Here is a 113,121-nt window from a genome sequence, read left to right on the forward strand (position 1 = left end):
CTCATGATGGACGATCGCTACCCGGCGGTAGGGGCGCGTGCGGTGTGAAGCCTGCCACGCCCCGCGGAATTCATCCTCCCGCACACTCCGCCGCCGAATCATCAGGGCGGATGGCAGGCTTGAGGGCATGCGCCGACCGCTCGCCATCCTCGCCGGAGTCCTCCTCGCCGGTGCGCTCGCCCTGCCCGCCTCCGCCGCCGACGGCAATGAGGACTTCACGATCAAGGACCCGCGCATCACGGAGTCCAGCGGCCTGGCCGCCTCCCGTGAGCACCCGGGCGTCTACTGGACGCACAACGACCAGGATGAGGGCGCCTACCTCTACGCCGTCGACAGTGCCACCGGCCAGACCGTCGCGACGATCACCCTGACCGGCGTGGGCACCCCGCGCGACGTGGAGGCGATCGCCATCGGGCCCGGCAACGAGATCTACGTCGGCGACATCGGCGACAACGACGGGGTGGAGTGGCCGTACGTGTGGGTCTACCGGCTGCCCGAGCCGAAGCAGCTCAAGGACCAGTCGGTGCGCGCCACGCAGTACGTGGTGAAGTACTCCGACGGGCCGCGCGACGCCGAGTCGCTCGTCGTGCACCCCAAGACCGGGCGTGTCTACATCATCGACAAGCAGGAGGACGGCGGGCACCTCTACGAGGCACCGGCCGAGCTCTCCGCCTCGGGGACGAACGTCTTCAAGCCCGTCACGCCCGTCGACCTGTGGGCCACCGACGCCGCCTTCTCCCCGGACGGCCGAACCCTCGCCGTACGCGGCTATTTCGGCGGTGTCGCCTACGACTGGAACGGCGGCAGGCTCAAGCGCCTTGAGCGCATCAGCGTGCCCCTCGGCCAGGGGGAGTCCGCCAGCTACTCACCCGACGGCACCAAGCTCATGCTCGGCAGCGAGGGAGCCAACAGCACGGTGGTGGCGCAGGACGCCCCGCAGGCCGCCGGGTCCTCCGACTCCTCCTCCGGCGGCGGCGGTTCGGCGTCCTCCGACGCCGCCGGGAGCGAGGACAGCGGGGGACCGAGCGGCGACATCAAGGTCGGCGCGATCGCGGTGGTCGTCGCGTGTGTCGTGCTGTTCGGGTTGCGGAGGCTGCTGCGACGGGGGTGAGCGGTCGGCTGTGCGGTGCCGGTATGGTGACGCCGCCCTCGTACGAAGGATCACCTGACCCCGCATGGACAGTCCCCCCATAACCCCCATACCCGCCACACTCCCCACACCCCCCGACGTCGCGCAGGTGCTCCGGCACAACAGCGCGCTGCTGTACCGGCACATCGCCTCGCGCCTCGCGCTCGCCCTGGCCTTGTTCGCCATTCCGTTCGTGTCGCATCTGGTCGGCTACGACGCCGCCCTGCCCGGGTTCGGAATCCCCGCCGCACTGCTCGTGCTGATCTTCCTCATGCTGCGGCTGCGGCACGGGTCGCGGCTCAAGGTGTGCAAGAGGGTGCTGGACACCTATCCCCTGGAGTACCGCACCCGGGTGTCCAGGAAGGGCTCGGAGTGGAAGTACCTCGGCGATGTGCACACCGTCCGGCTGTCGGTGCGCGGACAGCGCGGCGCGCCCAAGCTGCGGGCGGTCAACGCCACGACGATGCGCCGCTGGCCGAAGGAGGCCGAGGAGGGCGGAGCGTGGTTCGCCGGTGACCCGGCCTTCGGCGGCGTCATGATCGTGCCGGGCAGCGGTGACATGTTCTTCGTGCAGCCCGCCGACTGGCAGAAGTACGAGCAGGAGCGCGCCGAGGCCGGCCCGCAGCGCCTCGCTCTTGCCGAACAGGCCGGTATCTCCCGGCTGTTGGAGAAGGAACCGATCATCCTGGTGGGCGGATGAAGCGCGTACTGGGATGGGTGTGCGGCGTCGTGCTCGCCCTCGTGACCGCTCTGTGGTGCGGCATGGCCACCGCCGACCTCGCCCTGTCCGCCGGGGTCTACGGCACACCGGGCACCTACAAGGTGGAGCGCTGCTACGACACCGACAGCAGCGGCAGGAACTCCCGGTACGACTGCCACGGCGACTTCACGCCGGACGGCGGCACCGCCGACGACGCCGAGTACGTCCCCCTCGGCGACACGGGGCGCGACTACCCGGACGGCACCGAGTTCGACGCGCGGCAGGGGAACGACCCGGACACGATCCAGCGGGTCGGGTTCTGGGGCGTCGTGGGCGAGCTCTGGCAGGTCGCGGTCTGCGTCACCGTCCTCGCGATCCTCGGGTACCAGGCGATCAAGCCGCGTGGCCGGGACGCCCGCCGCGAGGCCCACCGCCGGGAGCCCTCGCCGCGCCAGAAGGCGGCCGACCGGGTGGGGTACGCCGTCCTGGTCGCCGTCCCAGTGGGCATCCTGAGCTGGATCGCGATGATCGCGGAGCCGACGTCTTGATGAGGACCACGCCCGCGTCAGGCTCCACCTCGCCGGACGCGGCGCGCTGAGGGACCAGGACCTGCCGTTCGGATCATGCCGGCGTACGGACGACAGGCCCTGGTTCCTACGAGCGGTCGGCGCCGCCCGCCATCCCCGCGCGCCGGGCGACGAACGCCTCCAGCCCGTCCAGGATCCGCTGCAGCCCGAACTCGAAGTGGTCGAAGTCGGGGCTCCAGGTGTTCTGGTCGAGGGACGCCATGAGGGGGTAGCGGCCCGACGCCAGCACCTTCTCCAGCATCGGGGTCTGGGCCTCCCAGAACTCCGTGTCGGTCAGGCCCGTCCGGCGCTCCGCCTCCTGGTGGTACAGCTGCGTGCGCGCGGCCCCGACGACGTATCCGTCGATCATGATGATCGCCGAGACCAGCTCCGGGTCGGACAGGCCCATCGGCTTGATGCGGGCCAGCACCTTCTCCATGCCGTCCAGGGCGCTCGGGCCCAGAATCGGGCGGGACTGGTTGACCTGGAGCAGCCAGGGGTGGCGCCGGTAGAGGGCGAGGGTCGCGCGGCCCAGGGCCTCCAGCGCCGAGCGCCAGCCGCCGTCGCCGAGGTCGGCCGGGTTCTCGGACGGGCGCTGCACGCGGTCCAGCATCAGGTCGAGCAGCTCGGCCTTGCCGGGGACGTAGCGGTACAGCGACATGGTGCCGGTGCCCAGTTCGGCGGCGACCCGGCGCATGGACACCGACTCCAGGCCCTCCGCGTCCGCGACCCGGACGGCCGCTTCCACGATCTGGTCCAGGGTGAGCGTCGGCTTGGGCCCGCGGCTGGGCCGTCGGCCCGTCTCCCACAGCAGCTCCATGGTGCGGGCGATGTCGCCGCTGCCGCTGGTCTCCGTGCCGCTGGTGCCACCCTTGCCGCTCGTCATGCGGTTCAGCTTAAGTCCTCCCGAAAAAACTGGGTACGGTGTACGCGCAATCGGGTACGCTGTACCCAGTTAATCGGAAGGGGGACTCGTGACGGACGACGGATACGTGGACGGATACGCGGTACGGGCCGAGGGCTTGGAGAAGCGCTACGGCGACAAACGCGCCCTCGACGGCTTCGACCTGGCCGTCCGGCAGGGGACGGTGCACGGCCTGCTCGGGCCGAACGGCGCCGGCAAGACCACCGCCGTACGCATCCTGTCCACGCTGATCAGGCTGGACGGCGGCCGGGCGACCGTGGCCGGCCTGGACGTGGCCCGGCAGCCGCGCGAGGTCAGGGCGCGCATCGGCCTCACCGGGCAGTACGCGGCGGTGGACGAGGTGCTCACCGGCCGGCAGAACCTGGAGATGTTCGGCCGGCTGTTCCACCTCGGCGGCCGGCGGGCCAAGCTGCGGGCCGTCGAACTGCTGGAGCAGTTCGACCTGACCGACGCCGCCGACAAGGGCGTCGGCAAGTACAGCGGTGGCATGCGGCGCCGCCTCGACCTCGCCGCGTCGATGATCCTCGCCCCGGCCGTCCTGTTCCTCGACGAGCCGACGACCGGGCTCGACCCCCGCAGCCGGGGTGAAGTCTGGGAGTCCGTACGGGCGTTGGTGGCGAGCGGCACGACCGTACTGCTGACCACCCAGTACCTGGAGGAGGCCGACAAGCTGGCCTCCCGCATCACCGTCATCGACCAGGGGCGGGCCATCGCCGACGACACCCCGGACGGGCTGAAGAACCTCGTCGGCGGCGACCGTATCGAGGTCGTGGTCGCCGAGCGGGCCGACATCCCGCGCGTGGTGAAGGTCGTCGCCCGGGTCTCGGACGGTGAACCCGATTCGGAGGAGGGCGAGTTGCGGGTGCACGCGCCCGTGCTCGACCGGGTCTCCGCCCTGACGGAGGTGGCCCGCACACTCCAGGACGAGGGCGTCCAGGTCGAGGACATCGGGCTGCGCAGGCCCAGCCTCGACGACGTGTTCCTGCGCCTGACCGGACACCGTACGGAAGCCAAGGAGGCGGCGTGACCACCCTCGATCTTGCCGCGAAGGATCACGGCCGCGTGTACTGGGCCCTCGCCGACGTCTGGAACGTCGTCCGCCGCGGTCTGACCCACTACCAGCGACAACCCATCAACATCGCCTGGCAGTTGGGCTTCCCGATCCTCTCCGTCCTCCTCTACGGCTATGTCTTCGGCAGCGCGATGAAGGTGCCGGGCGGCGGGGACTACACGCCCTTCCTGATGCCGGGCATGTTCGTGATGACGATGGCGTTCGGCTTCATCAACACCGCGACACTCGTCGTCTACGACTCGACCAAGGGCGTCATCGACCGCTTCCGCTCCATGCCGATGGCCTCATCCGCGGTGGTCGCCGGACGCGGGATCACCGATCTGCTCGCCGCCTGCGCGGAGTTGGCCATCATGATGCTGACCGCCTTCGCGATGGGCTGGCGGCCGGACGGCGGGCTCGGCTTCCTCGCCGCCTTCGGGCTGCTGCTGTGGCTGCGGTTCGCGCTGATCTGGATCGGGGTGTGGCTGGGCCTGCTGGTGCCCAACCCGGAGGCCGCGGGCGGCCTGTTCGCCGTCGCCTTCCCGCTCACGATGATCTCCAGCATTTTCGTCGCGCCGCAGCTGATGCCGGACTGGCTCGGCTGGGTGGCGGCCTGGAACCCGATCTCGTCGACGGCGGCGGCCACGCGTGAGCTGTTCGGGGTGCCGGCCGGGGCCGTGACCGGGGATTCCTGGGTCGAGCAGCACGCACTGCTGATGGCGGGGGTGTGGCCGGTGGTGCTCACGGCGATCTTCCTGCCGCTGGCGGTGCGCAGGTTCCAGAAGCTGAGCCGGTGACATCTGCACAGCACGTGTCTTGACGTGTCCGAGTGACCTGACTTCCATGGGAGGCGAGGGCGGTGGGAGCGCTCCCACCAGTTCCGGGCCCGCGCCTCCCGAGGAGGAACGCAGGACATGTTCCGCAGTTTGCGAAGAGCGCTGTGTGCGGTGGCCGCGGCGCTTCTGTTACCGCTTGCCGGAGCCGGCGCGCAGCCGGCCCACGCCGCCGAGGCGGGCGCCGGCTACTGGCACACCAGCGGCCGGCAGATCCTGGACGCCGCCGGGCAGCCCGTCCGTATCGCCGGGATCAACTGGTTCGGCTTCGAGACCGGCAACCACGTCGTCCACGGCCTGTGGACGCGCGACTACAAGAGCATGCTCGACCAGATCGACTCGCTCGGCTACAACACCCTCCGCGTCCCCTTCAGCGACGACATCCTCAAGCCCGGCACCATGCCGGACAGCATCAACTTCGCCGACGGCAAGAACGCCGACCTGCAGGGCCTGAACTCCCTGCAGGTACTGGACCGCATCGTGGCGTACGCCGGTCAGCTCGGCCTCAAGATCGTCCTCGACCGGCACCGTCCCGACGCGGGCGGCCAGTCGGCGCTCTGGTACACGGCGTCGGTGCCGGAATCGACGTGGATCGCCAACCTCAGGGCGCTGGCGACGCGCTACAAGGGCGACAGCACCGTCATCGGCATCGACCTGCACAACGAGCCGCACGACCCCGCCTGCTGGGGCTGCGGCGACACGACCCGCGACTGGCGGCTCGCCGCGCAACGCGCCGGGAACGCCGTCCTGTCCGTCAACCCCGACCTGCTGATCATGGTCGAGGGCGTCCAGTCGTACGACGGCGTGGGCGGCTGGTGGGGCGGCAACCTCATGGGCGTCGCCCAGCACCCGGTCCAGCTCGACGTCCCGAACCGCCTCGTGTACTCGGCCCACGACTACGCCACGAGCGTGGCCCAGCAGCCCTGGTTCAGCGACCCGTCCTTCCCGGACAACATGCCGGGCGTGTGGGACAGGTACTGGGGCTACGTCTTCAAGCAGAACATCGCTCCCGTGTGGCTGGGCGAGTTCGGTACGACGCTCCAGTCGACGGTGGACCAGAGGTGGCTGTCCGCGCTGGTGACGTACCTGCGCTCGACGTCGGCGTACGGCGCGGACTCGTTCCACTGGACGTTCTGGTCCTGGAATCCCAACTCCGGTGACACGGGCGGAATCCTGAAGGACGACTGGACGACCGTCGACACCGTGAAGGACGGCTACCTGGCGAGCATCAAGGCGCCGGGATTCCCGGGCGGCGGGAGCGGCGGTCCCGGAGACCCTGGCGATCCCGGCGGCGGCAAGGCGACCTGCAGCGCCGCCTACACCGTCACAAGCGACTGGGGCAGCGGCTTCAACGCCGAGGTGAAGGTGACCAACACGGGCGCGGTGCCGGTCAACTCCTGGAAGGTGACCTGGACCTGGAGCGGCTCCCAGCGGGTGACGTCCATGTGGAACGCCACGCACACGCAGAGCGGCTCGACAGTGACCGCGTCCAACGCCGCGCACAACGGGGCTGTGGCCGTGGGTGGTTCGGCGAGCTTCGGGTTCGGTGGGGCGCCCGGGGGCGGCGGGGCGCCCTCGGTGACCTGCGCGGCGGCCTGAGGGAGGGGCGCCCGGTGGTCGCGCCGGGCGCCCCTCGCATGGCTGAGTTCAGGGCCGGCATGCTCTGCGTGCGGATCACTCATTCCGAGCGAGCCGCACGCAGCTGCGCAGGACATGCGAAGGGCGCCCCGCGGGGGTCCGCCGGGCGCCCTTCGCATGTCGTGGCAGAAGCGGTTACAGCTTCTCGATCACGTAGTCGATGCACTTCGTCAGCGCCTCGATGTCCGCCGGGTCGATCGCCGGGAACATCGCGACGCGGAGCTGGTTGCGGCCGAGCTTGCGGTACGGCTCGGTGTCGACGATGCCGTTGGCGCGCAGGACCTTGGCGACGGCGGCGGCGTCGATCTCGTCGGTGAAGTCGATCGTGCCGATGACCTGCGAGCGCTTGGCCGGGTCGGTGACGAACGGGTTGGCGTACTTGGTGTCCTCGGCCCAGCCGTACAGGGTGCGCGCGGAGGTGGCGGTGCGGCGGACCGCCCAGTCCAGGCCGCCCTGGCCGTTGATCCACTCCAGCTGCTGGTTCAGGAGGAAGAGGGTCGCGAGAGCGGGGGTGTTGTACGTCTGGTTCTTGCGGGAGTTGTCGATCGCCGTGGGGAGGCTGAAGAACTCCGGGATGTGGCGGCCGGACGCGTGGATCCGCTCGGCGCGCTCGATCGCGGCCGGGGAGAAGACGCCGATCCACAGGCCGCCGTCGGAGGCGAAGGACTTCTGCGGGGCGAAGTAGTAGACGTCCGTTTCGGAGACGTCGACCGGGAGGCCGCCGGCGCCCGATGTGGCGTCGACCAGGACCAGGGCGCCCTCGTCGGCACCGGCCACGCGCTTGATGGGCATGGCGACACCGGTCGAGGTCTCGTTGTGGGTGAAGGCGTACACGTCGACGCCCGCCTCGGCGACCGGCTCGGGGTGCGTGCCCGGGTCGGTGGAGATGACGTCCGGCTCGGCGAGCCACGGGGCGAGCTTGGCGGCCTTGGCGAACTTCGAGCTGAACTCGCCGAACGTGAGGTGCTGCGACCTGTTCTCGATCAGGCCGTGCGTCGCGATGTCCCAGAAGGCCGTCGAGCCGCCGTTGCCGAGGACGACCTCGTAGCCGTCGGGGAGTTGGAACAGCTCGCTGATGCCCGCGCGTACCTGGCCGACCAGGTTCTTGACCGGGGCCTGGCGGTGGGACGTGCCGAGCAGGGAGGTTCCGGTGGCGGCCAGCGCGTCCAGCGCTTCCGTCCGCACCTTGGAGGGGCCCGCGCCGAAACGTCCGTCGGCGGGCTTGATGTCAGCGGGAATCTGGATCTCAGCCACGGGGTGAGGTTAGCCGGTGGAGGAAACCTCGGCGAAACCTCGTCCGTCGGGTGAGACGGCGTTTCGGTGGGCGTCAGACCTGGGGGTACCCCCGAACGGGCTGATTGAGTGGACGTATGTCGGAACTTGAGGCGGAGCTGCGCAAGGTCGTCCGGGGCGAGGTCGGGTTCGATGTCACCTCTCGGGCGTTGACGACCATGGACGCGTCCAACTACCGGCGAGTCCCACTCGGTGTGGTCGCACCACATGACGCCGATGACGTCGCAGCGGTGCTGGAGGTGTGCCGGGACCATATGGTGCCGGTCGTCGCGCGCGGCGGAGGTACCTCCATCGCCGGGCAGGCCACGGGAACGGGCGTGGTTCTGGACTTCACCCGGCACATGAACCGGATCGTGTCCCTCGACCCGGAGAGCCGGACCGCCGTCGTCCAACCAGGCCTCGTCCTCGACCGCCTCCAGGACGCCGCCGCCCCGCACGGCCTCCGCTTCGGCCCCGACCCCTCCACCCACAGCCGCTGCACGCTCGGCGGAATGATCGGCAACAACTCGTGCGGCTCGCACTCGGTGGCCTGGGGGACGACCGCCGACAGCGTGCGGGAGCTGGACGTGATCACCGCGCGCGGGGAGCGGCTGCGGCTGGGGGAGGAGTGGGCCGGGGCGCCGCAGGGGCTGCGGGCGCTGGTCGAGGGCGAGCTCGCGCGTCTTCGCACCGGCTTTCCCGAACTGCCCCGCCGTATCTCCGGGTACGCGCTCGACGCCCTGCTGCCCGAGAAGGACGCCGACGTCGCCCGTTCCTTCTGCGGCAGCGAGGGCACCCTCGGCATCCTCACCGAGGCGGTCGTACGCCTCGTCGAGGCGCCACGCGCGCGTGCGCTGGCCGTGCTGGCGTACGCCGACGAGAGCGCGGCCGCGGAGGCGGCGGCGGGGCTGCTGCCCTACGGGCCGCTGACCGTGGAGGGCATGGCGGCCGACCTCGTGCCCTCGACTGCCGCGCTTGCCCGGGGCGGGGCCTGGCTGTTCGTGGAGACGGGCGGGGAGTCGGCGGCGGAGGCACGCGCGCGTGCGGAGGCGATCGTGCGGGCCGCCGATGTCGTCGACGCGCTGGTCGTGACCGACCCGGCCGGGCAACGGGCACTGTGGCGCATCCGGGAGGACGCGAGCGGTACGGCGACCCGGATGCCGGACGGCAGCGAGGCCTGGCCGGGATGGGAGGACTGTGCCGTGCCGCCGCACCGCCTCGGCGCGTATCTGCGGGACTTCCGCGCGCTGCTGGCCGCACACGGGCTGCGCGGGACGCCGTACGGGCACTTCGGGGACGGCTGCATCCACGTCCGTATCGACTTCGACCTGCTGACGGAGGCGGGCGTCGGCCGCTTCCGGCGCTTCTCGGAGGAACTCGCCGACGTCGTGGTGGCGCACGGGGGCTCGCTCTCCGGGGAACACGGGGACGGGCAGGCACGGGCCGAGCTGCTGCCGAGGATGTACGGGGCGGAGCTGGTCCGTCTGTTCGAGCGGGCGAAGGGGGTGTGGGACCCCGACGACCTGCTCAATCCGGGCATGCTGGTGCGCCCGGCGCCCCTGGACGCGAACCTCCGGTTCGCGGTCCTGCCCCGGAAGCCGGTGGACGTGGCCTTCGGATACCCGGCCGACGGCGGGGACTTCTCGGCGGCGGTACGGCGCTGCGTCGGGGTCGCGAAGTGCCGTACGACGTCGGTGTCCGGCCCGTCCGTCATGTGCCCGTCCTTCCGGGGCACCGGCGCGGAGGAGCACTCCACGCGCGGGCGCGCGCGGCTGCTGCACGAGATGCTCGCCGGGGAACTGGTGACCGACGGGTGGCGCTCGACCGAGGTGCGCGACGCGCTGGACCTGTGCCTGTCCTGCAAGGGGTGCCGGTCCGACTGCCCGGTCGAGGTCGACATGGCCACGTACAAGGCGGAGTTCCTCCACCACCACTACGAGGGCCGCCGCCGTCCCGCCGCACACCACAGCATGGGCCGGCTGCCGCAGTGGCTGCGCCTGGTGGCACGCACGCGTACGGCGTCGCTGGTCAATGCCCTGGCCGCCGTACGGCCATTGGCGTGGGCGGCGAAGCGGCTCGGCGGCATCGCGCCGGAGCGGGACATTCCGCGGCTGGCGACGCGGACGTTCAGCCGGTGGTGGGAGAGGCGGGAGAAGACAGCGGAGGGCGAGCTGGTCATCCTGTGGCCGGACACCTTCACCGAGCACTTCTCGCCGTCCGTGGGGCAGGCGGCCGTACGGGTGCTGGAGGCGGCCGGGCTGCGGGTGGGGCTGCCGCCCACGGTGCGGTTGAGGAGGGTGCTGGTGGGGGACGGTGCGGCGGCGACAGGCGGCGGTGAGGTGGTGGGGGACGGTGCGTCGGCGGGCGTCGGCGGGCGCGTGGACGGCGGCCGTACGACCGTCGCGATGGACCCGGTGTCCCTCCTGCGGGGCCGCGGTCGCGTCTGCTGCGGGTTGACGTACATCTCCACCGGGCAGCTCGACCGCGCCCGCGCGGTGCTGCGGCGCACGCTCGACCTGATGGAGCCGGTGCTGGATACGGCCGCCCCGGTGGTGGTCCTGGAGCCGAGCTGCGCGGCGGCCCTCCGCTCGGACCTGCCGGAACTGCTGCACGACGATCCACGGGCCCGGCGGCTTGCCGACCGCGTGCTGACCTTCGCGGAGACACTGCAGCGCCTGGCGCCCGGCTGGACCCCGCCCCGGCTGGACTGTCCGGTGGTCGGTCAGACGCACTGCCACCAGCACGCGGTCCTCGGCGACGGGGCTGACCGCCGGCTGCGTCGAGCGGCCCTGCTCTCCGGCGAACTGAGCGGGGGCTGCTGCGGCCTTGCGGGCAACTTCGGTTTCGAGAAAGGACACTTCGAGGTGTCGGTGGCCTGCGCGGAGGAGCAGCTGCTGCCTGCGGTGCGGGGCGCGCGGGAGGGAGCGATGGTGCTGGCCGACGGCTTCTCCTGCCGGACGCAGCTGGAGCAGCTGGCCGGGGCGCGGGGCCGGCATCTGGCGGAGGTGCTGGCGGAGGCGTTGGAGGGCGACGGAAATGACCGGTGAGCCAGGGGGTGTCCATGCTCGAGCCGAATGAAGCAGGTTCGAGCGTGGGGAGCGTACGGCCGCAAGACCGTGCTGGAGGTGTTTCGGGCGCAGAGCCCTCTCGGCGGCCGGCCGCCAAGAGGGCACCCGGTCGGCGTGGGCGTCCGGTCCCCTGTCAGGGCACCGGTGCCACGTCGATGACAACGGCCCCGTCGCCGCCGGCGTCCGCGGGCACGCCGTTGTTCCCGGTACCACCGGCAGACCCGCCCGCGGCGGCAGCACCGCCGCTGGTGGCGCCGCTGCCGCCGGAACCGCCGGTGCCACCCGTGCCGCCGTCGCCCCCGTCCCCGCCGCTGCCGAAGGTGTCGCCGCCCACGGTGATGCCGGTGCCACCGCTCCCGCCACTCCCGCCGCTGCCCCCGGCGCCGCCACTGCCGCCGGCTCCACCTGTGCCGCCCTGCCGGCTCCCGCCGCTGCCGCCCGCCGTACCCGAGCTGCCGACGGCGCCGGCACCACCGCTGTCGCCGTCCTGCGAGGCGGTGGGGATACCCAGGCACCCGGTCACCTCGCCGCCGGTACCGCCGGATCCGGTGATGCTGCCGCCGCTCCCACCGCCGCCACCGAATCCGCCGGACCCGCCGAGCCCTCCGACGGCGCCGCCGCCACCGCCCCGGCCGCCCGTCGGGGCCCTGGTGCCGGCGTCCCCGCCGGAGGCGAACGCCAGGTCCACCAACGTCGTGAGGCCCACCGAACTGTCCTGACCGGCTCCGCCGAGGGAGCCGGAGCCGCCCGCGCTGCCGGCAGCGCCGCCGAAGGGACCGCCGCCGCTGCCGCCGGCGCCCCCGTTGCCGCCGGTCCCCGCACCTCCGGCGCTTCCCCCCGCTCCGACCACGACGGTCAGCGTCACGCCGCCGGGCAGCACCTCGGTGCACTCCACGAAGCTGCCGGAGCCGCCTCCTCCGCCGCCGGCGCCTCCTCCTCCGCCACCGCCGCCGCCACCGCCTCCTCCGCCCAGTGCGAGAAGGGCGTTGCCGCCACCCCCACCCCCGCCGCCTCCGCCGCCACCGGCTCCGCCGCTCCCACCGGCCCCGGCGCCCCAGACCTTGAGGGTCACCGTCTTGAGGGAAGCGGGGCTGCCGGGAACCGTGAAGGTGTACACGCCCGGCTCCTCGAACTCCGCATGCTGGTTCGGCTGCGCGGCAGCGCTGCCCGCGTTCACCATCGGCGAGAGCAGCCCTCCCACCAGCGCCGCCACGCCCACGCCGACCCGTCTTCCCGGGCTTGAGTGCTTCCGCCGGTTCATCGAAACGCGCACCATGATGTGCCTCCTGACTCGTGGGTGTCCCACAACGGGCCCCCTGGGAAGGTCTGCCCGGCGCGAATGTGACGCCACTGCCACGCGAGGGGCGGAAAGGGGCAGAAAAGGAGCAAAGGGAGCAGCGCGGGGAGTGGGATTCAGGCCATCGCCTACTGCTGGGGCCTCTGAGGGCCCGGAGGCGTAAGGGAGTTCGACCGGAGGGCCTCTGTCAGCCCGGCTGTGGTGGCTCGGTGGCCGGAGCGCTTGCCCGAGCCGACCGTACTGGGCCGGCACTCGGCCGGGATGAGGGGTGGGGGCTCTCCTCGTAGGGTGGCAGGCGAGCGACCTAAGGAGCCCTGACCATGCCACTCCGCCTCCGGCCCATCACCCGCGACGAGCACCTGGCGTTCGTCGCGGGCCGGTCTTCCGCCAGCCATATGCAGGTGCCGTCCTGGGGCGAGGTGAAGCCCGACTGGCGGGCGGAGAGCCTCGGGTGGTTCGACGGGGAGCAGGGCGGCGGGCGGGAGGAACGCGGCGGCGGGCGGGAGGAACGCGGTGGTGGGCGGGAGGAACGCGGTGGTGGGCGGCTCGTCGGGGCGGGGCTCGTGCTGTACCGGCCGCTGCCGAAGCTGAAGCGGTACCTCGCCTATCTGCCCGAGGGGCCGCTGATCGACTGGGACGCGCCGGACCTGTGCGAGCGCTGGCTCGCACCGATGCTCGCCCACCTCAAGCGCCAGGGCGCCTTCTCGGTGAAGATGGGGCCGCCGGTCGTCGCCCGCCGCTGGAGCCCCGAGGCGGTGAAGGCGGCGATCGCCGATCCCGCGGCCCGGCGGCTGCGGGAGGTGGAGGCCACGTCGCAGGAGCCGCGTGCCCTCGACATCGCCGACCGGCTGCGGCGCGCGGGCTGGCAGCAGGCGGAACCGGGCGGCGAGGAGGGGTTCGCCGCCGGGCAGCCGCGGTACGTCTGCCAAGTGCCGTTCGCGGGGCGGTCGCTGGACGACATCCACCGTGGCCTCAACCAGCAGTGGCGGCGCAACATCAAGAAGGCCGAGAAGGCGGGCGTGAAGGTCGTGCGGGGCGGTTACGAGGACCTGCCCGCCTTCTACGACCTCTATGCCGAGACCGCCGAGCGCGACCGTTTCATCCCCCGCCCCCTGCCCTACTTCCAGCGGATGTGGACCGCGCTCACCGCCGAACACCCCGACCGCATGCGGCTCTACCTCGCCCATCACGACGGCGACACCCTCGCCGCCGCAACCATGATCACCGTCGGCGACCACGTCTGGTACTCCTACGGCGCCTCCACCAGCCGCAAGCGCGAGGTCCAGCCCAACAACGCCATGCAGTGGCGCATGATGACCGACGCCCATGAACTCGGCGCCGCCGTCTACGACTTCCGCGGCATCACCGACACCCTGGAGGACTCCAACCACCTGCTGGGCCTGCTGCGGTTCAAGGTGGGCGCCGGCGGCGAGGCCGTCGAGTACCTGGGGGAGTGGGACTACCCGCTCAACCGGCTGCTGCACAAGGCGCTCGATCTGTACATGGCGCGACGGTAGGGACCGGTCCAGCCGTCCCACCGCACCGCCGTCGCGTGGTCCGGCCGGACCGGCCTGTCCGGCCCTCCCGCCGGTCCTTCCGTCCGCATCTCGTGCGGCGCCGGGGCCCCTCTCGTCCACATTTCGGGACAGTGGCATAACGGGTTCACACGCCTGACGAGGTCCACTACCCTGGACTTGGCAGTACAGCATGATGAACACTCCCCGAGTCGAGCCCCTGGAACGCCCGTGAGCACCCCCGACGCCGCCGCCATCACGCCGTCCTCACCGTCCCGCACCCGGGCCGTCCCCGAGCCGACGGCCGGCGCCCCGCGCCGCTGGGGCTCGCTCGGCCCCGTGGGTCTGGTGCTGGCCGGTGCCGTCTCGGTGCAGTTCGGCGGTGCCCTGGCGGTGAGCCTGATGCCGCGCGCCGGTGCGCTCGGCGTGGTGGCGCTGCGGCTGCTGGTGGCGGCGGTCGTCCTGCTGCTGGTCTGCCGGCCCCGGCTGCGCGGTCACTCCCGGGCCGACTGGGGCACAGTGATCGTCTTCGGCATCACGATGGCCACGATGAACGGCCTCTTCTACCAGTCCGTCGCCCGCATTCCGCTGGGCGCCGCGGTCACCCTGGAGGTGCTCGGCCCGCTCGCGCTCTCCGTCCTGACCTCGCGCCGCCTGATCAACGTCGTCTGGGCCGGCCTCGCCCTCGCCGGTGTCTTCCTCCTGAGCGGCGGAGGCTTCGACAGTCTCGACCCCATAGGTGTCGCATTTGCCCTGGGGGCCGGCGCCATGTGGGCGGGATACATAGTCTTCAGTGCCCGTACCGGCCGCCGCTTCCCGCAGGCCGACGGGCTGGCCCTCGCGCTGGCCGTGGGCGCCCTACTGTTTCTGCCCCTGGGGATCGCCGAATCGGGCGCGAAGCTGATCGACCCGGTGACCCTCGGGCTGGGCGCGGCCGTGGCGATCCTCTCCTCGGTTCTCCCCTACACCCTGGAACTCCTCGCCCTGCGCCGCATGCCCGCGCCGACCTTCGCCGTCCTGATGAGCCTCGAGCCGGCCGTCGCGGCGACCGCGGGGTTCCTCGTCCTCGACCAGGCCCTGTCCACGGCCCAGTCCGTCGCCATCGCCCTCGTCATCGGGGCGAGCATGGGAGCGGTGCGGACACAGGTCGGGCGGGGGAAGGCTAAGTCCTAGCCGGCATTTGGCCGGGCTTATGTGCCGCAGCCCCACACTCCATCTCCCCCCATCCCCCCCATTCCCTCATCCCCTCATCCCCTCATCCTCCATCCCCCAACTGCCCCGACTCAGGGCAGTGCCTTGACCTCCACACCCGCGATCCGGCCCAGGGAGTCGAAGTCCACCGCGACCGTGTCGCCGCCGGGCAGGTCGGCGACGATCCGGTCGCCCTCGACGCGGTGCGGCACCTCGTGGTGGTCCAGGTAGCCGTGGACCACCTGTCTGGCCGAATGCCCGATCAGTCCCGCGCCGGTGAGCAGAGTTCGCGGCAGTGAGACGGTGTCCAGGCCGGCGCGGGGAACCCGCGGATCGTCGGGCAGGAAGTAGACCTGCGTGCCAGGGCCCGCCGGAACGCCGATGTAGCCGGGCGCCCCGACCACTCCCATCCCGGTGAAGGCGAGTGTCTCCGCCGCGCGGCGCGGATCCTCGAAACCGGAGAGATCCAGGACCTCCTCGGTCAGTTCGGCGATGCCGTGGGCCTGCCCGTACCGCTCGACCGCGTCCGTCGGGGCGACCACCTCGGTGCCTCGCAGTCCGGGGTTCGCCCAGCCCCACATCCAGGAGCGCTCGTCCATGTCGTACGTGCCGAGTACGGCCACGCGCAGCTCCAGGTCTCCCTGCCGGTACTGACAGGACGACAGGTCGGCCGTCCACGGCCCCTCGGGCAGGAACTCCGTGAGGGTCTGGAGCTGAGCCGCACCCCATGCGGCATGCCGTTCGGCCTCCAGGAGGAAGGCATCGCTGAATTCACTCGCCATGCCCTCACCCTATGAGGGCCGCAATGATGAACCGAGTATCAACCGAATTAATGCAAGCATGCTTGCTTGTTTCTGGTCGCGCTGCCATGCTCCTCAGCACGCCGCACCACCCCGCACGCCGCACCACCCCGCACGCCGCACCACCCCGCACGCCGCACCACCCCGAACACCACCCGCACACCGCCGTGCCCGAGGGGAGCGCACCGTGTCCGATCCGACGCCCGTCTTCGACGATCTGCGTGCGGAGAGCGAGGAACTCGACCGGCTCGTGGCCGAGTTGAGCCCAGAGCAGTGGGCACTCCCCACGCCCGCCCCCGGCTGGAGCGTTGCCCACCAGATCGCGCACCTCGCCTGGACGGACCACTCGGCCCTGCTGTCCGTGACCGACACGGACGCCTTCCACGCGCTGGTGGAGAAGGCGCTGGTGTCGCCGGGGTCGTTCGTCGACGAGGGCGCGGAGGAGGGGGCAGGACTGCCGCCCGCCGACCTGCTGGCGCGGTGGAGGGAAGGGCGGGCCGCCCTCGATACGGCGTTCCGCGAGGCACCACAGGGCGTGAGGTTCGCCTGGTACGGCCCACCCATGTCGGCCGCCTCCATGGCCACAGCCCGACTTATGGAGACCTGGGCCCACGGTCTGGACGTCGCCGACGCACTGGGTGTGGTGCGCACACCCACCGACCGACTCAGGCATGTGGTGTGGATCGGGGTACGGACCCGGGACTTCGCCTTCGGCGTGCACGGTCTTCCCGCACCTCTCGACGACTTCCGCATCGAACTCCTCGCACCATCCGGCGAGTTGTGGGCATACGGCCCCGAAGACGCGCCGCAGCGCGTGACCGGCCCGGCGCTCGACTTCTGCCTCCTGGTCACCCAGCGTGCCCACCGCTCCGACCTCGCCCTGCGCGCCGAAGGCCCCGACGCCGACCGCTGGTTCGACATCGCCCAGGTCTTCGCGGGCCCGCCCGGCGCGGGCCGGGCGCCGAAGGGAGCGGCGCGGTGACTCCTCCGGCTGCGGCCCAGGCCCGGACGCTGCGGATCGGGAACGCCTCCGGCTTCTACGGCGACCGCTTCGACGCCATGCGAGAGATGCTCACCGGCGGCGAACTGGACGTCCTCACCGGCGACTACCTCGCCGAACTCACCATGCTGATCCTCGGCCGGGACCGGATGAAGGACCCCGGCGCCGGCTACGCCCGTACCTTCCTGCGGCAGCTGGAGGAGTGCCTCGGGCTCGCGCACGAGCGGGGCGTCAGGATCGTCGCCAATGCCGGTGGACTCAATCCGGCAGGGCTCGCCGACGCCGTACGGAAGCTGGCCGACCGCCTCGGTGTCCCCGCCCGCGTCGCCCACGTCGAGGGCGACGACCTCAGGAGCCGGTATCCCGACAGTCTCGCCGCCCACGCCTACCTCGGCGGTTTCGGTATCGCGGCCTGTCTGCGTGAGGGCGCCGACGTGGTCGTGACCGGCCGGGTGACGGACGCGGCCCTGGTCATGGGGCCCGCCGCCGCCCACTTCGGCTGGCAGGAGACGGACCACGACCGGCTGGCGGGCGCTGTCGTCGCCGGCCATGTGCTGGAGTGCGGGGCCCAGGCGACGGGCGGCAACTACGCGTTCTTCGGGGAGGGAGGCGCCACCCGCCCCGGCTTCCCGCTCGCCGAACTCCACGAGGACGGCAGTTGCGTCATCACCAAGCACCCGGACACCGGCGGTCTCGTCGACATCGGCACGGTGACGGCCCAGCTGCTGTACGAGACGGCGGGCGCCCGGTACGCCGGGCCGGACGTCACCGCCCGCCTGGACACTGTACGGCTGACACCGGACGGCCCGGATCGTGTCCGTGTCGACGGCGTACGAGGTGAGGCCCCGCCGCCGACTCTCAAGGTCGGCGTCAACCGTCTCGGCGGCTTCCGCAACGAGGTCGCCTTCGTCCTCACGGGGCTGGAGATCGAGTCCAAGGCGGCGCTCGTCCGGGAGCAGATGAGGGCGGTCTTCGCCAAGTCCCGCCCCGAGCAGGTCAGCTGGGACCTCGTCCGCACCGACCGGCCCGACGCCTCGACCCAGGAGACGGCCAGCGCCCTGCTCCGGCTGGTCGTGCGGGACCGCGACCAGGAGAAGGTCGGACGGGTGCTGAGCGCAGCCGCCGTCGAGCTGGCGCTGGCCAGCTACCCCGGTTTCCATGTGCTGGCGCCACCCGGAAAGGGCGCGCCCTATGGGGTCTTCGAGGGTGTGTACGTCCCCCATGGTGCCGTCGACCATGTGGCCGTCCTCGATGACGGACGCCGAGTCACTGTGCCGCCGGCCCACGACACCGCCGTACTCGACGATGTGCCCGAGCCGCCGCTGCCGCGGCCGCTGCCACCCGGGCCCACGAAGCGTGCCCCCCTCGGCCTGGTCGCCGGGGCCCGCAGCGGGGACAAGGGCGGCAACGCCAACGTCGGTGTCTGGGTGCGGACGGACGACGCGTGGCGCTGGCTCGCCCATGAGCTCACGGTCGACAGATTTCAGCAGCTGATCCCCGAAAGCCGTCAGCTTCAGGTCACCCGGCACCTCCTGCCCAACCTGCGCGCCCTCAACTTCGTCGTCGAGGGAATCCTCGGGGAGGGCGTCGCCGCCCAGCACCGTTTCGACCCGCAGGCCAAGGCCCTCGGCGAATGGCTGCGCTCCCGCCACCTGGACATCCCGGAGACCCTGCTGTGACCGTCCTGCCGTCCACCCTGGACACCACGAGCCCCGACTACCGGGCCAACCGCGAGGCCATGCTCGCCAAGCTCACCGACCTGGCCGCCGAGCACGCCAAGGCCCTCGCGGGCGGCGGCGAGAAGTACGTCGAACGGCATCGGCGGCGCGGCAAGCTCCTCGCCCGCGAGCGCATCGAACTGCTCCTCGACCCCGACACGCCCTTCCTGGAGCTGTCCCCGCTGGCCGCCTGGGGCAGCGACTACACGGTCGGCGCGTCCCTCGTCACCGGCATCGGGGTCGTCGAGGGCGTGGAGTGCCTCATCACCGCCAACGACCCGACCGTGCGCGGAGGAGCGAGCAATCCCTGGTCGCTGAAGAAGGCCCTGCGCGCGAACGACATCGCGCTCGCCAACCGGCTGCCCTGCGTCAACCTGGTGGAGTCAGGTGGCGCCGATCTCCCCTCCCAGAAGGAGATCTTCATCCCCGGAGGCGCCGTCTTCCGGGACCTGACGCGGCTGTCGGCGGCCGGGATCCCGACCGTCGCCGTCGTCTTCGGCAACTCCACGGCCGGCGGCGCGTACGTCCCCGGCATGTCCGACCACGTGATCATGGTCAAGGAGCGCGCCAAGGTGTTCCTCGGCGGCCCGCCCCTGGTGAAGATGGCGACCGGCGAGGAGAGCGACGACGAGTCGCTCGGCGGTGCGGAGATGCACGCGCGCGTGTCGGGTCTCGCCGACTACTTCGCGGTCGACGAACCGGACGCGCTGCGGCAGGCACGGCGGGTCGTCGCCCGCCTCAACCACCGCAAGGCGTACGGCGATCCGGGCCCCGCCGAAGCCCCCAAGTACGACGCCGACGAACTGCTGGGGATCGTGCCCGGCGATCTGCGCACCCCCTTCGACCCGCGCGACGTCATCGCCCGGATCGTCGACGCCTCCGACTTCGACGAGTTCAAGCCGATGTACGGAACGAGCCTGACCACCGGCTGGGCGGCGCTCCACGGCTACCCGGTCGGCATCCTGGCGAACTCCCAAGGCGTCCTGTTCTCCGCGGAGTCGCAGAAGGCGGCCCAGTTCATCCAGCTGGCGAACCAGCGCGACATCCCACTCCTCTTCCTGCACAACACCACCGGCTACATGGTCGGCAAGGAGTACGAGCAGGGCGGCATCATCAAGCACGGCGCGATGATGATCAACGCGGTCGGCAACAGCCGCGTACCGCACATCTCCGTCCTCATGGGCGCCTCCTACGGCGCCGGCCACTACGGCATGTGCGGCCGCGCCTACGACCCCCGTTTCCTGTTCGCCTGGCCCAGCGCCAAGTCGGCCGTCATGGGCCCGCAGCAGCTCGCCGGCGTCCTCTCGATCGTCGCCCGCCAGTCGGCCGCCGCGAAGGGGCAGCCGTACGACGAGGAAGGCGACGCCGCCCTGCGCGCCATGGTGGAGCAGCAGATCGAGTCGGAGTCGCTGCCGATGTTCCTGTCCGGGCGGCTGTACGACGACGGCGTCATCGACCCGCGCGACACCCGCACCGTCCTCGGCCTGTGCCTGTCCGCCATCCACACCGCCCCCTACGAGGGCGCGCGGGGCGGCTTCGGCGTCTTCCGGATGTGAGGCAAATGATTTCGACTCTGCTCGTCGCCAACCGGGGCGAGATCGCCTGCCGTGTCTTCCGCACCTGCCGTGAGTTGGGAATCCGGACGGTCGCCGTCTGCTCGGACGCCGACGCGAACGCCCTCCACGCGCGCGTGGCCGACGCGGCGGTACGGCTGCCGGGAGCGGCGCCCTCCGCGACGTACCTGGACGGCGACCTGATCGTGAAGGCGGCAGTGGCGTCCGGCGCGGACGCCGTGCACCCCGGCTACGGCTTCCTCTCCGAGAACGCCGACTTCGCGCGCGCCGTCCTCGACGCGGGCCTCGTCTGGATCGGCCCGCCTCCGGAGGCGATCGAGGCGATGGCGTCCAAGACGCGGGCGAAGGAGCTCATGGGGCTGGCGCCCCTGGGCGAGGTCACCGAGGCCGACCTGCCCGTCCTCGTGAAGGCGGCCGCAGGCGGCGGAGGGCGCGGAATGCGTGTCGTGCGCCGGATGGCGGAGCTGACCGCCGCCCTGGAGAGCGCACGCGCCGAGGCCGCGAGCGCCTTCGGCGACGGCGAGGTCTTCGTCGAGCCCTACGTCGAGAACGGCCGCCACGTCGAGGTGCAGATCCTCGCCGACACCCACGGCACCGTCTGGGCGCTCGGCACCCGCGACTGCTCACTGCAGCGCCGCCACCAGAAGGTGATCGAGGAGTCCCCGGCGCCCGGCCTCTCCGTACAGCTCACGGACGAGCTGCACGCGCTGGCCGTACGCGCCGCCCGCGCCGTCGACTACGTCGGCGCCGGAACCGTCGAGTTCCTGGTGGCCGGCGACAGGGCGCACTTCCTGGAGATGAACACCCGCCTCCAGGTCGAACACCCGGTGACCGAGGCGGTCTTCGACCTCGACCTGGTCGCGGAACAGATCCGCGTCGCCGAAGGCCACGCCCTCCCCGACGACCCGCCACGCGCGCGTGGCCACGCCGTCGAGGCCCGCCTGTACGCCGAGGACCCGGCCCGCGACTGGGCCCCCCAGACCGGCACCCTGCACCGCTTCGCCGTACCCGAGAGCGTCCGGCTGGACACCGGTTACACCGACGGCGACGACATCGGCGTCCACTACGACCCGATGCTCGCCAAACTCGTCGCCCACGCCCCCACGCGGGCGGACGCGATCCGCAAGCTCGCGGGCGCCCTGGAGCGGGCGGCGATCCACGGTCCGACCACCAACCGCGATCTCCTTGTCCGCTCCCTGCGCCACGAGGAGTTCACGACCGCCCGCATGGACACGGCCTTCTACGACCGCCACCTCCCCGACCTCACCGAGCCGACACCGGACCCGTACACCCGCTCGTCTCCCACCACCGCCCCCAACGGAGTCGCTGCGCGACCACCTCTGGTTGCCCTGGCCGCCGCCCTCGCCGACGCCCACGGCCGCTCCCGCTTCGGCGGCTGGCGCAACGTTCCTTCCCAGCCGCAGGTCAAGCGGTACGCCATGGCGGGCGAGGAGATCGAGGTCCGCTACCGCCACACGCGCGCGGGCCTGGAGGCGGACGGGGTCCGGGTCGTACACGCCGATGCCCAGGCCGTCGTACTCGAAGCGGACGGCGTACGAAGGACCTACGAGGTCGCGAGGTACGGCGACGACATCCACGTCAACGCCACACACCTCACCGCACTACCCCGCTTCCCGGCCCCGACGGCCCAGCACGCCCCGGGCTCCCTCCTCGCGCCCATGCCGGGCACGGTCGTCCGCGTCGCCGAAGGCCTGACCGTAGGGGCCGCTGTACAGGCCGGAGAGCCCCTGCTGTGGCTGGAGGCGATGAAGATGCAGCACAAGATCTCGGCGCCGGTCACAGGGACCGTCAGCGCCCTGCACGCCGTACCTGGCCGGCAGGTGACGGTCGGCGCCCTCCTGGCAGTGGTGCAGCCGACCTCTTAGGGGCGCGGGGCTGTATCGATATGCGGCTACCGCCGCGTGAGCGCGAGCAACCACACACAACCCGCACCCGGGAAGGAGCCCCATGCCCCCCACCCTCGAACCCGAAGAACACAAGGCCCTACGGTCCGCAGTAGCCACCCTCGGCAAACGCCACGGCCGCACCTTCGACCGAGCAGACCTCTGGTCGGAGGCGGCCAAACTCGGCTACCTCGGCGTCAACCTCCCCGAGGAGTATGGAGGCGGAGGCGGCGGCATAGCAGAACTCTCCATCGTCCTCGAAGAACTCGGCGCCGCAGGCTGCCCGTTGCTGATGATGGTCGTATCCCCCGCCATCTGCGGCACAGTGATCGCCCGCTTCGGCACGGAGGAACAGAAACAGCACTGGCTCCCGGGCCTAGCCGACGGAACCCTCACCATGGCCTTCGGCATCACCGAACCCGACGCCGGCTCCAACAGCCACCGCATCACCACCACGGCCCGCAAAGACGGCACCGACTGGCGCATCACCGGCCGCAAAGTCTTCATCTCCGGCGTGGACATAGCGGACGCCACCCTCATAGTCGGCCGCACAGAAGACGCCCGCACCGGCACCCTCAAACCCTGCCTTTTCATAGTCCCGCGCGACGCCGAAGGCTTTACACGCCGCCAGATCGACATGGAACTCGACGCCGCCGAGAAGCAGTTCGAGCTGACCCTCGACGACGTACGGCTCCCCGCCGACGCGCTCGTCGGCGACGAGGACGCCGGCCTCCTCCAGCTCTTCGCCGGTCTCAACCCCGAACGCATCATGACGGCCGCCTTCGCGATCGGCATGGGCCGCTACGCCCTCGCCCGTGCCGTCGAGTACGCGCGCGACCGTACCGTCTGGAAGGCCCCCATCGGCGCCCACCAGGCCATCGCGCACCCCCTCGCCCAGGCGCACATCGACCTCGAACTGGCCCGCCTGATGATGCAGAAGGCGGCCCACCTGTACGACACGGGCGACGACGTCGGCGCGGGCGAGGCCGCCAACATGGCCAAGTACGCGGCCGGGGAGGCCTGTGTGAAGGCCGTCGACCAGGCCGTGCACACCCTCGGCGGCAACGGACTGACCCGGGAATTCGGCCTCGCCTCGTTGATAACCGCCGCGCGCGTGTCTCGTATTGCTCCGGTGAGCCGGGAGATGATTCTCAACTACGTCTCCCACCAGACCCTGGGCCTGCCCAAGTCGTACTGACCGGTGCCGTGTCGGCACCGTGTCGCGAGGAGGAACCGTGTTCCGCAGCGAGTACGCAGACGTCCCGGCCGTAGAACTCCCCATCCACGAGGCCGTACTGGGCCGGGCCGCCGAGTTCGGGGACGCCCCCGCGCTCATCGACGGCACGGACGGCACCACCCTCACCTACGAACAACTCGACCGCTTCCACCGGCGCGTCGCCGCCGGCCTCGCGGAGGCCGGCATACGCAAGGGCGACGTCCTCGCCCTGCACAGCCCCAACACGATCGCCTTCCCCACGGCGTTCTACGCCGCCACGCGCGCGGGTGCCTCCGTCACCACCGTGCACCCGCTCGCCACCCCGGAGGAGTTCGCCAAGCAGCTCAAGGACTCGGCGGCCCGCTGGATCGTCACCGTCTCACCGCTGCTGGAGACCGCACGCCGGGCCGCCGAACTCGCCGGCGGCGTACGGGAGATCTTCGTGTGCGACAGCGCGCCCGGACACCGCTCGCTCATCGACATGCTGGCGTCCACCGCCCCCGAACCGCAGGTCGACATCGACCCGGGGGCGGACGTCGCGGCACTGCCGTACTCCTCCGGCACCACCGGCATCCCCAAAGGCGTGATGCTCACCCACCGCCAGATCGCCACCAACCTCGCCCAGCTCGAACCCGCGATGTCGGCGGGCCCCGGCGACCGCATCCTCGCCGTACTGCCCTTCTTCCACATCTACGGGCTCACGGCCCTGATGAACGCCCCCCTGCGTCTGGGCGCCACGGTCGTCGTCCTGCCCCGCTTCGACCTGGAGACCTTCCTCGCGGCCATCCAGAACCACCGCATCACCGGCCTGTACGTGGCACCGCCGATCGTCCTGGCCCTCGCCAAACACCCGCTGGTCGCGCAGTACGACCTGTCGTCCCTGAAGTACGTCGTCAGCGCCGCCGCGCCCTTGGACGCGGGGCTCGCCGCCGCCTGCTCCGAGCGCCTCGGACTGCCGCCGGTCGGCCAGGCGTACGGCATGACGGAACTGTCCCCCGGCACCCACGTCGTCCCGCTCGACGCCATGCGCGACGCGCCCGCCGGAACCGTCGGCAGGCTCATCGCCGGCACCGAGATGCGCATCGTCTCCCTCGACGACCCCGACAAGGACCTCGGCGTCGGCGAGTCCGGCGAGATCCTCATCCGCGGCCCCCAGGTCATGAAGGGCTACCTAGGCCGCCCCGACGCCACCGCCGCGATGATCGACACGGACGGCTGGCTGCACACCGGTGACGTCGGCCATGTGGACGAGGGCGGCTGGCTGTTCGTCGTGGACCGCGTCAAGGAACTCATCAAGTACAAGGGCTTCCAGGTCGCCCCCGCCGAACTGGAGGCCCTTCTGCTCACCCACCCCGGCATCGCGGACGCCGCGGTGATCGGCGTCTACAACGATGACGGCAACGAGGTCCCGCACGCGTACGTGGTCCGCCAGCCCACCGCCACCGACCTCTCCGAAGGAGAGGTCATGATGTACGTCGCCGAGCGCGTCGCCCCCTACAAGCGCGTCCGCCAGGTCACCTTCATCGACGGCGTCCCCCGGGCCGCCTCCGGGAAGATCCTGCGCCGTGAACTGCGGGCCCGCAGGGAGGCCACATGACACTGATCGGCCGCACACGCGCGCGTGGCGTCGAAACCCTCGCCCTCGACTCCCCGCACAACCGCAACGCCCTCTCGGCGGCGCTCGTGGGCGAGCTCGCCGACGCGCTGAGCGACTGCGCCAAGGACACCGACGTACGCGCGATCGTCCTCACCCACACCGGCAACACGTTCAGCGCGGGCGCCGACCTGCGCGACCCCCCGCCCCCGGCCGGACTGGTGGCGTTGCTCCGCCAGATCGTCGAACTGCCCAAACCCGTCGTCGCGCGGGTCACCGGCCACGTACGCGCGGGCGGCCTGGGCCTGCTCGCCGCCTGCGACATCTCGGCGGCCTCGCCCCAGGCCACGTTCGCCTTCACGGAGGTCCACATAGGCGTGGCCCCCGCGGTGATCTCCCTACCCCTCCTGCCCCGCACCGACCCCAGAGCCCTGGCCCGCTACTACCTCACCGGCGAACGCCTCACCGCCCCGGAGGCGGCCCGCATCGGCCTGCTCACGACACACGGTGAGGACGTCGACCAGACCCTGACACCCATCCTCGACGGCCTGCGCCGGGCCTCCCCCCAGGCCCTGGCCGAGACGAAGGCGCTGCTCACGGCTAAGGTGCTGGAAACCTTCGACCGGGACGCGGCCGACCTCACCGCGCTCTCGGCCCGGCTGTTCTCCTCCGCGCAGGCCCGCGAGGGGATGACGGCCTTCCTCGAAAGACGGGATCCGGAATGGGTGGTGTGAGCACGGTCGGCGACCGCACGGACCGAGCGGACCGGGCCGACCGCGTACCCAAGCAGGACCGCAGCCGCGCCACCCGGCAGCGGCTCCTGGAAGCCGCCGTGGCCTGCCTCGCCGAACACGGCTGGGCGGGCTCCACGGTCTCCGTCGTCGCCGAACGCGCCGGCGTCTCCCGCGGCGCCGCCCAGCACCACTTCCCGACCCGCGAGGACCTCTTCACGGCGGCGGTCGAGTACGTCGCCGAGGAACGCTCCACGGCACTGCGGGCCCTGTTCCCCGAGGGCGCGGCGGAAGACCGCCAGGCGGTGGTGTCGGCACTGGTCGACCTCTACACCGGCCCCCTGTTCCGCGCCGCCCTGCACCTGTGGGTGGCCGCGTCGAACGAGGAGCAACTGCGCCCCCGGGTCACCGAACTGGAGGCCCGCGTGGGACGCGAGACCCACCGGATAGCGGTGGACCTGCTGGGCGCGGACGAGTCCCGCCCGGGCGCCCGGGAGACGGTCCAGGGCCTGCTGGACATGGCCCGCGGCCTGGGCCTCGCCAACCTCCTCACGGACGACACCGCCCGCCGCGACCGCGTGGTGGCGCAGTGGGCGGAGCTGCTGGAGGAGGCCCTGGGCTGAGGGCGTTGTCAGTGGCGGGGCTTACGGTTCGGACATGGGTGATCACTTCCAGACGATCGTCGACCTCGAGGCGAGCCCGCAGCAGGCGCCGCGCCTCGCCGAGCGCGTGGTCGAGTGGCTCGTCGCCGAGGGCATCGTGCGCGCCGAACTGGTGCCGGACTGCGTGTACGGGCAGCCGCTCGGCCGAATGCCCGGCCCTGACTGGCAGCGAGCGGTGGCACCGCAAGACGCCCGCTTCGGACCGGGCGAGGGCCTCGCCGTGTACAGCGAGCGGACCGTCTTCCACGGCGGCCAGGGCGGGCCGGAGGCGGTGAGCTGCCCGCGCTGCGGGGTCACCACCCGGTTGATCACCGACGAGTGGGAGGACATCGACGACGCGTGGGCGCCGTTCGGCACGGCCATAAGCGCCTGGCACGAGACGGGCGAGGCCCCAGTCGACTGCCCCGCCTGCACCGAGGCCGTCCCGCTGCCCGACTGGACCTGGACCGACGACTACTTCGCCTTCGCCCACCTCGGGTTCGAGTTCTGGAACTGGCCCCCGTTCACCGAGGAGTTCCGCACCCGAATATCCGAGCTCCTGGACGGTCACCGTACGGCGTACGTGTGGGGCAAGCTCTGACCGCCGATGTCCGGGAGACCGCTGATCACCCGTCAACCGTCATCCGAGCCGTCAGCCGTCAGCCGTCAGTCGTCCTCGTCACCGTCGTCGTCCTGCTGCACATCGCGCTGCCTCTGCTGCTCCCGGCTCTCCTGGTCCCGCCCCTGCTTCCGCTGTTCCTGCTGCTGCCCGTCCTGCCCTTCCTGGCCGGCGCTCGTCTCCGCCACCGGGCTCGGGGAGGCCGTCGGTGACGGGCTCGACACCAGGGAGTCCGCCGCTGCGGACGTGCTCGGGCTGGGAGGTGCCTCGGACTTCGAGCCCTCCGACCCGGTGTTGTCGGGCGAGAACCACAGCATGCCGAGGAGCATCGCGATCACGAAGAGCACCGCTCCGGCAGCCGTGGCGACCACGCGCCGGGTCCCGCTCCGGGAACGGGACCCGGACCCGGACCTGCCGGTGGGCGCCGCCCCCCGGGCCGACGGCAGCATGTACGTCGTGGGCGTGCTGGTCTCACCCACCTGCTGTGTCCCGCCAGTCGGCGCCGAAGCGACCGTCGATCGCCCCGACGGCGAAGCCGGGTCGGGCAGTGGCTGGGGACGCCCCTGCCAGGCACCGCCGGCGAACCAGTCGGCGGCCTGCTGGGCGGTCGGCCGGTGCTCGGGGTCCTTGGCGAGCAGGCCGAGGAGGTAGTTCTCGAAGGCGGGCGGGAGCCCCATGACGCCCAGCTCGCGGGGTGGTACCGGGGCGGTGTCCAGGTGCTGGTGCAGGATCGCGACCGCCGTGTCCGCGTGGAAGGGCGGGCGGGCGGTCAGCAGCTGGTAGAGGACACAGCCCAGCGCGTAGACGTCGGAAGGCGGGCCCGCGGGCTGGCCCAGCGCGCGCTCGGGGGCCAGGTACAGACTCGTGCCGACGATCTGTCCCGTGGCCGTGAGCGCGGCGCCGGGGTCGTCAAGGAAGCGGGCGATCCCGAAGTCACCGATCTTGAGGGTGCCGTCGGCGTCCAGGAGCAGGTTGCCGGGCTTGATGTCCCGGTGGACGATGCCCTGCCGGTGCGCCGCGGCCAGCCCGGCGGCGGCCTGGGCGGCGATACGGGCCACACGCTCGGCGGGCAGCGCGCCGGAGCGGGCCAGCGTCCGGGCGAGGCTGTCGCCCTCGACCAGCTCCATCACCAGGTAGAGCCGGTTGTCGTGCTCGCCGAAGTCCCGTACGCCGACGACGTTCGGATGGTCGATCCGTGCCGCGGTCTGGGCCTCCAACCGGAAGCGGGAGGTCGCGGTGGGGTCGGAGTCCTGCGGCAGGAGAAGCTTGACGGCCACGTGCCGGGCGAGCGTCTCGTCGTACGCCCGCCAGACCTCCCCCATCCCACCGCGCCCGATCGACTCGCTCAGCCGGTAGCGGCCCGCTATCAGCACTTGTTACCCATCCCCATGCCGTGAGACGTCCTGTTCGCCGCAGGCCGTAACTCACCACGCAGGACGGGGTGATGGGGGGGGGCCGCAGCCGCCCCAGCATACTGGCGGAGTGGATCAGTCACGTTCCGTGTGCGATCTTCACCGGCATGGGAGGGACACGCGCGTGTGGGGCTCAGTCACCCGAGCCCGAGCCCCTCAGCGCCTTGGCCCTTCAGCGCATCAGCGCATCAGCGCATCAGCCTTCAGCCCTTCAGCGCATCAGCGCCTGAGCCCCTCAGTGCGCTATGTCCCCGTAGCCCTCGACTTCGCGCGGGTCGCGCGGGCCGGGGCCGATGTAGCGCGCGGACGGGCGGACCAGGCGGCCGGTGCGCTTCTGCTCCAGGATGTGCGCCGACCAGCCCGCCGTACGGGCGCAGGTGAACATGGACGTGAACATGTGCGCCGGGACCTCGGCGAAGTCCAGGACGATGGCGGCCCAGAACTCCACGTTCGTGGCGAGGACACGGTCCGGACGGCGGGCGTGGAGCTCCGCCAGAGCCGCCTTCTCCAACGCCTCGGCGACCTCGAAACGCGGCGCGCCGAGTTCACGGGCCGTACGGCGCAGCACGCGCGCGCGGGGGTCCTCGGCGCGGTAGACACGGTGGCCGAAGCCCATGAGCCGCTCGCCCTTGTCGAGGGTCTGCTTCACATACGCCTCGGCGTCGCCGGTGCGCTCGATCTCCTCGATCATGTGCAGCACACGCGAGGGGGCGCCGCCGTGCAGCGGGCCGGACATGGCCCCTACGGCGCCCGAGAGTGCCGCCGCCACATCGGCCCCGGTGGACGCGATGACGCGGGCCGTGAAGGTGGAGGCGTTCATGCCGTGCTCGGCGGCGGACGTCCAGTAGGCGTCCACGGCGGCCACATGCTTGGGGTCGGGCTCGCCCCGCCAGCGGATCATGAAACGCTCGACGACGGACTGCGCCTTGTCGATCTCATGTTGCGGAACCATCGGCAGGCCCTGGCCGCGCGCGGACTGGGCGACGTAGGACAGGGCCATCACGGCGGCCCGGGCCAGGTCCTCACGGGCCTGCTCCTCGTCGATGTCCAGGAGCGGCTTCAGCCCCCACACGGGCGCCAGCATGGCGAGCGCGGACTGGACGTCCACGCGGATGTCGCCGGAGTGCACGGGGATCGGGAAGGGCTCGGCGGGCGGCAGACCGGGCCGGAACGCGCCGTCGACCAGCAGCCCCCACACGTTCCCGAACGAGACGTGGCCGACCAGGTCCTCGATGTCGACGCCCCGGTACCGGAGGGCGCCGCCCTCCTTGTCCGGTTCGGCGATCTCCGTTTCGAACGCGACGACTCCTTCGAGCCCGGGTACGAAGTCGGACATCAGGCGGCTCCTCATGATGTGTGCGACAGGTGGGGTTGTGGGTGGCACGACCACATGTCAGTCGGCAGAGATGGACGTACGCCGATGGATCCACGGTCACGGACTCGGTTCGGTTCGATTCGGACGCCAGGTTCCGGGCGTCCGGCACTCCGAGCCGCGCGGACTCGCGGTCCGGGGCGTACCCCTGTGATGCCCCGTGCGGCTGGCGGTCATCCAACCGCGACGGCAACAGCACGATAACCCCGAGTGCCACCCTTGGGGAGGCCTTGCGGCACTCAGTGCCATGCAGTGACGAAGGACACCGTCGCGTACGCCGCCCGGCCCATACGGCAAGATGACCGCGTGACCGACCGAGACGCCGTCCCCCTCGACCCTGCCGCCATGCGCAAGCACTACCGGGCCGAGGGCCTCGCCGAGAACGACCTCGCCGCCACCCCCGTCGAGCAGTTCGCGCGCTGGTTCAAGCAGGCCGCCGCGGAGGCCCACCTCTTCGAGCCGAACGCGATGATCGTCTCCACCGCGGACGCCGAGGGACGGCCCAGCTCACGGACGGTGCTGCTGAAGCAGTTCGACGATCAGGGCTTCGTCTTCTACACCAACTACGACTCCCGCAAGGCCCGCGACCTCGCCGAGAACCCGTACGTCTCCCTGCTCTTCCCCTGGCATCCGATGGCCCGCCAGGTCATCGTCACGGGCGTCGCCCGCCGCACCGGCCGCGACGAAACGGCCGCGTACTTCCGCACCCGCCCTCACGGCTCCCAACTCGGCGCCTGGGCCAGCGCCCAGTCCTCGATCATCGCCACCCGCGCCGACCTCGACGCCTCATACGCCGAGCTGGCCGCACGCTACCCCGAGGGCGAGCAGGTCCCGGTGCCACCGCACTGGGGCGGTTTCCGGGTGGCACCGCAGACGGTGGAGTTCTGGCAGGGCCGCGAGAACCGGCTGCACGACCGGCTTCGGTATGTGGCGGAACAGGACGGGAGCTGGCGGGTGGAGCGGCTCAGTCCCTGACCGGTGGAGCCGCTGGAGGGTAGAGGGCCCTCGACAGCAGACGACCCGCGAGCCTGGTCCTCCATTGGAGGAGCCGGTCGGACGTACCGGCGGCCCGCGGGTCGGGTGGACTGCTTGGGAATGGGCCGGCTGCACGCGTCTCTCACGTGCTGGTCCGGCACCGCACTACGTGTGGTGACGGGCCGCTAGCCCGCAGCCACCTCGCGCGTCCGGGATTCATACATGTACCGGATCACCTCCTTTCCTCGCTGAGCCTCACCCTAGGAACCGGTCGGTCACCGATCAACCCGTTTTTCGCGATGCTGACGGTGGCGATTCTGGTCGGGTGCTGTAGCCATAGCCGTCGCCCCGTTGCAGGAGCTCCAGATTCCAGTAGGAGACGTTGAACCTGCCCATCGGCGTCGTGAGGCTGTGCTGTCCCCTGGCGCGGACCGAGATGCGACCGGTCCACGTGCCCGCCCACTGCCCGGTCGGAACGCTGGCCCGTACGAGGTCTCCGGTCATGTATCCGAAGTGCTGCTTGGTGCGGGCCCGTCGCAAGGTGATCCAGGTACCCGACGGAGAGCGCGTCCAGGGTGTGGGTCTTGGCCAGCCCCATGGCGCTTCGGTTCTCCTTGGCGCACTCGCCCGTCGAGGCGCGCACCGCTTTGCCGAGGGTGGCCAGTGCCTCGGTGAGCTGCCACCGGGTCGTGTTCATGGTGGCGGCATCGTGGAATGGTGTCTCGGTCTGCTGGAGGATGGTGCGAGGCGGTCGGGTCGGTGGGCGAGGAAGACCTCGACGGACTTGCTGCCCTTGGCCTCGTTGCAGGGGACGCAGGCGAGGACGAGGTTGGCGAGGCGGTTCGAGCCTCCTCGGCTGCGGGGCCTGAGGTGCTCGATGTTCAGGGGGCGCCGGTGGCGTCGCAGTAGGCGCAGGCGTTGTTCCACTTGGCGCGCAGGTAGGTTCGGGCATCGGTTCCTGCAGGTGTCCCTTGTGCGTGCTCGGCCCCTTTGAGGGTTCGGCCTGCGCTCATGGAGTGGGTGTCGAAGGCCACGCGTTCGATGTGAATCTCGGTGACGGGTGCGTAGCGGCTCAGTCGGTCGGTCAGGGAGAAGGTGGTGTCGACGCGGTGGCGTACGGAGGGTGGTAGCCAGCCTGTCGGGTGGGTGCGGTTGTCCGAGCGGGGCGTTCGATAGCGGCGGTGGGTGGATCGCCGTCTGTGCCGGTATCCGGCGCGCTGACGCATGCATGACCTGATCTGGTCGCCGCGGTGCCGGAGCTCGATCGAGATGAGGCCGCGTCGGACGGTGACGGTGGTGCCGTGTTCGTCGGTCTCCTTCTTCTCGTCGGTGAGGACGAGGCCGGTGCCCTTGGAGCCGGGGTCGATGCGTAACTGCAGACCGTCAATGGCCGATTCGGCCCGTGTGCGGTCCTTCAAGCGGATGGTGAAGGGGACTTGTGGCGCGCGACCACGGCTCGGCCTTTGCCGAGGAGTTCGCGGGCCCGGGCCGGATGGCAGGGCATGAGGGGCTGTCCTTCCTTGGACAGCACGAAGACTCTGCTTGCGCCGACCCCGCCTTTGTGCGACGGGTTGCGCATGGGAGCGTCACCGCTCCCGTTCTCTGCCGCCTGCGCCGCCGGGGCGGCACTCTTGGCGTGACGCCGGCGTGCCCTGGTGCCGCGCCCGCCGGTCACGTGTGGATGGCTGACGCTACCGGCCAAGATCCGCGCACCGGGTCGTAGCCACCCGAAGTCGCCCCTTCGTGCGAACCGGCAGAATTCCTCGAACGAGGAGTCGATACGGCCGCTAAGCGGACACCCCGCTGTCACCGGCGCGCACTTTCCGGGCCGTCGAGACGCGGCTGGTGGCCGTGGTTGTTTTCGTGTTAGACGTGTCGGCGCTGGTCACCTAGCGTTCCGTGCATGACAAACATCGAGGTCGAGGTGTGCCCGGCGGGGGAGTGGTGCGTGTGTCCGACCTCCGGATAGAGCCGGTCGACGGTGAGGTCATGCTTCAGGAGTGGCGGCATGTGCACAACGTGATCGTTCCGCCCGCGGCCATGGATCTCGACGAGGTGCGGGAGCGCAGTCGGCGGTACCGGCTGCGGAACGCGTACGTCGGTGACGTCCTCGTCGGCTGCTCGACCGTGCGGCCGCCGGACGGCGAGGAAGCCGTGGCGACGGTCATCGCGCGCGTGCTGCCCGGGTACCGGCGGCGTGGGTACGGCTCGGCGTTGTACGAGGAGGGGCTCGCCCACGCGCGCGTGCTGGGTGCCAAGGCGGTCGAGACCTGTGTGCTGGCCGTCAATGAGGACGGGCTGCGGTTCGCCGAGGCGCGGGGGTTCGTCGAGATCGATCGGTATGTGCTGGACGGTGAGACCGATCTGTGGGTCGACCTGCGGTTGGCGTAGTCGCGCGATGGCTCGCCTGGCGGCGCGTACAACGATTCCCTCAATCTTGGGGAACACGGTGTGTGCTGCGTCACGTTCCAGTTAGATGATTGCAAGTGAGCGCACCGACGAGTCGTACGTGCGGACGCAGCTTGGCAGGGGGTCCATGTGAGTGCTTCCCGGCGTAGTGGGACCACCGACGAGCTAGGACCGGACGAACCCGAGCGGGACGGTCCGGTCGGTTCGTCGGCCGGCTCGGAGGGTTCGGCGGGCGGTTCCGATCTGCTGGCCGCGCTGCTGGACGGAATGGACGCGGCCCTGTGCGCCTTCGACGCGGACGGGGTCGTCACCCATTGGAACCGTGAGGCGGAGCGGATCCTCGGATGGAGCGCGGACGAGGCCGTGGGGCGGCACGGGTTCGCGGGGTGGGCCGTGCGCGAGGCCGACGCCGAGGAGGTCGAGGGGCGGCTGATGTCCGCCATGCACGCTCCGGGGCGGCAGGTCCACGAGTTCGCGCTGCTGACCAAGGACGGCGGGCGGGTGCTCGTACGGACGCAGTCGGCTGCCGTGCGCGGGCCGGACGGGAAGCCGGCCGGGGTGTACTGCGCCTTCAGCGAGGTGCACGCGCAGATCGATCTGGAGCGGTCGATCGCGCTGAGCGAGGCGTTGTTCGAGGACGCGTCGTGGGGTGTGGTGTTGGTCGACGCCGATCTGCGGCCCGCGGTGGTGAACGCGCATGCGGCTCGGGCGCTGGGCATCGGGCGTACGTCGGTGCTGGGGCGGCCGCTCGGTGAGCTGCTGGCCCAGGGTGTCGAGGAGTTGGAGAGCGCGCTCACGCATGTGCTGGCGGAGGGCGCGCCGCCCGCGCCGGCCGAGGTCTGGGTGAGTGTGCGGACGCCGGAGGGTGAACGGCGCAGGTGCTGGCGGTGCGGCTTCGTGCGGCTGGCCTCGCCGCTCGCGGAGGAGCCGGTGCCGTTGGGGGTGGGTTGGCTCTTCCAGGACGTGACCGCGGCCAAGCAGGGGGAGCAGGAGGCGGCGCTGCTGCGGTTCCGGACGAACCAGCTGCATCGGGCCGCGCGGGCCGCCGCGGAGTGCGAGGACCCGGCGGAGGCGGCGACCGTGCATCTGGACTTCGCGCTGGCCGGGTTCGCCGATCACGCGCTGATCGACCGGGTCGCGGGCGGTTCGGTCGCGGACGGGGACAGTGCGGAGCCGGTGCGGCTGGTCCGGGTCGCCGTCACGCCCTCCGGGGCGCCGGGGCCGAGTCTGCTGGGCGGGGAGGCCGGGCTGCCGGTGCGGTACGCCGAGGGTCATCCGGCGTTGCAGTGCGTGGCGCGGGCCGGGTCGGTGCGGGCGGACGCGGGGAATCTGTCGGCGGAGCGGGCGCGTGAGTGGGCCGCGGGGCGGCAGTGGCCGACGGACGCGGTGCACGCGCTGTGTGCCGTGCTGCGGAGTCGGGGTCGGACGCTCGGGGTCGTGACGTTCCTGCGTGGCGCGGGGCGGAGCGCGTTCGAGCGGGGTGACGCGGCGTACGCGGAGGATGTGGCGGTGCGGATCGCTTCCGCGTTGGATCTGGCGGGGGCGCTGGGCTCGGAGTAGTCACGGCTGCCGGGTCCGGGGCCCGTGACGGTTGACCGGGCCCGCGCCCCGTGACGGTTGACCGGGCCCGCGCCCCGAGACGGCCAACCGGACCCGCGCCCCGAGACAGCTGACCGGGCCCGCGCCCCGAGACAGCTGACCGGGCCCGCGCCCCGAGACAGCTGACCGGGCCCGCGCCCCGAGACAGCTGACCGGGCCCGCGCCCCGAGACGGCCAACCGGACCCGCGCCCCGAGACGGCCAACCGGACCCGCGCCCCGAGACGGCCAACCGGGCCCGCGCCCCGAGACGGCCAACCGGACCCGCGCCCCGAGACGGCTCACTGGGCGCCCGAGCCCCGTGACGACTGCCGTGTCCGCGCCCTCGTCCGGCCGGTGCGCGGCTTCAGTGCCGGTAGAAGATCCGGTCGCCGTACTTCTCGAACACCCGCCGGTTCCACTCGTGGCCGCCGTCGACGTTGCCGGAGCGCAGGAGCGGGGGCTCGATGCCGCGGTCGGCCAGTGTGGCGGCCGCTGTGGCCATGACCGCCTGGAGGAGGGCCGACGTGACGACTGTGGACGCGGGGGCGAAGGGGGCCGGGATGGTGTCGAGGCTGAGTTCCGCGTCACCGATCGCGATCTTCGAGTCGAGGACGATGTCGCAGTGGTCCCTCAGATAGGTGCCGGACACATGGCGGGACTCGGTCTCCGAGGCGTACGCCACCGAGGTCACGCCGATGACCTTGACGCGGCGGGTCCGGGCGCTCATGGCCATCTCCACCGGGAGGGCGTTGCGGCCGGAGAGGGAGATGATGACGAGGGCGTCGCCGTCGCGAAGCGGGGAGCTGTCCAGGACGGCGCTCGCGAGGCCGTCGACGCGTTCGAGGGCGGAGCCGAGGGTGGCGGGCATGACGTCGACGCCTACGACACCGGGGACCGCGAGCAGGTTCATCAGGGCGAGGCCACCGGCGCGGTAGACGATGTCCTGGGCGGCCAGGGAGGAGTGACCGGCGCCGAAGGCGAAGAGCCTGCCGCCGCGGGCGACGGTGTCGGCGAGCAGGGTGCCGGCCGCCCCGATGTTCTCGGCCTCCTCGTCCCGGACCCGCTGGAGCAGTCCGATCGCGGCGTCGAAGAACTGGTCGGCCGGCTTGCTGTCGCTCATGCGGGGCCCTCCGGGGTGGGGGTGGCGGCGGTCGGACGGGTGTGTGTCGCGGATCACCGTGCGGTCTGGACCAGTGTGGTGTCAATACGGGGGTACGGGCGCCGGCGATGTGTACGTAACCCGCTGGTTTCAACGGCGCGGCACGGTTGTCAGTGGTATCCGGCAGAATTGAGTGCAGGGCCAGCGCACGCGCCGTGGAGCTGTCTCGCTTCCGGCTGAGCTAATCGCAGAGCTAATCGAGGGGCACGTATGTCCGGACTGATCGACACCACGGAGATGTATCTCCGCACCATCCTCGAGCTGGAGGAGGAAGGTGTGGTCCCCATGCGCGCCCGGATCGCCGAGCGACTGGACCAGAGCGGGCCGACCGTCAGCCAGACGGTGGCACGGATGGAGCGTGACGGGCTGGTGTCCGTCGCGTCCGACCGGCATCTGGAGCTCACGGACGAGGGGCGGCGGCTGGCCACCCGCGTCATGCGCAAGCACCGGCTCGCCGAGTGTCTGCTCGTCGATGTGATCGGGCTCGAGTGGGAGCAGGTGCACGCCGAGGCGTGTCGCTGGGAGCACGTGATGAGCGAGGCCGTGGAGCGGCGTGTGCTGGAGCTGCTGCGGCACCCGACCGAGTCGCCGTACGGCAACCCCATCCCCGGCCTGGAGGAGCTCGGCGAGAAGGACGGCGCCGATCCGTTCCTCGACGAGGGCATGGTCTCGCTGGCCGATCTGGACCCGGGCGTCGAGGGCAAGACGGTCGTCGTGCGCCGTATCGGCGAGCCGATCCAGACCGACGCGCAGCTGATGTACACGCTGCGGCGGGCGGGAGTGCAGCCCGGTTCGGTGGTGAGCGTGACCGAGTCGGCGGGCGGTGTCCTGGTGGGCAGCGGCGGCGAGGCGGCCGAGCTGGAGGCGGACGTCGCCTCCCATGTGTTCGTCGCCAAGCGCTGAGCCTTCGTGCTCGTCGCCGGGCACTGAGGCATCGGAACCCGCCCAGTTCGGGTTCTCTTCCGCGTAATTCCCGGTGCGGGAGCGGGAGTTGAGGTGATCCGTCGGGCGCCTCGGCAGCAAAGATCCACTCTGTCGAATCGCAGCGCTCGGACCCTGCGCGTGCGAGGCTGTCGCGTGAGGCATATGACCTGAGGGCTCTTGGCCGTGATCGCCGCCGATGCGACCGGCCGGTGAGGGGGCGGGCGGATGTGCCGTGGTTGTGGAGAGGGCCCCGGCGCCTTGCGGCGCCGGGGCCTGTCCTCCCCTGTGCTGACCCGGAGCCCCGAGCTCTCAGGGTCATCCCCCTCGGACCGTTTTCCCCGAGCGGTCCGCCTCCCGGTGAAGATCTCCCCTCAGCGGTGGCGATCAATCCTCGCCGGGGGTCACTCGAATGAGGGGTGTTGCCCGCCGAGACCGCATTTTCGAATACGAGTTCGATAGTGTACGGGTGACGGGTCAGGCGGAACGCGCGCTTCAGGAATGTGCGCATAAGATCACGTGAGACACACAGGACGTGCACATCGCATGCCAGGACATCGGCGGCGCGTGTGACGCAAGCGGCGCGCGGTGCCCGGTGAGCGATGGCGGATACGGCAGGCACGGCAGGAACGGCAGGCAGGACGCGGTCCACAGGATCGGCCGGCTCGATCGGGAGCGAGCGGTCCGAGCGGAGCTAGGGGGGTGCCAGGATCTATGGCGCGGCGCATCGACGTGACCGGGGCAGGCGGCGTACGTCTCGCGGCCTGGGAGTTCGGCGACCCTCCGAAGACGGACCCGCTCAGGACCGACCCCGCCAAGGAGCCCGACGGTACGACCGGCGTGCTCTTACTGCACGGCCTGATGGGCCGCGCCTCCCACTGGGCCTCCACCGCCCGCTGGCTCTCCGAACGGCACCGTGCCGTCGCACTCGACCAGCGCGGCCACGGCCGTAGCGACAAGCCCGAGCAGGCCGCCTTCACGCGCGAGGCGTACGTCGACGACGCCGAGGCCGCCCTCGAACAGCTCGGCCTCGCCCCGGCGGTCCTCGTCGGTCACGCCATGGGTGCGCTGACCGCCTGGCAGCTGGCGGCCAAGCGGCCCGACCTGGTGCGCGGCGTGATCATCTGCGACATGCGGGCCTCCGCGCTCGGTGCGGCCTCGCAGCGGGAGTGGGCGGACTGGTTCAAGTCCTGGCCGGTTCCGTTCGCCACGCTGGCCGACGTACGCAAGTGGTTCGGTGAGGACGACCCGTGGGTCGAGCGGCCGAACCCCGCGCGGGGAGAGTTCTACGCCGAGGTGATGCACGAGTGCGAGGACGGTTGGCGGCCGGTCTTCGAGCTGGACCAGATGCTGGCCTCCCGGGAGACGTGGGTGTACGACGCGCACTGGGAGGAGTTGGCGCAGGTGCAGTGCCCCGCGCTGGTCGTGCGCGGGCTGGACGGGGAGCTTGGGCGGGCCGAGGCGCAGGAGATGGTTCGGGTGCTGCCTCGGGGGGAGTATGCGGAGGTGGCCGATGCGGGGCACCTTGTGCACTACGACCAGCCGGAAGGGTGGCGGGCGGCGATCGAGCCGTTCTTGGACGCGGTGCGGACAGGGTGACGGGCGCCTACTCGTCTGCCGGTGGCTCTGAGTGGGCGACTGCGGGTTGTGCGTGGCTGGTCGCGCCCGCGCGGCGGAGCCGCACATTGAACACAGCCCCGCGCCCCTTAGGCCGTTGCAGGACCGCAGGTCAAAAGTCCCGTCAGCCCTTGCTCACCGCCGTCAGGATCTCCGGCAGTCGGGCCGCCGTCCGCGGCGCCGCCAGCCGTAGCCCCAGCAGCGTGATCGCCGCCCCGTAGGCCGCGCCTCCCGGCAGCAACAGCCACGTCCACGCCTCCCCGTCCGCGCTCACGTTCAGCCAGATCGTCAGCGCGATCACGGGGGCGCACAGCAGTGCCGCCGCGATCATGCCGCCGAAGATCGAGATCCACGCCAGGCCCGTCTGGCCGGGAGCGACGTTCTTGTAGCCCTCCTGGGGGATGGAGTACGGGAACCGGGCCGACGTCCAGGCACCCGTCGCCAGCATCGCGCCGAGGAGGGCGAAGGACAGGCCGAGGGCCTCGGGGAGCTTGGGCCAGTCGCCGAGGAGCGCTGTCGTGAGGACGGTGACGAGGGTGGCGTACGGCAGGGTGATCAGCAGGAGGGCCAGGGCCCGGCCGCGCAGCTCGACGTAGGCGTCCCGGGGGGACGAGATGGTCATCGCGACCATCCAGAACGCGGAGGTGTCCTGGCCGAACTGGTTGTACATCATGATGCCGAGCATCCCGGCGGCGAAGCAGGCGAAGTAGATCGAGCCGGTGCCCTGCAGGGCGTTGAACAGCGGCACGATCAGGCCGATGGCGAGCGAGGTCACCCAGGCGGCCTTGGTCTTCGGGTCCCGCCAGACGTAGCGCAGGCTGCGCTCCATGACCGTGCCGGTGCGGCCGGCCGGCAGGAACCGGGCCGGACCGGTGGACGTCCGCTCCCGTACGGCGGCCTCGGTGACCGCCTGCAGCGTGGAGCCGTCGGGCGAGGTCATCAGCCGCGTCAGATGCCGTGACCACACGGCGATCAGCGCCACCAAGGCGCCCGCACTCAGCGCGAGTTGGACAAGCCCGACGCCGTACGACCCCTCGCTCACCGACTCCACCGCCCCGATCGCGGAGGCCGGCGGCACCCACCGCAGCACATCCGCCACCGGATCGAGTTCACCGAGCCCGGCCGAACCCAGCCGCTGCGCCCCGAAGTTCACCACCTGCGCGCCGATCGCGATGACCAGCCCGCTCAGCACCGCCAGATCGCGCCCCTTCCGGCTGGTCAGCAACCGGATGTTGGCCGCGGCGACGGCCCGCGCGAGCGCCACGCACACCAGCAGGGCCAGGACGACACCGACGACACCGACGACGTACGCCGCCGCGCCCCGCGCGAGCGCGATCACCGAACCGGCGAAGAGGCACAGCGTGAACAGCGGACCGATTCCCACCAGCGAGGCCGCGAGCAGCGCCCGCACCAGGGGCCGGGGACGCAGCGGCAGCATCACCAGCCGCGTCGGGTCGAGGGTCTCGTCGCCGCCGGGGAAGAACAGCGGCATCACGGCCCAGCCGAGCGCCAGCACCGCGACCAGCAGGACGACCAGGGAGCCGGCGTGCGCGTCGCCGCGCAGCATGACCAGCCCGAGGAGTTGCAGGGCGGCGAAGAGGAGGACCAGGACGGCCGAGGCGATGTAGGCGGCCCGCCGTCCGGCGGACTGCCGCAGTCCGTTCCGCAGCAGGGACAGCTTCAGCCGTACGACGACCGCTGTGACGTCGGTGCTCATCGCGCCGCCCCGCCGCCCAGCCAGTCGAGGTCGGTCCCGGCGTCGCGGCCGTTCGCGCCGACGAGTTCGAGGAACGCCTGCTGCAGCGAGGCCGCGTCACCGCGCACCTCGGCGAGGGTCCCGTGGGCCCGGATGCGCCCGGCGGCCATGACGGCGACCCAGTCGCACAGCGACTCGACGAGCTCCATGACATGGGAGGAGAAGACGACGGTCGCGCCGGAGGCGGTGTAGCGCTCGAGGACTCCGCGGATGGTCTGGGCGGAGACGGGATCGACGCCCTCGAACGGCTCGTCCAGGAACAGCACTTCGGGATTGTGCAGAAGTGCCGCCGCGAGCCCGATCTTCTTGCGCATACCGGTCGAGTAGTCGACGACCAGCTTGTGCTGGGCCCCCGCGAGATCGAGCACGTCGAGCAGTTGCGCGGCCCGCTTGTCGACCTCTACCCCGGGCAGCCCGCGCAACCGCCCCGAGTAGGCGAGCAGTTCCCGCCCGGAGAGCCGCTCGAAGAGCCGCAGCCCTTCGGGCAGCACCCCGATCCGCGCCTTCACCTCAACGGGGTCCCGCCAGACGTCGTGCCCGACGACTTCGACGGACCCGGCATCGGGCCTGAGCAGCCCGGTCACCATGGAGAGGGTGGTGGTCTTACCGGCTCCGTTGGGGCCCACGAGCCCGATGAACTTCCCGGCGGGCAACTCCAGATCAATCCCGGCAACGGCGACTTGCTGCCCGAACCGCTTCCAGAGCCCACGCACACATACGGCCGACGTCATGGAAGCCAACCTAAAAGGGGCGCGGGGCTGTTATCCATATGCGGCTCCGCCGCGTGGGCGCGAGTAACCACGCACAACCCGCAGCCGCCCTCGATCAGCAACCAGGCAGATGAGAAGGCGCTCTCAACGATCCCTGCCGCACGCGTACGCCAACGGCGAGATCAACTCCTCCGCATCCGGCAACCACCGATTCGCCGGCGTAGGCCGACAGGCCCACTGCACAGCCCCCCGGGACCCGAACCGAGTAGGCGGCCCCGCCACGTACGCCCCCTCCCCGAGCGCCACCAGATCCAGCGACGCGACCGACCACCCCAGCTTGCGCACCAGCTCGGGCACCTTCACCGACGCCCCCGGCAACACGAAGAAGTGCATCCGACGGTCCGGCGTCAACGTCACCGGTCCCAGCGACAGCTCCATCCGCTCCATCCGGGCCAGCGCGAGAAAACCGGCCGTCTCCGGGACGGAGATCGCATCGAAGGTCCGCCCCGTCGGCAGCAGGATCGACGCGTTCGGCTGCTTCTGCCACATCCGTCGCGCGACCGTCGCGCTGCCCGTGGCCTGCGTCGCCCAGTCGGGGCGCGAGGGGTGCGCGCCGGGCGCGGGGCATGTGGTGTCGCCACAGGAGCAGACCTGCACGCCGTCGACGGCTTCCAGCCAGGTCCCCGGGAACACGTCCCAGTGGCGCTCCTCGGCGTAGCGAACGGCGGTCTCCAGCAGCGTTTCGCCGCGCTGCTTCGGAATCTGGGCGGCTTCGGTGGCCGGGATCGTCTCTTCCACGCTGAACACAACTCCCGCACCCACCCCTGGTTACGGCCATGACGCGCGCGGGGGAGGAGCATTGATTTCTCAATTGGGGCGCATGGGTGCATGTGTGGGGGCGCGTGGTAGGGACCGCGGTCCGAACTGGGTAGCCACCTGTGGGGTCGGCTTCCGCCTTTACCCCGGCAATCCTCGCAAGCCTCGCATTTTCGGTATGCCGACGGGGCATTGATCTTCACGGCCGGAACCTTGCGGTGCACATCCAGTGAACCGGGCCGGATTCGGCGATGGAAGAACGTCAACTCGGTGCGTGGGCAGGCACCGCAGCCACAGGGGGTACGCCATGGCCGCAAGGCCTCTCGTCGCGCGACAGCCGAACGAACGGCTGCAGGCGCTCATCCAGGAAGCGGGTTGCTCGAACGCCGGGCTGGCCCGCCGGGTCAACATGTGCGGTGCCGAGCACGGCCTCGATCTGCGCTACGACAAGACGTCGGTGGCGCGTTGGCTGCGCGGACAGCAGCCGCGGGGACGGGCGCCGGCGATCATCGCCGAGGCGCTCGGCCGCAAGCTGGGCCGTACGGTCACGATCGACGAGATCGGCATGGCCAACGGCAAGAACCTCGCGTCCGGCGTCGGCCTCCAGTTCTCGCCGACTGTACTGGGGGCCATCGAGCAGGTCTGCGAGCTGTGGCGCAGCGACGTCGGGCGGCGGGACTTCCTGTCCGGCTCGTCCGTCGCCGCGTCCGCGCTGGTCGAGCCCAGCCGGGACTGGCTGATCTCGTCGCCGGACTCCCAGGTGTCACGCTCGGCGGGGCCGCGGGTGGGGCAGTCCGACGTGGCCGCCGTGCGGGCGATGACGCAGGCGCTCGTCGACCTTGATCACCAGTACGGCAGCGGGCATGTGCGGCCGGTCGTCGTGCACTACCTGAACAGTGTCGTCTCCGGGCTGCTGGCCGGGTCGTACCGGGAGACGGTCGGGCGGGAACTCTTCGCCGCCGTCGCGCGGTTGACCGAGCTCGCTGGGTACATGGCCGTCGACACCGGGCAGCCCGGGCTGGCCCAGCGGTACTACATCCAGGCGCTGCGGCTCGCGCAGGCGGCGGGCGACCGGGGCTACGGCGGCTATGTGCTGGCCGCCTCCATGAGCCACCTCGCCGCGCAGCTCGGCAACCCGCGTGAGATCGCGCAGTTGGCGCGGGCGGCGCAAGAGGGGGCGCGGGGGCGCGTGACCCCGCGCGCGGAGTCGATGTTCTATGCGGCCGAGGCGCGCGGGCATGCCCTGATGGGCGACGCGCGGTCCGCTCAGGTGGCGTCCGGGCGTGCGGTGAGCGCGCTGGAGACGGCGGATCCGGAGTCCGGGGACGACCCGGCGTGGATCGCGCACTTCGACGAGGCCTACCTCGCCGACGAGTTGGCGCACTGCCACCGCGACCTCGGCCAGGCCGAGGCGGCGGCGCGGCGCGCGGAGGAGTCGCTGGCCGGGCTCCCCGAGACGAAGGCGCGGCGCCGGGCGATCGGCTATGTGCTGCTCGCCACAGCGCAGGTGCAGCAGCGTGAGCTCGAACAGGCCTGCCACACCGGTCTGAAGGCCGTCGAACTCCTCGGGACGCTCCGTTCCAACCGGGGCGCCGAGTACCTGGAGGACTTCCAGCAGCGGCTGGAGCCGTTCCGGGACGAGCCGGTGGTAAGGGAGTTCGGGGCCCGGCTGGACCTCCAGGCCGCGGCATGAAACCAGGGGGTACGGCGGTGTGAACGGCAGGGAAACGAAGGCGCGGACGGGAAGGGAGGGCGTATACAGCGGATTGGGGGCCGTTGCTGTTACCGCGGTCACAGGGACGCAGGTCACGTCCTCGGCCGCGTAGCACCTGGAACGGAGGACCCGGTAGCGTGAGCCGACGATTCCGAAGGTCCCCCATTCGTAGGAGTCCCGGTGACGCAGAGCGGACAGGGCGAGGAGCCCTCGGCGCGGCAAGCGCGCGAAGGCATCGTGCTGCCCTCCGACGGTGGTGAGCCGCTGCTGCCGGGCATGACGGGCCGGCCGACCCCGGTACCGGCCACGCCGCCGACGACACCCCCGCCCTCGGCGCCGCACGGCGGGCAGGCCTGGGGCACCCCGTGGGGACCCGACCAGACCCAGGCCCCGACCCCGCCGGCGGCCGCGCCGGGACAGGCCTGGGGAGCACAGCCCGGCCAGTCCTGGGGCGGCCAGGAGCAGCAGTACCAGCCGCCGTCCCCGGCCCCGTGGAGCGCGGCCCCGGAGGGCGCCGGAGGCATACCGTCCCAGCCGCTGCCGCCGGAGGGCGGGGCGTACGGCGGGGGCGCGCAGGGTGCGCAGAGCGCGCCGCCGGGCACGCCGTCGTACGGCCACGGCGGCCCGGCCGGTGCACCGATGCCGGCGCAGCAGCCGCCGTACGGGCAGAGCGGCGGCCCGTCCGCGGCGCCGCTGCCGCCCGCGGGTGGCCAGGCGTACGGGACTCCGGGCGGGAGCGCGCCGCTGCCGCCTGCCGGTGGGGAGGCGTACGGGGCCCCCGGCTCCGGTGCCGCGCTGCCGCCCGCTCAGCAGAGCGGCCCGGGTGCGCCGCTGCCGCCCGCCGCGCACGGCGGCCCCAACGCGCCGCTCCCGCACGCAGGTGCCGGTGGGTTCGGGGCTCCGCTGCCTCCGGCCGACGAAGGGGCCACTCAGTACATACCGCCGGTCAGTGCCTCCCCTGCGGGTGGCGAAGACCAGGCCACCCGCTTCATACCGCCCGTCGGCGCGACCGGCACACCGCCCGCGCCTGCCGGGTTCCCCGCATCACAAGCGTCACAGGCATCACCGGCATCTCACGTGCGCGCCGCCGACGAGGGTGCGACGCAGTACATCCCGCCGGTGGGGCCGGGCGCGTTGCCGCCCGAGATGTCCAACGAGAGCACGCAGATTCTGGGGCGGGCCCGGCAGGGCGGCGCCGCCGGTGCCGCGGGCGGTGCCGGGCCGTTGCCGCCCGCGTCCGGGTCCGACGCCGACGCCACGCAGTACATCCCCCCGGTGCCCGGTCAGGCGGGGGCGCCGCAGGGCGGGCCGCAGCGGCAGCCGCTGTCCGACTTCGACAGCCTGTTCCGCAGTGGGCCCGGCGGCGAGCCCCCGGCCGCGTCCACCCAGCAGCTGCCGCGCTTCCAGCAGCCGCAACCGCAGGGCCGGCCCGAGGGGGCGTACTTCCCGCCCGGCCCGAACGACCCGCACGGTCCCTACGGCGCGGGCGGTGACGACGGTGGCCGGGGCGGTCACGGTGGCCGTACCGGCTCCCGGGTGCCGCTCATCGCCGCCGTCGGCGTCGGTATCGCCGTCCTCGGCATCGGCGCGGGCGCGCTGCTCGCCGGAGGCGGCGGGGACGACAAGAAGACCGAGGAGAACAGGCCCGCCGCCGCCACGGCCCCGGCGACCGAGGGCTCCTCCTCGCCGTCCGCCGACCCGGCCGAGCAGCAGGCCATCGCCCTGGACAAGCTGCTGGCCGACAGCGGCGACAGCCGTACCGCCGTGATCAACGCGGTGGCCGACGTGAAGTCCTGCGGCAACCTCGCGCAGGCCGCCAAGGACCTGCGTGACGCGGCCGGGCAGCGCAACCAGCTGGTCACCGACCTGTCCAAGCTCACCGTCGACAAGCTCCCCAACCACACCGAGCTGACCACCGCCCTCACCAAGGCGTGGCAGGCGTCGGCGTCCGCCGACAACCACTACGCGGCGTGGGCGGACCAGGTCGCGGCCAAGAAGGGGCAGCTCTGCAAGAAGGGCCAGGCCCGTTCCACCGGCCAGACCCAGGCCGGCAACCGGGCCAGCGGCACCGCCAGCGAGCAGAAGAAGACGGCCGCGCGGCTGTGGAACTCGATCGCCCAGAAGTACGGCCTCACCGAGCGCCAGCCGACCCAGCTGTAGGGAGGGGGGACGGTCAGTTCAGGTCGGCGTTCTGCAGGGTCCTCGTCACGTCGATGAAGCCCTTGCGGGCCGCCACCAGCCGGCCGTCCCGTACCACCTGCAGCGTCACCTTGCGGTTGACCAGACGGGGGAAGCCGACCGAGGCCAGGACGTCCTGGAACTTCCACTGGAGGGCCGGGGTGAGTCCGTCCGTGGAGATCTTCATGCCGTCGTCCAGGGCGTCGCGCACGGAGTCGGCGTTCACCTCGCCGTCGCCCAGCGACTCGACGACCTTCTTGAACACCGTGTAGGCGATCCACGTGGTCTGTACGCCGGGGTCCGCGGGGTCGATGCGGTTGTCGCCGAAGGCCTGCTCGCTGATCACCTTCTTCATGGCGTCCCAGCGCGGATCGCTCGCTACCGGGTACCAGCCGGTGATGTACGACCCGTCGTACACGGACGCCCCGCCGGTCGTGTTGATCACCGTCTGGTCGACGCTGCCGAGGACGGTGGCGGTGCGCACGTCGGAGTAGTCCTCGCGCGATCGCCGGAAGGAGTCCATGAAGGTGCTGGTGCGGTCGCCGAGGGCGGGCACCACGCAGCCCGTGTCCGACAGGTCGTCGGCGGCGTAGCCCAGGGCCCGCACCGACTGGCTCGCGTACTCGGTGGCGTCCTCGTCGGCCAGCTGGTCGCCCGAGGGGGTGTGCCCGCCCGCCTTGAGGCCGGAGTCGAGCAGGGGCGGCAGTTCGTCGCCCGCGATGGTGTCCGGGCGCACCAGCGCGACCGGCCCGCAGCGGCCGGCCAGTTCCTTGCCGAGGCCCGCCAGGAGGGTGGGCTGGCCGCCGTTGACGGGGTAGGAGAGGGGGCTGGTGAACTCGGCGTTGGTGACGCCGTAGCCGCCTATGTACGGGATGCCGGCGCCCTCCAGTGAGGGCAGGAAGGTGTCGCCGAACTGGCTGTAGGAGCCGATGACCGCGACGACGTTCTCCTCGACCGCGCGGTCGGCGCACTTCGCCGCGGCCACGCTGTCGTTGTGGTCGTTGCAGGTGAGGACCTTCAGCTTGCGGCCCTTGATGCCGCCGTGGGCGTTGACCCAGCGGGCGTAGGCCTGCGCGAAGGCGGGCATGCCCGGCTTGTTGGTGGCCTTGGTGTTCTGCGGGGCCCAGGTCATGACGGTGATCGAGTCATCCCCGGAACCCCCCGTGGTACCGGGGATGACCCCGCAGCCGACGGCGAGTGACGCACACGCCGCCAAAGCGGCCGCGGAGCGAGCCGCGGCTCTCACGGGCCGCTTGCGGGACGCGGGGAGGTTGGTGCTGCGCATGCGTGGCCTGCCGGTCATGGTCACGCACGATTCCGCCACACAACAAACCTGCGCGTGACCCTTGGTTATCAAGAGGTGACTGGAAGGTGAATTACGGGGGCCCGTGATGTGCCTGTGGAGAGGAAACGTACGATCGATGACCGTGCAAGGTTCGGACAGCTCTTCCCGTCGCGCCCGTCGCTCATCCACCATGGGCGGCATGCCACACAACGACATGCCGTGGTGGCGCTGGCGCAGCAATGTGCGCTCCGCGCTGCACATGCTCTCCGATCCGGTGTTCCAGCGGGACGTCTGGCTGGCCGGCGTCGACGGATACGGCGACGTCACCGACGCCGTCTACCGCCTGGTCGAGGACACCTGGCTGGACAACTGGTCGGCGGAGAAATACGTCGGCACCATATTCCGGGACTCGCAGGAGGCGGCGCTGGTCGACACCGCCGTGCTGCGGGTGCTGCGGATCATGCACCAGGTCGGCCCGGACGCGCCGGTCTCCGCGTACATGGAACACCAGGGGTGGCCGGAGGCGGTGCGGGCGGCGCGGGACGCGCACGTCCGGATGGCCATGGCCGACGGCGAGGACCCGGAGGCCCCGCCGCGCACGCTCGAGGTACTGCGGATCATGACGCGGTCCGCGTAACGGGACGGCTGCCCACCGGTCGCGTCGGATATGGGACCCTGTCCTGCATGAACCAGCAGTCCACCCGAGCCGCGGTCCCCGCCGACCAGTACGTCCTCATCCTCTCCTGCCCCGACAAGCAGGGCATCGTGCACGCCGTGTCGAGCTACCTCTTCATGACCGGCTGCAACATCGAGGACAGCCAGCAGTTCGGCGACCACGACACGGGACTGTTCTTCATGCGCGTCCACTTCTCGGCGGAGGCGCCGGTGACGGTGGACAAGCTGCGGGCGAGCTTCGCGGCGATCGGTGACTCCTTCCAGATGGACTGGCAGATCCACCGGGCCGAGGAGAAGATGCGGGTCCTGCTGATGGTCAGCAAGTTCGGGCACTGCCTGAACGACCTGTTGTTCCGCGCCAGGATCGGGGCGCTGCCGGTGGAGATCGCCGCCGTGGTGTCCAACCACACCGATTTCGCCGAGCTCGTGGGGTCGTACGACATCCCCTTCCACCACATCCCGGTGACGAAGGACAACAAGTCCGAGGCCGAGGCGCAGTTGCTGGAGATCGTGCGCGAGGAGGGCGTGGAGCTGGTCGTGCTGGCCCGCTACATGCAGGTCCTCTCGGACGACCTGTGCAAGCAGCTGAGCGGGCGGATCATCAACATCCACCATTCCTTCCTGCCGAGCTTCAAGGGCGCGAAGCCGTATCACCAGGCGCACGCCAGGGGTGTCAAGCTGATCGGCGCGACGGCGCACTATGTGACCGCCGACCTTGATGAGGGGCCGATCATCGAGCAGGAGGTCGAGCGGGTGGGGCATGACGTCACGCCGGATCAGCTGGTGGCGATCGGGCGGGATGTGGAGTGCCAGGCGTTGGCTCGGGCGGTCAAGTGGCATGCCGAGCGGCGGATTTTGCTGAACGGCCGGCGGACGGTTGTTTTCGCCTAGTAGCTCGGGTTCGTCTGTTTCGCGGACGGCTGCGGGTGTGTGGGGGCGGTTCGCGCAGTTCCCCGCGCCCCTCGAGTACGTGCAGTGGACGTGCCTTCAGGGGCGCGGGGCTGTATCAATTTGCGGCTCAGCCACGTGGGCGCGACCAGCCACAAACAACCCGCAGCCGCCCCCCTACATCCGGCTCAAGCTCGCCGCGGCGAACAGCACGTCCCTGATGGCCTCGCGATCGCCGACCTGCCCAGCCGCCGCCTCCTGAGGCGAGACATGCCCGGCGGCCAACCGGCAGAACTCCCCACCGTCCAGCGCGATGTGTGCCACCTCATGCTCCGCCGAGCCCACCGCCGCCGGAGAGTCCAGAGGAATCAGCCACTCTCCCCCACCGGATCCCTCGATCTCCAGCCGGAGGCTACGGCCGGGCTCGCCCGCGGTCACCAAGTGGCGGCCGGGGCCCGCGGGCGGCGCCGCCAGCCCCGCACGGCGGCGAGCCGAAAGCACTGTCGGGAGCATGCGGGCCGCCAGGTCGACCATCTGGTGCAGATCGCCGCCGGACGGCGGCTCGTACGGGTAGTCCACCGCCTCGGCGATGTCCTCCGCGTGCACCCAGCACTCGAAGGCGCGGTCCAGCATCGCGTCGTGCAGGGTCAGTTCGAAGCCGCCGTACGGCACCGACAGCCGGCCGGTGCCGCCGCCCGTGAAGGACACCGTGCGGACCAGGTCGTGGGTCTGCTCGCGCCACGGTGCCCGTACGGCGCGCGTCGGCGGGTAGTGCGAGGCCCGCCAGTACGCCTCCGTGCGCGCGGACGGCGTCGGGCGGTCCGCGGCCACGTCGCCCATCGGGTCATCCAGGCCCAGCGCGATCGCCACCAGCCCGTCCACCGTCAGCAGATGCGCGATGACCCCGGCGACGGTCGTACGGCGGCTCGCCGGCTCGTCCTTCTCGAACCACCGCAGCCGCACGGGCGCGTGCCACTCGGCGTCGCCGAAGTCCTGCAGCAGGGCGTCGAGGCGGGCTGTCTCGGCGTCGTACGGTGTCGCCCACTCCGGCACCGGGATGCGCGGTGGGCGCCGCTCCAGGCAGCCCGCGAGGACCCGGGTGCGCAGGGCCGGGTCCAGGTCGAGGGTCTCGGCGGGGTGCAGCAGGCCGACGGCCTCGCGCAGTCGCCGCGCCTCGTCCGCGCAGGTGCCGCAGCCGCCGAGGTGGTCCTCCACGGCGGCCGTCTCCTCCGGTGAGCACGCGGCCAGCGCCCACGCCCCGAGGAGCGACTTCAGGACCCGGTGCTCCAGCAGCAGCGGGGCCGGACGCGGCGCCGGTTCGGCGAGGTCGTCCATCCGCAGGTCCGGCAGGGGCTGTCCGGTGTCCTCGACGGAGGCGCGAGGGAGCGGTATGCGGGGCGGCTGGTCCCGCCTCGGCTCGGGGGTGGGGTGCCGGTCGTCGCCGTTGCCGCTGCTCATGCCGTCGGCGCCACGGGAGACGTCTGCCGCGTCGCCCTCGCCGTCTTCCTTCTCGTAAGGATCCTTGCTCCCGTGGTGCCCCGGCCCCGCGTGCTCGTCGTACGGCTCCTCGCTCCCGTGGTCCCCCGGCCCCTCGTTCTCGTCGTACACCTCGAACCGTCCCGCCTCGTTCACACGGCACCCCCGTATCCCGGCGGCGCCCCCGGCGCGGCTCCGGTGTCGTGGGCCGTGGAGAGCAGTTGCAGGCCCAGGCGGAGGCGCCGACGGGCCTCGTCCTCGGTGACGCCGAGGTCGGCGGCGGTCTGGCGGTAGTCGCGGCGCTGGAAATAGGCCAGTTCCAGGGCGGCGCGCAGCGGGACGGGCATCGACTGGACGATGTAGTCGGCGCGGGCGGCGACCGAGGCGTGTCGCACCTTGCGCTCCAGCTCCTCGGTCGAGCCCTGGCCGGCCTGGACGAGGGCGGCGGTCTCGGTGGCGCGCAGTCGCTGCACCGCGAGGCGGTGGGTCAGTGCGGCGACCCAGGAGCGCAGCGGGCCCTGCTTGGGGTCGTAGGTGTCGGGGTGCTCCCAGACATGGGCGAAGACGTCGCGGGTGAGGTGGTCGGCGGCGCGCTCGTCGCCCAGCACGGTGTGGGCGAGGCCGTGCACCAGCGAGGCGAACCGGTCGTAGAGCTCGCCGAGGGCGGCCGCCTCACCGCGGGCGAGTCGCTGCTGCATCTTGCGGTCCCAGCGGGGCGGTGCGTCCTTCTTCGCCATACGGCCCCCTCACCGGTCCGTCCCTGTCCAGCGTGCGTCCGCCGTCTCCCCGAATGTAGTCGGCACGCATGACAGCGCACGCCCCTTTGTCGCAATGTGCGCCCCTCGTAGAGCCATCGCTGGTGACGTACCTCGCACTCGTGATAGAGGACCCGCCCGACCCTGCACCCGCTCGGCTACCCGACCGTAGTGCGATCGGAACCGATCGAACAGGATCGAATGCGATTGAAACAAGCCTCTTCTGATCGGTGACCGTTTTCCGGAGGGTGTTTCAGGGAACAGCCGCTGGGCAGCCGCGCTGCAAGGAAGCGTAGGAGTCGCTTCCGTTTCAGCGGGTTTCGGCGCGCGAGGGGCGTGGTGGTGACGGTGAAAGTGATCGACGAGGAGCGGGGCGACTGGGCCGTGCTCCAGGTTTCGGGGGAGCTGGACCTGGTGACCTCGCCGGTGCTTCGCCAGCACGTCCACGAGGCGGTCGCCGAAGGGCGCCGCAGCCTCGTCCTCGACCTCTCCGAGGTCATGTTCTGCGACTCCAGCGGGGTCGGCGTCCTCATCGCCGCCCGCCGCCTGATCCGCTCCTGCCAGGGCAGCCTGCGGCTGATACTCCCCGCGCAGGGCGCGGCGGACGGCTCGCACGTCAACCGGGTCCTGGGGGCGCTGGGGGTGCGCCGGCTGTTCGACGTCTACCCGGACGTCGCGGCGGCGGTCGCGGAGGACGCGGGACCGCTGTCGGCCTGAGGGGCCGCACTGCCCGCCAACCTCGAGGGGCCCGATCACCATCCCCCGAAGTGCCACACCGTTGTACCGAAATTCCCTCGGTCTTGGCACAACCGCCACTTTCTCGCGCCCGGACGCCTCCCGGCGTCGTACGCTCCGTGCCAGAAGTACCCCACGTGACGTAAGGCGGCCCGATAAGACATGGTCAGCAGCGAGTACGAGCGCAGGATCGCCGCCCGGTTCGCCACCTTCGACCAGGACGGCAACGGCTACATCGACCGGGAGGACTTCAGCGCGGCGGCCAAGGCGCTGCTCGCGGAGTTCGGCACCGCCGCCCGGTCCGACAAGGGCCAGGCGCTGTACGGCGGCGCCGAGGCGTTCTGGCAGGGCATGGCCGGGATCGCGGACCGCGACGGTGACCAGCGCATCACCCGCGAGGAGTTCGTGAACGGCGCGGTCAAGCGGCTGCGTGACAACCCGGACCGGTTCGCGGAGATCGCCCGCCCCTTCCTGCACGGCGCCCTCGCCGTGGCCGACCCCGACGGCGACGGGTACGCCACCGTCACCGACACCGCGCGCGTGCTCGGCTGCCTCGGGGTCCACGAGGACATCGCCCGGGCGGCCGCCGCCGCGCTCGACGCGGACGGCGACGGCAAGGTGGCGGAGAGCGAGATCGTGACCGCGTTCGCCCGCTACTTCACGGTCCCCGAATAGCGCTCCCTGAGCTTGTACTTGAGCACCTTCCGCAGGGTCTCGTTGCGCGGAAGGGCGTCGACCACCTCCAACTGCTCCGGCAGCTTGTGCGTCGACAGCCCTTCCCCGCGCAGATAGGCGGTCAGTTCCGCGAGTGTCAGCCTCTGTGCGCCGGCCGGTTGTTCCACGACCGCGCAGACCCGCTCCCCGCGCTCGGGGTCCGGCAGCCCGATCACCGCCACGTCCCCGACCCCCGGATACCGGTGCAGCAGGTCCTCGATCTCCTTCGCCGAGACGTTCTCGCCCTTGCGGATGATCACGTCCTTGAGACGCCCGGTCAGCACCAGATGTCCGCTGTCGGTCAGATAGCCGAGGTCACCGGTGCGCAGGAACCCTTCCCCATCGAAGGCCGCCGCCGTATGTGCCGGATCCACATAGCCCCGGCACACAGCCTCCCCGCGCAGCCGCACCTCTCCATCGACGATCCGTATCTCCATCTGTTCCGGCGGCCGCCCCTCCGTCGTCGCCAGGTTCTCCGCCGTGTCGTCCGGCGCCCCCATCGTGATCATCGGCACCTCGGTCATGCCGTACCCGTGTGTGAGCTGCACCCCCATCTCGCGCACCACGGCGTGATACAGCTCCGGCGGCTTCGGCGCCCCGCCGCCCGCCAGCAGCCGCAGCGAGGGGACGACCTTCCCGCCGTCCGGCTGTTTGCGCTGCTCGGCGAGGAACATCGAGTAGAACGCCGTCGACCCGCCGGCGATCGTCACGCCGTGCCTGCGGTATTCCTCCAGTGCGTCCGGCAGCGCGAACTGCTCGAACAGCACCGCGGGGAAGCCGTACAGCAGGAGCATCACCATGTAGTCCGGGCCGCCTATGTGGGCGTACGGGAAGGCGATCGACCCGATGTCGGCGGCCGTGGGGCGCAGCGCGTGCGCCAGGCAGGAGCCGCCCGCGAGCAGTGAACGGTCGGTGTGCAGCACGCCCTTGGGGTCGGACGTCGTCCCGGAGGTCCAGTAGATCCAGCGCACCGAGGTGCCCTCGGCGGGCGGCGGGGGCAGTACGGCCGGATCCCCGTCGGGCAGGCTGCCGTACGCCTCGAAGACGCCCTTCGCGCCCAGTCGCCGCGCCATCTCGGTGTGGTCGAAGCCCCGCCACTCGCCCGGCACCGCGAAGAACTCCGCCTTCGACTCCCGCAGCGCGAAGCCGACTTCGCGGTCCCGGTAGAACGGGATGACGGGCGACTGTACGGCGCCCAGGCGGGCCAGCGCGAAGGAGAGCAGGGCCGTCTCGATACGGGTGGGCAGCTGCCAGGCGACGACCGTGCCGGGCCGTACGCCCATGTCGTACAGGCCGGCCGCCACGCGCTCGGCACGCGCGCGTAGCTCGCCGAAGGACAGTGAGCGGTCGTCCTGGAGGAGGACGGGGCGGTCGGGGGTCAGCTCGGCACGGCGTGCGACCAGGTCCCAGAGTGTATGCGAGGAACCCAGGGCGTGTGCGGTGTCGTTCACGACAACCCCCTATTGCTGACGGTGTGTCAGATCGTGTCCGAGAGCGTAGGGCCGGGCGCCTTGTCGGTCCAGGGGTGCGGGGCTAGCCTGCTGGTAAATCTGACGGACCGTCAGGCAGGTGATGGATGGACCTCACGTACACGCCCGAGGAGGAGGAGTTCCGGGCGCGGTTGCGGGAGTGGCTGGGCAGGGTCCTGCCGACGCTCCCGCCGAAGCCGTCCCCCGGCGACTGGCCCGCACGCCGCGCCTACGACCTCGGCTGGCAGCGCAGGCTGTACGACGCCGGGTACGCCGAGGTCCACTGGGAGGGCTCACCGAGCGTCCGTCTGATCTTCCTGGAGGAGACCGAGAAGGCGGGCGCGCCCTATGTGGGCGCCGGCTTCGTGGGGCTGCTGCACGCGGGGCCCACCATCGCCGCCGAGGGAACCGCGCAGCAGCGGGCGCGCTGGCTGCCGCCGATCCTGCGCGGGGACGAGGTCTGGTGCCAGGGCTTCAGCGAACCGGACGCCGGATCCGACCTCGCGGCGCTGCGCACGCGCGCGTGCAGGGATGGCGACGACTATGTGGTGAGCGGATCCAAGATCTGGACCTCCCATGCCGAAGTGGCCGACTGGTGCGAGCTGTTGGTACGCACCGACCCCGAGGCGCCCAAGCACCGCGGGATCAGCTGGCTGGCCATGCCCATGGACGCGCCGGGCATCACCGTACGGCCGCTGCGGACCCTCGCCGGGTCGGCCGAGTTCGCCGAGGTGTTCCTCGACGAGGTGCGGGTGCCGGTCGCCAACCGGGTGGGGGACGAGAACGACGGCTGGCGCGTGACGATGGTGACCCTGTCCTTCGAGCGCGGCACGGCCTTCGTGGGCGAGGTCGTCGCCTGCCGGCGCGTCCTGCGCGAACTCGCCGTCGAAGCGCGCAAGAACGGGCGCTGGGACGATCCGGTGCTGAGGCGGAGGCTGGGGCGGCTGAACGCCGAGTTCCGGGCGCTGTGGCGGCTGACGCAGTGGAACGTGAGCGAGGCCGAGCTGACGGGCGGGGTGCCGGGTGTCGGGGGTTCGGTTTTCAAACTGAGGTATTCGCACGCCCGCCAGGAGCTGTACGACGCGGCGGCCGACGTCCTGGGCCCCGAGTCCCTCGACCTCGACCGGCCGTGGGTCCTCGACCGGCTGTCCTCGCTGTCGTACACCATCGCGGCCGGCACCTCGCAGATCCAGCGGAACATCGTGGCCGAGCGGATTCTCGGGCTGCCGAAGGGGCGGTGACCGATGCGCTTCCAACTGACCGACGACCAGAGGGCGTTGCGAGGCGGCGTACGGGAGCTGCTGGCGCGGCGCTTCGGCCCCCAGGCGCTGCGGGCGGCCGTGGACGCGCCCGGACGCCTGGACCGCGCGCTGTGGCGCGAGCTCGGCGCCGCCGGGTTCTTCGCGCTGCGGCTGCCGGAGGCGGCGGGCGGGGTCGGACTCGGGCTCCCGGAGGCGGTGTTGGCGTTCGAGGAGGCGGGCCGCGCCCTGCTGCCGGGGCCGCTGGTGGCCACCCACCTCGCCGCGGGGGACGTGCCGGGCGCGGCCACGGGAGAGGCGGTCGTGGCGGCTGAGGGCAACGGCCTGGTGGAGTGGCTCGCGCAGGCGGACGTCGTACGGGGCGACGCGGAGGCGGCCGTACCCCTGCGGTCGGTCGACCCGCTGACGCCGCTGCATCGCGTTCCCGTGGCTTCCGATGTGGAGCCCGCGGCCGTACTCCTCACCGCCGCCGAGCAACTCGGCAGCGCCACGCGCGCGTGCGAGCTGGCCGTGCAACACGCCCGGGTGCGTGAGCAGTTCGGGCAGCCGATCGGGGCGTTCCAGGCGGTGAAGCATCTGTGTGCGGAGATGCTGGTGCGCACGGAGACGGCCCGCGCGGCCGTCTACGCGGCGGCCGTCACCGTCGACCCGGTCGACGTCGACACGGCTCGGCTGCTCGCCGACGAGGCCGCCGTACGCGGCGCCCGTGAGTGTCTCCAGGTGCACGGCGGCATGGGATTCACCTGGGAGTTCGAGGTCCATCTGCATCTGAAGCGAGCCTGGGTGCGGACGCATCGTGCAGGCGACGTGACGGACGGTGAGGAACGATTGGCCGCCGAACTGCTCGCACACCCGACCTAAACCCTCGTGGTCTGCGATGTCACCCCAGGCGCCCGCGTGGATGTCGCGGAATGTGGCATACCGGAATTACGGAGCGTTGATATCGGGTTGTGTCCTACGCGTGACTCGTCACGTCCTGGAGTCGGCGGTCCGCTCCGGTACCTTGTGTGAGATGCGAGTGGTTCCGAGCATGAGCCATGCCGGAGTTGCCCTTGAGGCGGCCCCGGATCCGGCGGTGCGCGCCGCTCCTCGCAGGGTGGGAGGGCTTTCTGCCCCCGCCTGTTCGACTCCTCGCAACAAGCGTCGCACAGTATGCCGCACGGGTACTCCTTCGCGCTGGAATATGCCCGAAGCGCTTGTTGAGGTGACTGTACGTCAACCATGCTGTCAGCTAAGGGATTCACGTTCCGTGACCCTGGCTTTGGCCATTGTTCTGGCCATGAAAAAAATGGCTAGGATCGTGGCCCTCGTGAGGCGCGGGGCTATGTGTCCGCCGGTTCGGATGGTGTGAGCGGTGCAGGTGCTTCAAGTGCAGCTGGAGATCCGGCCCGACCCCGCTGAGGTGGGGCGAGCCCGGCGGTGGGCCCGCTCGCGGCTCGCCGGGTCCGGGATAGGGGCCGACGAAGCGCTCGCCGAGACGCTGATCCTGCTCGTGTCCGAACTGGTCACCAACGCCGTGGTGCACACCGGCTGTCCGGCCGTGCTGCGGTTGTCCCTGCCGGGGGCCGCCCAGGAGTGCGCCACCGTACGGCTCGAGGTGGCCGACCGCAGTGGCCGCGCCCCGGTGCCCCGGTGTGCCGACGGTGACGCGACGGGCGGCCGGGGCCTCGCGCTCGTCGACGGTCTCGCGGACCGGTGGGGCTGGAGCTCCGAGGGTGCCGGCAAGCGGATCTGGTGCGAACTGGACCGCGCCGCGGAGTCGAACGGGGCCGCTTCCGCCTATGGGAGCGGGGCGTCGGCGTATGAGGGTCTCGCGTACGAAGCGGTGTGACGGGCGCACGTGCCCGCAATTCCGCCGGCTTCGGTGCACGGTTGCAGAAAGCGCTGTCACTCCTGCTCAGGTGGGTGTCGGGTGCGCCCGGGTGTGCTCCTGTGCGCGGCCGCTGCAAATAGGGCGTAAGTAACAAATCTCCGACTGGGTGTTGACGCCGAGTGTCCGGTTGATCACGCTTGTGGTCAGCGATTCGCCGCGAGGGGACGACGAGGGTTTCGGTGACGGAGGCCCTTGCCGAGTGTGGGTCGTGATTCGGCGCCGGTTCTCTCAGGGCAGGGGGAGTCGAGAGTGGGGGAGGCGCGCCGAGTCGGATGGTGGCGCGGTGCCGTGCTCGGGGCGGATGGGGGCTCCTCCCGCTCGAGCGTAGCCGGGAGTGGGTGGAGCCGCGCCGCCAACCGACCTCCTCAGAGCACCGCCACGGGCGCGACCGGGGTCCCCGTGCCGCCGACGAAGGGCTCGGGCATCGCCGACAGCAGGAACGCGTAGCGGCCCGCTTCTCCACAGGCTGTGGACAACTCCTCGAGATTCCAGTTCTGCCCCTGGAGCATCCCCATCTCCACCAGGTGAAGCGCGTGCACGGGCAGCCACAGATCCTCCATCTCGGGCGGAAAGATCTCAAACGTCAGCGTGTCGTTCGCCACGGCCGCCACATCGCGCGCGTGGAACCACTCCGGCGTACGCACCGACAGTCCGGGCGAGGGGTAGCCGTACGCGTGCTTGTCGCCGGCGAGGCAGATCTGGATCTGGCCCGTCCGTACGAGCACTATGTCGCCGGCGCACACACGCGTGCCCGCGAGTTCCTCCGCCGCCTCCAGGTCCTCCGGGGTCACCGCGTGCCCGCCGTCGAGCCGAGGGACGCCCCGCGCGCGTGCCACGTCCAGCAGTACGCCCCGCGACACGATGTGCCGCGCCTTGTCGATGCCGCTGAACTCGGCGCCGCCGTGCGGGGTGATGGTGCCGGCGGGGCGGCCGTTGTAGAGCCGGCCCGAGTGCGAGACGTGGGTGAGCGCGTCCCAGTGGGTGGCCGCCTGCAGGCCCATGGTCACGATGTCGTCGCTGCAGGCGACGGTTCCCGGGCCGAAGAGCTCCTGGTTGATCTGCACCATGGCGTGCAGGGGGTTGACGCGTCCGGGGATCATCCCCGTCTGGACGCCGTCCTGTTGCAGGGGAAGGGCGAGGGGGACGCGGCGGCCGGTGCGGACGCAGGCGGCCGCCTCGCGGACGACGTCGTCGGTGATCAGGTTCAGGGTGCCGATCTCGTCGTCGGAGCCCCAACGGCCCCAGTTGTTCACGCGCTTGGCGATCTCGTGGAACGCGTCCGGCAGTGACATGAGTCCTCCCCGGGGCTTGTCTCCGCGTATCTGACGGGTCGTAGAATCGAGTCGAATCTAACGGACCGTCAGAAACTGCGGGAAGGGGCCGGGGCATGGGGAACTTCTTGGCAGGCAAGGTCGTCGCCGTGACGGGGGCGGGCCGGGGGATCGGACGGGCGGTGGCGCTGGCGGCTGCCGCCGAAGGGGCCCGGGTCGTCGTCAACGACTACGGGGTCTCCGTGGACGGCGCGTCGCCCACCAGCGAGGTCGCCGAGGCTGTCGTCAAGGAGATCGAGGCCGCGGGCGGGGAGGCGGTCGCGGTAGCGGACGACATCTCCACGATGGCGGGTGGCCAGCGGGTCGTCGACGTGGCGCTGGAGTCGTACGGACGCCTCGACGGCGTCGTGTGCGTCGCCGGCATCCTGCGGGAGCGGATGCTGTTCAACATGACCGAGGAGGAGTGGGATCCCGTCGTCGCCACCCACCTGAAAGGGACCTTCACGGTCTTCCGGGCCGCGTCCGCCGTGATGCGCAAGCAGCGGGTGGGGACCTTGATCGGCTTCACCAGTGGCAATCACCAGGGGTCGGTTTCGCAGGCCAATTACAGCGCGGCGAAGGGCGGGGTCATCTCGCTGGTGCGGAGCGCTGCGCTGGGCCTGCACAAGTACGGGGTGACCGCGAACGCGGTGGCGCCGGTCGCGCGTACGCGTATGTCCGCCAACGTTCCCATGGAGTTGGCGGAGATCGGTGAGCCGGAGGACGTGGCCGCGCTCGTCGTGTACCTGCTGTCGGATGCGGCTCGGGAGCAGGGGGTCACGGGGCAGGTGTACACGGTCGCGGGAGCCAAGATCGCGGTGTGGGCCCAGCCTCGGGAGTTGCGGGCCGCGTATGCCTCCGGCGGGTGGACGCCGGAGTTGATCGCTCAGGCCTTGCCCGGGTCCGTGGGGGTGGATCCCATGCCGATGCTTGCGCGGGTGGAGGGGATGGAGAGGGCGGCGCGGGACGGTTCTCGGCCGAACGCCTAAGAGCTCGGGGGGTGTCCCGGGTCGGCGACCGCCGGTTGTCTCGTGGCCGGTCGCGCAGTTCCCCGCGCCCCTGGGTGGGAAATCCGACCGTCGCTTTGGAGGTCCCCGTGGACTTTGGATTCACCGATGCGGATGACATGTTCCGGGCGGAGGCCAGAGCCTGGCTTGCCGAGCATGTCGGGGGTGCGCAGGAGCGTCGTACATGGGAACGCACCCTCGGGAAAGCCGGGTGGATCGGGCTCGGGTGGGGCAGAGGTGGTTACGGGAATCGGAGTGTGGGCCTTACCCAGCAAGTCGTCTGGGCCGAGGAGTACGCGCGGTCCGGGGCGCCCGCGCGGTCCGGGCACATCGGGGAGAACCTGCTGGGGCCCACCCTGATCGCCCATGGGACCGATGAGCAGAAGCGCCGCTTCCTTGCGCCGATCGCGCTCGGTGAGGAGCTCTGGTGTCAGGGGTACAGCGAGCCAGGGGCGGGGTCCGACCTCGCGGGGGTCCGTACGAAGGCCGAGCGTGCCTCGGACGGGACGTACCGCGTCACCGGGCAGAAGATCTGGACCTCCCTCGCCCATGAGGCCGACTGGTGCTTCGTTCTCGCCCGGACGGATCCGGAGTCGAGCCGCCACCGGGGCCTGAGCTTCCTGCTCGTTCCCATGGACCAGCCGGGGCGTATCGAGGTGCGGCCCATCCGGCAGATGACCGGCACCAGCGACTTCAACGAGGTGTTCTTCGACGGGGCGCACGCGCGCGTGGAGCACGTCGTCGGTGGTGAGGGTGCGGGGTGGAGGGTCGCGATGAGCCTGCTCGGGTTCGAGCGGGGGGTCTCCACGCTCGCCCAGCAGATTGGGTTCGCGCGGGAGTTGGGGCGGGTCGTGGAGGCGGCCGTACGGTCCGGCGCCGTGGGTGATCCCGTCGTACGGGAGCGCCTGGTGCGGCAGTGGGCCGAGCTGCGGGTGATGCGGTGGAACGCGTTGCGCACGCTGGGGCGGGCCGGGGACGCGGGGGCTCCCAGTGTGGCGAAGCTGCTGTGGGGCGGCTGGCATCAGCGGCTCGGGGAGCTGGCGGTGCTGGTGCGGGGGGCCGCGGCGGGGGTCGGGCCGGTGGAGTGGTCGCCCTCCGCGCCGTACGAACTCGACGAGGCGCAGCATCTCTTCCTGTTCTCGCGGGCCGACACCATCTACGGCGGGTCGGACCAGGTTCAGCGCACGATCATCGCCGAGCGGGTGCTCGGGTTGCCCAGGGAACCCAAGGGGGTTGTGTGATGCGCGGCGTGGTGTTCGACGGGAAGCGGGTGGAGGTCGCGTACGACCTGGAGGTGCGGGATCCGGGGCCGGGTGAGGTGCTGGTGGCCATCGCGGCGGCGGGATTGTGCCACAGCGACCTGTCCGTGGTGGACGGGACCATACCTTTTCCGGTTCCTGTGGTGTTGGGCCATGAGGGGGCTGGGGTGGTGGAAGCGGTGGGTGTGGGCGTCACCCATGTCGTCCCGGGGGACCATGTGGCCCTGTCCACGCTCGCCAACTGCGGTACGTGCGCCGAGTGCGACCGGGGGCGGCCGACCATGTGCCGGCAGGCGATCGGGCGGCCCGGACAGCCGTTCTCCCGGGGAGGGCGGCCCGTCTTCCAGTTCGCGTCCAATTCGGCGTTCGCCGAGCGGACCGTGGTCAAGGCCGTCCAGGCGGTTCGGATCCCGAAGGACATCCCCATGCCCTCGGCCGCGCTCATCGGGTGCGGGGTGCTCACCGGGGTGGGCGCCGTGCTCAACCGGGCCGAGGTGGACCGTGGGGACAGCGTGCTCGTCATCGGTACGGGGGGCATCGGGCTCAATGTCCTTCAGGGGGCGCGGATCGCGGGTGCGCTGCGGATCGTCGCCGTCGATGCCAATCCGGCGAGGGAGGCGGTGGCGCGGCGGTTCGGGGCGACGGACTTCCTGACGTCGGTGGAGGGGGTGCGCGAGCTGTTGCCGACGGGGGCGGACCATGCCTTCGAGTGCGTGGGGCGCGTCGAGTTGATCCGGGCGGCCGTCGATCTGCTCGACCGGCACGGGCAGGCGATTCTGCTGGGGGTTCCGCCGGCCGGCGCCGAGGCATCCTTCGTCGTGTCGTCCATGTACCTGGACAAGTCGATCCTGGGGTGCCGGTACGGGTCGTCGAGGCCGCAGCGCGACATCGCGCTGTACGCCGAGTTGTACCGGGAGGGGCGGCTGCTCCTGGACGAGCTGGTGACGGAGACGTATCCGGTCGAGGAGTTCGAGCGGGCGGCGGCGGACGCGGAGGCGGGGAAGGTGGCTCGCGGGGTGCTCACGTTCTGAGGCTGGCTTGGGACCTTGGTCATCTTGGGCACCTGACGGATGCGGGCTGGGTGCCTGCGGACGCCGTTTCCCACCTTCTCGGGGCTGGGTGCGCGGTCTTTCAGGGCCGGGATGAATGCCCGCTCCTGCGTAGCGGGGCAGGGGTAGTAGCCGGATCGCCGTCAGGGCGATCCGGCGTGCCGGAGGCTTCTACGGCGCGTCGCACTGCGGCGACCAGCCATGAGTTCAGGGAGCGGTCGTCGGCAGCGGCAAGCGCCTTGGCGGTGTCGTAGAGGTCGTCAGGAAGTCGAAGGTTCAGCTTGATCATGCATCAACTGTGGCCCTAAAATGGGGCCATGTCGAGGTTTCGGATGTACCCCACGTGCGAGCAGGAGCAGCAGATGCTGCTGCACTGCGCGCACGCGAGGTACGTGTGGAACCTGGCTGTCGAGCAGCACGCGCACTGGAAGCCCCGCCGCAAAAGCGCGCCCGGCTTCGCGGAGCAGTGCCGTCAGCTCACCGAGGCCCGGCGCGACAACGAATGGCTGGCCGCCGCAAACGCGGACGCCAAGCCGACTTCGAGTGCGTATCCTGCGGCTTCACCTGCTACGCGGACACCAACGCAAGCCACAACGTCGCGGCAGGACAGGGCGGGATTCCCCGCCCCCGGCGTATAGCCGGTGCCGGAGGGGTGACGACGGCCGCCGGCCGTTCGAGCGCCCGTGAACCTCAAGCCACCTGGCTTGGAATCCCCCTCTGTCAAGAGGGGAAGGGTGTCAAAGGCCCGGAAATTGCCTGCCGGGTTGTCAGTGGCGGCGCCTACCGTCATCTGCATGACCTATCGAGACGTCGCCTCCAGGCAGGTCCTGATCTGGGCCTGCACCGCCGTCGCCTCTCGCATGCCGGTCGCCATGACGCCGTTGGCCCTGGTGTTCCTGGTGCGGGAGCGGCCCGGCGGGTACACGCTGGGCGCGGCTCTCGCGGCCGTGTACGTGCTCGGTGAGATCATCGCCGCCCCGGTCCTCGGGCTGCGGCTGGATCCGGCCCGTGGCCGCAGGCATCTGGTCGTCGGGCTCGCGGGCGGGGCGGTGGGGTTCGCGGGACTCGGGGTGCTGGCGGGGGCGCACCCCGTGGTGCTGGGAGCCTTCGCGTTCCTGGCCGGTGCGGCGCCGGCCGCGACCGCCGGTGGTCAGCGGGCGTTGCTGACCTCGCTGGTGCCGGAGCGTGCCGTGCCGCAGGCGCTGTCGGCCGAGTCCATGCTGATGTCGGGCGTATGGGCCGTCTCCCCGGTCGCGGTGGCCGGCCTCGCCCTCGCGGTGGCGCCGCGGGTACCGCTGCTTCTGGCGGGGGCCCTCATGGCGGCGTCGATCGTGGGCCAGTTACTGCTGCCGGCCGGGTGGACGAACGGTGAGCAGGAGGGTGCGGGCAAGGCAGGCCGGGCGAAGTCACGGGTGCTGATACGCGCGTGGCCGGTGTACGTCACGGGAGCGGCCAGCATCACCCTGCTGGGCCTGTGCGAACTCACCGTGCCCGCCCTGCTCGAACAGCGCGGCATCGGCGTGGGCTGGTCGGGCCCGATGCTGGCGGGGATGGCCGTGGGGGCGGGGCTCGGGGCGTTCCTGTACGGCCTCCGGTCGTGGCCGGGGCGACTCCGCGCGCGCAGTGTGGTGCTGATGTGCGGCATGTCGGTCTTCGTGTCCCTCGCGGCACTGATACCGGGCGCCGCCGGGATCGCGATCGCCCTCGTCCTGGCCGGCATGCTCCAGTCGGGCGCGCTGATCACCCGCAACCTGTCCCTGCGCGAGGCACTGCCGCCGAGCGCCCTGGCCGCCGGGTACTCCGTGCTGTACGCGGCCGCGGGCGCCGGCTACGCGGCGGCGGGTTCCCTCGCGGGCGGTCTGCTCCAGTGGGTGGAGCCGTCCACGGCCGTCCTGGCCGGGGTGCAGCTGACGCTGGTGCTGACGGCGCTCGGCTGGTGGGGAGAGGCCCGCCGGGAGGGTTCGGGGGCGGGCTCAGGTGCCGCCGTGAACCTGGACGTCGTCGCGGCTCCCGGCGCGGAAGGTCCGCCGATAGCTGGTGGGTGTGACGCCGAGCGCCGCCTGTAGGTGCTGTCGCATCGACTGGGCCGTGCCGAAGCCGGCGTCCCGGGCTACCTGGTCGACGGACAGGTCGGTGGACTCCAGCAGGTGCCGGGCGCGTTCCACGCGCTGCTGGGTGAGCCACTGGCCGGGGCTGACGCCGACCTCCTCGCGGAAGCGGCGGGTGAAGGTCCGTACGGACATGGACTCCTGGTCCGCCATGTCGCGCAACTGGATCGGCTCGTGGAGCCGGCCCAGGGCCCAGGCGCGGGCCGTGGTCGTCGACGACTGCTGCGGGTCGGGGACCGGGCGGTGGATGTACTGGGCCTGGCCGCCGTCCCGGTGGGGCGGTACGACGGTGCGGCGGGCGACTTCGTTGGCGATCGCCGTGCCGTGGTCGCGGCGGACGATGTGCAGGCACAGGTCGATCCCGGCCGCGACGCCGGCCGAGGTGAGGATGTCGCCGTCGTCGATGAAGAGGACGTCCGGGTCGACCTCGACCTGCGGGAACAGCTCCTGGAAGCGGTCGGCGTCCGCCCAGTGGGTGGTGGCGGGACGGCCGTCCAGATAGCCGGCGGCGGCGAGGACGTACACACCCGTGCAGATGGACGTGAGGCGGGTGCCGGGGCGGATGTGGGCGAGGGCGGCGGCCAGGTCGTCGGTGAGAACGCCCTGCTCGAAGACGGGGCCGAGTTCGTACGACGCCGGTACGACGACGGTGTCCGCGGTGGCCAGCGCTTCCGGGCCGTGCTCGACCTGGATGGCGAAGTCGGCGTCCGTCTGCACCGGGCCCGGCGGCCGGATCGAGCAGGTGACCACCTCGTACAGACGTCGCCCCTGGGCGTCCTTGGGGCGTCCGAAGATGCGGTGCGGGATGCCGAGTTCGAAGGGGAGGGCGCCGTCGAGGGCGAGCACGACGACGCGGTGCGGACGGAACGCCTGCTGCGCGGGCAGCGGGTGCAGGGGCTCGTGCCGGGCGCGCGCCGAGCCGGTGTCCGTGTCCTTGTCCGTGTCGTTGTCCGTGTCGTTGTCCGAGCCGGTGGCGGTGTTGTTGTCCGGGTCCGCGTCCATGGCCCGATCCTAACGAATGCTGTCCTTCGGGCCACTCGTTTCGGTCGATCACAGGCCCGAAGCTCTATGTCGTGACCCAGACAACGGAGACAGCGACCACCGAAGAGGACATCCGGCCGTCCAGGAAGCCCCGCCCGTGGCGGAGCCGCGGAATGTCACCGCACCGGGCGTGGTTCGTCGCCGCCGTCGCCTTCGTGACGATCATCGGCGCCGCCGCGTTCCGCTCCGTGCCGGGGCTGCTCATCGACCCGCTGCACCAGGAGTTCGGCTGGTCGCGCGGCACCATCAGTTCCGCTGTCTCGATCAATCTCGCGCTGTACGGGCTCACCGCCCCCTTCGCCGCCGCGCTGATGGACCGCTTCGGCATCCGGCGCGTGGTCGCCGTCGCGCTCACCATGATCGCGGTCGGCTCGGGCCTGACGATCTGGATGACGGCCGCCTGGCAGTTGCTGCTGTGCTGGGGCCTGCTGGTGGGCCTGGGCAGCGGCTCGATGGCCCTGGCCTTCGCCGCGACGGTCACCAACCGCTGGTTCACCGAGCGGCGCGGCCTGGTCACCGGCATCCTCACCGCCGCTTCGGCCTCCGGCCAGCTGATCTTCCTGCCGGTGCTGGCCTTGATGGTCGATGCGGGCAACTGGCGCCCGGCCGCCGTCACGGTCGCCCTCGCGGCCCTCGCGGTCGTCCCCTTCGTCTGGCTGCTGCTGCGTGACCACCCGGCCGACGTGGGCCTGAAGCCGTACGGCGCCAAGGAGTTCGTGCCCAAGCCGCCCCCCGTTCCGGGCGCCGCGCGCAGGGCGGTGAGGGTGCTCTTCTCGGCTGCCCGCACCGGCCCGTTCTGGCTGCTGGCCGGCTCCTTCGCGATCTGCGGCGCCTCCACCAACGGCCTCATCCAGACCCACTTCGTGCCCGCCGCCCACGACCACGGCATGCCCGTCCCGGCAGCCGCCTCGCTGCTCGCGGTCATCGGCGTGTTCGACGTGGTCGGCACGGTCGCCTCCGGCTGGCTCACCGACCGCTTCGAGGCGCGCCGGCTGCTCGCGGTGTACTACGCGCTGCGCGGCGTCTCGCTGCTGTTCCTGCCGATGCTGCTGGCCCCGAGCGTCCGCCCGCCGATGGTCTTCTTCATCGTCTTCTACGGCCTCGACTGGGTCGCCACCGTCCCGCCCACGGTCGCCCTGTGCCGGGAGCACTACGGCGACGACAGCGCGATCGTCTTCGGCTGGGTCCTCGCCTCCCATCAGGTGGGTGCGGCGCTGGTGGCCTTCCTCGGCGGCGTCGCGCGGGACGTCTTCGGCACGTACGACATGGTCTGGTACGCGTCGGGGGCGCTGTGTGGGGCGGCTGCGCTGATGGTGCTGGTGATCCGGCGGCGTACGGAACCGGTGCGGATGGCGGCGTAGGGCGCGACGGGGTGGCGCCGGCTCCACCTCGCGGCCGGTCTCGACCGCGCACGAGGTGGAGCCGAGTACAGCCCTGGCCGAATACAGCCCTGGCCGAGTACAGCCTTGGCCGAGTACGGCTCCAGCCGTGTACAGCCCTGGCACCTGGCAGACCCCCGCTTCCCGCCCTGCCCACGAGCGTCGCCGGTCGCGGCGTTGCGGGTTCCGCCTACTGCTCAAGGGCCTTCCGCGCGCCTGTGACGTGCGCCGACACCTCCGCCGTCCTGGGCCCACCCGCTCCGTTGCCGGCGGTGGCCGAAGAGGAGGCGTGACCCGGGTCCAGGGCGTCGCGTACGGCGGTCAGGATGTCCTCGGTGTCGGCGCCGAGTGCTCGGGCGGCGGAGGTGAAGTCGCGGGCCAGAGTGATGAGTTGGTCGACGTCGTGCGTGTGCGGCTCGGACGGGAGCGCCGCGACCCGGGTGCCCGCGCCACGGCGCGTGCGGATCAGCTCGGCCGCCTCCAGCTCGCGGTAGGCGCGGGCCACGGTGCCGGGCGCCAGACCGAGGTCGGCGGCGAGCTGGCGCACGGTCGGCAGGCGCTCACCCTCGGCCAGCCGGCCGGTGCGGATCAGCGCGGCCAACTGGGCACGGATCTGCTCGTACGGCGGTACCTGGCTGGTGGTGTCGACGCGGACGGCGGGCTCACTCATCGTCGTAGGTCCCATCGTCGGCTGCCTCGTCGTCGACCGCCCGGGGAGCCACGACGGTGACCAGGGACCATCCGAAGGAGAACAGGCTCAGCAGGCCCAGGGGGCTGACCACCACGACGGTGGCGGCGCCCAGCGGGCCGGCGCAGGAGTTCTCGGTGAGCGCGACGAAGATCATCAGAACGACGAGCAGCACCTGGCTCGACACCAGCAGCCCCCAGGCTCCGGTGATCGCCCACGCGCGGTCGCGGCGCTGCTGGTCGTCGCCCGGGCCGTGGGCGATACGGCGCAGGGCCCAGACGCAGACGGGGGTTCCGACCGCGAGGGCGGCGAACATCGGGCCGCTGTAGTACAGGCCGGGCCAGGGGCCCAGGGATGCGCGCAACCCTTCGCAGCTGACGGTGATGACACGCCCCGCTCTGCCTGTCCGTTCGGGGTCGGACGCCGTGACCGCGCCGATCACCAGCAGGGTGACGAGGGACGCCGCCTGCAGAAGAAGCAGGGGTGCCATGCGGGGCGGCACCTGGTCCCGGATCAGGCGCGGGGCGAGACTCGCGGTGCGTACCGCTTCCTGGGGACGCAGGGTCAGTGCGTCACCGAGCAGGACACCGCCCACCGCGCACAGACCGAAAGCGGTGATGGCGAACACGAGGGGCATCGCGATGTCGCCGCTCTCCATCGTGACCAACTGCTGTGCGGCCACCATGCCGATGGCCAGACCGGACCAGCGGGCGTAGTGGTCGGCGTGGTCGAGGAACCGGGACTGGAGCGGGACGTGGTCGAGCATATGGAGATCCCCCCAGAACATCTTGTATCAAGTAGTGGGTACAAGATGCCCCGGTCGGGATCTTGTGTCAAACCCTCGATACAAGGCGATACAAAGGGAGATGGCTTCTGGCGCAAGGGAGTTCCCGTTCGCCGAGGAGAAGGTGGACGAACGGCGTCGGCGGACCCGTGGCCGCCTGGGGGTCTGGGCGGTGCCGGCCTAGAGGAACCGTCCCTTGTGGAACAGCAGCGGCGCCTCGTCCCCGTCGCTCGCGCCCAGGGCCGCCACCCGGCCCACCACGATCAGATGGTCGCCTCCCGTGTGCACCGCGTGGATCGTGCAGTCGATCCACGCGAGCGTGCCCGCGAGGCGGGGGGAGCCGGACGCCGGGGCCGCGTCGTACGCCACCCCCGCGAACTTGTCCGCGCCGCTCACCGCGAAGCCACGGCACAACTCGCCCTGCCCGGCGCTCAGGACGTTCACGCAGAACACGCCCGCGCGTGCGATGCGCGGCCACGTCGTCGACGTACGGCCGACCATGAAGGCGACCAGGGGCGGGTCGAGGGAGAGGGAGGAGAAGGACTGGCAGGCGAAGCCGGCGGGGGAGCCGGTGCCGCCTTCGGGTGGTGCCGTGACAACGGCCACGCCCGTCGCGAAGTTCCCGAGCACGCGCCGGAACTCGGCCTGCCCGACCGGCGCCCGCTCGTCCTCGCCGACGCACCGCAGCTCAGGGCGCGGCAGCGCCTCCACGGGCCCTCGTGCGGGGGCTGTCTCGACCGACCTGAGATAGCGGACGGCGGCGGCCGCCATCCCTGCGTGTCCCATCACGCCAACCATTGAAGCTGACGGTGTGTCAGATTGGAAGCCTCGTGCGGGCACCGTCCCCGGTCCTCGGCGCCCCTGGTGCGCGGCACGCCTCGCACTCACCGCCCCTTGTACTCGGCGCCCCTGCGCTCCACGAAACTCGCCACCCCTTCCCGCGCGTCCTCGGTCGTCATGTTGATCTCCTGCGCGGCCGCCTCCGCGGCGAAGGCGGTGGTGCGGTCGGTGTCGAGGGAGGCGTTGACGAGCTGTTTGGTGAGGGCGAGGGCGCGGGTCGGGCCGGTGGCGAGGCGCTCGGCCCACTCGCGGGCCGTCTTGTCCAACTCCTCGTCCGGTACAACCCGGTTGACCAGGCCGAGGCGCTCGGCGTCCGGCGCGCTGAGCGCGTCGCCGAAGAACATCAGCTCCTTCGCCCGCTGAGGGCCGATGAGTCGGGGGAGGAGATAGGCGCCGCCGCCGTCGGGGACGAGGCCGCGTCGGACGAACACCTCGATGAACCTCGCCGATTCGGCGGCGAGTACGAGGTCGCAGGCGAAGGCGAGATGCGCGCCGAGCCCTGCCGCGGTGCCGTTGACCGCCGCGATCACCGGCTTCTCGCAGTCGAGGACGGCAGCGATCAGCCGCTGGGCGCCGAGGCGGATCGTGCGGGCGACGTCGCCGGGGACCCGCTGACCGGCCGCCGACCCGCCCCGCAGGTCCGCGCCCGCGCAGAAACCACGGCCCGTTCCGGTCAGCACGACGGCCCGTACGGCGGGGTCCGCAGAGGCGTCGGCAAGCAGCTGGATGATGCGTTCGCGCTGGTCAGGGGTGATGGCGTTGAGGGCCTCGGGGCGGTTCAGGGTGATGCGGCAGACCTGGTTGTCAGTGGCGTGCTGTACCAATGACTCAGCGTGACTTTCCGGCTCGACGGGCTTTTCCGTCTGGTCGTCCTTTGCTGTCCCACGGGGGGAATCGGGCATGTTCGCCATCGTCATCTCAACGACACACCACCAGCGCGTCCAACGCCACCGCGCCTTGCCCCCTGGGCAGCACCACCAGCGGGTTGATGTCGAGCTCCGCGAGGTCGTCCTCCAGTTCCAGGGCCATGCGCTGCACCCGCAGGACGACTTCGACGAGCGCGTCGAGATCCGCCGGCGGACGCCCCCTGACCCCGTCCAGCAGGGCCCGCCCGCGCAGCTCGGCGAGCATGTCCCGCGCCTGCTCCTCACCGAAGGGCGGCACGCGTACGGCGCTGTCGCCCAGGACCTCCACGAGCACGCCGCCGAGCCCGACCGTCACGGTCGGTCCGAACAACTCGTCGTGCGTGGCGCCGACGACCATCTCGACGCCCCGCTCGACCATCTGGCAGACCAGGACGCCGTCCAGGGAGACGTCCTCGTAGCGCGCGATGTCGGTCAACTCCCGGTAGGCGTCCCGCACCTGGCTGGCGGAGGTCAGCCCGATCTTGACGAGTCCCAGCTCGGTCTTGTGGGCGATCCGCGCGCCGGACGCCTTCATGACCACGGGGTAGCCGACCAGTCCCGCGGCCCGTACGGCCGCCGCCGCGCTGGTCACCAACTGCTCGCGCGGGACGCGGATTCCGTACGCCCGCAGCAGCTGCTTCGCCGCGTGTTCGCTCAGCTGCTGGCCCGGACGCATCAGTGGCTGCGCCTTGCGGAAGGAAGGGGACGGGGTGCGGGGCGCGTGGTCGAAGGGGGAGCGGTAGCCGGTGACGAAGCGGTGGTGGTCGAGGTAGGCGCGGACCGCGGTGATGCAGTTCGCCACCGTGCGGAAGGTGGCCACTCGCGAGGAGCCGAGCAGGACGTCGCGGTACGCCGGCTCGGTGCCGACCGGCGACCCCCACACCACGCAGACCAGCTTGTCCGTCCGCTCGGCCGCGTCCACCAGGTCCTGGACGAGCTTGTCGCTCAGGGGCGGGAAGGGCCCGGTGACCGGACAGATCAGCACGCCCACGGCGGGGTCGTCGAGGATGGCGTCGATGATCTTCCGGCCGCGGTGGTCGCCGACCGGATGCCCGCCGTTGTCGACCGGGTTGGCCACGCTCAGGTACTCGGGTATCCACTGGTGCAGCTCGGCCTGCTTGGCCTCGGGCAGCACCGGCAGGGCGAGCCCCGCCTCGGTGGCCAGGTCGGCGAAGTGCGCGCCCGTGCCGCCCGAGATCGAATAGACGACGACGCCGTCGGCGCGGGGCGGCCGCGCTCGGGCCAGCAGGGCGGCGGTGTCCTGGAGTTCGTCGAGGCCGTCGACCCGGATCACCCCGTACTGCCGCATCGCCGCGTCCACCACCGCGTCCGCGCCGGTCAGCTTGCCGGTGTGTGAGGCGGCCGTGCGGGCGCCGGTCTCGGTGCGGCCCACCTTGACGGCGACGACCGGCACTCCGCGGCGGGCGGCGCGGTCGGCGGCGAGCAGGAAGGAACGGCCGTCCTTGAGGCCCTCCACGTAGCAGGCGATGGCGCCGACCTCGGGCCGCTCGGCGAAGTAGGAGATGAAGTCGGCGGTCTCCAGATCGGCCTCGTTGCCGGTGGGCGCCCAGTGGCTCAGCCGGATGCCGAGCTCCTGGAGGGAGAAGACGGGGCGGCCCTGGTGGCCGGACTGGGTGATCAGGGCGATCGCGGGACCTTCCAGGTCGTCGCGGAACCGCTCGAAGGCGTTGAGGTTGGTGTTGGGGCCCAGCAGCCGCATCCCTGACTGCTCGACGGCGGCGGTGAGCCGGTCCTGGGCGGCGGCGCCCTCCTCGCCGGTCTCGGCGAAACCGGAGGCGAAGGCGACCGCGAACTTCACCTTGGCCTCGGCCAGTTCCTCGATCACCGGAAGGGGGTCGGCGACCAGCAGTACGGCGAGATCGACCTGCTCGGGCAGGTCGGCGACGGAAGGAGAGCACGGGATGCCGAAGACGGACGGGCGGCTCGGGTGCACGGGATGGAGCCGCGCGCCGACCCGCTCCGACCAGGCGATCAGCTGGCGGGTGACACCGGTGTTCGGCCGTCCCTCGGCGTCCGAGGCGCCGATCACGGCGACCGACTCCGGCCGGAAGAAGCGGTCCAGATCGGGCACGTGGGAGTACAGCGGACGGCCGCTGACGTCGAGATCGTCGACCTCGGCCGGCCGGCCGTGGACGGCGGGCCCGGGCTGCTCGCCACAGGCGATGACCCGGGCCCGGCGGGAGTCGGTGGTGAGGGTGCCGTGGGTTGATCCAAGCATCGGTCCGCCCGCTCCTGTGTGACAGCGATTAACTGACGCAGTGTCAGATTAAAGGAACTGACGCCAAGTCAGGAACGGCTGTGCACGCAAAGTTGGGCGAGCGGCCCGGCGACAGCAGGCTCGAGTACGGCGGAAGGTGTGCAGGCACGTCGCCGGCCGTCGCCCGCTCACAGCACCGCCAGCACCTCCTTCGCCACTCGCTCGCCCGACCGCACCGCCCCGTCCATGAAGCCCATCCAGTAGGTGGAGGTCTCCGTCCCGGCCCAGTGGATGCCGCCGACGGGCTCGCGCAGGGCCGGGCCGTACTGGGTCAGTACGCCGGGTGCGGCGATGGAGACGGGGCCGCCGCGGGTGTAGGCCTCGTTGTTCCAGCGTTGCAGGACGAAGGAGGAGGGGGAGGCGGCTTTCTCGCCGAAATAGGTCGCGTAGTCCTTCAGTACGGCGGCCCGGACATCCGCTTCACTCGCCCCGTCCAGCTTCCGCGCCTCGTCCGCCTCGATGAAGCCCATCAGGGCGCCGTAGGAGCCGTCGGGCGGGGAGTTGTCGAAGGTGGAGCTGATCACGCCCGTGTCGCTGACGACCTGGCCGTTGAACCCGTCGGCCCGCCAGAAGGGGGTGTCGTAGATCGCGATGGCCTTGCCGACCGAGGCCATCGGAAGGCGCTGGGTGAGCTGGTCGCGGGCGGCGGGGAGTAGCGGGTCGTAGGTGATGCGGGCAGCGAGGGGAGGGGGTACGGCCACGACGACCTTCTTGGCGTTGACGGTGACGCCGTCGGCGGTCACCGCGTACTTGCCGCCGGACCTGGCGATCGTGCGCACCGGGGCGCTGAGCACGACCCGGTCGCCGAGCGCGGCGGCGAGTTTGATCGGCACCAACTGGGAGCCGCCGACGAAGCGGAGTTCCTGGGCGCCGTTCGCGGTCTCGGTGAGGCGCTCCAGGGTGCCGGGGTTGGAGGCGTCGCCGGCGGCGGCGATGTAGAAGAGGACGAAGAGGAAGGAGAGTTCTCGCGGTTCGGCCGAGAAGATCGACGTACAGGCCACGTCGAAGAGGAACCTGGCGGACGGGATGACGGCGTTGGCGCGCAGCCAGGTCTCGAAGGTCTGCCGGTCCCATTCATCCGCCTTCGCGGCGGTCCAGGGCGCGTCGACCGGGATCTGCTTGGCCAGGTCGTCGAGTGTGGCCTGCACGATCGCGGCGTTGGCGAGGCCTGCCGCGTCGATGGGCGGGACCGCGCCGAGGATGCCGTCGGTGGCGTACGGGGTTTTCTTGCCGTCCTTGTAGAGGAGGTTGTTGCCGGAGTTGTAGGTGGCGAAGGTCCCCACGCCGAGGGAGTCGGCGAGGGCCTTGATGCGGTGCTGGGTGGGGCCGATGAACTCGCCGCCGCCCTCGGTGATGCCGCCGTTGGTGAGGTTCAGGCCCACCACCCGTCCGCCGACGCGGTCCCGGGCCTCCAGGACGACCACCGACTTGCCGGCGGCGACCAGGTCGCGGGCCGCGGTGAGCCCGGCGAGCCCGGCGCCGACGATGGCGACGTCGACGTCGCGGGCGGCTGCGGCCGAGGCCGTGCCGGTGGCGGTGGTGGCGGTGAGGGTTGCGGCGCCGGCAGCGGCGGCTGCGCCGCCCAGGAGCGAGCGCCGGGAGAGCTGTCTTTCGCGTGCCACGTGCGTCCTCCGTCGTAGCGAGAGGGAGTGGAGCCAGAAAGTTGAGCAGTGTTCACATTCTGGCCCGGTGCGGGGGCGCGGTACAGCTCTCGCACAACATCTGACTCACAAGTAACGAGTAGGTGACGCAGGGGAGTTGGGGGCCGTTCTCTCCTTGCGCTCCCTGCCGCTCCCTCGCCGGTCCCGCGACTTGGTGGCGAATGCGACGAGGCGGGTCCGGAATCCAGCGCTCCGCTGGGTGACACCTCTCACGCCGAGAGTAATTCCCTTGTGAAGGAATCTTGATCGGACCATGATCATCAACTGCACCGTGCGGCACATGAGCCGCACAGGTCACTTCAAACAGGGGAGGGATCAACTATGCGCAGAATCAAGGCGATTGCCGGCATAGCACTGATCATCGGTATAGGGGTGCCGACCAGCACCGCGATGGCGCTGGAAGCCAAGGGCGGTGGCGTGATCGCGACCAGCCCGTGGAACGGCGACAGCGGCCTTATTTCCGTCTACGACGGTAGCGACGACGGGGACCCGGGCAAGGCCGAGTACTACCGCCAGGCCAGCCCCGGTGAACTGCGCACGCTGTGGAACCACAGCGGCTTCAAGACCCGCGTGATCTCGGGCGACGGCTCGAAGGTCATCAAGTTCAAGGCGTGCGACGACAACGACTGGGACAGTGACGACTGCTCCGGGTGGAAGGCTCCGTAACCGGAGTTATCGCTTGAGTGCCCGTCGGGTAGGCCGTTTCATGGCTTACCCGACGGGTCCGTTTCATCTCCGCTCGCCTACCTCAAGATACGGACGTGCTGTGACCCACACCCCTCCGCTGGGCGGCGGTCTCCAGATCAAGGGCCTGACGTATCAGGTCGGAGACCGTGTTCTCCTCAACAACGTCGACCTCACTGTGGACCCGGGGAAGTCGGTGGCTGTTACCGGGCCCAGTGGATCGGGCAAGTCGACACTGCTCATGTGCGTGCTCGGTCTGATCAAACCGGCCTCTGGCACGATCACTGCGGGCGGGCATCGCCTTACGGGACTCCTGCCCGGCTCTCTGACCAAAGCCCGCCGCAAGCACCTCGGCATGGTCTTCCAGTTCGGTGAGCTGCTGCCCGAACTGACACCAGTGGAGAACGTGGCTCTGCCCATGCTCCTCGACGGCGCCGACCATCAGCGTGCCCACGAGTCAGCCACACGGCTCCTGGAAGAACTCGAAGTGCCCCATGGCAGTACCCCAACGGGCATGCTCTCCGGAGGAGAACGCCAGCGCACGGCCGTGGCCCGGGCGCTCATTGCGCAGCCGTCCGTGCTGCTGGCGGATGAGCCCACCGGTGCGCTGGACCCGAAAGCACGCGAGAACGTGGCGGACCAGTTGTTCCGGATCTGTCGCGAGCGGGACTGCGCGCTGTTGGTAGTCACTCACGATCCCGCGGTCGCCGATCGGGCGGACGACGAGCTCCAGCTCCAGGAGAGCACGCTCATCCCAGTCCAGCGGGGGTCGCAGGCGTGACTGACCAGCACTCACCACGTCTGCGCCGTCCTGGACGGCTCTGGGTCCAGCTGCTGCGGATCGGGCGTGCCGCAGGACGCACCACGCCCGGCACGCGACTGCGCATGTGGGCCCTGATGACGGCCTCAGCCGCTATTGCGCTGACCGCCCTGGCCATGGTGACCACCAGCGCGACCTTCGACGGTCGCGCGCAGCGCGATACAGCGCGGGGCCCCCTTCTGGCCGGCGACGCGCACCAGGCCACAGCCTTGTGGAAAGAGGCCATCGACTCGTTCGGCGCGTCACCGCACAGCATCATCTACGTCGAGCCTCTCGCGGCCGACACGCCTCCGCCACCGGGCCTCTCGCGCTGGCCTCGGCCGGGCGAGGTCTTCTTGTCCCCGGAACTCGCCGAAGCGGCAAAAGACAACAACAGCCTCGACCGATACGGCCGTTACGCCGGAACAATCGACAAGCAGGGGCTCAGGTCGCCGTCTGAACGAATCGCCTACGCCCGCCCCGCTCACCCGCCGGCCAACCCCACGGCGGCGTCCTGGCAGTACATCGCGGGCTTCGGCCAGCTCTTCCCGATGAACCAGGACATCTACCCCCACACCAAGGCGGAGACTGTCGGAGTCATCGCAGTCCTGATGGCCGTACCGGGCCTGGCTCTGTTGGTCGTGGCCACCCGGGTCGGATCAGCCACCCGAGACCGCCGCAGCCACCTCGTCAACGCCCTGGGAGCCTCGTGGACACACCGAGCGGTGATGAACGTAGGGGAAGCCTTCACCCCGGCTGCCCTAGGGACACTCCTGGCTGTCATCCCTGCCACCGTCCTGCTGGCAACCGACGTACGGCTGCCCTTCACGGGCTTCATCGTCAACGCCGATGACCTGCGCCATGCGTGGCCGCAGCTGATCGCCGCGTTCGCTGCCTCCCTCGTCCTGACACTCCTGCTTGTCGTGGGACTTCACCGGGTTCAGCGTCCGAAGACGGCGACACGGCCCAGCACCTCCTCCTCGCACCTGCCCAAGTGGCGCCTGGCCTTGTGTGGCATCGGTGTCATGGCAATCGCCTGCAGTCAATATGCCCCCAAGGGCCCGGACGTTGTGGTCTTCCTGGCCGGAACCGTGCTGATGTGGGCCACGCTGCCGTCAGCTGTCGCCATGCTGAGCGTCGCCAATGGGAAGCGCATCGCCGCAAGCGGCTATCGCAAAGGGAACCCCGGGCGCCTCATCGCGGGCCGCTGGACCGCGGCTCATCCGGGAGTGCTCGTCCGCCTCTCCGTGGTCTTCATCATCGGGATCGGTCTCATCAGCCATCTGCAGGTCTGGAACAGCCGGTTGGGAGACAGCGCCGCGGCTGCCAAGCAACTGACCCAGCGAGTGGGGGACACCCTCCTCACCGTCTCCAGCAGCAACCTCACCCCCCGCGCCACAGAACGCCTGGCACGCGCCCTGCCGGACAGAACACACCTCCTGGCCACCACGGCCCATCCCGAGGGTGACCACCCCCACATCGACCTGGCGGGTGCCTGCCACGATCTCAAGGCACTGCGCCTGCCCTGCCCGACCACCGCCAAGCCCGTCACCACACAGGACCCACGGCTGAAAGAACTGGCCGCCCCCTACCAGGGCAACCTCACGGTCAAAGCCGTCAGCGGCGTCCTACCGACTGGTCATGCCCGCCAGTCGCTGATCGTGACCGCCGACGAGCCTGGGCGCCGAGCGGAGATCGAGAAAGCCGCCTATGCCGTACTCCCCGGGATCAATGTGGAAACACCCGGCGAATCCTGGGTCATCGGCGCCCAAGAGAAGAATCGGCTCAACTACTGGCTCTACCTCTTCGGCGGCACAGGTCTGGGCCTGCTGCTTGTGACAGGACTGATCAGCGCAGCGGCCGAGTTCGTACGCATCAGACGAGGACTGGCACCGCTGAGCGTCCTCACCGGCAACACCCGAGTCTTCCGCACCATCGCCACGTGGTACCTGACTGTGCCGTTGCTCCTCGCTACCTGCATCGCCACATTCATCACCAACTGGCACTCGTTGTTCTTCGTCATCTCCTTGCGAGAAGGCAAGTTCTCCTGGCCAGTCCTGGTCACAGCAGCCACCGGCTTCTCGCTGGCCGCTGTGACGATCGGGCTCCTCGCGGCGCACTCGGCACGCCGGGCCGCGCCATCCTGGCGACCCGAAGCAGACTGAGGCCGGCAGCCGCCCGAGGATCCCCCGACTGCCGTTCGGCCCCCTGTCCGTTCTTAAGGGGGGCCGAGCAGAGAGTTGAGGATGACTATGTCACCGGGAGGGCGCCAGTACTGTTCAAAGGCACCGTGGATCTCATGGGAGACGCGAAACCGGTCCGTCCCCGCTCCGGGCAATCGACTTCGCGATCTTCTGCGCGTCGATCGCCATCTCCCGGAGGTTGCCGCTGATCGGATTGGTGAAGCCGGTGAAGTACAGGCCGGGCGCCCCCGCCGGGGTTCGAGCGCCCTGGACGACTGGCCTTCCGTGCGCGTCGAGTACGCCGAGGTGGCCGACAAGGTTCTCCAGGCCGCGAACGTATCCCGTGGCCGCGATGACGGCGTCGGGCGAGACGCGGGCACCATCGGCGAGGACGACCTTCCCCTCCTCGAACCCGTCGACGGCGGCCACGATCTCGACCCGGCCCTTGCGTACGGCGTCGACGAGGCCGACGTCGAGGACGGGGATCGACCCTTGCTTGACCCGGCTGTAGAGACCGGTGTCGGGGCGTGGCAGCCCCTGGGCGGAGAGGTCAGGCACGCTGAGCTTCGCGACGGGCCTGGCCAACCGGTCGACGAGGCCGACCGGTAGCCGTCGTACGAGGATGCTCGTGAACTGGGCGGCCCACCCGGCGGTGGAGCGGCGCACGATGTGCGGGACCGTGCGCACCGCCAGCCGCACCCGCGAGGCCCCGCCCTCCACCAGGTCCACGGCGATCTCGGCACCGGTGTTGCCGATGCCGACGACCAGGACGTCGCGGTCGGCGTAGGGCGTGGGGTTGCGGTACTCGCCGGCGTGGAGGAACTCGCCGGTGTAGGAGTCGCGGCCGGGCCAGTCCGGGATGTGCGGGGTGTGGTTGTGGCCGGTGGCCACGACGACCGCGGCGCCGGTCAGTTCACGGCCGCCGGTGGCGCGCAGCAGCCAGCCGGAGCCGTCGGGGGAAGGCTCGACGCGGGAGACCTCCACGCCGGTGACGATCTCCAGGTCGTGGTGTTCGGCGTACTTCTCCAGGTAGCGCACGACGTCGTCCCGGGACACCCAGCGCCCGAAGCGGCGGGGCATCGGCAGGCCTGGCAGGGCCGACAGGCGCCGGGTGGTGTGCAGATGGAGGCGGTCGTAGTGGCGACGCCAGGAGGCGCCTATCCGGTCCGACCTCTCCAGCACGACCGCACGCAGTCCCTGGGCACGCAGGGCGTACGCGACGGAGAGTCCGCCGGGGCCGCCGCCGATGACGTAGACGGGGCGGCCCGTTGCGGGGTGGTCCGTGGGCTGGGGGGTGTCGGCCATGGTCGGGAGCGTAATCACGCAGCCCGTTGATGGGTCTCGGTCAAGACCGGAATTGGTTGCGGATCGATCACGGCTGTAGGAGGAGTGGGTGGGGTCTGTGGCGTAGGACTCCTGGGTGTGGGGCTGGAGTGAAGGCATCAGTGGCCCAGTCCGGCCCCTCCGTCGACCGGGATCACGGCGCCGCGTACGTATCCCGCACCGGCCAGGAACGCCACCGCGTCGGCGACCTCGTCGGGGTGGGCCGGGCGGCCGGCCGGGGTCCGGGCTAGCAGGTGCCGGCGCTGGTCCTCGGTGAGCGCGCGGGTCATGTCCGTTTCGGTCAGGCCGGGCGCCACCACGTTGCAGGTGATGTCACGGGGGCCGAGTTCATGGGTGAGCGACCGGGCGAAGCCGACCAGACCCGCCTTCGCCGCCGCGTAGTTGGTCTGCCCGGCGGCGCCGTGCAGGGCCGCCGTGGAGGAGACCAGCACGATACGGCCGTGGCCCTGCGCGAGCATCCCGCGCACCGCGCGGCGGGCGACTCGGAAGGCCCCCGTGAGGTTGGTGTCGATGACGGAGGTGAAGTCCTCCTCGCTCATCCGTATGAGCAGCCGGTCGTGGGTGACACCGGCGTTCGCGACCAGGACGGTGACCGGGCCGTGGGCCGCCTCGGCCTCCTTGAAGGCCTGGTCCACCTGCCCGGCGTCCGTCACGTCGCACCGTACGGCGAGGAGGTTCGCGTCGGCGGGTGGCCCGTCCCCGCGGTAGGTCACCGCGACCCGGTCTCCCGCCGCGGCGAAGCGGCGCGCTATGGCCAGCCCGATGCCCCTGTTCCCGCCGGTCACGAACACCGAGCGGGCTGCCGTCTGTTCCCTCGTGCCTGCCATTTCAGTCCCTTTCCCGCTGGTTGTCGACGGCCCGTGCGCGCAGCCCCACGACGGCCGTGACGAACCCGATGAAGGCCAGTACGGCGGTCCAGAACGTGGCCGTGTACATGGCGTCCAGGAAGGCGCGGTCGGCCGTGGCCGCCAGCTCCGGCAGCCGTAGCGAACCGGCCAGCGAGCGGGCCGACTCGGCCGAGGTCCGGGCCTGCGCCGCCGCGTCGGCCGACAGTCCCTGCGGACCGACGGGCAGGGCGGCATCCGCCATGCGGTCCCGGTAGACGGCGGAGAGGATCGAGCCCGTCATCGCCACCCCGAGCGTGCCGCCGACCTGCCGGGTGACGCTGTTGACGGCGGATCCGGCGCCCGTGAGCTGCGGCGGCACTCCGCGCATCATCACGGCCGTGACCGGTGTGCCGACCAGGCCCATGCCGAAGCCCTGCACCCACAGCAGGGCGGCGACGACCGGGATGGGGGTCCGTTCGTCGAACCACAGATAGGCGGCGTACGTGGCCGCCGTGGCCAGGACGCCGGCCGCGATCGTCCAACGGGCCGACAGCAGCCTGCTCATCGCCGGGGACGCCTGGCTGCCCAGGACGACGCCGACTGCCGCGGCGATCATCACCGTGCCGGCCTCGGCGGGGGAGAGTCCGCGGGGTCCCTGGAGGTAGAAGGCGGCGTAGAACAGATGTCCTGCCAGGGCCATGAACGTGATCAGCAGCACCACGCTCCCGGCCGTGAACCCGGGCTGCCGGAAGAGCCGCAGGTCCAGGCTGGGCGCCGGGGATCTGCGCTGACCGGCCACGAAGGCGGCGAGCAGGGCGCCGCCCAGGACGAGCGGAAGCAGGACGTGGGCGCCGTACCAGGTCCGGCCGGTGCCGAGTTCGATGATGCCGTAGACCACACCGCCGAGACCGAGCACCGACAGGGCGAGGCCGGGCAGGTCGAGCACCCTGCGCCCGGGGCCTCTCAGCGCGGGCACCACGGTCGCCACCCCGGCCAGGCACAGGGCCACGATCGGCACGTTGGCCAGGAACACCGAACCCCACCAGAAGTGGTCGAGCAGCACCCCGCCCACGACCGGGCCGACCGCCACTCCCAGTCCGCTGGACGAGCTCCAGATCGCGATGGCCCGGGTGCGTTTCTCCTCCGGGGCGCTCTGCACGATGACCGACAGGGTCGCGGGCATGAGCAGCGCGCTGCCCGCGCCCATGAAGGCCCGCGCCACGATCAGCCAGCCGGCGTCCGGTGCGAACGCGCCTGCCGCGGAGGCGGCACCGAACAGTGCCAGACCGGCGAGGAGGGTGGCTCGCGGGCCGAAGCGGTCCGCGAGCGCGCCGCCCGCGAAGAGGGCACCGGCGAAGACCAGGGTGTAGGCGCTCGCCACCCACTCCAGTTCGGCGGGGGTCGCGCCCAGGCCCTCGGCCGGGTCGGCCAGCGTGGTGACCGCGACGTTGAGGACCGAGGTGTCCAGCCAGATCAGCATCTGGGCGCAGACGACGACCAGGAGGACGGGCCACGAGCGGGTGGGCGACGCCTGTTCCTCGGTCCTGCTGACGATGGTCATCGCGTGCCTTCCTCGTGAGTGGTGAGGCCGAGGTCCCCGGAGTCGGCGGTGACGTCGACGGCCCCGTATCCGCGCAGCGCCCGGTCGACGAGCGCGTCGGCCGCGCCCGTGTAGCCGGCCGGGTCGAGGAGCTGCGCCAACCGGGCGGGGGCGAACCGGGCCGACAGTTCGGCTTTTTCGGACAGCACCTCGGCGAGCGGGCGCCCGGTGTCGGACGCTTCGGCCGTGGCGGCGGTCAGCAGCGATTTCGCCCGTGCCTTCCCGAGCGCCGGGGCGAGTGCCACCGCCAGCCGTTCGGCGACGACGGCCCCGCCGGTCAGCTCGAGATTGGCCAGCATCCGCTCCGGATGCACGACCAGCCCCTCCGCGAGCTCCACGGCCGTGTGCGCGGCCCCGCCGGCCAGCCGCAGCGCCTCCCGGAGCGGCTGCCACTCGGCGTGCCACGCCCCCGCGGGCCGCTCGTCCTCGGCGAGCATGCACTGCGCCAGGACGAGGGCGTGCGCCGGGACCTGACGGGCGGCCGACACGATCAGGGTGGCGAGTACGGGGTTCCGCTTCTGCGGCATCGCCGAGGAGGCCCCGCGTCCGGTCGCCGCGGGCTCGGACACCTCGCCGATCTCGGTGCGGGACAGCGTCTGCACATCGAGTGCGAACTTCCCGAGTGCCCCGGTGACCAACTGCAGCACCGCCGCCAGGTCGGCCACGGGCGTGCGCGCGGTGTGCCAGGGGATCACCGGCTCGGCCAGCCCGAGCTCCCGCGCGAACGGCCGGAGCAACTCCGTACCGTCTCCGCCGTCGCCCTTTCTGCCGTCGCCGTCGCCCTGTCCGCCGTCCAGTGCCGCGTACTCCGCGTACGCGGCGAGCGTGCCCGCCGCGCCGCCGAGCTGGGCCGGGAGTGCGGACGCGACGGCCCGTACCCGGGCCAGGGCGTCGGCGACCAACTGGAGCCAGCCCGCAGCCTTGAGGCCGAGGGTGGTGGGCACCGCGTGCTGGGCCAGGGTGCGCCCGGCCAGCACCGTATGCCGGTGGGCGTCGGCCAGGGCGGCGAGGGCGGCGCGGACACGTTCCAGGTCGGCGGTGATCAGGCCGAGCACCCGGCGGGCGACCAGCATGGCCGCCGAGTCGAGGATGTCCTGGCTGGTCGATCCGCGGTGTACGTACTCGGCGGCGGCCGGGTCCTTGGCGGCGACCAGCTCGGTGAGCGCGGGGACCAGAGCCACCACCGGGTTGGCCGTGGCCCGGGCCGCGCGGGCGAGGGCGGCCAGGTCCAACTGGTCCGCGCGGGCGGCCGAGGCGATCGCCTCCACCGCGGCGGCGGGCGTGCGTCCGACGGTGTACTGGGCCCGGGCCAGCGCCACCTCGGCGTCCAGCATGGCCTGCAACCAGGCCTCGTCGGTCACTTCGGCAGCCGCCGGCGTGTCCGCCCAGGTGGGGGCGAGCAGGCCCGCGTCAGTGCCCACGGACAGCGCGTTCACGTGCGTCGACTCCCTCTTTCGCCTGCCTGATGTGATGTCAAAGAAGGGGGAGACAAAGGGACTTCGTCCTCGGGAGGCAGCAGTGCCGCCCGCGCGATCGCATCCGAGTCCTCCAGAGTCACCGAGCCGACCCCGGGCCTGACCCCCACCGCCGTCACCCAGCGCACCCCCTCCGTCGGCACTCCGAACGCGAACCGGCGCGGGTGCGCCCGGCCGGTCGCGTCCAGCAGCCGGGGCGGGTTGCCGGTCACGGCCAGCCCGCCCGTCTCGTGACCGCCCAGCCGGTACGGCGCGCAGTCGCCGGCAGAGAACAGCGATCTCAGCAGGGGGTTGGCCGTGGCCCGCAGGTAGATGCCGGGCAGCCGTGCCTCGATCAGCGCGTCGACCAGTACCGGCGGCTCGGACACCTGCTCCGCGTCGACGAGGAAACCGCCCTCGCGGGCCGAGGGCCGCACCCGCATTCCCGGTCCGACGACGTGCAGCACCCCGGCCTCGATCAGCGCGATCAGCTGCTCGATCCGGAAGGCCGGCGGGCCGATCGAGGTGAAGGCGTTCAACGGCGTGTACCAGCTGTCGAGTTCGGCGCGGTAGGACTCGCCCAGGACGCCGCCGTGGTCGACCACCAGCCGTATCTCGTTGCGCAGGTCCCGCAGGGCGTCCAGGGCGGCCTTCAGCGGTCCGTCCACATTGCCGAGGCGGGCTTCGGCGACATCCCGCCGCAGGTAGTCCAGCAGCCAGTGCCGGAAGTCGTCGCGACCGGCGAAGACGCGCTCGCCGTACGGGCGCTCGATGCGCCGCCAGTCCCATCGCTCGTCGGCCGGTAACTCGTACCGGTCCAGCAGGTGCGCCTCGGAACACCGGCCGGTGAGGGCAGCCCGTACGAACTCCTCGGCAGCCCCCGCCCCTTGGGACCTGCGGATCCACGCCTCGTGGTAGACCGTCCGGACCTCCCGGTCGATCAGTGGCCACAGGTCGCGGCGGAAGCCGACCGGTCGCCGCCGCAGTCCGGCGATCACCTCCGGGGTCAGGAACCGGGGGTGGTGGCGGCCGAGCGCGCCCTTCTGGTTCTCGCCCCGGGCGTGGTACGGCACCCCGCGCCGCGAACCGGCGTACAGCACCGGCTCGTTGCCGCTCGGGAGGTACACCAGTCCGTTCTCGCTGTCCTTGAACGTGCCGCCGCGGCCCTCGGTCAGCAGCGCCAGATGGTCGAAGAAGTTCAGCCCCAGACCGCGCAGGGCGACCGGTGTGCCGGGCGCGATGCCGGCCGTCACGGCGTCGGCCGGGTTGGCGGGCCCCACATATGTCAGACCATGCCGGGCGGCGAAACCCGCCAGCGCGCGTTCCTCCTGGCCGGGGAGCTGCTCGGCGTGGCCGAGCGCCAGCACCACCGCGTCCATCCGGGCCAGCCGGCGGCCGTCCGCCAGCGTCACCGTCTGCCGCCCGTCGGGGGTGTCGTCCAGCGCGACCGCGGTCGACCGGTGCGTGTGGACCGTCACCTCCTCGGGGGCGGTGCGCAGGAGATGCCGGAACACCCACTCCAGGTAGTGGCCGTGGAACGCCCGGGTCGGATAGGAGTCCGGGCCGAGTTGCCGCGCCTCGTCCAGGACCCGGAGCGGGTAGCGGCCGGTGTGGTCCCGCTCGATCATGCGCGCCCATGCGTACAGGCTGGGTCCCGGCACCGACGGCCCCGCACAGTCCACGCTGTCGTCGGTGAACAGGGTCACCTGGGAGGCGACCGTGTTCATCAGCAGCTCGTCCGGCTGGCCGGTGCGCCACACCGCGCCCGGACCGGGCGGGTACGGGTCGACCAGGTGGACCGCGACCGGCCGGGCGGTGCCTTCGGCGTTGGCGCAGATCCGCTCCAGGACGGACAGGCCGCGCGGGCCGACGCCGATGACGCAGACGGCGAGGACGTCGCCGGGTGCGGTCATTCCTCGCCCAGCCCGTCGCGCCAGCTCGGGTGCAGCGGCTTCCAGCCCAGTGCCGTACGCGCCCGGTCGTTCGCCGCGCCGTGTGCCGCGGTCAGCTGATGGGCCATGAACCAACCCAGCAGCCGGGGCGCGAGCGCCGTCGGGACGGTGCGCGGGGGCGGGGCGCCGAGCGCGCGGGCGTAGTGCGGGAGCCACTGGGCGGCCGGGGCCGGGTCGTCGTCGGTCGCGTGGAAGACGCCGGTCGCCTCGGACTCGACGGCCGCCACGGCCGCCTGCACCGCGTCGTCCACGTGCAGGAACGACGTGATTCCGGCGCCGCCCTCCGGCAGCGGGAGCTTCCCGGCCAGCACCCGCAGCCCGGTCCCGCCGTCCCGGGCGTACGCGGTCCCGGGGCCGTACAGCGTGCCGTACCGCAGCACCACCCCCGCGAGGCCGCTGCCCGCCACCAGCCGCTCCAGCTCGGCGACGGCCCGTACGGTGGCGGCCCAGCCGGGATCCGGGGCGTCCACGTACAGCGGCGCGTCCTCGTCGAGGGCCGGCGGCCCTTCCGGCACGGCGGCGAAGGCGATGGACTGCGCGACCAGCCGCCGTGCTCCGGCCGCGCGGGCCGCCTCGATCAGGTTGGCGGTGCCTTCCGTGCGCAGCCGCGCGGTCTGCGCGAAGGCCGCCGGAGGGTCGTCGCGCAGCAGCCTCAACGCCGTCAGTTGGTGGACGACCACCTCGGGCCGGGCGGCCGACACCGCCGACAGCACGGCCTCCCGGTCGAGGGCGTCGGCGACGACGACGTCGTCCGCCTCCGGGGCCCGCGACGCGTCCCGTACCAGTGCGCTCACCTTGTGGCCCCGTGCCCGCAGCGCGCCCACCAGCGGATGTCCGATCACGCCGGTGGCCCCGGCGACCAGCACACGCATACGTCAGCCCTCCCCGCCGGCGGTAAGGGGCGTGGCGACCCGCATCAGCAGACGGCACGCCTTGTCGCCGTCCCGCAGGCAGCTTTCGGCTCTGTTCTCCGTGAGGGTCACGCCGAGCCCCTCCGACCAGCCCGCGTGGATGTCCGTGCAGGGGCAGCGGTAGCCCTCCAGCGAACCGGCCATCCGCACCATCGTGACGGCGAAGCTCCGCTTCAGGGTGAGCACGATCAGGTCGTCGTCCTCGACCTCGGTGGAGGCGTTGCGCAGCTCGGGCGGGAACATCCGATCGCCGCAGTCGTCGTAGCGGCGGCGCAGTTCCTCCAGGTCCTTGCGGGTGTCACCGGTGTCGGGGAGCGGACCGGCCAGGCGGCCGACGCGCTGTGCGACGCTCAGGGCGATCCTGCGCAACGCCTCGGCGTTGATCTCGTTGGCGGCCTCCTGCCCGAACCGGGCGGCCACTCCCTGGTACCAGTTGGCGTCGTGCTGCCACCACAGCCGGTAGGCCTCGCTCGCCCGGGCGCGGTGGTTGACGCCGTCGCCGTCTGCTGTGCTCGTGCTCATGCGTGCTGCTCCTCGGCGGCGAACCTGTCGCGCATCACTCGTTTGAGAACCTTGCCGGTGGCGCCCTTGGCCACGTCGTCGGGCTTCATGCGCAGGGCCCGGTGCACCGGGGGGTATCCGGCGGCCGTCAGCACGGAGTTCACGCGCTCGGTCCACGCCTCGTCGTGGGCGCTTTCTCCGTCGGCACCCTCTCCGTCGGTCACCTGGAGCAGCGCGTACGCCTCGCCCTCTCCGTCGCCGTCCCAGTCCGCCCGTACGCCGTCCGGGGCGATGCCGACGACCGTGCAGTCGGCCAGCTCGGGCAGTTCGGCCAGCAGGAGTTCCTCGGTGCGGGTGCTGAAGACGATGCCGGCCCGGGTGCGGACGGCGTCCGGCGCGCGGTCGAGGTGGTAGAAGTTGCCGTCCTCGTCCTGGTGGGCGAGGTCCCCGGTGAGCCAGTAGCCGCCGAGCCGCATCCGGTTCCAGGTCAGCGAGTCGTTCCAGTAACCGGGCGTGAGCGTCGGGGACTTCAGGCCCAGTCGGCCGATCTGCCCGGGCGGCAGCGGGATGCCGTCCTCGGAGAGTACGGCGGCCTCGGCGAAGCTGATCGGTCTGCCGATGCAGCGCGAGTAGGCGTCGGTGTCCTTGGTGTGCCGGTTGTGGAAGACGGAGTAGCCGGCCTCCGACGAGCCGAGCCCGTCCACGAAGACCGAGCCGTCGACCCGTACGCGGCGCAGGTCCTTGCCGATCGTCTGGTGACTGCCGTGCTGCACCAGGGCGCGGATGTGCGCCTCGTGCGCCGCGTCCCCGGTGTTGAACCACACCTGCACGCTCGACAGATCACGTCTCGTCAGGTCCTCGGCGGCCATCTCGCCGAACGTCCCGGCGAAGGCCAGCACGGTGGTCGGCCGGAACTCCTCGACGGCGTCCAGCACATCGGCGCCGCGCTGGCTGGACAGGAGCTTGATGTCGGTGCGCAGCAGCAGGCAGTACAGCAGCGTCGCCACCATGGCGTTGTGCGCGCCCGGCAGCCCCACCAGGGTGCGCTCCATGTCGGTCCCGGTGGAGTAGCGCAGCCGGTGCAACTGGGCGTACATCAGGGTCCGGTGGGTGTGCGGCACGCCCTTGGGCATGCCGGTGGTGCCGGAGGAGTGCGAGATGAGCACCGGGTCGGTCGGGTCGTGCCGGTACGGGTACGACGCCGGCAGCGAGGCGCGGTGCTCCGGGCGGATGCCGGCGGCGGTGACGCGGAAGCCGAGCCCGCAGTCCGCGAGCACCTCGCGATGAGCCTCGTCCGTGAACGCGCCGACCGCGCCCTGGCGGCGTACGTACTCCCGGGCGATCTCCGGGGCCAGATTGCCGTTCACGAACGACGGGATCGCGCCGAGGGACGTCAGCGCCAGGAAGTTCACCGCGAACTCGGCACTGGAGTACGAGTGGAGGGCGACCGGGTCGCGGGGCCGTACACCGTGGGCGGTGTACCAGCCCGCGTACGTCTCGACCGCCTCGTACAGCTCGCCGAGGGTCAGCACCTCGGGGCGGCTGCCGTCGGGCGCCTGCCAGGTGCCGTCCGTGCGCAGTACGGGTTCGTCGAGCGGGCGGCCGTACGCCTTCAGGCGTGCCAGGACGTTGCCGGCGCCCAGTTCGGTGTCGGAGCAGATCCGCGCCCGCTCCTGCCTACTGATGAGCATGGGTCTCCGTATCGTCGGCGGTGTCGGTGGTATCCGTGGCGAGGACGAACGCGGCGGGGCCGGGCAGGAGCAGGTTCCCGCCGTCCCGCAGCAGCCGTCGGTGGGCGGCGGCCAGGTCGAACAGGCCCTGGATACTGCCGGGGCGGTCGACGGCCCCGGCGTCTGCGTCTGCGTCTGCGTCGGCGGCGGCGGGGGTCTCCGCCTGCCGGACCGTCACCGGCGTCCCTGCTCCCGGGCGGCCGAGCAGCACCGCGGCCGCCAGACCGGCGGATGCGGGGAGGTCCGGTACCGGGCTGTCGCCGTCGGCCGTCAGTTCCCGGTGGACGGCGGCCAGCCGTTCGCTGCCGCCCAACTCCACGCCCAGCACCAGGACCCGGTCCAGCTCCGGGTCCTCCAGCAGGAGATCCGCCATGGCCAGCAGTTCGGTCACCGGGTCGTCGAAGGTGGAGATGCTGAACATCTGCCCGGTGATCTGGGACTCCCGGCTGGTGTGGCCCAGTACGGAGTTGGGCGTGGCCTGCATGAACAGCAGCGGGTTGTGGACCTTGCCGGACACCATGCGCGTGCTGGCCAGGTCGGCGGTGGTGGTGTCGCCCAGCAGACTGGCCAGCGCCACGGCGGTGCGGGCCCCGTCACCGGGCCGTTCGGTCAGGCACTGTCTGCTCACCTCGTACGCCAGCGGGCTGAACGCGGACTCCACGAAGCCGGGCAGCCTCGGCAGCGGGATGTCGTCGTCCCGGCCCGTGCCATGGGTGGCGGTGGCGCTGGCGAGGATGCCCAGGGGCGCCCGGAGTACGTTCTTCTCGCCCGTCGTCGTCAGCTTCGTCACGGCCGCTCCAGCACGAGTGCGGTGTTGGCGCCGCCGAACGCGGCGTTGACGGTGAGCGCCCGGCGCAGGTCGGCCTGGCGCGGCCGGTTCGGCACGTAGTCGAGGTCGCACTCCGGGTCCGGCGCGGTGAACCCGGCGGTCGGCGGCAGTACGCCGTCCGTCAGGGCCAGCAGCGTGATCACGAACTCCACGACGCCCGCCGCCTCCAGCAGGTGGCCGGTGGTGCTCTTGGTGGAGCTGACCGGTATCGACTCCGCCCGGTCCGGGAAGGCGGCGCGCAGTCCGCGGGTCTCGGCGCCGTCGTTGTACTTGGTGCCGGTGCCATGGGCGTTGACGTAGCCGAGGGCCGCCCCGTCCGGATCGCCGGCCAGCCGCATCGCCTGCCGTGCCGCCCGCGCCAACCCCGCTCCCTCGGGATGCGGTTGGGCGATGTGGTGGGCGTCCGTGGCCGCGCCCCAGCCCACCACCGACGCCAGCGGCCGGGCACCCCGGCGACGGGTGTGCTCGGCGGACTCCAGCACGACGACCGCCACCCCGTCGCCCAGCAGCAGCCCGCTGCGGTCCGCGCTGAACGGGCGCACCATGCCGTCCCGGGAGAGCGCCCGCCCGGAGTCGAACTTCCCGAAGGTCTCCTCCTCCACCAGGTAGCCGCCGCCGCAGACCGCCACGTCGGTCCGCCCGGAGGAGATCAGCCGGCAGCCGTGGATGATCGCGGCGGCGGAGGCGACGCAGGCGTTGGTGAAGGTCAGCCGCGATCCCGTCAACCCGAGCCGTGCGGCGAGCAGTTCGGTGAGCCGGGCGGGTACGGCATCGGCTGCCCGCTCGGACATGGCGGCCCGCTCGGACATGGCGGCCCGGTCGGCCTCGGCGGCCCGGTCGGCCTCGGTGGCCCGCTCGGCCACGCCGCCCGCGCCCGTGCCGGTACCGGTGTCGGTGCCGGTCTCGCCTTCCCCGCCCCCGCGCCAGTACCGCGTGACGCTCGTGTGGTCGCCCGCGACGCCGAGCAGGACGGCCGCCCGGGTGCCCGGGCGCAACCCCGCCATGTCGAGGGCCTGCGTACCGCACTCGGCGAGCGCGTGACGCAGTGCCCAGTCCTCGACCGCGTCGGGGCCGTCGGGGGCGGCGGCAGCCATCGGCGTACGGTACGGGCCGGTGTCGAACCGGGTGGTGGGCGCGAACGCGGGGACTCCCGCGAAGACCCCGCGCCGCACAGCGTCGGCGCCGCTGCCGAACGCGGTGCGCACCCCGAATCCGGTCACCGTGACCTCAGCGCTACCGCTACCCCTACCGCTCATCGTGGCCGCCCTCCTCGACGGCACGCAGGTACGCGGTGAGCCGCCGCAGTGAGGTGAGCCCGGAGAGTTCCTCGTCGCTGGGCTCCACGACCAGGCCGTGGCGCTCCTCGATCACATGCAGGAGCCACACCAACCCGAGTGAGTCCAGGACCAGTTCGGCGTCCTCGTCGAGATCGTCGGGCAGTCCCGGGAAGATGTTGCGGTCCGACAGCAGTTCGCGGACGGAGTCGGTGGTGAAGGTGGCCGTACTCATGCCTTCCCTCATGCCTTCACTCACGCCTTCGCACCGCGACGGATCACCTCGGCGACGAGTCCGCCGAGGGTCAGGGAGGCCAGCGGCTCGATGTCGGTGTCCGGTATCTCCACGCCGAACCGCGACTCCAGCCGCAGCGTCAGCTCGATCAGGCTCAGTGAGTCCACTTCCAGCCCGCCGACGGTCATCGGGCTGTCGTCCGTGATGCCGTCGCGGCTCAGCAGGACGTTCATCTCGTCGATGACCGCGGTCAGGACGAACTCGCGGATCTCGTCTTCCAGGGTCGACGTACTCATGATCGGTGTCTCCAGAGAATGATTTCGGTGAGAGGGTCGAGCGACCAGGGGTGGGGGAGACCAGGGGCGGGGGAACCGCGCGGTACCCGGCTCACACAGCGGAGTGCGTACGCAGCACCGCCGCCTGGCGCAGCAGCTTCCCGTTGGACGTGCGGGGCAGGGCATCGAGCACCCGGATCAGCCGCGGCAGCTTGTAGTCGGCCAGCCGTTCTCGGCACCACCGCAGCAGTTCGGCCTCGGACGGCCGCTCGGCCCCGTCGGCCACGGCGACGTACGCCTCGGTCACGCCCTCGTGGACCAGGACCGCCTGCTCGACCGCCGGATGCTCGCGGAGCACGTTCTCGACCTCGGACAGGTCCACCTTGAGGCCGCCGATCACGACGAGGGAGTCGGCGCGGCCGTGCACCCGCACCGTCCCGGAGGCGTCGACGGTGGCCCGGTCCCGGGTGTGCAGCCAGCCGTCCTCGTACTGGGTGCCGCCGGAGTCGAAGAGATACGGAGACTCGTCGAGGGCGACGTCCAGTTCGCCCCGGTGCTCCCGTACCACCACGCCCGGTGCGGCCGGGCCGACCGCCGGCCGCAGGGTGCCGCCGGCGTCCATGGCGACCACACCGGTCTCCGTGGTGCCGTAGGACTCGCCGACCGCGATCCCGTAGCGTTCCGCGAAGCGTGCCGCGACCTGCGGGGGCATCAGCTCACCGCCCGACACCGCGACGCGCAGCTCGGGCAGCGCGGGGGGATCGGAGGCGGCGGCGAGCAGCTCGTAGTGCATGGGCACCCCGAACAGGGTGGTGACGCGGTGCTCCACCGCGGTCCGCAGGATGTCGCGGGCGGAGATCCGCGGGGCGAAGACGACCTGGACGCCGGCCACGAGCGAGTGCAGCAGCCCGGCGATCAGACCGAAGCTGTGCGCCGTCGAGCTGAGCAGCAGCAGCCGGTCGCCCGCCGCGGGCATACCCGGAACGCGGGTGAACCGGTCCACCTCGGCGGCGAGGGAACGGGCGGTTCTGCCGATCACCTTCGGCCGCCCGGTGGAGCCCGAGCTGAACTGGACCAGCCGGTGGCCGGTGCCGGCCGGGCGACCACCGCCGAGGCGCTCGGTGACGACCTCGTACTCGGACCGGAAACCGAACGTCGCCCGGACGTTGACACCCGCGCTGACCATGAACTGCGGTCGGCAGGTGGCGCGGAGCGCCGCCACCTCGGCCGGTTTGAGCCGGAAGTCGAACAGCAGCACCTGGGCGCCGAGCCGCCACAGCGCGAGCAGCACCTCGACCTGGGTGAAGCTGGGCGGTGTCCGCAGCCCGACGGTGCTGCCCGCGCCGATGCCGTATCCGGCGAAGACCGCGGCCTGCTTGGCCACCCGGTCGCGCAGCTCGCCGCGGGTGAGGAGCTCCTGGCGGTGGGCCAGGTAGGGGAGTGCGTCGTCGTGCGCGTCGAAGAGTCTTCGGACGAGGTCGGTCATGCCGTCGTCGGGCCCGTCCGCCGTGAGCTGCGCCGCGAGTTCGCGCATGGGGCTCAGACCTCCTTGCAGAACTCGCCGATGGGCAGGCCGACATGGCGCTTGTCGGTGGCCAGGTAGCCGAGCAGCTCGTCACCCGGCTGGAGTTCGGTGACGTTGAGGACCTTGCCGCCCGGGCCGAGCACCCGCACGTGCCAGTCGTCCTGCACGGTCAGGCTGACCAGCCGTCCGTCCTCGGCGTGCGTGCGGATCTCCAGCAGCGGCCGGGACTCCAGCTTGGCGCGGCCGACCACCACCCGCCGGGTGCGCCCGTCGGCGCCGACCGCCAGCAGGGCGGTGCCCGAGCCGACCTCGCTGAGGTAGCTGGTGCGGTTGTCGGGGCCGAGCGTGTACGAGTGCAGGGCACCGGCGTTGACCCGGAACGGCCTGGTCGGCATGTACGGCAGCGGGTGGGTCTCGGAGCAGCACAGCACGAACCCGGAGGAGTAGGAGCCGACGAGGATGCCCTCGTCCTCCTCGAAGTGGGAGCAGGTGTCCACGCAGACCCGGTCGCCGAGTCCGACGTGCCGGATGCTCTCCACGGTCAGCGTGGACAGCTCCAGCTGCGGTGTGGAGGCCTGCAGCAGCCGTGCCAGGGCGAACACGTCGTCGGCGCCGCGGGGCGTGAACAGGATGCCGTCCGAGCCGCGCTCCAGCACGTCGAAGACGATCGCCGCCTCCTCCAGGCCGTCGACGACGGTCACCAGCTTTCCCTCGGCGGACTCGGCCGCGGCGAGCACGATCTCCAGCGGGATCTTGGTCGGGTCGGCGAAGTGGATGACGGTGTACGGAAGCGCCATGGCGCCCGTGCACGACAGCTGCAGGGTTCGGTCGTCCCGTACGTCGACGAAGCCGGCGACGGGGGTGCCGGTGCGATGGTCGGCGGCGAGGGCGTCCAGCTCGTCCTGGGTGGCGAACTTCCGCAGCAGGACGTCGTGTCCGGTGGCGGGCCTGGTCTCCTTCGAGGGCTCCTTGGCCGCCTTGTCCCCCGTGTCCTTGTCCTTGTCGGTGGCGGTCTTCTTCGCGGCGGGGGCCTGGGGCATCAGCACCCGGGTGACCGTCGGCGGCAGGGTGGCGAGCAGCTCTGCGTCGGCGGAGACCACGCCTGCCATCCGGGCGTGGACGGCCGCGTCCACGACCGCCTGGATCTGCTGTCGGGGGACTTCACGGAGATCGATCCATGCGAATCTCATGCGACACCTGCCACGATCGTCGAGTAGTCGGTGGGGGATGTGGTGGGGGAACTCGTGGGGGAGCCCGCGGGGGAACTCGCGCTCATGCCGGTGGCGCCGCCCGCCTCCGGGGCCCGCCCGTGCACGACGGAGGCGAGCCGGGACACCAGCGCACGGGGGGAGGGGGCCGAGAAGATCCGGCGGCCGATGGCCAGCCCCCGGCAGCCGGCGGCCATCACCGCGGTGCCGTACTCGACGAGGTCGGAGCCGTCCGGCGGACCCCCGGCCGCGAGGATCGGGATGGGGCTGTCCGCCACCACCTCGGCCATCCGCTCCAGCGGCAGGGCGACGGAGGTCTTCACCATGTCCGCGCCCAGGTCCGCGGCCACATTGGCCAGATGCGCGAGCAGGGCCGGGTCACGCGGGTCCGTGATCCGGGGGCCGCGCGGGTAGATCATCGCGATCAGCGGCATCCCCCACGCGTCGCAGGAACGCGCCACGGCGCCGAGATCGGCGAGCTGCTGGGCCTCGGTGTCCGAGCCGATGTTGACGTGGACGCTCACCGCGTCCGCACCGAGCCGCAGCGCCTCCTCGACGTCGGCCACCAGGACCTTGGCGTGCACGTCGGCGGAGTGGGCGGTGCTGGCACTCAGGTGCACCACGAGCGCGCAGCTCTTGAGGATGTCAGGCGCGAAGGCGCGGGCACGTCCCTTGTGGACGATGACCCCGTCGGCCCCGCCGTCCACCAGCGCGCGCAACAGGTCGTCCCACTTGTCGGCGGGGACGATCGGGCCGTCCGAAACGCTGTGGTCGAGCGGCACGAGAAGATGTCGGCCATCCCCGGCCAGCGAAAGTCTTCTCAAGCGAAATAGCTTGCCGGTTTTCAGCATGCGTAATTGCCTTCCCCGTCCGGAGAACCTTGGTCCGCAGTTCCTTCCAATGTCTGAAAATCGACGGTTGTACAACTTTCAAGTTCCCCCGAGCGTCAGCATTTCGTGCGCGATCGGCCGTTGGCAAGGTGCAGTGGCGGTCGAATATTTATTCAAAAAATTGCATGAATATTGACAGCTGGTTGACAGGAGTTGGGGGTTGACGCCCCGGGCGGGTGCACCCTCGGGCTGTTCCGGGCGCAGTTCTATGCATAAGGCCGATCTGTCCGCACTCATAGCCGCATCAGGCGTTTCGTCGCTGGTAACGCGTGTAAATTGACTATTCCACTGTCCGGCTTTTCGAACGGCCTGGCTTCCTCGTCGAATTCCTTGTCGAAATTCAATTCCACGGCTTAGGGTGCCTTCCACCCCACCGTCGGAATGGATTCCCCATGCCCGAATCACCGCCACCTGCCGCGCCCGTGACCGCCGCGTCCCCACGGCCGGCGCCGACCGGGACCGCCCGGACCAATGCGCCGCGGGTCGCCGCCGCGAGCCTGGTCGGCACGACGATCGAGTACTACGACTTCGCCGTGTACGGCACCGCCAGCGCGCTCGTCCTCGGACCCGCCTTCTTCCCCTCCGGCAACGCGACCGTCTCCTCGCTGGCCGCCTTCCTCACGTTCGCCGCGGCCTTTCTCGCCCGCCCCCTCGGCGTCGCGCTGTTCGGCACGATCGGCGACCGCCTCGGCCGCCGCCGCGCCCTGGTCGCCTCGCTCCTGCTGATGGGCGTGGCCACCGTCGGCGTAGGACTGCTCCCCACCTACGAGACCGCCGGACTCCTCGCCCCCGTCCTGCTGGTGACGCTCCGTCTGCTGCAGGGCGTGAGCATGGGCGGCGAGTGGGGCGGCGCGGTGCTGCTCGCCGCGGAGCACGCGCCGCCCGGACGCCGCGCGCTGTACGCGTCCATCCCGAACGTCGGCCCCTCGCTCGGCTTCCTGCTGTCCAGCGCGGTCATCCTGCCCACCCTGAACATCGCGGGCCGGGACGGCTTCGCCGACTGGGCCTGGCGGATCCCGTTCCTGCTCAGCACCGTGCTCGTCGTGATCGGCCTGTGGGTGCGTACGGCGGTCTCCGAGTCACCGCTGTTCACGCGGCCGGCCGAGGCGCCCGCACCGACATCCCGCTTCCCGCTCGGCACGCTTCTCGCCCGGCATCCCGGCAGGCTGCTGCTCGGCATCGGCGCCGCGCTGGGCGGCTCGGCCGTCTACTACCTGACGATCGTCTACAGCCTGTCGTACGGGCCGAAGGAACTCGGCATCCCGCAGAACACGATGCTGACCGCCGCGAGCATCGGCGCGGCGGCCGGAATCGCCGTCACCCTCCCGGCGGCCGGGCTGGCCGACCGGATCGGCCGACGCCCGGTGATGCTGACCGGAGCCGTGGGCAGCGTGCTGTGGGCCGTACCGATGTACGCCTCGCTGAGTTCCCGCGACCCCTGGCTGATCACCGGCGCCTACACGGTCGGACTCGCACTGCTCGCGCTGATGTTCTCGCCGGTGGCGGCCTTCCTCCCCGAACTCTTCCCGGCGCGGCTGCGCTACACCGGTGCCTCCGCGGCCTTCATCCTCGCCAACACCCTCGGTGGCGGTTTCGCCCCGCTGGTCGCCACCTGGCTGAACAGCCACTGGGACTCACCGCTCGTCCTCGGCTTCTACACCGGCGGACTCTGCCTGCTGAGCCTCCTGTGCCTGCTGGCCCTGCCCGAGACCCGCGACCACGAGTTCGACGCCTGAAGGCATGTCGCGGCGACACAGCGCGACGCCGAGCCCTGACTCCTGACGTGCGCCGGGCTCGGCGTCGTGGGCAAAGCCGATGTGCGGGCGATTGCCGACCCCCCTGATCTGACGTACCGTCAGGTCCATGGACGCGATCTGGCTCACAGGTGCCGAATGGCTGGCCGTGCTCCGGATAGGCCTCGGGCTGTGGTGGCTGGAGAGCTGGCGGCACAAGGACAGGAAGAGCTGGTTCGAGGGCGCCGGGATCGCCTGGGCGGCGGACGTTGCGGGCAAGCACCGCTGGAACGCCGTACGGTCCGGCTTCCAGGTCGTCGTCGCACCACGGCCGCGCACCATGGCGTACGTCGTCCTCTACGCCGAACTGGCCCTCGGGCTCGGCCTGATCCTCGGGTTCCTGACCCCGATCGCCCTCCTCGGCGGGCTGCTGCTCAACGGCCTCTACTTCGCGCTGATGATCCACGACTGGGCCGAGCAGGGGCAGAACTCGATGATGGCGCTGATCTCGCTGGTCGCGCTGTTCGGGATGTCGTGGCAGTCGTGGTCGGTGGACAGCGCGCTGGGGCTGTTCCGATGAGCGGGCAGCGGTACGACATTCCAGAGGCCGACGCCTTCACGCGGACGTACTGGGACGCGGCGGCGAACGGGCGGCTGCTCATCCGCCGGTGCCGCACCTGCGGCCGCGCCCACCACTACCCCCGCGAGTTCTGCCCCCACTGCTGGAGCGAGGACGTGACGTGGGAGCCCGCGAGCGGCCGGGCCACCCTCTACACCTGGTCCGTCGTACACCGCAACGACCTGCCGCCCTTCGGGGAGCGGACACCCTACGTCGCCGCGGTCGTCGAACTCGCCGAGGGGCCGAGGATGATGACCGAGGTCGTGGAGTGCGCGGACGCCGGGCGGCTGAGGGCCGGGACGGAGCTGGAGGTGGCCTTCCGGGACGGGGTGCCGGTGTTCCGGCCCGAACCGCTGACGTGCTGATCGTCAGGTCGTTTCAATAGGGCGGCATGAGCCACGCCGACGACAGCCACTTCGACCACCGCGTCCCCGCCCCTGCCGGCCACCCCTCCCCCGACCTGCACGGCCACGGCCTCCACCTGCGCCCCTGGGACCCGGACTCCGAGGCCGACGTCGAGGCGTGGTTCCGGGGGCGCACCGACCCCGAGTTCCGGCGCTGGAACACCCCGCTGAGGATCACCACCGACCTCGACAGCGCCAGGGACTCGCTGAGCGACACGGCGTGGAACACGGCGGAGGGCACGGCGGCGTCGTACTGCGTCACCGACGCGGCGACCGGCACACCCCTCGGACACATCGGCGTCAACCTCATCAACCCGGTGATGAAGTCCGCCCGCGTCGGCTACTGGGTTCTGCCCGAGGCCCGCGGTCGTCGCGTCGCCACCCACGCGCTCTCCCTCGTCGCCCGCTGGGCTCTCACCGAGCCGGGCCAGAGCCTTGGTCTCGGTCTGCACCGCCTCGAACTCGACCACGCCGTAGGCCACGATTCCTCCTGCCATATCGCCGAGCGCTGCGGCTTCCGCTACGAGGGGACGCTGCGCGGCGCGATGTGGGAAGCGGGGCGGCACGACGCCTACCGGGACATGCATCTGCACGCGCGACTCGCAGCGGATCCGGACGTCGACGTGTAGGCCGGCGGACGCGAACGTCAACCTGTGGGCCCGTCGTCACGTGAATCCCGGGCCCTCCGACGCCCGCCTGGGAGTGGCCTCTTGTGTCGGCTTGGTGTCCGCGGAGGAAAAGGGTGCACATCCCCCGCCCGGGCGCGGGATCATGAGGCATGCGCCCGGACGACTGGTACTGCACCCAGGATCTCACCGGCTTCCTCGCCCACGCCGGAGGCTTCCTGCGCTCACGCCCCGATCTGCACACCGTCGCCCTGACGGTGACCGAGACGCTGCGCACGAGCGGTCTGCGCGCATACGGCGACGAGGCGCCCGTCTTCGGTGTGCTGGAGGTGGGCGGGCAGGTGCGGGCCGCCTACTTCCGTACCCCGCCCTTCCGGCTGAACGTCACGCCCCTCACCCCCGACGAGGCCGAGTCCCTCGCCGCCCACCTGGTCGCCCTCGGCCACTCGGTCCCCGGTGTCATAGCGGCCCGCGAGACCGCCGAGGCCTTCACCGCCGCCTGGCGCCGGCGCACGGGTGGCCGCAGCACCGTCGTCCAGCGCCAACGCCTGTACCGGCTGGGCAACCTGACCGTCCCGCAGCCCGTCCCGGCGGGCCGGGCGCGGATCGCGGGCAAGGAGGACCGGGAGCAACTGGTGTGCTGGTACGGCGAGTTCATCGACGCCGTCGGTGATCACGCCGCCCGAGACGCCACCGGCTGGGCCGAGTCCCGGATCTCCTACGGCGGCGTCACCTTCTGGGAGGGCGAGGACGGCACCCCCCTCTCCATGGCCGGCGTGACCCAGGTGGTCGCCGGCCAGGTCCGGGTCGCCCCCGTCTACACCCCGGCCCACCTGCGCGGACGCGGCTACGCGGGCGCGGTCACCGCCCAGGTCAGCCGGGCCGTGCTCGCGTCCGGGGTGCGTGAGGTGCTGCTCTTCACGGACCTGGCGAACCAGACGAGCAACAGCCTCTATCAGCGCATCGGGTACCGGCCGGTGGCCGACTTCACGGCGTACGACTTCCGGGGGAGCCGGGGCTTCTGACAGCTCGGCTCAGGGCCAGAGCAGCTCCTTGAGCCAGCCTTCCTCCGTACGCCGGTAGACGAGCCGTACGTGGCGTCGGCTCGCGTCCCCCTGGAAGAACTCCACCTCGTCGGGGCGCAGGCGGTAGAGGGTCCAGGACGGGACCGGGGCGTCCGGCTCGCGCTGGGCACGCTCCCAGGCCGCCTGCGACTCGCGCGCCAACTCGGCCAGGGAAGACAGGACTTCGCTCTGACGCCCGGTCAGTGCCGCCGCCAGCGCGCCGGTCGAGCGGGCGTGCAGGTCGGCCTGGGAATCGGTGGCCGGGGCCGCGGTGACCGGGCCGCGGACGCGTACCTGGCGGCCCTGCGCCGCCCAGTAGAAGCCGAGGGCCGCGTACGGGCGGGCGGTGAGCTGGCGGCCCTTGCGGCTGCCGGCATGGGTCGCGAAGGACCAGCCGGACGCGTCGGCGCCGTGCAGCATCACGGTCCGTACGTCCGGCATACCTTCCGCGTCGGCCGTGGCGAGGGACATGGTGTGGGGCTCCACCTGTCCCGCGGCGACCGCCTGCGCGAACCAGGCCGTGAAGAGGGCGAGTGGGTCGGCGGGCGCGGTGGCGGGGTCGAACGGCGGCAGCTCGGTGACCTCCGCGTCCCACACCCGCAGCGACCTCAGCAGCTCATGAAGATCAGGCACCTTCCGGAGCGTAGTCGGACACGGAACCGAGGTCGGACGACACCCAGCGCTCGGGCCGCATACGGATGACCACGCTCTCGCCGTGGTTCTTCTGCGCGTACTCCACGTAGGAGTCGACCACCTCGGCCGGCAGGTAGCGGGCCGACATCTCCCGGAGCTGCTCGACGGTGAGGGGGTCGTCTCGACGACCGGCCCCTCCACCGACACGTACCGAACGGTGGGCTCGGTCCGGTCGACCAGCAGCGAGAACCGGCCCGCAGCGCTGATCAGCTCGTTCTTACGGGAATCCAGCCCGGTCGTGATCCACACGTCGCCGCCGGGTTCGTACTGGTACCAGATCGGCACGGTCAGCGGAGCACGCCCCGCCCCCGCGTCGACGGCCAGCGCGGCGACATGCGGCTCGGCCAGAAACTGTTCACGTTCTTCCCGGGTCAGGGCCATCTGCAGTCTCCTCCAGGGCTCGTGCCTCTGGCAGCACAACACCTGCTCGGGGAGCACGTGTTCCCGGCAGTCAGGAGGCGTGCCTCGCCGACCGTTCCGGTGGCGGCTTCTCCAGGACCGCACCGAACGTATTTCCGGCGGCCCTCGCAGCGCAGCACAGCACCAAGAGAGTCGTGATGCCCCGAGAGGCCCGTACCTTGCAGCGGCGGACGCGCTGCGCGAGCGTGTGCTCGCCGGTGAGTGGGACATCGGGGAGCGCCTGCCGTCGCGGCTGCGGCTGGCCGAGGAGTACGGGGTCGGGCGCAACGTCACGCAGCGGGCCGTGGACCAGCTGATCGGTGACGGTCTCCTCGAAGGGCGCGCGGGCTCCGGCACGTACGTCCGCGTCCCGCGTGAGCGCCTGCGCCTCGTCCGCTCGCGGCACCCCGCACACCATGGCGGCTCCCTCTACGGCGCCGGCGTGAAGGAGCGACTCTGCGTCACCACGCACCACGAGTTCCTGGCCGACGGGCAGCCCGTCCAGCTCTCCCGATCCTGGGACCCGATGGCCATCACGGACGGCACCCCGATCGTGCTGCCCGAGGAGGGCCCGCTCGCGGGCAAGGGTGTGGTCGAGCGGATGCGTTCCCTCGGCGTGGACGTCGAGACCGTGGTCGAAGTGCCCCGGCCGGCCCGGGCCACCCAAAACATGTGGCTCATGTGGTGAGGAACGTCCAGGGCAGGGCGGTCCGCCATTGGTCGTCGTCGTGTGCCCAGCTGTTGACGATGCCTGCGGCGGTGTCGTGGCCGTGGAATGCGTAGGGGGCAGGGATGCGGGCCTGGTAGTGGGCGTGAGGGCCGCCGTCGCGGTATTCGACGAGGCAGCTGCCGTCGTCTTCCAGGCGGACCTGGATGTAGTGCTGCGGGGAGTCCGGGCGTTCGACGATGAGGAACCGGTAGCGCAGGTTCAGTTCGCTGAGCAGGTCGTAGAGGGTTTCCTCGTCCGGGTCGTCGTAGGTCTGTCCGCTTTCCGTGATCGCCCTGATCGCGGCCATGATGGTCATTCCGGCTTGTCTGCGCGGATCACGCTCTGTTCGGCGAGAGAGATCAGCGCGTCAGCGGTGGTGGCTCGTTCCTGAGGTGCTTGCGAAGGTCCGTGCAGGGTGAGGGCGGTGAGGTATTCGGCTTTCCAGACCTGGCCGAGGCGGTTTTCCCACTCGACGTAGCTGCCGGGGGCGCCCTCAAGCAGCGACAGCTCGTGGAGGAGAACCTCCAGGGGTGCCAGGCCGCGGTGGGGGCCGATGCTGTGGCTCTTGGTCCGGGTGTTGTCGTAGCGCATCTTCAGGAAAGGGACGGGTTCACGGTCGAGCTTCGTCGGCTGAAGAGCGCGGCGGAACAGATGGATGGCCTCGTCCTCGGTTTCTGTGCCGGAGAACTCGGTGCGGTAGCCGGGGAAGAGGGTGTACGTGGCCTTGTGGAGGTCGGGGTCGTCCTGGGCGTGGTTCTCGTGGATACCGGGGCTGACGGCGGCGACGGTGTCGAACTCCCAGCCGGGGCAGGCGAATCCCCCCAGGGGCACCAGCGGTCGGCCGCTCCCGGTGATCTGGTCGCTGCGTTCGCGGGCAAACCTCAAGACGGCCTGGGCCAGGGCCGCGTCGTAGCGTCCCATGACGCGCATCTCCAGCAGGTGCTGGTGGTCCGGGGTGAGGACGGCGTCGAAGTTGAAGATCATACGGGACCAGTGCCAGGCGTCGGAAAGGCCCTCGATGGGAGCGGCGCCCGGCTGGGCGGATACGTTCGCCGTCAGGTCCATCGTCTTGTCTCGCTTCCTGTTCTCAGTGTGCTGTCCCCTGCTCCTGCTGGTGTCCTGTGGGGTCAGGAGCAGGAGTAGTTCGGTCCGGTGTCCTGCCGGTATGTCGCGGTCATGCGTCCGCCGCCGGCGGAGTTCTGGCTGCGGGTCATGGGCACCAGGTTATTGGTGTCGTTGTAGTAGTCGTTGCGGGTGCCTCGGTCGGTGTTGTAGCCGGTCTGGTTCCAGTGGTCGACGACCGGGTGGAGGTGCTCGTAGGTCAGTTGGCCGCTGGGGACCGGGTTGCCGTTGGAGTCGAACCAGTTCAGCTGGTCCCGGGGGATGCGCTGGCCGGCGCTGGCGTGTCCGGCTGGGTAGACGGGGACACCGCCCTGCTGCTGTCCTTCCACGGTCCATTGCGAGGCCATCGCGTCGTGTGTGGACTGCCGGTAGCTGCTGGGGTACTCGGTGTCCCGGTTGTGCTGGATGATCGGCGCGTTGGGGTCACGCATCCACCTGCCGTTCGGCCCGTGGATGGCGGGCATGAGGCCGAGCGGGTCGGCGATGGTGAAGGGGTTGTCGACGTAGGCGTAGTCGTTGGGGGCGGCGGCCAGGCCGAGCGGGTCCGGGGTGAGGTAGCGGGCGGTTTCCGGGTCGTAGTGCCGGAAGTAGTTGTAGTGCCAGCCGGTCTCGGTGTCGGCGTACTGGCCGGGGAAGCGCAGCGGGCAGTCGGTGTCCGCGCTGCCGGAGGTGTCGGGGAGGGGGATGCCCCAGAGGGTGGTGCGCAGGCGCCAGGTGATGGTGCCGTCGGGGGCGACGAGTTCGGCTGGGGTGCCGGAGAGGTCGGTGACGACGGCGTGGAAGCGGGGGGCGGTTCCGGGGCGGCGGTCGAGTTGGGTGAGGGGGCGGTGGGTGCCGGAGTGGTAGTCCCAGGTGGTGGCGGTGCCGGTGCTGGTGAGCTGTTCCGCGATCCGGGTGCCGTCCCAGGTGAAGGTGGTTTCCTCGGCGATGCCGCCGTGGGCGTCGAGCCTGCGTTTGGCGGTTCGGCGGCCTGCCGCGTCGTACTCGTAGACCCACCTTCTGCCGTCGGCGGTCGTGGTGGCGGTGAGCCGGTCGTCGCCGTTCCAGGTATAGGTGTGGGTGCGGGTCTGGCCGTTGAGGAGCCGGGTGTCGCGGCGGACCAGCCGTCCGTTGGTGTCGTAGGTGTAGGTGGTGCGGCCCGCGCGGCGCAGGCGGCCTGCGGTGTACTCGCGGACGGGGTCGTCGGCGGGGCCGGGGAGGGCGGCGTTGGTGAGGTTGCCGGTGGTGTCGTAGGCGTACGACTCGCTCCAGCCGTGGGCGTGGACGGCGGTGACCCGGCCGGCGGGGGTGAGGTCGAAGCGGCGGCTGCCGCCGGTCAGGTCGCGGATCTCGGTGAGGAAGCCGTCCGGGCGGTAGGTGTACTGGCGGTCTTGGAGGAGTTCGTCGCCGTGGGCGAGGCGTTGGGCGCCGAGGCGGCCGACCGGGTCCCAGTGGTGGGTGAGGGCGAGGTCGGGGCCGAGAATGCGCGCGATTTCGCGGCCGGTGGCGTCGAAGGTGAAGTCGAGCCGGTGGCCGTCGGTGTCCAGGACGATCGGGTGGCCGGCGGCGTCGTAGGTCCAGGTGGAGACCGTGCCGGACGGGGTGCGCCTTGAGGTGCGGCGGCCGAGAACGTCGTAGGTCCAGGTGGTGGTGCGGCCGTTGATGCTCTCGGAGAGCTTGCGGCCGAGGGCGTCGTACTCCTGCACCACCGTGGTGGTGGCGTTGGCCGAGCGCAGCAGGCTGCCGGCGGGGTCGTACGTGAAGGTGCTGATCCCGTCGGCCGAGTGCTCCTCGACGGGGCGCCCGAGGACGTCGCGGACATAGGTCGTGGTCTCGCCGGCGCCGTTTGTGCGGGCGGCCAGTGCGCCGGTCGGGTCGGGCCGGTAGGTCAGGGTGCGGCCGGTGAAGTCCGTTTCGCGGATCAGGCGGCCCGCTGTGTCATACGCGTATTGCCAGGTGCGTCCGGCCGGGTCCTCGACGCCGGTGAGCCGGAGTTCGGTGTCGTGGGTGAAGGTGTGCCGGGTGCCGTCGGGGGTGGTGCGGGAGGTGGGGAGGCGGAAGTGGGTGTAGGTGAAGTGGGAGGTGTTCCCGGCTCGGTCGGTTGCAGTGACGAGGTTGCCCTCGCCGTCCCACTCCCAGGTCTCCAGCGCACCGCCGGGCAGCTCGCGCCAGGCGGGCCGGCCCTCTGGCGTCCAGCCGAAGCGTTCGGTACGGCCGTCTGCGTCGGTGTAGGTGCGGACGCGGCCGAAGGCGTCACGCTCGACGGTGGTGGTGTGGCCGAGGGCGTCGGTCAGCGCCAGGGGCAGGCCCGCCGCGTCGGTGGCGATCCGGCGGGTGTGCCCGAGCGCGTCGGTGACCGTGGCCGGGCGGCCGTGGTCGTCGTACGTGTAGTGGGTGGTGGCGCCGACCGGGTCGGTGCGCGAGAGCCGGTTGCCCTGCTGGTCGTAGGTGTAACGCCAGGTCGCGCCGTCGGCCTCGGTGACCTCGACCGGCAGGCCCAGGTTGTTGTAGACAGCTCGGTCGGCGTGGCCGTCGGGGCGGATGATGGCTGTGGTGTTCCCGGCGTCGTCGTATTCGTAGCGCGTGGTGTTGCCCAGTGCGTCGGTGGCGGCGACAAGGCGGTCGGGGCCGTCCCACACCCGGTGGGTGGTGTGGCCCTCGGCGTCGGTCCAACCGGTCAGCCGGCGGTGCTCGTCGTAGCGGTATGTGGTGGTGTGGCCGAGGGAGTCGGTGTACCGGTTGACCCGGCCTGCGGGGTCGTACTCGAGGGTGCAGGACAGGAGGCCGTCGGCGCCTGTGCCGCGTATGCAGCGGTCCGTGCTGTCGTATTCCCAGCGGTACCAGCCGCCGTTGCGGTCGGTGCGCTCGATGATGCGGCCGGCCGCATCGTAGGTGAAGCGGGCGGTGTGGCCGAGGGCGTCAGCGACCTCCACGAGATCGCCGTGCACGTCATACCCGTAGCGCCGCAGGACCGTGCCGTCGGGGCCGCCGTCCTCAGTGTCCAGCAGCCGTAGCGCGCTGACCCGGCGGTCGTGGGTGTCGACGGCGATCCGGTAGCCGCTGCTGTGCCAGACCTCGACGGGGGTGCCGTCCTCGGCCCGGTCGATCTCGACGCGGTGGCCGTTGCGGTCGGACACCCCGTACAGCGGCAGAGTCACTCGACCGCTGGCCGGGGTGTGGCGTGCGGTCGTCGGGGCGAAGTGGAGGGTCTGCCCGGTGGCCGGGTCGCTCACCTCGATTGCCCCGTCCGGTGTGCCGTCCCAGGTCAGCGGCCAGCGGGGGCCGTGCTTCGGCAGCACCGGCTCGCCCGGGAGCGGCACCGGGTAGACCAGCAGCATTCCGTCAGCGGCGGCCAGTACCACCCCGTCGCCGTCGGCCTCCAGCCGCTGGTCGAGAGTGGAGGCCCAGGACCGGCCGAACCAGTCGCCGAACCGGTAGGACGAGACGTGGGTGCGCTCGATGACCAGCTCCAGCAGACCGGGCAGCCGCACGTCCGTCTCGGTCAGGATCATCTCGCCGGAGATCAGGTCGATCGGATCGCCGCCCTTGCAACGGCCTCCCGATGGCTGCGCCGCGCCGAGTCCATCGCGGTCCGCTCCGTCCCGCAGCGGGGTGGACGAACCGTTGCCGCGCCCGCCCCTCCCTGTCGGCGAGGAGGCCAGTGTGGTGGGCGCCCCCGCGTTCGGTGACTGCGAGGTGCCGTTGCCGCCCTTGCGGATGCCGTCGAAGGCGTCGGCGAGGCTGCGGTCGTTGTCATCGTGGTTGCGGGCCATCTTCTTCAGCCCGCGGGTCATGCTGTCGTCGAGGTGCTTGGCGGAGGTCTTCACGCCCTTCTCGATGCCGTCGATGACCTGGTCGAGCATGGCGTTGGCGGCATCCGCGATCGCGTCCCTGCCCCTGGTACGGCCATGAGCGGACCGGGCGCGGGATATCTTCCCGCCTGCCCCGTCACGGATCCTGCCGCCTGCGCTCGCCAGACTGGTACCAGCCCGCTCGTACGCCGCCAGATCCATGCTGAACTGGCCACCGCCACCGCCACCGCCACCGCCGCCTCCGGAACCACCGGCGCTGGCCAGGTTCATCGACGACTTGGCGCTGTCCGCCCCCTCGGCCAGACCTTCCCGGCCGGCCCGCGCGGTCTGGCCAAGGTCGACACCGTTCTGCACGCCGAGGGCGTTGCCGCCGAGCTGGACGACAAGGTCGCCGGCCATGGAGCCGAGGGCCTCGTAGACCGGGCCCATCGCGACCTCGATCACCCGGGAGGCGACCTCCTCGCACACCTCCTGAAAGATGCGTTTCACTGCAACCCGGGTCGCCTGAGTCGCCGCCAGGCCGCCGAGCGCCGACAGCCCCAGGGTGACCGTGGAGGCAGCAATCGCCGCCGCGATCTCCGCGGCCAGAATGCCAAGTTGGGTGATCGCGGCGAGCTTGGCCCCCTCGATCAGCACTGCCACACCGTCCAGCGCGGTCGCTGCCAGACGGCCCGCTTCGGCGAGGTTGGCCAGATGCGTGCCCTTGACCTTCCCCCAGTGCTGCTCCAACGCCTGCACTGCCGGGCCCTCGTTGGTCCCGATCAAGTCCATGACCGCCGCATGCGCGTCGGCCGCACCGTTGTCGATGTCGTCGGCGAACTCCCGCATGGCGTCCGCCATCTCGCGGTAGTCGTCCTCATCCACATTCGGCCAGTTGACGCCGATCAGGTCCAGCGCCTCGTCCAGATAACTCGGCAGTGTGACGCCCATGAACTCCCCCGTGGTGCGCTCGATCTGAAGCAGCGTCAATAAGTCGTACAAGCGTACCGAGGGGTCAATGGTGAGGGTGAGACCGATTGGCTGATCTCAGCGGCAGAAGGAGCCCCGCGGTGGCAGCCGTTGACCTCGACGACCTCCGCGCCGACCGCGGCGCGATGGACGTCGTCGATGCCGGTCGTGGCGGGGTCGTTGAAGCACCCGTCCGATCACCGTCGTGAGGGACCACGGGCCATGATGTCGTGACACGACCTTCGCTGACGCGTTCGCCGGTGACGACCCGCTGTCTCGTCACGTCCGCACACGGGTTGGATCATCTGATTCCTTCTCGGTTGCGGTGGTGTGAGGCGACCTGTCCAAGCGGCCACGGCCTGTCCGTAGCTCGCTCAGCCCCGCCCCAGCACCACCGTCCCCGAAGAGCAGAACCACCCGCCGGTCCCGGAAGCCACCCCCAGCCGCGGCAACTCCCCGGCCCGCCCCCGCGCCCACACCTGGCGCTCCCCGCCCTCACCCCGTAGCTGCCGGACCGCCTCGACCAGCAGGAACAGCCCCCGCATCCCGGGGTGTTGGGCCGACAGCCCGCCGCCGTCCGTGTTCACCGGCAGCTCCCCGCCCCGCACGAGCAGCCGTCCCTTCTCCACGAACGCGCCGCCCTCGCCCTTGCCGCAGAAGCCCAGGTCCTCCAGCGTCACCAGCGTCATGTACGTGAACGCGTCGTAGATCTCCGCGAAGTCGATCTCCTGCGGCCGCACCCCGGCCCGCTCGAAGGCGAGCCGTCCGCTCACCGCCGCCGGGCCCGTCGTGAAGTCGGGCCACTCGGACATGGCGGCGTGCGAGACGTGCTCCCCGGCGCCGAGCACCCACACGGGGGCCGTACGGCAGTCCCGTACGAGTTCCTCGGCGGCCAGCAGGACCGCCGCGCCGCCGTCGGAGCGGATGCAGCAGTGCAGCTTGGTGAACGGGTCCGCGATCATCGGGCCGGACAGGACGTCGTCCACGGTGATCGGGTCGCGGAACATGGCCTCGGGATTCAGGGCCGCGTTCGCCCTCGTCTGGACCGCCACCTGCGCCAACTGCTCGACGGTCGTGCCGTGTTCGATCATGTGGCGGCGGGCGGCCATGGCGTACTTGGCGATGAGCGTGTGGCCGTAGGGGACCTCGAACTGCGAAGGGCCCCGGGAGCCGTAGGACAGGTTCCCCGTGCGCCGGCCCGCCCTGATGTCCGCGCGGGCCGTCGAGCCGTACACCAGCAGCACCGCGTTCGCGTGCCCGCTCGCTATCGCGTCCGCCGCGTGCGCCGCCATGACCTCCCAGGTCGAGCCGCCGACCGAGGTGGAGTCGACCCAGGTGGGGCGCAGGCCCAGGTACTCGGCCACCTCGACGGGGGCCAGGGTGCCGAGTCCGGCGGACGCGAGGCCGTCCACCACCGTCCGGTCCAGGCCCGCGTCGGCCAGGGCACGGCGGGCCGCCTGGGCGTGCAGGGCGTACGGGGTCGCGTCGTCCACCCGGCCGCAGTCGGCGAGGGCCACTCCGACGACGGCGACTTTCCGGCTTCCGGGAGTCATGCGAGGCCTCCAACCTCTGTGCATCTCGCTGCGACCCCCCTAATATGACGGGCCGTCAGATACGGAGGGAAGAGCCATGGACGCCAGCTTCACCCCCGAACAGGACGAGATCCGCCGCACCCTCCGCGAGTTGCTGCACAGCCGCTGCGGCCCCCGGGAGCTGCGCGCCGCCGTGGACACTCCCGCCGGCCACGACCCCGCCCTGTGGACCGCCCTCGCCGAGCAGCTCGGCCTGCCCGGGCTCGCCCTTCCCGAGGCGTACGGCGGCGTCGGCTGCTCGGTCACCGAGCTCGCCCTGGCGGGTGAGGAGACGGGCCGGGTCCTGGCGCCCTCGCCGCTGCTCGCCACCGCCGTCCTCGCCGCACCGCTGATCGCGGCACTGGGCACCGACGCCCAGCGCGCCGAGCTGCTGCCCCGCCTCGCCTCCGGCGCGCTCACCGCCACCCTCGCCGTCCCGGGGACCGCGCTCGCCACCGCCCTCGCGCTCACCGGAGACAACGGCGGCGACTGGGCCGGCGGCGGGCGCGCCGGGGGCGTGCAGGCGCGGCGGGTGGCGGGCGGCTGGCGGCTGTACGGGCAGGTCGACCAGGTGCTGGACGGGCACAGCGCGGGGCTGGTCGTGGTCGCCGCGCACGCCGGAGGGTTCGCCCGGTCGCGGACCCTGCTGTTTCTGGTGGCCGGGGACGCGGCGGGGGTCGTACGGGTACGGCAGACCGCCCTGGACGCCACCCGGCCGCAGGGACGGGTCCAACTCCGGGACGTGGAGGCCGAGTTGCTGGGTGAGGAGGATGCGGATGTGCTGGGTGCCCTCGCCCGTGCGGGGAGCATGGCTGGCGCCGTCCTCGCCTGCGAGGCCGTGGGTGCCGCCGACCGGGCGCTGGAGCGGACCGTGGAGTATGTGAAGCAGCGGGAGCAGTTCGGGCGGGCGATCGGCTCCTTCCAGGCGGTGAAGCACCGGCTGGCGGATGTGTACGTGGCGGTGCAGGCGGCAAGATCGGCGGCGTATTACGCGGCCTGGGCTGCGACGCCCCCTAGGGGCGCGAGGCTGTATCAACATGCGGCTCCGCCGCGGGGCGCGACCAGCCACGATGAACCCGCGGCCGACCACCGGCATGTCGCGGCACCCCCCGCGGAGCGCCTGGCCCTCGCGCAGGCACTGGAGGCGCTGCGGACCGCGTCCGCCGAAGGGATCCAGTTCCACGGCGGCATCGGTTTCACCTGGGAGCACGAGGCTCACCTGTACTTCAAACGGGCGGCCGGCGACGAGCTGCTCTTCGGGCCGGTGCACCGGCTGCGGGCGTACGCCGCCGACACCGCCCGGATCTTCGAGATACCGGACGTCCAGGGGGTGGCGGTGTGATCGGCGTTCCCGTGGTCGTACGAGCGGTGCAGAAGATGTCCTCGACGCGGGGTTTCGCCAAGGTCGCCCCGCATGTCATCCCCGCGCTCGACCGTGCCGTGCACCGGCTCACCCGGGGCAGGGTGCTGCTCAGCGCACAGCTGCTGCCCGGCGTGATCCTGACCTCCACCGGGGCCCGCAGCGGACTGCCCCGCCGTACGCCGCTCGCCTGCATGCCCGAGGACGACGGCCGCTCCTGGATCCTGGTCGGCTCCAACTTCGGCCGCGCCGGCCACCCGGCCTGGACCCACAACCTGCTCGCCCATCCCGACGCCGAGGTCAGCTGGAAGGGGCGGGACATCCCCGTCACGGCCCGGCTGCTGGAGGGGGAGGAGCGGGCGGCCGTATGGAAGACGGCGCTCGCGTTCTGGCCGCCGTACGCGACGTATCAGGCGCGGGTGGAGCGGGAGATCCGGCTGTTCCGGATCGTCCGCAAGGAATCCCTGCCGGGCTGATCCGCCCGACCGGCCTTACAGCGTCGCCAGGCGCTGCACCAGCAGAAACGCGCCGATCCCCAGCATCGCCGCGCCCGACGTGCGCGCGACCGCCCGGGCCGCAGCCGGGCGGGCGCCGAGCACCGCGCGGGCCGCGAGGCCCACCGTGAGATAGACGGCGGCGCAGCAGGCCATGTGGAGCAGGCCGAGTACGGCGGTCTGGGCGGGGACCGGCAGGTGGTCGCCCTTGGTCACCAGGAACTGGGGCAGCACGGAGAGGTAGAGCAGCAGGCCCTTGGGGTTGAGTCCGCTGATCGTGGCACCCCGCAGAAAGGCGCGGGCCGGGCTCGCCGCCACGCTCTCCTCGGCCGCGCCCGGCGTGCCCGGCCGGCGCAGCACCCCCCACCCCAGCCACACCAGGTACGCGGCGCCGGCGGCCGTCAACGCGGTCAGCAGCCCCGGCTCGCCCGCCACCAGCACCGCCAGACCGGCCACGGCGAGGACCGTGTGCAGCGCGTACCCGGTGACCAGGCCGGCCACGGCCGTCACCGGCGAGCGGTCGCGCAGCCCGGCGGAGATCGCGTACGCCCAGTCGGCGCCCGGTACGCAGACGAGGAGCAGGTCGATGGCGAGGAAGGAGAGGAGCAGTCCGGAGTCCATGGTGGGGACATTAGGCGGGAATGGCCCGAAAGTGTTGTCGAAGTTTGCCCGTGATCGCCCGTAGTGAGGGAAGATTTGCCTCATGGATGACGTGGACAGAAAGATTCTTGCCGAGCTCCAGCAGGACGGGCGGTTGACCGTGACCGAGCTGGCCGCGCGGGTGCGGCTCAGCGTCTCGCCGTGCCACCGGCGGCTGCGGGAGCTGGAGCGGGCCGGCGCCATCAGCGGGTACCGGGCCGTCGTGGACCCGGCCGCCGTCGGGCTGAACTTCGAGGCGCTGGTCTTCGTCTCCATGCGGCAGGAGGACCGGGACACCGTCGCCGGGTTCGAGCGGGCCATCTCGGACATCCCCCATGTCCTGGACGCGCAACGGCTGTTCGGCGAGCCCGACTACCTGCTGCGGGTCGCCACAGCCGACCTCGCCGCCTTCCAGCGGCTGTACGACGAGCGGCTGGCCACGCTGCCGGGGGTGCAGCGGCTCACCTCGACGCTGGTGATGAAGCACGTCGTACAGGATCGTCCGCTGCCCGCATAACACGGCAGGCGGCGGCCCACCTCGGGTGAGCCGCCGCCTGCCAGACAGGACTTGCTTAACCGGAGAACTACTTCGTCGGCTTCTTCCCGGTCACGCCCAGGTGCACCAACAGCGCCAGGTTCGGCTTGAGTTCGGCCTGCTTGACGCCCCACGTCTGGAAGCCCTTCTGGTGCGAGGCCACCGCCGCGAGCATCGCGACGATCGAGCCCGCGACCGCGGCCGGGTTGACGTCCTTGTCGACCTTGCCCTTGGCCTGCAGCTGAGTGACCGCTTCCGCGAGGGAGTTGTTGACGGAGTTCAGGATCTTCATGCGGATCTTGTAGAAGCGCTTGTCGCCCTCGGACGCGCCGAGGTCGACGACCCTGAGGATCGCGTCGTTCTTGCGCCAGAACTCCAGGAACCCGTCCACGAGTTCCTGCGCCGTCTGCCAGCCGGCCTTGCCGACCCAGCTGCGGCCCTCCACGAGCTCGGTCAACCCGGCGCCCTCGGCGGCCATTTGCTCGGCGATCTCCAGGACGGCGCCCTCGACGTCCGGGAAGTACTGATAGAAGGTCGCGGGTGAAGTACCCGCCTTCCGGGCGACATCGATGACTTTGACGTCCCGGTACGGGGAAGAGCTGAGCATCTCGCTGAGGCAGTCGAGCAGCTTCTGCCGGGTCGCCTGCCCACGCCGGCCGGCCACGCGGCCGTCGACGGTACGCACTTGTCCTGTCATGTCGTCAGCTTACCGAGGCGTGATCGGGGCGCGATTCGGCCGACTGCAAATGGGGTGCACGGGGACGCGGAGTCTGGTGTGCCTGGTCTGCGGGCTGCGTGAGACGCCGTTACTTTGGCGACATGGCCGAAAACAGGGCATCCGCGAACGGAACGGGATACGCGGAGGGGGTCCCGTGCTGGGTGGACGCGCAGCTTCCCGATGTCGAGGCGGGCAAGCGGTTCTACGGTGAGCTCTTCGGGTGGGACTTCGAGGAGGCCTACGACTCCACCGTGTGGGCGCTGAAGGACGGCGAGCGGGTCGCCGCGCTCGCACGCAAGGCGGACGGGCGGCTGCCCAGTGTGTGGACGGTGTACTTCGCCACCCCGGACGCCCGGGCGCTGGGGCAGCGGATCCGCGCGGCGGGCGGTCAGGTGGTCATCCCGCCCGTGCCAGTCGGGGCGGGGCTGGGCAGCGCCGCCCTGGTCACCGACCCCGAGGGCGCCGTGTTCGCGCTCTGGCAGGCGGGCAGCCACCCCGGGTTCGGCAAGCGGCACGAGCCCGGCACCTTCGGCTGGGCCGAGCTGTACGCCCGGGACACCGAGGTCGCCAACGCCTTCTACGGCGGGCTCTTCGCCGACGCCCTGTTCGGGCCGGACGCGGAGCCGGACTTCGGGCGCGCGGCCGTCGCGGAGGTCTTCCCGGCGGTGATGCCGCCCCACTTCGTCGTCCACTTCCAGGTGGCGGACTGTGAAGAGGTCCTCGGCACGGTGAACCGGCTCGGCGGGCGGGTCCAGGTGCCGCCCTTCGAAACGTCGTACGGGAAGGTCGCGGTCGTCACCGACGATCAAGGGGCTTCCTTCGCGGTTCTGGAACGGCTGGAACGCGTGGAACGCCGCCCGGCGGCCCCGGAAGACTGACCTCACTCTTACCTCTGGCGTCCCAACATACGAACCGGCGCTTTCCGCGAGGTGCCGGCGTGTGGTTTTGTCCCGAGACACCCCGTTCCGCCCTCGGGTTCGCAACCACGCCCTCGGACAGGAAGAATCGGGGTGCGTGCCGCCAAGGCGGTGCGGTGGTGAGACGCTGCACGGGGTCGCGTACATATGTGGGTGGACGGGGCCCGTACGGGGAGGTGGCAGGCAGAGTGGTGGATCAGCTGACTCAGCACGATCCGCGCAGGATCGGGCCGTTCGAGGTGCTCGGACGGCTGGGCGCCGGCGGCATGGGGCTGGTCTATCTGGCGCGCTCGGCTTCGGGCCGGCGCGTGGCGATCAAGACGGTCCGGACCGAGCTGGCCGAGGACCAGCTGTTCCGTGTCCGCTTCACGCGCGAGGTGGAGGCGGCCCGCGCGGTCTCCGGCTTCTACACGGCGGCCGTCGTCGACGCCGACCCGCGCGCGGCCGTGCCGTGGCTGGCCACCGCGTACGTCCCCGCGCCCTCCCTCGAGGAGATAGTGAACGAGTGCGGGCCGCTCCCGGCCCAGGCGGTGCGCTGGCTGGCGGCGGGGGTCGCGGAGGCGCTCCAGTCCATTCACGGCGCCGGTCTCGTCCACCGCGACCTCAAGCCCTCCAACGTCCTCGTCGTCGAGGACGGCCCCCGGGTGATCGACTTCGGCATCGCCTCCGGCGTCTCGAACACGCGGCTGACCATGACCAACGTCGCCGTCGGCACCCCCGCCTACATGTCCCCGGAGCAGGCGAAGGACTCCCGCAGCGTCACCGGCGCCAGTGACGTCTTCTCGCTCGGCTCGATGCTGGTGTTCGCCGCCACCGGGCACCCGCCCTTCCACGGCGCCAACCCGGTCGAGACGGTCTTCATGCTGCTGCGCGAGGGCCCGGACCTGGAAGGCCTCCCGAACGAGCTGCGCCCGCTGATCGAGTCCTGTATGCAGATGGACCCGACGGCCCGCCCGAACCCCGCGGACCTCCAGGCCCAGCTGGCCCCGCACCTCTTCGGCTCCGGCTCCGACGACAGCGGTACGGCGTCGGCGTGGCTGCCCGAGCGGGCCGTGAGCCTGATCGAGGCCCGGCGCGGCGGCCGCCCGGCGACGAAGCCCTCGTCGTCCTCGGGTCGCAGCGGCGGCCGCAACGCCCCCGCACCCGCTCCGGCGCCCGTCCCGCCCCCGCCCTCCCACGACCCGGTCGTGCCCGGCCCGCAGCCCCCGCCCGTCCCGGTCGGCGCCCCCGACACCGGCCCCGTACGGCTGGCCGGCGCCGCCGTCCCGATCGGCCCCGGACCCCGCGTCGCCGACACCCGCGCCGCCGCCATGCAGGCGCCCCCGCCGCAGGCCGGCCTCGTCGCCTCCTGGTCCAAGCCCCGACCCGGCGTCAACGGCACGGACGCCGCCGTGGGCCCCGCCGTACCGGCCGCCCCGCCGGCCCCCCCGGAGCCGGCGGCCGGCTGGCGCCCCTGGCGTTTCCGCATGTCGAACGACGTCTGGGGCACCCCCTCCGTCGCCGGCGACCTCGTCTACGTCA

The 113,121-nt window shown here is 71.4% G+C and carries 98 protein-coding genes and 3 pseudogenes (1 of these 101 only partly in view); 52 read left to right on the forward strand and 49 right to left on the reverse strand.

Going from position 1 to position 113,121, the window contains the following annotated elements:
- Positions 1-127 precede the first annotated feature (127 nt).
- The 3 genes from ACIBAG_RS05140 (at position 128) to ACIBAG_RS05150 (ending at position 2,377) form a co-directional block, all read left to right on the forward strand.
- Positions 128-1,111 carry a WD40 repeat domain-containing protein gene (locus ACIBAG_RS05140; RefSeq protein WP_399101112.1) on the forward strand — a complete coding sequence of 328 codons (984 nt, stop codon included), beginning with the start codon at positions 128-130 and terminating at the stop codon, positions 1,109-1,111.
- A 64-nt stretch (positions 1,112-1,175) separates the two neighbouring features.
- Positions 1,176-1,829 carry a hypothetical protein gene (locus ACIBAG_RS05145; protein ID WP_399101114.1) on the forward strand — a complete coding sequence of 218 codons (654 nt, stop codon included), beginning with the start codon at positions 1,176-1,178 and terminating at the stop codon, positions 1,827-1,829.
- A complete protein-coding gene (locus ACIBAG_RS05150; protein ID WP_399101116.1) occupies positions 1,826-2,377 on the forward strand; it encodes a hypothetical protein in 552 nt (183 codons plus the stop codon). The genes ACIBAG_RS05145 and ACIBAG_RS05150 overlap by 4 nt, the downstream gene beginning before the upstream one ends.
- A 106-nt stretch (positions 2,378-2,483) precedes the next feature.
- Here ACIBAG_RS05150 and ACIBAG_RS05155 read toward each other — a convergent pair whose 3' ends face one another.
- Positions 2,484-3,281, reverse strand: coding sequence for a TetR/AcrR family transcriptional regulator (locus ACIBAG_RS05155; protein ID WP_399101118.1), 798 nt, complete (start codon positions 3,279-3,281; stop codon positions 2,484-2,486).
- Positions 3,282-3,369: 88 nt separating this feature from the next.
- On the opposite strand from ACIBAG_RS05155, the gene ACIBAG_RS05160 reads away from it, so the two are divergent.
- The 3 genes from ACIBAG_RS05160 to ACIBAG_RS05170 all read left to right on the forward strand — a co-directional run bounded on the left by ACIBAG_RS05160 (position 3,370) and on the right by ACIBAG_RS05170 (position 6,803).
- Positions 3,370-4,347: an ATP-binding cassette domain-containing protein gene (locus ACIBAG_RS05160; RefSeq protein WP_399101120.1), complete on the forward strand. Its 978-nt coding sequence runs from the start codon at positions 3,370-3,372 to the stop codon at positions 4,345-4,347.
- On the forward strand, positions 4,344-5,168 hold the full coding sequence (locus ACIBAG_RS05165; RefSeq protein WP_399101122.1) for an ABC transporter permease: 825 nt from the start codon (positions 4,344-4,346) through the stop codon (positions 5,166-5,168). Before ACIBAG_RS05160 ends, ACIBAG_RS05165 begins: the two co-directional genes overlap by 4 nt.
- A 117-nt stretch (positions 5,169-5,285) precedes the next feature.
- Positions 5,286-6,803 carry a cellulase family glycosylhydrolase gene (locus ACIBAG_RS05170; RefSeq protein ID WP_399101124.1) on the forward strand — a complete coding sequence of 506 codons (1,518 nt, stop codon included), beginning with the start codon at positions 5,286-5,288 and terminating at the stop codon, positions 6,801-6,803.
- A 174-nt stretch (positions 6,804-6,977) separates the two neighbouring features.
- Here ACIBAG_RS05170 and serC read toward each other — a convergent pair whose 3' ends face one another.
- Positions 6,978-8,096, reverse strand: a complete 1,119-nt coding sequence (gene serC / locus ACIBAG_RS05175) for a phosphoserine transaminase (protein WP_399101126.1) — start codon at positions 8,094-8,096, stop codon at positions 6,978-6,980.
- A gap of 116 nt (positions 8,097-8,212) precedes the next feature.
- Between serC and ACIBAG_RS05180 the strand changes: the two genes are divergently transcribed.
- Positions 8,213-11,161: an FAD-binding and (Fe-S)-binding domain-containing protein gene (locus ACIBAG_RS05180; RefSeq protein ID WP_399101128.1), complete on the forward strand. Its 2,949-nt coding sequence runs from the start codon at positions 8,213-8,215 to the stop codon at positions 11,159-11,161.
- 154 nt (positions 11,162-11,315) lie between these two features.
- Here ACIBAG_RS05180 and ACIBAG_RS05185 read toward each other — a convergent pair whose 3' ends face one another.
- The gene (locus tag ACIBAG_RS05185) at positions 11,316-12,458 is read right to left on the reverse strand and encodes a hypothetical protein (RefSeq protein WP_399101130.1); all 1,143 of its coding nucleotides are present in this window, start codon (positions 12,456-12,458) and stop codon (positions 11,316-11,318) included.
- Between the two features lie 341 nt (positions 12,459-12,799).
- On the opposite strand from ACIBAG_RS05185, the gene ACIBAG_RS05190 reads away from it, so the two are divergent.
- Both ACIBAG_RS05190 and ACIBAG_RS05195 read left to right on the forward strand, forming a co-directional pair.
- The gene (locus tag ACIBAG_RS05190; protein ID WP_399101132.1) at positions 12,800-13,996 is read left to right on the forward strand and encodes a lipid II:glycine glycyltransferase FemX; all 1,197 of its coding nucleotides are present in this window, start codon (positions 12,800-12,802) and stop codon (positions 13,994-13,996) included.
- A 228-nt stretch (positions 13,997-14,224) separates the two neighbouring features.
- Positions 14,225-15,166, forward strand: coding sequence for an EamA family transporter (locus tag ACIBAG_RS05195; protein WP_399101134.1), 942 nt, complete (start codon positions 14,225-14,227; stop codon positions 15,164-15,166).
- A gap of 110 nt (positions 15,167-15,276) precedes the next feature.
- On the opposite strand, the gene ACIBAG_RS05200 is transcribed toward ACIBAG_RS05195, so the two are convergent.
- On the reverse strand, positions 15,277-15,966 hold the full coding sequence (locus tag ACIBAG_RS05200) for a DUF6882 domain-containing protein (RefSeq protein WP_399101136.1): 690 nt from the start codon (positions 15,964-15,966) through the stop codon (positions 15,277-15,279).
- A gap of 205 nt (positions 15,967-16,171) precedes the next feature.
- Between ACIBAG_RS05200 and ACIBAG_RS05205 the strand changes: the two genes are divergently transcribed.
- From ACIBAG_RS05205 to ACIBAG_RS05245, 9 genes are all read left to right on the forward strand, one after another.
- On the forward strand, positions 16,172-16,966 hold the full coding sequence (locus tag ACIBAG_RS05205) for a TIGR03084 family metal-binding protein (protein WP_399101138.1): 795 nt from the start codon (positions 16,172-16,174) through the stop codon (positions 16,964-16,966).
- Entirely contained in the window at positions 16,963-18,663 is a 1,701-nt protein-coding gene (locus ACIBAG_RS05210; RefSeq protein WP_399101140.1) for an acyclic terpene utilization AtuA family protein, read from the forward strand. Before ACIBAG_RS05205 ends, ACIBAG_RS05210 begins: the two co-directional genes overlap by 4 nt.
- Positions 18,660-20,258 (forward strand): acyl-CoA carboxylase subunit beta, encoded by a 1,599-nt coding sequence (locus ACIBAG_RS05215; protein ID WP_399101142.1) that lies wholly within the window; start codon positions 18,660-18,662, stop codon positions 20,256-20,258. The genes ACIBAG_RS05210 and ACIBAG_RS05215 overlap by 4 nt, the downstream gene beginning before the upstream one ends.
- 5 nt (positions 20,259-20,263) lie before the next feature.
- Positions 20,264-22,162, forward strand: a complete 1,899-nt coding sequence (locus tag ACIBAG_RS05220) for a biotin carboxylase N-terminal domain-containing protein (RefSeq protein ID WP_399101144.1) — start codon at positions 20,264-20,266, stop codon at positions 22,160-22,162.
- Positions 22,163-22,244: 82 nt separating this feature from the next.
- Positions 22,245-23,378, forward strand: coding sequence for an acyl-CoA dehydrogenase family protein (locus ACIBAG_RS05225; protein WP_399101146.1), 1,134 nt, complete (start codon positions 22,245-22,247; stop codon positions 23,376-23,378).
- 37 nt (positions 23,379-23,415) lie between these two features.
- Positions 23,416-24,993 (forward strand): 4-coumarate--CoA ligase family protein, encoded by a 1,578-nt coding sequence (locus ACIBAG_RS05230; RefSeq protein WP_399101148.1) that lies wholly within the window; start codon positions 23,416-23,418, stop codon positions 24,991-24,993.
- Entirely contained in the window at positions 24,990-25,724 is a 735-nt protein-coding gene (locus ACIBAG_RS05235; protein WP_399101150.1) for an enoyl-CoA hydratase family protein, read from the forward strand. Before ACIBAG_RS05230 ends, ACIBAG_RS05235 begins: the two co-directional genes overlap by 4 nt.
- Entirely contained in the window at positions 25,712-26,344 is a 633-nt protein-coding gene (locus ACIBAG_RS05240) for a TetR/AcrR family transcriptional regulator (RefSeq protein ID WP_399101152.1), read from the forward strand. The genes ACIBAG_RS05235 and ACIBAG_RS05240 overlap by 13 nt, the downstream gene beginning before the upstream one ends.
- A 34-nt stretch (positions 26,345-26,378) precedes the next feature.
- Positions 26,379-26,963, forward strand: a complete 585-nt coding sequence (locus tag ACIBAG_RS05245) for a hypothetical protein (RefSeq protein ID WP_399101154.1) — start codon at positions 26,379-26,381, stop codon at positions 26,961-26,963.
- A gap of 65 nt (positions 26,964-27,028) precedes the next feature.
- Here the strand turns inward: ACIBAG_RS05245 and ACIBAG_RS05250 are convergent, their stop codons facing one another.
- Positions 27,029-28,354: a serine/threonine-protein kinase gene (locus ACIBAG_RS05250; protein ID WP_399101156.1), complete on the reverse strand. Its 1,326-nt coding sequence runs from the start codon at positions 28,352-28,354 to the stop codon at positions 27,029-27,031.
- 274 nt (positions 28,355-28,628) lie between these two features.
- Positions 28,629-29,729, reverse strand: a complete 1,101-nt coding sequence (locus tag ACIBAG_RS05255; RefSeq protein WP_399101158.1) for a citrate synthase 2 — start codon at positions 29,727-29,729, stop codon at positions 28,629-28,631.
- A gap of 342 nt (positions 29,730-30,071) precedes the next feature.
- On the opposite strand from ACIBAG_RS05255, the gene pdxH reads away from it, so the two are divergent.
- Positions 30,072-30,740 carry a pyridoxamine 5'-phosphate oxidase gene (gene pdxH, locus ACIBAG_RS05260; RefSeq protein ID WP_399101160.1) on the forward strand — a complete coding sequence of 223 codons (669 nt, stop codon included), beginning with the start codon at positions 30,072-30,074 and terminating at the stop codon, positions 30,738-30,740.
- A gap of 693 nt (positions 30,741-31,433) precedes the next feature.
- Here the strand turns inward: pdxH and ACIBAG_RS05265 are convergent.
- The 3 genes from ACIBAG_RS05265 to ACIBAG_RS05275 are packed head-to-tail and all read right to left on the reverse strand — an operon-like array spanning position 31,434 to position 32,319.
- The gene (locus ACIBAG_RS05265) at positions 31,434-31,667 is read right to left on the reverse strand and encodes an HNH endonuclease (RefSeq protein ID WP_399101162.1); all 234 of its coding nucleotides are present in this window, start codon (positions 31,665-31,667) and stop codon (positions 31,434-31,436) included.
- Complete coding sequence (locus tag ACIBAG_RS05270; RefSeq protein ID WP_399101164.1) at positions 31,622-32,158, reverse strand: RRXRR domain-containing protein; 537 nt, start codon at positions 32,156-32,158, stop codon at positions 31,622-31,624. Before ACIBAG_RS05270 ends, ACIBAG_RS05265 begins: the two co-directional genes overlap by 46 nt.
- Positions 32,155-32,319 carry an RRXRR domain-containing protein gene (locus ACIBAG_RS05275; RefSeq protein ID WP_399101166.1) on the reverse strand — a complete coding sequence of 55 codons (165 nt, stop codon included), beginning with the start codon at positions 32,317-32,319 and terminating at the stop codon, positions 32,155-32,157. The genes ACIBAG_RS05270 and ACIBAG_RS05275 overlap by 4 nt, the downstream gene beginning before the upstream one ends.
- Positions 32,320-32,690: 371 nt before the next feature.
- On the opposite strand from ACIBAG_RS05275, the gene ACIBAG_RS05280 reads away from it, so the two are divergent.
- Positions 32,691-33,131 (forward strand): GNAT family N-acetyltransferase, encoded by a 441-nt coding sequence (locus ACIBAG_RS05280; RefSeq protein ID WP_399101168.1) that lies wholly within the window; start codon positions 32,691-32,693, stop codon positions 33,129-33,131.
- A gap of 147 nt (positions 33,132-33,278) precedes the next feature.
- The gene (locus ACIBAG_RS05285; RefSeq protein ID WP_399101169.1) at positions 33,279-34,709 is read left to right on the forward strand and encodes a PAS domain-containing protein; all 1,431 of its coding nucleotides are present in this window, start codon (positions 33,279-33,281) and stop codon (positions 34,707-34,709) included.
- 383 nt (positions 34,710-35,092) lie between these two features.
- Here the strand turns inward: ACIBAG_RS05285 and ACIBAG_RS05290 are convergent, their stop codons facing one another.
- Positions 35,093-35,848 (reverse strand): SIS domain-containing protein, encoded by a 756-nt coding sequence (locus ACIBAG_RS05290; RefSeq protein ID WP_399101171.1) that lies wholly within the window; start codon positions 35,846-35,848, stop codon positions 35,093-35,095.
- 249 nt (positions 35,849-36,097) lie between these two features.
- Between ACIBAG_RS05290 and ACIBAG_RS05295 the strand changes: the two genes are divergently transcribed.
- Both ACIBAG_RS05295 and ACIBAG_RS05300 read left to right on the forward strand, forming a co-directional pair.
- Positions 36,098-36,790 carry a metal-dependent transcriptional regulator gene (locus ACIBAG_RS05295; protein ID WP_004000347.1) on the forward strand — a complete coding sequence of 231 codons (693 nt, stop codon included), beginning with the start codon at positions 36,098-36,100 and terminating at the stop codon, positions 36,788-36,790.
- Between the two features lie 732 nt (positions 36,791-37,522).
- Complete coding sequence (locus ACIBAG_RS05300) at positions 37,523-38,407, forward strand: alpha/beta fold hydrolase (RefSeq protein ID WP_399101174.1); 885 nt, start codon at positions 37,523-37,525, stop codon at positions 38,405-38,407.
- 142 nt (positions 38,408-38,549) lie between these two features.
- Here the strand turns inward: ACIBAG_RS05300 and ACIBAG_RS05305 are convergent, their stop codons facing one another.
- The 3 genes from ACIBAG_RS05305 to ACIBAG_RS05315 all read right to left on the reverse strand — a co-directional run bounded on the left by ACIBAG_RS05305 (position 38,550) and on the right by ACIBAG_RS05315 (position 41,698).
- Complete coding sequence (locus ACIBAG_RS05305; RefSeq protein ID WP_399101176.1) at positions 38,550-40,142, reverse strand: transporter; 1,593 nt, start codon at positions 40,140-40,142, stop codon at positions 38,550-38,552.
- The gene (locus tag ACIBAG_RS05310) at positions 40,139-40,912 is read right to left on the reverse strand and encodes an ABC transporter ATP-binding protein (protein ID WP_399101178.1); all 774 of its coding nucleotides are present in this window, start codon (positions 40,910-40,912) and stop codon (positions 40,139-40,141) included. Before ACIBAG_RS05310 ends, ACIBAG_RS05305 begins: the two co-directional genes overlap by 4 nt.
- A gap of 123 nt (positions 40,913-41,035) precedes the next feature.
- A complete protein-coding gene (locus ACIBAG_RS05315; RefSeq protein WP_399101180.1) occupies positions 41,036-41,698 on the reverse strand; it encodes a bifunctional DNA primase/polymerase in 663 nt (220 codons plus the stop codon).
- Between the two features lie 316 nt (positions 41,699-42,014).
- On the opposite strand from ACIBAG_RS05315, the gene ACIBAG_RS05320 reads away from it, so the two are divergent.
- Both ACIBAG_RS05320 and ACIBAG_RS05325 read left to right on the forward strand, forming a co-directional pair.
- Positions 42,015-43,400 (forward strand): transcriptional regulator, encoded by a 1,386-nt coding sequence (locus tag ACIBAG_RS05320; protein ID WP_399101183.1) that lies wholly within the window; start codon positions 42,015-42,017, stop codon positions 43,398-43,400.
- A 201-nt stretch (positions 43,401-43,601) separates the two neighbouring features.
- Positions 43,602-45,581, forward strand: a complete 1,980-nt coding sequence (locus ACIBAG_RS05325; RefSeq protein ID WP_399101185.1) for a hypothetical protein — start codon at positions 43,602-43,604, stop codon at positions 45,579-45,581.
- 13 nt (positions 45,582-45,594) lie between these two features.
- On the opposite strand, the gene ACIBAG_RS05330 is transcribed toward ACIBAG_RS05325, so the two are convergent.
- Entirely contained in the window at positions 45,595-46,902 is a 1,308-nt protein-coding gene (locus tag ACIBAG_RS05330) for an ABC transporter substrate-binding protein (protein ID WP_399101187.1), read from the reverse strand.
- Positions 46,903-47,020: 118 nt separating this feature from the next.
- Between ACIBAG_RS05330 and ACIBAG_RS05335 the strand changes: the two genes are divergently transcribed.
- Positions 47,021-47,521, forward strand: a complete 501-nt coding sequence (locus ACIBAG_RS05335; RefSeq protein WP_399101189.1) for a hypothetical protein — start codon at positions 47,021-47,023, stop codon at positions 47,519-47,521.
- A gap of 47 nt (positions 47,522-47,568) precedes the next feature.
- The gene (gene purU / locus ACIBAG_RS05340; RefSeq protein WP_399101191.1) at positions 47,569-48,450 is read left to right on the forward strand and encodes a formyltetrahydrofolate deformylase; all 882 of its coding nucleotides are present in this window, start codon (positions 47,569-47,571) and stop codon (positions 48,448-48,450) included.
- Between the two features lie 174 nt (positions 48,451-48,624).
- On the opposite strand, the gene ACIBAG_RS05345 is transcribed toward purU, so the two are convergent.
- Both ACIBAG_RS05345 and ACIBAG_RS05350 read right to left on the reverse strand, forming a co-directional pair.
- Positions 48,625-50,079, reverse strand: coding sequence for a maleylpyruvate isomerase N-terminal domain-containing protein (locus ACIBAG_RS05345; RefSeq protein WP_399101194.1), 1,455 nt, complete (start codon positions 50,077-50,079; stop codon positions 48,625-48,627).
- The gene (locus tag ACIBAG_RS05350; protein ID WP_399101197.1) at positions 50,076-50,660 is read right to left on the reverse strand and encodes a sigma-70 family RNA polymerase sigma factor; all 585 of its coding nucleotides are present in this window, start codon (positions 50,658-50,660) and stop codon (positions 50,076-50,078) included. Before ACIBAG_RS05350 ends, ACIBAG_RS05345 begins: the two co-directional genes overlap by 4 nt.
- 354 nt (positions 50,661-51,014) lie before the next feature.
- Here ACIBAG_RS05350 and ACIBAG_RS05355 point away from each other — a divergent pair, with 354 nt between their 5' ends.
- Together ACIBAG_RS05355 and ACIBAG_RS05360 are read left to right on the forward strand one after the other, a co-directional pair.
- A complete protein-coding gene (locus ACIBAG_RS05355) occupies positions 51,015-51,395 on the forward strand; it encodes an STAS domain-containing protein (protein ID WP_399101199.1) in 381 nt (126 codons plus the stop codon).
- A gap of 180 nt (positions 51,396-51,575) precedes the next feature.
- The gene (locus ACIBAG_RS05360; RefSeq protein ID WP_399101201.1) at positions 51,576-52,088 is read left to right on the forward strand and encodes an EF-hand domain-containing protein; all 513 of its coding nucleotides are present in this window, start codon (positions 51,576-51,578) and stop codon (positions 52,086-52,088) included.
- On the opposite strand, the gene ACIBAG_RS05365 is transcribed toward ACIBAG_RS05360, so the two are convergent.
- Positions 52,067-53,578, reverse strand: coding sequence for a class I adenylate-forming enzyme family protein (locus tag ACIBAG_RS05365; protein WP_399101203.1), 1,512 nt, complete (start codon positions 53,576-53,578; stop codon positions 52,067-52,069). The two genes, ACIBAG_RS05360 and ACIBAG_RS05365, sit on opposite strands and share 22 nt — an antisense overlap.
- A gap of 125 nt (positions 53,579-53,703) precedes the next feature.
- Here ACIBAG_RS05365 and ACIBAG_RS05370 point away from each other — a divergent pair, with 125 nt between their 5' ends.
- The 3 genes from ACIBAG_RS05370 (at position 53,704) to ACIBAG_RS05380 (ending at position 56,686) form a co-directional block, all read left to right on the forward strand.
- On the forward strand, positions 53,704-54,837 hold the full coding sequence (locus tag ACIBAG_RS05370; RefSeq protein ID WP_399101205.1) for an acyl-CoA dehydrogenase family protein: 1,134 nt from the start codon (positions 53,704-53,706) through the stop codon (positions 54,835-54,837).
- A 3-nt stretch (positions 54,838-54,840) separates the two neighbouring features.
- Complete coding sequence (locus ACIBAG_RS05375) at positions 54,841-55,716, forward strand: acyl-CoA dehydrogenase family protein (protein WP_399101207.1); 876 nt, start codon at positions 54,841-54,843, stop codon at positions 55,714-55,716.
- Between the two features lie 508 nt (positions 55,717-56,224).
- On the forward strand, positions 56,225-56,686 hold the full coding sequence (locus tag ACIBAG_RS05380; RefSeq protein ID WP_399101943.1) for an ATP-binding protein: 462 nt from the start codon (positions 56,225-56,227) through the stop codon (positions 56,684-56,686).
- Positions 56,687-57,093: 407 nt separating this feature from the next.
- On the opposite strand, the gene ACIBAG_RS05385 is transcribed toward ACIBAG_RS05380, so the two are convergent.
- The gene (locus ACIBAG_RS05385) at positions 57,094-58,020 is read right to left on the reverse strand and encodes a cyclase family protein (RefSeq protein ID WP_399101208.1); all 927 of its coding nucleotides are present in this window, start codon (positions 58,018-58,020) and stop codon (positions 57,094-57,096) included.
- Between the two features lie 95 nt (positions 58,021-58,115).
- On the opposite strand from ACIBAG_RS05385, the gene ACIBAG_RS05390 reads away from it, so the two are divergent.
- The 3 genes from ACIBAG_RS05390 (at position 58,116) to ACIBAG_RS05400 (ending at position 61,335) form a co-directional block, all read left to right on the forward strand.
- Positions 58,116-59,027: an SDR family oxidoreductase gene (locus tag ACIBAG_RS05390; RefSeq protein ID WP_399101210.1), complete on the forward strand. Its 912-nt coding sequence runs from the start codon at positions 58,116-58,118 to the stop codon at positions 59,025-59,027.
- 107 nt (positions 59,028-59,134) lie between these two features.
- The gene (locus ACIBAG_RS05395) at positions 59,135-60,286 is read left to right on the forward strand and encodes an acyl-CoA dehydrogenase family protein (RefSeq protein WP_399101212.1); all 1,152 of its coding nucleotides are present in this window, start codon (positions 59,135-59,137) and stop codon (positions 60,284-60,286) included.
- Positions 60,286-61,335, forward strand: a complete 1,050-nt coding sequence (locus ACIBAG_RS05400) for an alcohol dehydrogenase catalytic domain-containing protein (RefSeq protein ID WP_399101214.1) — start codon at positions 60,286-60,288, stop codon at positions 61,333-61,335. The genes ACIBAG_RS05395 and ACIBAG_RS05400 overlap by 1 nt, the downstream gene beginning before the upstream one ends.
- Before the next feature lie 100 nt (positions 61,336-61,435).
- Here ACIBAG_RS05400 and ACIBAG_RS05405 read toward each other — a convergent pair whose 3' ends face one another.
- The gene (locus ACIBAG_RS05405) at positions 61,436-61,642 is read right to left on the reverse strand and encodes a YlcI/YnfO family protein (protein WP_399101216.1); all 207 of its coding nucleotides are present in this window, start codon (positions 61,640-61,642) and stop codon (positions 61,436-61,438) included.
- Positions 61,643-61,685: 43 nt separating this feature from the next.
- Here ACIBAG_RS05405 and ACIBAG_RS05410 point away from each other — a divergent pair, with 43 nt between their 5' ends.
- Both ACIBAG_RS05410 and ACIBAG_RS05415 read left to right on the forward strand, forming a co-directional pair.
- Positions 61,686-61,991, forward strand: a complete 306-nt coding sequence (locus ACIBAG_RS05410) for a helix-turn-helix domain-containing protein (RefSeq protein ID WP_399101945.1) — start codon at positions 61,686-61,688, stop codon at positions 61,989-61,991.
- A 156-nt stretch (positions 61,992-62,147) separates the two neighbouring features.
- Positions 62,148-63,419, forward strand: a complete 1,272-nt coding sequence (locus tag ACIBAG_RS05415) for an MFS transporter (protein WP_399101218.1) — start codon at positions 62,148-62,150, stop codon at positions 63,417-63,419.
- On the opposite strand, the gene ACIBAG_RS05420 is transcribed toward ACIBAG_RS05415, so the two are convergent.
- Positions 63,327-64,463, reverse strand: a complete 1,137-nt coding sequence (locus tag ACIBAG_RS05420; RefSeq protein ID WP_399101220.1) for a GlxA family transcriptional regulator — start codon at positions 64,461-64,463, stop codon at positions 63,327-63,329. The two genes, ACIBAG_RS05415 and ACIBAG_RS05420, sit on opposite strands and share 93 nt — an antisense overlap.
- Before the next feature lie 71 nt (positions 64,464-64,534).
- Here ACIBAG_RS05420 and ACIBAG_RS05425 point away from each other — a divergent pair, with 71 nt between their 5' ends.
- Positions 64,535-65,863 (forward strand): MFS transporter, encoded by a 1,329-nt coding sequence (locus ACIBAG_RS05425; protein ID WP_399101222.1) that lies wholly within the window; start codon positions 64,535-64,537, stop codon positions 65,861-65,863.
- A 313-nt stretch (positions 65,864-66,176) separates the two neighbouring features.
- Here the strand turns inward: ACIBAG_RS05425 and ACIBAG_RS05430 are convergent.
- From ACIBAG_RS05430 to ACIBAG_RS05455, 6 genes and pseudogenes are all read right to left on the reverse strand, one after another.
- Positions 66,177-66,551, reverse strand: a pseudogene (locus ACIBAG_RS05430) (GntR family transcriptional regulator); the annotation flags it as partial.
- Complete coding sequence (locus tag ACIBAG_RS05435) at positions 66,544-67,335, reverse strand: hypothetical protein (protein ID WP_399101224.1); 792 nt, start codon at positions 67,333-67,335, stop codon at positions 66,544-66,546. The gene ACIBAG_RS05435 and the pseudogene ACIBAG_RS05430, both read right to left, overlap by 8 nt.
- Positions 67,336-67,533: 198 nt before the next feature.
- Complete coding sequence (locus ACIBAG_RS05440) at positions 67,534-68,139, reverse strand: flavin reductase family protein (protein ID WP_399101947.1); 606 nt, start codon at positions 68,137-68,139, stop codon at positions 67,534-67,536.
- A gap of 98 nt (positions 68,140-68,237) precedes the next feature.
- Entirely contained in the window at positions 68,238-69,104 is an 867-nt protein-coding gene (locus tag ACIBAG_RS05445) for an enoyl-CoA hydratase/isomerase family protein (protein WP_399101949.1), read from the reverse strand.
- Positions 69,105-69,111: 7 nt separating this feature from the next.
- On the reverse strand, positions 69,112-71,337 hold the full coding sequence (locus tag ACIBAG_RS05450) for an acetate--CoA ligase family protein (protein ID WP_399101226.1): 2,226 nt from the start codon (positions 71,335-71,337) through the stop codon (positions 69,112-69,114).
- A 167-nt stretch (positions 71,338-71,504) separates the two neighbouring features.
- Positions 71,505-72,998 (reverse strand): flavin monoamine oxidase family protein, encoded by a 1,494-nt coding sequence (locus ACIBAG_RS05455; protein ID WP_399101228.1) that lies wholly within the window; start codon positions 72,996-72,998, stop codon positions 71,505-71,507.
- Positions 72,999-73,358: 360 nt separating this feature from the next.
- Here ACIBAG_RS05455 and ACIBAG_RS05460 point away from each other — a divergent pair, with 360 nt between their 5' ends.
- From ACIBAG_RS05460 to ACIBAG_RS05470, 3 genes are all read left to right on the forward strand, one after another.
- The gene (locus ACIBAG_RS05460; protein WP_399101230.1) at positions 73,359-73,703 is read left to right on the forward strand and encodes a hypothetical protein; all 345 of its coding nucleotides are present in this window, start codon (positions 73,359-73,361) and stop codon (positions 73,701-73,703) included.
- Positions 73,704-73,803: 100 nt separating this feature from the next.
- The gene (locus ACIBAG_RS05465) at positions 73,804-74,502 is read left to right on the forward strand and encodes an ABC transporter ATP-binding protein (RefSeq protein ID WP_399101231.1); all 699 of its coding nucleotides are present in this window, start codon (positions 73,804-73,806) and stop codon (positions 74,500-74,502) included.
- Positions 74,499-76,685: a permease gene (locus tag ACIBAG_RS05470; RefSeq protein ID WP_399101233.1), complete on the forward strand. Its 2,187-nt coding sequence runs from the start codon at positions 74,499-74,501 to the stop codon at positions 76,683-76,685. The genes ACIBAG_RS05465 and ACIBAG_RS05470 overlap by 4 nt, the downstream gene beginning before the upstream one ends.
- Positions 76,686-76,817: 132 nt before the next feature.
- On the opposite strand, the gene ACIBAG_RS05475 is transcribed toward ACIBAG_RS05470, so the two are convergent.
- The 15 genes from ACIBAG_RS05475 to ACIBAG_RS05545 form a co-directional block, all read right to left on the reverse strand.
- The gene (locus ACIBAG_RS05475; RefSeq protein ID WP_399101235.1) at positions 76,818-78,008 is read right to left on the reverse strand and encodes a flavin-containing monooxygenase; all 1,191 of its coding nucleotides are present in this window, start codon (positions 78,006-78,008) and stop codon (positions 76,818-76,820) included.
- A 137-nt stretch (positions 78,009-78,145) separates the two neighbouring features.
- The gene (fabG, locus tag ACIBAG_RS05480; protein ID WP_399101237.1) at positions 78,146-78,874 is read right to left on the reverse strand and encodes a 3-oxoacyl-ACP reductase FabG; all 729 of its coding nucleotides are present in this window, start codon (positions 78,872-78,874) and stop codon (positions 78,146-78,148) included.
- A 1-nt stretch (position 78,875) separates the two neighbouring features.
- Positions 78,876-80,435, reverse strand: a complete 1,560-nt coding sequence (locus tag ACIBAG_RS05485; RefSeq protein ID WP_399101240.1) for an MFS transporter — start codon at positions 80,433-80,435, stop codon at positions 78,876-78,878.
- Complete coding sequence (locus tag ACIBAG_RS05490) at positions 80,432-81,910, reverse strand: adenylosuccinate lyase family protein (RefSeq protein ID WP_399101242.1); 1,479 nt, start codon at positions 81,908-81,910, stop codon at positions 80,432-80,434. The genes ACIBAG_RS05485 and ACIBAG_RS05490 overlap by 4 nt, the downstream gene beginning before the upstream one ends.
- Positions 81,907-83,841 carry an FAD/NAD(P)-binding protein gene (locus tag ACIBAG_RS05495; RefSeq protein ID WP_399101244.1) on the reverse strand — a complete coding sequence of 645 codons (1,935 nt, stop codon included), beginning with the start codon at positions 83,839-83,841 and terminating at the stop codon, positions 81,907-81,909. Before ACIBAG_RS05495 ends, ACIBAG_RS05490 begins: the two co-directional genes overlap by 4 nt.
- Positions 83,838-84,752: an NAD-dependent epimerase/dehydratase family protein gene (locus ACIBAG_RS05500; RefSeq protein ID WP_399101246.1), complete on the reverse strand. Its 915-nt coding sequence runs from the start codon at positions 84,750-84,752 to the stop codon at positions 83,838-83,840. The genes ACIBAG_RS05495 and ACIBAG_RS05500 overlap by 4 nt, the downstream gene beginning before the upstream one ends.
- A gap of 3 nt (positions 84,753-84,755) precedes the next feature.
- Positions 84,756-85,313: a hypothetical protein gene (locus tag ACIBAG_RS05505; protein ID WP_399101248.1), complete on the reverse strand. Its 558-nt coding sequence runs from the start codon at positions 85,311-85,313 to the stop codon at positions 84,756-84,758.
- Positions 85,310-86,983, reverse strand: a complete 1,674-nt coding sequence (locus tag ACIBAG_RS05510) for a class I adenylate-forming enzyme family protein (RefSeq protein WP_399101250.1) — start codon at positions 86,981-86,983, stop codon at positions 85,310-85,312. The genes ACIBAG_RS05505 and ACIBAG_RS05510 overlap by 4 nt, the downstream gene beginning before the upstream one ends.
- Positions 86,970-87,812, reverse strand: a complete 843-nt coding sequence (locus tag ACIBAG_RS05515; protein ID WP_399101252.1) for a hypothetical protein — start codon at positions 87,810-87,812, stop codon at positions 86,970-86,972. Before ACIBAG_RS05515 ends, ACIBAG_RS05510 begins: the two co-directional genes overlap by 14 nt.
- Complete coding sequence (locus ACIBAG_RS05520) at positions 87,809-89,107, reverse strand: beta-ketoacyl-[acyl-carrier-protein] synthase family protein (RefSeq protein WP_399101254.1); 1,299 nt, start codon at positions 89,105-89,107, stop codon at positions 87,809-87,811. Before ACIBAG_RS05520 ends, ACIBAG_RS05515 begins: the two co-directional genes overlap by 4 nt.
- Positions 89,097-89,360: an acyl carrier protein gene (locus ACIBAG_RS05525; RefSeq protein WP_399101256.1), complete on the reverse strand. Its 264-nt coding sequence runs from the start codon at positions 89,358-89,360 to the stop codon at positions 89,097-89,099. Before ACIBAG_RS05525 ends, ACIBAG_RS05520 begins: the two co-directional genes overlap by 11 nt.
- A 20-nt stretch (positions 89,361-89,380) precedes the next feature.
- Entirely contained in the window at positions 89,381-89,656 is a 276-nt protein-coding gene (locus ACIBAG_RS05530; protein ID WP_030054531.1) for an acyl carrier protein, read from the reverse strand.
- A gap of 91 nt (positions 89,657-89,747) precedes the next feature.
- The gene (locus ACIBAG_RS05535; protein WP_399101259.1) at positions 89,748-91,169 is read right to left on the reverse strand and encodes a class I adenylate-forming enzyme family protein; all 1,422 of its coding nucleotides are present in this window, start codon (positions 91,167-91,169) and stop codon (positions 89,748-89,750) included.
- A gap of 5 nt (positions 91,170-91,174) precedes the next feature.
- The gene (locus ACIBAG_RS05540) at positions 91,175-92,350 is read right to left on the reverse strand and encodes a 3-dehydroquinate synthase II family protein (RefSeq protein WP_399101261.1); all 1,176 of its coding nucleotides are present in this window, start codon (positions 92,348-92,350) and stop codon (positions 91,175-91,177) included.
- Complete coding sequence (locus ACIBAG_RS05545) at positions 92,347-93,219, reverse strand: 2-amino-3,7-dideoxy-D-threo-hept-6-ulosonate synthase (protein ID WP_399101263.1); 873 nt, start codon at positions 93,217-93,219, stop codon at positions 92,347-92,349. Before ACIBAG_RS05545 ends, ACIBAG_RS05540 begins: the two co-directional genes overlap by 4 nt.
- 431 nt (positions 93,220-93,650) lie before the next feature.
- On the opposite strand from ACIBAG_RS05545, the gene ACIBAG_RS05550 reads away from it, so the two are divergent.
- From ACIBAG_RS05550 to ACIBAG_RS05570, 5 genes are all read left to right on the forward strand, one after another.
- Positions 93,651-94,994: an MFS transporter gene (locus ACIBAG_RS05550; RefSeq protein WP_399101265.1), complete on the forward strand. Its 1,344-nt coding sequence runs from the start codon at positions 93,651-93,653 to the stop codon at positions 94,992-94,994.
- Positions 94,995-95,121: 127 nt separating this feature from the next.
- Positions 95,122-95,571, forward strand: coding sequence for a DoxX family protein (locus ACIBAG_RS05555; protein WP_399101266.1), 450 nt, complete (start codon positions 95,122-95,124; stop codon positions 95,569-95,571).
- Positions 95,568-95,975 (forward strand): Zn-ribbon domain-containing OB-fold protein, encoded by a 408-nt coding sequence (locus ACIBAG_RS05560; RefSeq protein WP_399101267.1) that lies wholly within the window; start codon positions 95,568-95,570, stop codon positions 95,973-95,975. Before ACIBAG_RS05555 ends, ACIBAG_RS05560 begins: the two co-directional genes overlap by 4 nt.
- A 26-nt stretch (positions 95,976-96,001) precedes the next feature.
- Complete coding sequence (locus tag ACIBAG_RS05565) at positions 96,002-96,643, forward strand: GNAT family N-acetyltransferase (RefSeq protein WP_399101269.1); 642 nt, start codon at positions 96,002-96,004, stop codon at positions 96,641-96,643.
- A 149-nt stretch (positions 96,644-96,792) separates the two neighbouring features.
- Positions 96,793-97,665, forward strand: a complete 873-nt coding sequence (locus tag ACIBAG_RS05570) for a GNAT family N-acetyltransferase (protein WP_399101271.1) — start codon at positions 96,793-96,795, stop codon at positions 97,663-97,665.
- A 9-nt stretch (positions 97,666-97,674) separates the two neighbouring features.
- On the opposite strand, the gene ACIBAG_RS05575 is transcribed toward ACIBAG_RS05570, so the two are convergent.
- On the reverse strand, positions 97,675-98,337 hold the full coding sequence (locus ACIBAG_RS05575; RefSeq protein WP_399101273.1) for a pyridoxal 5'-phosphate synthase: 663 nt from the start codon (positions 98,335-98,337) through the stop codon (positions 97,675-97,677).
- A pseudogene (locus ACIBAG_RS05580) lies at positions 98,330-98,778 on the reverse strand (pyridoxamine 5'-phosphate oxidase family protein). The gene ACIBAG_RS05575 and the pseudogene ACIBAG_RS05580 overlap by 8 nt, the downstream one beginning before the upstream one ends.
- Positions 98,779-98,992: 214 nt before the next feature.
- Here ACIBAG_RS05580 and ACIBAG_RS05585 point away from each other — a divergent pair.
- Positions 98,993-99,463 (forward strand): annotated as a pseudogene (locus ACIBAG_RS05585) (GntR family transcriptional regulator); the annotation flags it as partial.
- 10 nt (positions 99,464-99,473) lie between these two features.
- On the opposite strand, the gene ACIBAG_RS05590 reads toward ACIBAG_RS05585, so the two are convergent.
- The 4 genes from ACIBAG_RS05590 to ACIBAG_RS05605 all read right to left on the reverse strand — a co-directional run bounded on the left by ACIBAG_RS05590 (position 99,474) and on the right by ACIBAG_RS05605 (position 106,919).
- Complete coding sequence (locus tag ACIBAG_RS05590; protein WP_399101275.1) at positions 99,474-99,821, reverse strand: hypothetical protein; 348 nt, start codon at positions 99,819-99,821, stop codon at positions 99,474-99,476.
- Positions 99,818-100,570 (reverse strand): hypothetical protein, encoded by a 753-nt coding sequence (locus tag ACIBAG_RS05595; protein WP_399101278.1) that lies wholly within the window; start codon positions 100,568-100,570, stop codon positions 99,818-99,820. The genes ACIBAG_RS05590 and ACIBAG_RS05595 overlap by 4 nt, the downstream gene beginning before the upstream one ends.
- Before the next feature lie 62 nt (positions 100,571-100,632).
- Positions 100,633-105,387, reverse strand: coding sequence for a DUF6531 domain-containing protein (locus ACIBAG_RS05600; protein ID WP_399101280.1), 4,755 nt, complete (start codon positions 105,385-105,387; stop codon positions 100,633-100,635).
- 353 nt (positions 105,388-105,740) lie between these two features.
- Positions 105,741-106,919 carry a thiolase C-terminal domain-containing protein gene (locus tag ACIBAG_RS05605; protein ID WP_399101282.1) on the reverse strand — a complete coding sequence of 393 codons (1,179 nt, stop codon included), beginning with the start codon at positions 106,917-106,919 and terminating at the stop codon, positions 105,741-105,743.
- Between the two features lie 76 nt (positions 106,920-106,995).
- Between ACIBAG_RS05605 and ACIBAG_RS05610 the strand changes: the two genes are divergently transcribed.
- A complete protein-coding gene (locus ACIBAG_RS05610; RefSeq protein ID WP_399101284.1) occupies positions 106,996-108,279 on the forward strand; it encodes an acyl-CoA dehydrogenase family protein in 1,284 nt (427 codons plus the stop codon).
- Positions 108,280-108,314: 35 nt separating this feature from the next.
- Complete coding sequence (locus ACIBAG_RS05615) at positions 108,315-108,773, forward strand: nitroreductase/quinone reductase family protein (RefSeq protein WP_399101951.1); 459 nt, start codon at positions 108,315-108,317, stop codon at positions 108,771-108,773.
- Between the two features lie 15 nt (positions 108,774-108,788).
- On the opposite strand, the gene ACIBAG_RS05620 is transcribed toward ACIBAG_RS05615, so the two are convergent.
- Positions 108,789-109,412 (reverse strand): LysE family translocator, encoded by a 624-nt coding sequence (locus ACIBAG_RS05620; RefSeq protein ID WP_399101286.1) that lies wholly within the window; start codon positions 109,410-109,412, stop codon positions 108,789-108,791.
- 82 nt (positions 109,413-109,494) lie between these two features.
- On the opposite strand from ACIBAG_RS05620, the gene ACIBAG_RS05625 reads away from it, so the two are divergent.
- The gene (locus ACIBAG_RS05625) at positions 109,495-109,947 is read left to right on the forward strand and encodes an Lrp/AsnC family transcriptional regulator (RefSeq protein WP_031478742.1); all 453 of its coding nucleotides are present in this window, start codon (positions 109,495-109,497) and stop codon (positions 109,945-109,947) included.
- Between the two features lie 67 nt (positions 109,948-110,014).
- Here ACIBAG_RS05625 and ACIBAG_RS05630 read toward each other — a convergent pair whose 3' ends face one another.
- Positions 110,015-110,662, reverse strand: coding sequence for a TetR family transcriptional regulator (locus ACIBAG_RS05630; RefSeq protein ID WP_399101288.1), 648 nt, complete (start codon positions 110,660-110,662; stop codon positions 110,015-110,017).
- Positions 110,663-110,784: 122 nt separating this feature from the next.
- Between ACIBAG_RS05630 and ACIBAG_RS05635 the strand changes: the two genes are divergently transcribed.
- A complete protein-coding gene (locus ACIBAG_RS05635; protein WP_399101290.1) occupies positions 110,785-111,561 on the forward strand; it encodes a VOC family protein in 777 nt (258 codons plus the stop codon).
- 227 nt (positions 111,562-111,788) lie between these two features.
- A protein-coding gene (locus ACIBAG_RS05640) for a PQQ-binding-like beta-propeller repeat protein (RefSeq protein WP_399101292.1) crosses the window boundary here: on the forward strand, positions 111,789-113,121 show its 5' portion. The gene runs 1,049 nt beyond the window's last position; the window shows 1,333 of its 2,382 coding nt (coding positions 1-1,333); the start codon lies at positions 111,789-111,791; its stop codon lies off the right edge, out of view.

It is taken from the genome of Streptomyces sp. NPDC051243, from assembly GCF_044455405.1.
In the GTDB taxonomy this organism is placed as follows: domain Bacteria; phylum Actinomycetota; class Actinomycetes; order Streptomycetales; family Streptomycetaceae; genus Streptomyces.

Bases quoted from the DNA above. Each gene is read 5' to 3' on its own strand.
- ACIBAG_RS05275 (WP_399101166.1), bottom strand. From the start codon at position 32,319: ATGCGCAACCCGTCGCACAAAGGCGGGGTCGGCGCAAGCAGAGTCTTC.
- ACIBAG_RS05560 (WP_399101267.1), top strand. From the start codon at position 95,568: ATGAGCGGGCAGCGGTACGACATTCCAGAGGCCGACGCCTTCACGCGG.
- ACIBAG_RS05415 (WP_399101218.1), top strand. From the start codon at position 62,148: ATGACCTATCGAGACGTCGCCTCCAGGCAGGTCCTGATCTGGGCCTGC.
- ACIBAG_RS05190 (WP_399101132.1), top strand. From the start codon at position 12,800: ATGCCACTCCGCCTCCGGCCCATCACCCGCGACGAGCACCTGGCGTTC.
- ACIBAG_RS05545 (WP_399101263.1), bottom strand. From the start codon at position 93,219: ATGCTGAAAACCGGCAAGCTATTTCGCTTGAGAAGACTTTCGCTGGCC.
- ACIBAG_RS05475 (WP_399101235.1), bottom strand. From the start codon at position 78,008: ATGGCCGACACCCCCCAGCCCACGGACCACCCCGCAACGGGCCGCCCC.
- ACIBAG_RS05385 (WP_399101208.1), bottom strand. From the start codon at position 58,020: ATGTCACTGCCGGACGCGTTCCACGAGATCGCCAAGCGCGTGAACAAC.
- ACIBAG_RS05145 (WP_399101114.1), top strand. From the start codon at position 1,176: ATGGACAGTCCCCCCATAACCCCCATACCCGCCACACTCCCCACACCC.
- ACIBAG_RS05630 (WP_399101288.1), bottom strand. From the start codon at position 110,662: ATGACAGGACAAGTGCGTACCGTCGACGGCCGCGTGGCCGGCCGGCGT.
- ACIBAG_RS05290 (WP_399101171.1), bottom strand. From the start codon at position 35,848: ATGAGCGACAGCAAGCCGGCCGACCAGTTCTTCGACGCCGCGATCGGA.
- ACIBAG_RS05320 (WP_399101183.1), top strand. From the start codon at position 42,015: ATGGCCGCAAGGCCTCTCGTCGCGCGACAGCCGAACGAACGGCTGCAG.
- ACIBAG_RS05150 (WP_399101116.1), top strand. From the start codon at position 1,826: ATGAAGCGCGTACTGGGATGGGTGTGCGGCGTCGTGCTCGCCCTCGTG.
- ACIBAG_RS05360 (WP_399101201.1), top strand. From the start codon at position 51,576: ATGGTCAGCAGCGAGTACGAGCGCAGGATCGCCGCCCGGTTCGCCACC.
- ACIBAG_RS05440 (WP_399101947.1), bottom strand. From the start codon at position 68,139: ATGGGACACGCAGGGATGGCGGCCGCCGCCGTCCGCTATCTCAGGTCG.
- fabG (WP_399101237.1), bottom strand. From the start codon at position 78,874: ATGGCAGGCACGAGGGAACAGACGGCAGCCCGCTCGGTGTTCGTGACC.
- ACIBAG_RS05370 (WP_399101205.1), top strand. From the start codon at position 53,704: ATGGACCTCACGTACACGCCCGAGGAGGAGGAGTTCCGGGCGCGGTTG.
- ACIBAG_RS05295 (WP_004000347.1), top strand. From the start codon at position 36,098: ATGTCCGGACTGATCGACACCACGGAGATGTATCTCCGCACCATCCTC.
- ACIBAG_RS05305 (WP_399101176.1), bottom strand. From the start codon at position 40,142: ATGAGCACCGACGTCACAGCGGTCGTCGTACGGCTGAAGCTGTCCCTG.
- ACIBAG_RS05400 (WP_399101214.1), top strand. From the start codon at position 60,286: ATGCGCGGCGTGGTGTTCGACGGGAAGCGGGTGGAGGTCGCGTACGAC.
- ACIBAG_RS05180 (WP_399101128.1), top strand. From the start codon at position 8,213: ATGTCGGAACTTGAGGCGGAGCTGCGCAAGGTCGTCCGGGGCGAGGTC.
- ACIBAG_RS05245 (WP_399101154.1), top strand. From the start codon at position 26,379: ATGGGTGATCACTTCCAGACGATCGTCGACCTCGAGGCGAGCCCGCAG.
- ACIBAG_RS05525 (WP_399101256.1), bottom strand. From the start codon at position 89,360: ATGAGTACGGCCACCTTCACCACCGACTCCGTCCGCGAACTGCTGTCG.
- ACIBAG_RS05610 (WP_399101284.1), top strand. From the start codon at position 106,996: ATGGACGCCAGCTTCACCCCCGAACAGGACGAGATCCGCCGCACCCTC.
- ACIBAG_RS05460 (WP_399101230.1), top strand. From the start codon at position 73,359: ATGCGCAGAATCAAGGCGATTGCCGGCATAGCACTGATCATCGGTATA.
- ACIBAG_RS05300 (WP_399101174.1), top strand. From the start codon at position 37,523: ATGGCGCGGCGCATCGACGTGACCGGGGCAGGCGGCGTACGTCTCGCG.
- ACIBAG_RS05505 (WP_399101248.1), bottom strand. From the start codon at position 85,313: ATGAGCACGAGCACAGCAGACGGCGACGGCGTCAACCACCGCGCCCGG.
- ACIBAG_RS05445 (WP_399101949.1), bottom strand. From the start codon at position 69,104: ATGGCGAACATGCCCGATTCCCCCCGTGGGACAGCAAAGGACGACCAG.
- ACIBAG_RS05155 (WP_399101118.1), bottom strand. From the start codon at position 3,281: ATGACGAGCGGCAAGGGTGGCACCAGCGGCACGGAGACCAGCGGCAGC.
- ACIBAG_RS05170 (WP_399101124.1), top strand. From the start codon at position 5,286: ATGTTCCGCAGTTTGCGAAGAGCGCTGTGTGCGGTGGCCGCGGCGCTT.
- ACIBAG_RS05390 (WP_399101210.1), top strand. From the start codon at position 58,116: ATGGGGAACTTCTTGGCAGGCAAGGTCGTCGCCGTGACGGGGGCGGGC.
- ACIBAG_RS05435 (WP_399101224.1), bottom strand. From the start codon at position 67,335: ATGCTCGACCACGTCCCGCTCCAGTCCCGGTTCCTCGACCACGCCGAC.
- ACIBAG_RS05240 (WP_399101152.1), top strand. From the start codon at position 25,712: ATGGGTGGTGTGAGCACGGTCGGCGACCGCACGGACCGAGCGGACCGG.
- ACIBAG_RS05520 (WP_399101254.1), bottom strand. From the start codon at position 89,107: ATGAGCGGTAGGGGTAGCGGTAGCGCTGAGGTCACGGTGACCGGATTC.
- ACIBAG_RS05570 (WP_399101271.1), top strand. From the start codon at position 96,793: ATGCGCCCGGACGACTGGTACTGCACCCAGGATCTCACCGGCTTCCTC.
- ACIBAG_RS05335 (WP_399101189.1), top strand. From the start codon at position 47,021: ATGACCGTGCAAGGTTCGGACAGCTCTTCCCGTCGCGCCCGTCGCTCA.
- ACIBAG_RS05605 (WP_399101282.1), bottom strand. From the start codon at position 106,919: ATGACTCCCGGAAGCCGGAAAGTCGCCGTCGTCGGAGTGGCCCTCGCC.
- ACIBAG_RS05540 (WP_399101261.1), bottom strand. From the start codon at position 92,350: ATGAGATTCGCATGGATCGATCTCCGTGAAGTCCCCCGACAGCAGATC.
- ACIBAG_RS05255 (WP_399101158.1), bottom strand. From the start codon at position 29,729: ATGTCCGACTTCGTACCCGGGCTCGAAGGAGTCGTCGCGTTCGAAACG.
- ACIBAG_RS05495 (WP_399101244.1), bottom strand. From the start codon at position 83,841: ATGACCGCACCCGGCGACGTCCTCGCCGTCTGCGTCATCGGCGTCGGC.
- ACIBAG_RS05485 (WP_399101240.1), bottom strand. From the start codon at position 80,435: ATGACCATCGTCAGCAGGACCGAGGAACAGGCGTCGCCCACCCGCTCG.
- ACIBAG_RS05510 (WP_399101250.1), bottom strand. From the start codon at position 86,983: ATGCTCATCAGTAGGCAGGAGCGGGCGCGGATCTGCTCCGACACCGAA.
- ACIBAG_RS05620 (WP_399101286.1), bottom strand. From the start codon at position 109,412: ATGGACTCCGGACTGCTCCTCTCCTTCCTCGCCATCGACCTGCTCCTC.
- ACIBAG_RS05590 (WP_399101275.1), bottom strand. From the start codon at position 99,821: ATGACCATCATGGCCGCGATCAGGGCGATCACGGAAAGCGGACAGACC.
- ACIBAG_RS05595 (WP_399101278.1), bottom strand. From the start codon at position 100,570: ATGGACCTGACGGCGAACGTATCCGCCCAGCCGGGCGCCGCTCCCATC.
- ACIBAG_RS05555 (WP_399101266.1), top strand. From the start codon at position 95,122: ATGGACGCGATCTGGCTCACAGGTGCCGAATGGCTGGCCGTGCTCCGG.
- ACIBAG_RS05625 (WP_031478742.1), top strand. From the start codon at position 109,495: ATGGATGACGTGGACAGAAAGATTCTTGCCGAGCTCCAGCAGGACGGG.
- ACIBAG_RS05405 (WP_399101216.1), bottom strand. From the start codon at position 61,642: ATGATCAAGCTGAACCTTCGACTTCCTGACGACCTCTACGACACCGCC.
- ACIBAG_RS05500 (WP_399101246.1), bottom strand. From the start codon at position 84,752: ATGCGTGTGCTGGTCGCCGGGGCCACCGGCGTGATCGGACATCCGCTG.
- ACIBAG_RS05350 (WP_399101197.1), bottom strand. From the start codon at position 50,660: ATGGCGAAGAAGGACGCACCGCCCCGCTGGGACCGCAAGATGCAGCAG.
- ACIBAG_RS05565 (WP_399101269.1), top strand. From the start codon at position 96,002: ATGAGCCACGCCGACGACAGCCACTTCGACCACCGCGTCCCCGCCCCT.
- ACIBAG_RS05550 (WP_399101265.1), top strand. From the start codon at position 93,651: ATGCCCGAATCACCGCCACCTGCCGCGCCCGTGACCGCCGCGTCCCCA.
- ACIBAG_RS05200 (WP_399101136.1), bottom strand. From the start codon at position 15,966: ATGGCGAGTGAATTCAGCGATGCCTTCCTCCTGGAGGCCGAACGGCAT.
- ACIBAG_RS05615 (WP_399101951.1), top strand. From the start codon at position 108,315: ATGTCCTCGACGCGGGGTTTCGCCAAGGTCGCCCCGCATGTCATCCCC.
- ACIBAG_RS05140 (WP_399101112.1), top strand. From the start codon at position 128: ATGCGCCGACCGCTCGCCATCCTCGCCGGAGTCCTCCTCGCCGGTGCG.
- ACIBAG_RS05225 (WP_399101146.1), top strand. From the start codon at position 22,245: ATGCCCCCCACCCTCGAACCCGAAGAACACAAGGCCCTACGGTCCGCA.
- ACIBAG_RS05535 (WP_399101259.1), bottom strand. From the start codon at position 91,169: ATGCGCGAACTCGCGGCGCAGCTCACGGCGGACGGGCCCGACGACGGC.
- ACIBAG_RS05235 (WP_399101150.1), top strand. From the start codon at position 24,990: ATGACACTGATCGGCCGCACACGCGCGCGTGGCGTCGAAACCCTCGCC.
- ACIBAG_RS05635 (WP_399101290.1), top strand. From the start codon at position 110,785: ATGGCCGAAAACAGGGCATCCGCGAACGGAACGGGATACGCGGAGGGG.
- ACIBAG_RS05310 (WP_399101178.1), bottom strand. From the start codon at position 40,912: ATGACGTCGGCCGTATGTGTGCGTGGGCTCTGGAAGCGGTTCGGGCAG.
- purU (WP_399101191.1), top strand. From the start codon at position 47,569: ATGAACCAGCAGTCCACCCGAGCCGCGGTCCCCGCCGACCAGTACGTC.
- ACIBAG_RS05330 (WP_399101187.1), bottom strand. From the start codon at position 46,902: ATGACCGGCAGGCCACGCATGCGCAGCACCAACCTCCCCGCGTCCCGC.
- ACIBAG_RS05410 (WP_399101945.1), top strand. From the start codon at position 61,686: ATGTACCCCACGTGCGAGCAGGAGCAGCAGATGCTGCTGCACTGCGCG.
- ACIBAG_RS05185 (WP_399101130.1), bottom strand. From the start codon at position 12,458: ATGGTGCGCGTTTCGATGAACCGGCGGAAGCACTCAAGCCCGGGAAGA.
- ACIBAG_RS05220 (WP_399101144.1), top strand. From the start codon at position 20,264: ATGATTTCGACTCTGCTCGTCGCCAACCGGGGCGAGATCGCCTGCCGT.
- ACIBAG_RS05530 (WP_030054531.1), bottom strand. From the start codon at position 89,656: ATGAGTACGTCGACCCTGGAAGACGAGATCCGCGAGTTCGTCCTGACC.
- ACIBAG_RS05375 (WP_399101207.1), top strand. From the start codon at position 54,841: ATGCGCTTCCAACTGACCGACGACCAGAGGGCGTTGCGAGGCGGCGTA.
- ACIBAG_RS05420 (WP_399101220.1), bottom strand. From the start codon at position 64,463: ATGGACGCGGACCCGGACAACAACACCGCCACCGGCTCGGACAACGAC.
- ACIBAG_RS05450 (WP_399101226.1), bottom strand. From the start codon at position 71,337: ATGCTTGGATCAACCCACGGCACCCTCACCACCGACTCCCGCCGGGCC.